General features: G+C 63.1%; 113 protein-coding genes and 1 tRNA gene (1 of these 114 running past the window's edge). 69 read left to right on the forward strand and 45 right to left on the reverse strand.

Annotation, left to right across the window (positions count from 1 at the left end):
- Together LMTR3_RS08800 and LMTR3_RS08805 are read right to left on the reverse strand one after the other, a co-directional pair.
- Positions 1-1,441 (reverse strand): chemotaxis protein CheA (locus LMTR3_RS08800; protein ID WP_141686530.1); only part of this gene is annotated, 1,441 nt, incomplete at its 3' end.
- Between the two features lie 297 nt (positions 1,442-1,738).
- Positions 1,739-3,349 (reverse strand): flagellin N-terminal helical domain-containing protein, encoded by a 1,611-nt coding sequence (locus LMTR3_RS08805; protein WP_065744704.1) that lies wholly within the window; start codon positions 3,347-3,349, stop codon positions 1,739-1,741.
- Between LMTR3_RS08805 and LMTR3_RS38370 the strand changes: the two genes are divergently transcribed.
- A complete protein-coding gene (locus LMTR3_RS38370; protein ID WP_176721843.1) occupies positions 3,339-3,500 on the forward strand; it encodes a hypothetical protein in 162 nt (53 codons plus the stop codon). The two genes, LMTR3_RS08805 and LMTR3_RS38370, sit on opposite strands and share 11 nt — an antisense overlap.
- A 260-nt stretch (positions 3,501-3,760) precedes the next feature.
- Here LMTR3_RS38370 and LMTR3_RS08810 read toward each other — a convergent pair whose 3' ends face one another.
- Entirely contained in the window at positions 3,761-4,177 is a 417-nt protein-coding gene (locus LMTR3_RS08810; protein WP_065744705.1) for a response regulator, read from the reverse strand.
- Positions 4,178-4,717: 540 nt separating this feature from the next.
- Here LMTR3_RS08810 and LMTR3_RS08820 point away from each other — a divergent pair.
- The 3 genes from LMTR3_RS08820 (at position 4,718) to LMTR3_RS08830 (ending at position 6,593) form a co-directional block, all read left to right on the forward strand.
- Positions 4,718-5,443, forward strand: a complete 726-nt coding sequence (locus LMTR3_RS08820; RefSeq protein ID WP_065744707.1) for a Crp/Fnr family transcriptional regulator — start codon at positions 4,718-4,720, stop codon at positions 5,441-5,443.
- Between the two features lie 399 nt (positions 5,444-5,842).
- Positions 5,843-6,235, forward strand: coding sequence for a response regulator (locus LMTR3_RS08825; protein ID WP_028348548.1), 393 nt, complete (start codon positions 5,843-5,845; stop codon positions 6,233-6,235).
- A gap of 112 nt (positions 6,236-6,347) precedes the next feature.
- Positions 6,348-6,593: a hypothetical protein gene (locus LMTR3_RS08830; RefSeq protein ID WP_065744708.1), complete on the forward strand. Its 246-nt coding sequence runs from the start codon at positions 6,348-6,350 to the stop codon at positions 6,591-6,593.
- A 110-nt stretch (positions 6,594-6,703) separates the two neighbouring features.
- Here the strand turns inward: LMTR3_RS08830 and LMTR3_RS08835 are convergent, their stop codons facing one another.
- A complete protein-coding gene (locus tag LMTR3_RS08835; RefSeq protein ID WP_502686611.1) occupies positions 6,704-7,270 on the reverse strand; it encodes a response regulator transcription factor in 567 nt (188 codons plus the stop codon).
- A 464-nt stretch (positions 7,271-7,734) separates the two neighbouring features.
- Here LMTR3_RS08835 and LMTR3_RS08840 point away from each other — a divergent pair, with 464 nt between their 5' ends.
- Entirely contained in the window at positions 7,735-8,133 is a 399-nt protein-coding gene (locus LMTR3_RS08840) for a hypothetical protein (RefSeq protein ID WP_502686612.1), read from the forward strand.
- 8 nt (positions 8,134-8,141) lie between these two features.
- Here LMTR3_RS08840 and LMTR3_RS08845 read toward each other — a convergent pair whose 3' ends face one another.
- A complete protein-coding gene (locus LMTR3_RS08845; protein WP_028348539.1) occupies positions 8,142-8,348 on the reverse strand; it encodes a hypothetical protein in 207 nt (68 codons plus the stop codon).
- A 99-nt stretch (positions 8,349-8,447) separates the two neighbouring features.
- A complete protein-coding gene (locus LMTR3_RS08850; RefSeq protein WP_245319811.1) occupies positions 8,448-9,455 on the reverse strand; it encodes a glycoside hydrolase family 3 N-terminal domain-containing protein in 1,008 nt (335 codons plus the stop codon).
- A 335-nt stretch (positions 9,456-9,790) separates the two neighbouring features.
- Here LMTR3_RS08850 and LMTR3_RS08855 point away from each other — a divergent pair, with 335 nt between their 5' ends.
- The 7 genes from LMTR3_RS08855 (at position 9,791) to LMTR3_RS08885 (ending at position 18,130) form a co-directional block, all read left to right on the forward strand.
- On the forward strand, positions 9,791-10,552 hold the full coding sequence (locus LMTR3_RS08855) for a tetratricopeptide repeat protein (RefSeq protein ID WP_065744710.1): 762 nt from the start codon (positions 9,791-9,793) through the stop codon (positions 10,550-10,552).
- A gap of 15 nt (positions 10,553-10,567) precedes the next feature.
- Positions 10,568-11,773 (forward strand): efflux RND transporter periplasmic adaptor subunit, encoded by a 1,206-nt coding sequence (locus LMTR3_RS08860; RefSeq protein ID WP_065744711.1) that lies wholly within the window; start codon positions 10,568-10,570, stop codon positions 11,771-11,773.
- A 5-nt stretch (positions 11,774-11,778) separates the two neighbouring features.
- Complete coding sequence (locus LMTR3_RS08865; protein ID WP_065744712.1) at positions 11,779-13,017, forward strand: ABC transporter permease; 1,239 nt, start codon at positions 11,779-11,781, stop codon at positions 13,015-13,017.
- A complete protein-coding gene (locus LMTR3_RS08870; RefSeq protein WP_065744713.1) occupies positions 13,014-13,733 on the forward strand; it encodes an ABC transporter ATP-binding protein in 720 nt (239 codons plus the stop codon). The genes LMTR3_RS08865 and LMTR3_RS08870 overlap by 4 nt, the downstream gene beginning before the upstream one ends.
- Before the next feature lie 596 nt (positions 13,734-14,329).
- Entirely contained in the window at positions 14,330-15,124 is a 795-nt protein-coding gene (locus LMTR3_RS08875) for a hypothetical protein (protein WP_141686531.1), read from the forward strand.
- On the forward strand, positions 15,124-17,181 hold the full coding sequence (locus tag LMTR3_RS08880) for an acyltransferase family protein (protein ID WP_084029496.1): 2,058 nt from the start codon (positions 15,124-15,126) through the stop codon (positions 17,179-17,181). The genes LMTR3_RS08875 and LMTR3_RS08880 overlap by 1 nt, the downstream gene beginning before the upstream one ends.
- A gap of 172 nt (positions 17,182-17,353) precedes the next feature.
- Positions 17,354-18,130, forward strand: a complete 777-nt coding sequence (locus LMTR3_RS08885) for a methyltransferase domain-containing protein (protein ID WP_065744715.1) — start codon at positions 17,354-17,356, stop codon at positions 18,128-18,130.
- Positions 18,131-18,399: 269 nt separating this feature from the next.
- Here the strand turns inward: LMTR3_RS08885 and LMTR3_RS08890 are convergent.
- Both LMTR3_RS08890 and LMTR3_RS08895 read right to left on the reverse strand, forming a co-directional pair.
- A tRNA-Ser gene (locus LMTR3_RS08890) sits at positions 18,400-18,489 on the reverse strand.
- 311 nt (positions 18,490-18,800) lie between these two features.
- Positions 18,801-19,901, reverse strand: a complete 1,101-nt coding sequence (locus tag LMTR3_RS08895) for an ROK family protein (protein WP_065744716.1) — start codon at positions 19,899-19,901, stop codon at positions 18,801-18,803.
- Between the two features lie 386 nt (positions 19,902-20,287).
- Between LMTR3_RS08895 and rplU the strand changes: the two genes are divergently transcribed.
- The 3 genes from rplU to LMTR3_RS08910 all read left to right on the forward strand — a co-directional run bounded on the left by rplU (position 20,288) and on the right by LMTR3_RS08910 (position 21,829).
- Entirely contained in the window at positions 20,288-20,668 is a 381-nt protein-coding gene (rplU, locus tag LMTR3_RS08900) for a 50S ribosomal protein L21 (protein ID WP_065744717.1), read from the forward strand.
- A gap of 164 nt (positions 20,669-20,832) precedes the next feature.
- Positions 20,833-21,102: a 50S ribosomal protein L27 gene (gene rpmA / locus LMTR3_RS08905; RefSeq protein ID WP_065744718.1), complete on the forward strand. Its 270-nt coding sequence runs from the start codon at positions 20,833-20,835 to the stop codon at positions 21,100-21,102.
- A gap of 124 nt (positions 21,103-21,226) precedes the next feature.
- Positions 21,227-21,829: a GNAT family N-acetyltransferase gene (locus LMTR3_RS08910; protein ID WP_065744719.1), complete on the forward strand. Its 603-nt coding sequence runs from the start codon at positions 21,227-21,229 to the stop codon at positions 21,827-21,829.
- A gap of 157 nt (positions 21,830-21,986) precedes the next feature.
- Here LMTR3_RS08910 and LMTR3_RS08915 read toward each other — a convergent pair whose 3' ends face one another.
- Positions 21,987-22,901, reverse strand: a complete 915-nt coding sequence (locus LMTR3_RS08915; protein ID WP_065744720.1) for a DMT family transporter — start codon at positions 22,899-22,901, stop codon at positions 21,987-21,989.
- A 207-nt stretch (positions 22,902-23,108) separates the two neighbouring features.
- Between LMTR3_RS08915 and LMTR3_RS08920 the strand changes: the two genes are divergently transcribed.
- The 14 genes from LMTR3_RS08920 (at position 23,109) to LMTR3_RS08990 (ending at position 36,237) form a co-directional block, all read left to right on the forward strand.
- Entirely contained in the window at positions 23,109-23,591 is a 483-nt protein-coding gene (locus LMTR3_RS08920; protein WP_065744721.1) for a MaoC family dehydratase, read from the forward strand.
- A gap of 210 nt (positions 23,592-23,801) precedes the next feature.
- A complete protein-coding gene (obgE, locus tag LMTR3_RS08925; protein WP_065744722.1) occupies positions 23,802-24,854 on the forward strand; it encodes a GTPase ObgE in 1,053 nt (350 codons plus the stop codon).
- Between the two features lie 105 nt (positions 24,855-24,959).
- On the forward strand, positions 24,960-26,102 hold the full coding sequence (gene proB / locus LMTR3_RS08930) for a glutamate 5-kinase (protein ID WP_065744723.1): 1,143 nt from the start codon (positions 24,960-24,962) through the stop codon (positions 26,100-26,102).
- Positions 26,103-26,219: 117 nt separating this feature from the next.
- Positions 26,220-27,512 carry a glutamate-5-semialdehyde dehydrogenase gene (locus LMTR3_RS08935; RefSeq protein WP_065744724.1) on the forward strand — a complete coding sequence of 431 codons (1,293 nt, stop codon included), beginning with the start codon at positions 26,220-26,222 and terminating at the stop codon, positions 27,510-27,512.
- Between the two features lie 31 nt (positions 27,513-27,543).
- Positions 27,544-28,176 carry a nicotinate-nucleotide adenylyltransferase gene (locus tag LMTR3_RS08940; RefSeq protein WP_065744725.1) on the forward strand — a complete coding sequence of 211 codons (633 nt, stop codon included), beginning with the start codon at positions 27,544-27,546 and terminating at the stop codon, positions 28,174-28,176.
- Between the two features lie 231 nt (positions 28,177-28,407).
- Entirely contained in the window at positions 28,408-28,761 is a 354-nt protein-coding gene (gene rsfS, locus LMTR3_RS08945) for a ribosome silencing factor (RefSeq protein ID WP_057842615.1), read from the forward strand.
- A gap of 95 nt (positions 28,762-28,856) precedes the next feature.
- A complete protein-coding gene (gene rlmH / locus LMTR3_RS08950) occupies positions 28,857-29,339 on the forward strand; it encodes a 23S rRNA (pseudouridine(1915)-N(3))-methyltransferase RlmH (protein ID WP_065744726.1) in 483 nt (160 codons plus the stop codon).
- A gap of 38 nt (positions 29,340-29,377) precedes the next feature.
- On the forward strand, positions 29,378-30,757 hold the full coding sequence (locus LMTR3_RS08955) for a peptidoglycan DD-metalloendopeptidase family protein (protein ID WP_084029497.1): 1,380 nt from the start codon (positions 29,378-29,380) through the stop codon (positions 30,755-30,757).
- The gene (locus LMTR3_RS08960) at positions 30,754-32,109 is read left to right on the forward strand and encodes a S41 family peptidase (RefSeq protein WP_057842612.1); all 1,356 of its coding nucleotides are present in this window, start codon (positions 30,754-30,756) and stop codon (positions 32,107-32,109) included. The genes LMTR3_RS08955 and LMTR3_RS08960 overlap by 4 nt, the downstream gene beginning before the upstream one ends.
- 166 nt (positions 32,110-32,275) lie before the next feature.
- A complete protein-coding gene (locus tag LMTR3_RS08965) occupies positions 32,276-33,475 on the forward strand; it encodes a divergent polysaccharide deacetylase family protein (RefSeq protein ID WP_065744727.1) in 1,200 nt (399 codons plus the stop codon).
- 96 nt (positions 33,476-33,571) lie between these two features.
- The gene (locus LMTR3_RS08970) at positions 33,572-34,075 is read left to right on the forward strand and encodes an RNA pyrophosphohydrolase (RefSeq protein ID WP_065744728.1); all 504 of its coding nucleotides are present in this window, start codon (positions 33,572-33,574) and stop codon (positions 34,073-34,075) included.
- 54 nt (positions 34,076-34,129) lie between these two features.
- On the forward strand, positions 34,130-34,627 hold the full coding sequence (locus LMTR3_RS08975) for an RNA pyrophosphohydrolase (protein ID WP_065744729.1): 498 nt from the start codon (positions 34,130-34,132) through the stop codon (positions 34,625-34,627).
- A gap of 471 nt (positions 34,628-35,098) precedes the next feature.
- The gene (locus LMTR3_RS08980) at positions 35,099-35,392 is read left to right on the forward strand and encodes a hypothetical protein (protein WP_065744730.1); all 294 of its coding nucleotides are present in this window, start codon (positions 35,099-35,101) and stop codon (positions 35,390-35,392) included.
- Between the two features lie 344 nt (positions 35,393-35,736).
- Positions 35,737-36,237 (forward strand): Hsp20/alpha crystallin family protein, encoded by a 501-nt coding sequence (locus LMTR3_RS08990; RefSeq protein ID WP_084029498.1) that lies wholly within the window; start codon positions 35,737-35,739, stop codon positions 36,235-36,237.
- A gap of 128 nt (positions 36,238-36,365) precedes the next feature.
- Here the strand turns inward: LMTR3_RS08990 and LMTR3_RS08995 are convergent, their stop codons facing one another.
- From LMTR3_RS08995 to LMTR3_RS09015, 5 genes are all read right to left on the reverse strand, one after another.
- Positions 36,366-36,773 (reverse strand): F0F1 ATP synthase subunit epsilon, encoded by a 408-nt coding sequence (locus LMTR3_RS08995; protein ID WP_065744809.1) that lies wholly within the window; start codon positions 36,771-36,773, stop codon positions 36,366-36,368.
- Positions 36,774-36,886: 113 nt separating this feature from the next.
- Positions 36,887-38,329 carry a F0F1 ATP synthase subunit beta gene (gene atpD, locus LMTR3_RS09000; RefSeq protein ID WP_028348512.1) on the reverse strand — a complete coding sequence of 481 codons (1,443 nt, stop codon included), beginning with the start codon at positions 38,327-38,329 and terminating at the stop codon, positions 36,887-36,889.
- A 54-nt stretch (positions 38,330-38,383) separates the two neighbouring features.
- Positions 38,384-39,262 (reverse strand): F0F1 ATP synthase subunit gamma, encoded by an 879-nt coding sequence (locus tag LMTR3_RS09005; RefSeq protein WP_065744732.1) that lies wholly within the window; start codon positions 39,260-39,262, stop codon positions 38,384-38,386.
- A 95-nt stretch (positions 39,263-39,357) separates the two neighbouring features.
- On the reverse strand, positions 39,358-40,887 hold the full coding sequence (atpA, locus tag LMTR3_RS09010) for a F0F1 ATP synthase subunit alpha (protein WP_065744733.1): 1,530 nt from the start codon (positions 40,885-40,887) through the stop codon (positions 39,358-39,360).
- Complete coding sequence (locus LMTR3_RS09015; RefSeq protein WP_065744734.1) at positions 40,887-41,447, reverse strand: F0F1 ATP synthase subunit delta; 561 nt, start codon at positions 41,445-41,447, stop codon at positions 40,887-40,889. Before LMTR3_RS09015 ends, atpA begins: the two co-directional genes overlap by 1 nt.
- Before the next feature lie 664 nt (positions 41,448-42,111).
- On the opposite strand from LMTR3_RS09015, the gene LMTR3_RS09020 reads away from it, so the two are divergent.
- Positions 42,112-42,582, forward strand: a complete 471-nt coding sequence (locus LMTR3_RS09020) for a septal ring lytic transglycosylase RlpA family protein (RefSeq protein ID WP_141686532.1) — start codon at positions 42,112-42,114, stop codon at positions 42,580-42,582.
- 264 nt (positions 42,583-42,846) lie between these two features.
- Here LMTR3_RS09020 and LMTR3_RS09025 read toward each other — a convergent pair whose 3' ends face one another.
- A complete protein-coding gene (locus LMTR3_RS09025; RefSeq protein ID WP_065744736.1) occupies positions 42,847-45,057 on the reverse strand; it encodes a primosomal protein N' in 2,211 nt (736 codons plus the stop codon).
- Positions 45,058-45,201: 144 nt separating this feature from the next.
- Here LMTR3_RS09025 and LMTR3_RS09030 point away from each other — a divergent pair, with 144 nt between their 5' ends.
- Positions 45,202-46,176 (forward strand): tyrosine recombinase XerC, encoded by a 975-nt coding sequence (locus tag LMTR3_RS09030; RefSeq protein WP_502686613.1) that lies wholly within the window; start codon positions 45,202-45,204, stop codon positions 46,174-46,176.
- Between the two features lie 118 nt (positions 46,177-46,294).
- Positions 46,295-46,885, forward strand: a complete 591-nt coding sequence (locus tag LMTR3_RS09035; RefSeq protein WP_065744737.1) for a DUF4337 domain-containing protein — start codon at positions 46,295-46,297, stop codon at positions 46,883-46,885.
- Positions 46,886-47,065: 180 nt separating this feature from the next.
- Here LMTR3_RS09035 and LMTR3_RS09040 read toward each other — a convergent pair whose 3' ends face one another.
- From LMTR3_RS09040 to LMTR3_RS09095, 12 genes are all read right to left on the reverse strand, one after another.
- Complete coding sequence (locus LMTR3_RS09040; protein WP_065744738.1) at positions 47,066-47,596, reverse strand: hypothetical protein; 531 nt, start codon at positions 47,594-47,596, stop codon at positions 47,066-47,068.
- Between the two features lie 295 nt (positions 47,597-47,891).
- On the reverse strand, positions 47,892-49,292 hold the full coding sequence (gene lpdA / locus LMTR3_RS09045; protein WP_065744739.1) for a dihydrolipoyl dehydrogenase: 1,401 nt from the start codon (positions 49,290-49,292) through the stop codon (positions 47,892-47,894).
- Positions 49,293-49,329: 37 nt separating this feature from the next.
- The gene (locus LMTR3_RS09050) at positions 49,330-50,076 is read right to left on the reverse strand and encodes an SDR family oxidoreductase (protein WP_028348502.1); all 747 of its coding nucleotides are present in this window, start codon (positions 50,074-50,076) and stop codon (positions 49,330-49,332) included.
- A gap of 80 nt (positions 50,077-50,156) precedes the next feature.
- Positions 50,157-51,386: a 2-oxoglutarate dehydrogenase complex dihydrolipoyllysine-residue succinyltransferase gene (odhB, locus tag LMTR3_RS09055; RefSeq protein ID WP_065744740.1), complete on the reverse strand. Its 1,230-nt coding sequence runs from the start codon at positions 51,384-51,386 to the stop codon at positions 50,157-50,159.
- Positions 51,387-51,564: 178 nt separating this feature from the next.
- The gene (locus LMTR3_RS09060) at positions 51,565-54,522 is read right to left on the reverse strand and encodes a 2-oxoglutarate dehydrogenase E1 component (protein ID WP_065744741.1); all 2,958 of its coding nucleotides are present in this window, start codon (positions 54,520-54,522) and stop codon (positions 51,565-51,567) included.
- Between the two features lie 135 nt (positions 54,523-54,657).
- Positions 54,658-55,542 (reverse strand): succinate--CoA ligase subunit alpha, encoded by an 885-nt coding sequence (gene sucD / locus LMTR3_RS09065; RefSeq protein WP_057842589.1) that lies wholly within the window; start codon positions 55,540-55,542, stop codon positions 54,658-54,660.
- A gap of 38 nt (positions 55,543-55,580) precedes the next feature.
- Positions 55,581-56,057, reverse strand: a complete 477-nt coding sequence (locus LMTR3_RS09070; protein ID WP_065744742.1) for a DUF1579 family protein — start codon at positions 56,055-56,057, stop codon at positions 55,581-55,583.
- Positions 56,058-56,059: 2 nt separating this feature from the next.
- Positions 56,060-57,259, reverse strand: a complete 1,200-nt coding sequence (gene sucC / locus LMTR3_RS09075) for an ADP-forming succinate--CoA ligase subunit beta (RefSeq protein ID WP_065744743.1) — start codon at positions 57,257-57,259, stop codon at positions 56,060-56,062.
- Positions 57,260-57,391: 132 nt separating this feature from the next.
- Complete coding sequence (mdh, locus tag LMTR3_RS09080; RefSeq protein WP_065744744.1) at positions 57,392-58,360, reverse strand: malate dehydrogenase; 969 nt, start codon at positions 58,358-58,360, stop codon at positions 57,392-57,394.
- A 291-nt stretch (positions 58,361-58,651) separates the two neighbouring features.
- Positions 58,652-59,836, reverse strand: a complete 1,185-nt coding sequence (gene zapE, locus LMTR3_RS09085) for a cell division protein ZapE (RefSeq protein WP_065744745.1) — start codon at positions 59,834-59,836, stop codon at positions 58,652-58,654.
- Positions 59,837-60,033: 197 nt separating this feature from the next.
- On the reverse strand, positions 60,034-60,570 hold the full coding sequence (gene thpR, locus LMTR3_RS09090; protein WP_028348494.1) for an RNA 2',3'-cyclic phosphodiesterase: 537 nt from the start codon (positions 60,568-60,570) through the stop codon (positions 60,034-60,036).
- A gap of 181 nt (positions 60,571-60,751) precedes the next feature.
- Positions 60,752-61,462: an arylesterase gene (locus LMTR3_RS09095; protein ID WP_176721846.1), complete on the reverse strand. Its 711-nt coding sequence runs from the start codon at positions 61,460-61,462 to the stop codon at positions 60,752-60,754.
- Between LMTR3_RS09095 and LMTR3_RS09100 the strand changes: the two genes are divergently transcribed.
- The 4 genes from LMTR3_RS09100 to LMTR3_RS09115 all read left to right on the forward strand — a co-directional run bounded on the left by LMTR3_RS09100 (position 61,461) and on the right by LMTR3_RS09115 (position 66,617).
- Positions 61,461-62,174, forward strand: coding sequence for an ABC transporter ATP-binding protein (locus tag LMTR3_RS09100; protein ID WP_065744747.1), 714 nt, complete (start codon positions 61,461-61,463; stop codon positions 62,172-62,174). The two genes, LMTR3_RS09095 and LMTR3_RS09100, sit on opposite strands and share 2 nt — an antisense overlap.
- Positions 62,171-64,741, forward strand: a complete 2,571-nt coding sequence (locus tag LMTR3_RS09105; protein ID WP_065744748.1) for an ABC transporter permease — start codon at positions 62,171-62,173, stop codon at positions 64,739-64,741. Before LMTR3_RS09100 ends, LMTR3_RS09105 begins: the two co-directional genes overlap by 4 nt.
- A 253-nt stretch (positions 64,742-64,994) precedes the next feature.
- Positions 64,995-65,786 (forward strand): Bax inhibitor-1/YccA family protein, encoded by a 792-nt coding sequence (locus LMTR3_RS09110; protein WP_065744749.1) that lies wholly within the window; start codon positions 64,995-64,997, stop codon positions 65,784-65,786.
- 300 nt (positions 65,787-66,086) lie between these two features.
- Positions 66,087-66,617, forward strand: a complete 531-nt coding sequence (locus LMTR3_RS09115; RefSeq protein ID WP_065744750.1) for a GNAT family N-acetyltransferase — start codon at positions 66,087-66,089, stop codon at positions 66,615-66,617.
- 185 nt (positions 66,618-66,802) lie between these two features.
- Here LMTR3_RS09115 and LMTR3_RS09120 read toward each other — a convergent pair whose 3' ends face one another.
- From LMTR3_RS09120 to acnA, 3 genes are all read right to left on the reverse strand, one after another.
- Positions 66,803-67,174 (reverse strand): DUF2794 domain-containing protein, encoded by a 372-nt coding sequence (locus tag LMTR3_RS09120; RefSeq protein ID WP_065744751.1) that lies wholly within the window; start codon positions 67,172-67,174, stop codon positions 66,803-66,805.
- Positions 67,175-67,600: 426 nt separating this feature from the next.
- The gene (locus tag LMTR3_RS09125) at positions 67,601-68,362 is read right to left on the reverse strand and encodes a DUF1223 domain-containing protein (protein WP_065744752.1); all 762 of its coding nucleotides are present in this window, start codon (positions 68,360-68,362) and stop codon (positions 67,601-67,603) included.
- A 158-nt stretch (positions 68,363-68,520) separates the two neighbouring features.
- Positions 68,521-71,241 carry an aconitate hydratase AcnA gene (gene acnA / locus LMTR3_RS09130; RefSeq protein ID WP_065744753.1) on the reverse strand — a complete coding sequence of 907 codons (2,721 nt, stop codon included), beginning with the start codon at positions 71,239-71,241 and terminating at the stop codon, positions 68,521-68,523.
- Between the two features lie 224 nt (positions 71,242-71,465).
- Here acnA and ccmA point away from each other — a divergent pair, with 224 nt between their 5' ends.
- The 6 genes from ccmA (at position 71,466) to LMTR3_RS09160 (ending at position 75,151) form a co-directional block, all read left to right on the forward strand.
- A complete protein-coding gene (ccmA, locus tag LMTR3_RS09135) occupies positions 71,466-72,065 on the forward strand; it encodes a heme ABC exporter ATP-binding protein CcmA (RefSeq protein WP_065744754.1) in 600 nt (199 codons plus the stop codon).
- A gap of 268 nt (positions 72,066-72,333) precedes the next feature.
- Positions 72,334-73,002 carry a heme exporter protein CcmB gene (gene ccmB / locus LMTR3_RS09140; protein WP_065744755.1) on the forward strand — a complete coding sequence of 223 codons (669 nt, stop codon included), beginning with the start codon at positions 72,334-72,336 and terminating at the stop codon, positions 73,000-73,002.
- Between the two features lie 90 nt (positions 73,003-73,092).
- Positions 73,093-73,824, forward strand: a complete 732-nt coding sequence (locus LMTR3_RS09145) for a heme ABC transporter permease (RefSeq protein ID WP_065744811.1) — start codon at positions 73,093-73,095, stop codon at positions 73,822-73,824.
- Between the two features lie 4 nt (positions 73,825-73,828).
- Positions 73,829-74,005, forward strand: a complete 177-nt coding sequence (gene ccmD / locus LMTR3_RS09150; protein WP_065744756.1) for a heme exporter protein CcmD — start codon at positions 73,829-73,831, stop codon at positions 74,003-74,005.
- Entirely contained in the window at positions 74,005-74,589 is a 585-nt protein-coding gene (locus LMTR3_RS09155; RefSeq protein ID WP_065744757.1) for a DsbE family thiol:disulfide interchange protein, read from the forward strand. The genes ccmD and LMTR3_RS09155 overlap by 1 nt, the downstream gene beginning before the upstream one ends.
- A gap of 202 nt (positions 74,590-74,791) precedes the next feature.
- The gene (locus LMTR3_RS09160) at positions 74,792-75,151 is read left to right on the forward strand and encodes a ComEA family DNA-binding protein (protein ID WP_065744758.1); all 360 of its coding nucleotides are present in this window, start codon (positions 74,792-74,794) and stop codon (positions 75,149-75,151) included.
- A 131-nt stretch (positions 75,152-75,282) separates the two neighbouring features.
- Here the strand turns inward: LMTR3_RS09160 and LMTR3_RS09165 are convergent, their stop codons facing one another.
- Positions 75,283-75,885, reverse strand: a complete 603-nt coding sequence (locus LMTR3_RS09165; RefSeq protein WP_065744759.1) for a septation protein A — start codon at positions 75,883-75,885, stop codon at positions 75,283-75,285.
- Entirely contained in the window at positions 75,885-76,829 is a 945-nt protein-coding gene (gene ftsY / locus LMTR3_RS09170; protein WP_065744760.1) for a signal recognition particle-docking protein FtsY, read from the reverse strand. Before ftsY ends, LMTR3_RS09165 begins: the two co-directional genes overlap by 1 nt.
- Positions 76,830-77,007: 178 nt before the next feature.
- On the opposite strand from ftsY, the gene LMTR3_RS09175 reads away from it, so the two are divergent.
- Entirely contained in the window at positions 77,008-77,643 is a 636-nt protein-coding gene (locus tag LMTR3_RS09175; protein WP_245319814.1) for an RluA family pseudouridine synthase, read from the forward strand.
- Between the two features lie 151 nt (positions 77,644-77,794).
- Here LMTR3_RS09175 and mtaB read toward each other — a convergent pair whose 3' ends face one another.
- Together mtaB and dapF are read right to left on the reverse strand one after the other, a co-directional pair.
- The gene (mtaB, locus tag LMTR3_RS09180; RefSeq protein ID WP_065744762.1) at positions 77,795-79,060 is read right to left on the reverse strand and encodes a tRNA (N(6)-L-threonylcarbamoyladenosine(37)-C(2))-methylthiotransferase MtaB; all 1,266 of its coding nucleotides are present in this window, start codon (positions 79,058-79,060) and stop codon (positions 77,795-77,797) included.
- A gap of 5 nt (positions 79,061-79,065) precedes the next feature.
- Positions 79,066-79,950 carry a diaminopimelate epimerase gene (gene dapF / locus LMTR3_RS09185; protein ID WP_065744763.1) on the reverse strand — a complete coding sequence of 295 codons (885 nt, stop codon included), beginning with the start codon at positions 79,948-79,950 and terminating at the stop codon, positions 79,066-79,068.
- 189 nt (positions 79,951-80,139) lie between these two features.
- Between dapF and LMTR3_RS09190 the strand changes: the two genes are divergently transcribed.
- Positions 80,140-80,850 carry a GyrI-like domain-containing protein gene (locus LMTR3_RS09190; protein ID WP_065744764.1) on the forward strand — a complete coding sequence of 237 codons (711 nt, stop codon included), beginning with the start codon at positions 80,140-80,142 and terminating at the stop codon, positions 80,848-80,850.
- A gap of 5 nt (positions 80,851-80,855) precedes the next feature.
- Positions 80,856-81,554, forward strand: coding sequence for an SIMPL domain-containing protein (locus LMTR3_RS09195; protein WP_065744765.1), 699 nt, complete (start codon positions 80,856-80,858; stop codon positions 81,552-81,554).
- Between the two features lie 37 nt (positions 81,555-81,591).
- Here LMTR3_RS09195 and LMTR3_RS09200 read toward each other — a convergent pair whose 3' ends face one another.
- Positions 81,592-82,656, reverse strand: coding sequence for an MBL fold metallo-hydrolase (locus LMTR3_RS09200; RefSeq protein WP_065744766.1), 1,065 nt, complete (start codon positions 82,654-82,656; stop codon positions 81,592-81,594).
- Between the two features lie 500 nt (positions 82,657-83,156).
- Between LMTR3_RS09200 and ffh the strand changes: the two genes are divergently transcribed.
- The 8 genes from ffh (at position 83,157) to LMTR3_RS09235 (ending at position 89,132) form a co-directional block, all read left to right on the forward strand.
- Positions 83,157-84,707: a signal recognition particle protein gene (gene ffh / locus LMTR3_RS09205; protein WP_065744767.1), complete on the forward strand. Its 1,551-nt coding sequence runs from the start codon at positions 83,157-83,159 to the stop codon at positions 84,705-84,707.
- A gap of 168 nt (positions 84,708-84,875) precedes the next feature.
- Positions 84,876-85,208: a 30S ribosomal protein S16 gene (rpsP, locus tag LMTR3_RS09210; protein ID WP_028348470.1), complete on the forward strand. Its 333-nt coding sequence runs from the start codon at positions 84,876-84,878 to the stop codon at positions 85,206-85,208.
- Positions 85,209-85,227: 19 nt separating this feature from the next.
- Complete coding sequence (rimM, locus tag LMTR3_RS09215) at positions 85,228-85,752, forward strand: ribosome maturation factor RimM (protein ID WP_084029500.1); 525 nt, start codon at positions 85,228-85,230, stop codon at positions 85,750-85,752.
- 10 nt (positions 85,753-85,762) lie between these two features.
- Complete coding sequence (gene trmD / locus LMTR3_RS09220) at positions 85,763-86,482, forward strand: tRNA (guanosine(37)-N1)-methyltransferase TrmD (protein WP_065744769.1); 720 nt, start codon at positions 85,763-85,765, stop codon at positions 86,480-86,482.
- A 108-nt stretch (positions 86,483-86,590) separates the two neighbouring features.
- Positions 86,591-86,971: a 50S ribosomal protein L19 gene (rplS, locus tag LMTR3_RS09225; protein ID WP_028348467.1), complete on the forward strand. Its 381-nt coding sequence runs from the start codon at positions 86,591-86,593 to the stop codon at positions 86,969-86,971.
- Between the two features lie 232 nt (positions 86,972-87,203).
- Positions 87,204-87,338, forward strand: coding sequence for a hypothetical protein (locus tag LMTR3_RS39765; RefSeq protein ID WP_256441681.1), 135 nt, complete (start codon positions 87,204-87,206; stop codon positions 87,336-87,338).
- Positions 87,339-87,411: 73 nt separating this feature from the next.
- Entirely contained in the window at positions 87,412-88,818 is a 1,407-nt protein-coding gene (leuC, locus tag LMTR3_RS09230; RefSeq protein ID WP_065744770.1) for a 3-isopropylmalate dehydratase large subunit, read from the forward strand.
- 101 nt (positions 88,819-88,919) lie between these two features.
- Positions 88,920-89,132: a hypothetical protein gene (locus LMTR3_RS09235; RefSeq protein ID WP_065744771.1), complete on the forward strand. Its 213-nt coding sequence runs from the start codon at positions 88,920-88,922 to the stop codon at positions 89,130-89,132.
- 51 nt (positions 89,133-89,183) lie between these two features.
- Here the strand turns inward: LMTR3_RS09235 and LMTR3_RS38375 are convergent, their stop codons facing one another.
- Positions 89,184-89,828, reverse strand: coding sequence for a hypothetical protein (locus LMTR3_RS38375; RefSeq protein WP_176721845.1), 645 nt, complete (start codon positions 89,826-89,828; stop codon positions 89,184-89,186).
- Positions 89,829-90,019: 191 nt separating this feature from the next.
- A complete protein-coding gene (locus LMTR3_RS09245) occupies positions 90,020-90,328 on the reverse strand; it encodes a hypothetical protein (protein WP_065744773.1) in 309 nt (102 codons plus the stop codon).
- Positions 90,329-90,481: 153 nt separating this feature from the next.
- Between LMTR3_RS09245 and LMTR3_RS39965 the strand changes: the two genes are divergently transcribed.
- Positions 90,482-90,826, forward strand: a complete 345-nt coding sequence (locus tag LMTR3_RS39965; protein ID WP_065744774.1) for a hypothetical protein — start codon at positions 90,482-90,484, stop codon at positions 90,824-90,826.
- Between the two features lie 186 nt (positions 90,827-91,012).
- Here the strand turns inward: LMTR3_RS39965 and LMTR3_RS09255 are convergent, their stop codons facing one another.
- The gene (locus LMTR3_RS09255) at positions 91,013-91,342 is read right to left on the reverse strand and encodes a hypothetical protein (RefSeq protein ID WP_065744775.1); all 330 of its coding nucleotides are present in this window, start codon (positions 91,340-91,342) and stop codon (positions 91,013-91,015) included.
- Positions 91,343-91,450: 108 nt separating this feature from the next.
- Between LMTR3_RS09255 and LMTR3_RS09260 the strand changes: the two genes are divergently transcribed.
- The 4 genes from LMTR3_RS09260 (at position 91,451) to LMTR3_RS09275 (ending at position 94,091) form a co-directional block, all read left to right on the forward strand.
- Positions 91,451-91,849 carry a metallopeptidase family protein gene (locus LMTR3_RS09260; protein WP_065744776.1) on the forward strand — a complete coding sequence of 133 codons (399 nt, stop codon included), beginning with the start codon at positions 91,451-91,453 and terminating at the stop codon, positions 91,847-91,849.
- Positions 91,850-91,959: 110 nt separating this feature from the next.
- The gene (gene leuD, locus LMTR3_RS09265) at positions 91,960-92,565 is read left to right on the forward strand and encodes a 3-isopropylmalate dehydratase small subunit (RefSeq protein WP_065744777.1); all 606 of its coding nucleotides are present in this window, start codon (positions 91,960-91,962) and stop codon (positions 92,563-92,565) included.
- Between the two features lie 57 nt (positions 92,566-92,622).
- Complete coding sequence (locus LMTR3_RS09270) at positions 92,623-93,447, forward strand: glycosyltransferase family 32 protein (RefSeq protein WP_065744778.1); 825 nt, start codon at positions 92,623-92,625, stop codon at positions 93,445-93,447.
- Positions 93,448-93,683: 236 nt separating this feature from the next.
- A complete protein-coding gene (locus LMTR3_RS09275; RefSeq protein WP_065744779.1) occupies positions 93,684-94,091 on the forward strand; it encodes a DUF6455 family protein in 408 nt (135 codons plus the stop codon).
- 175 nt (positions 94,092-94,266) lie between these two features.
- On the opposite strand, the gene LMTR3_RS09280 is transcribed toward LMTR3_RS09275, so the two are convergent.
- Positions 94,267-95,145, reverse strand: a complete 879-nt coding sequence (locus LMTR3_RS09280; protein ID WP_065744780.1) for an HpcH/HpaI aldolase/citrate lyase family protein — start codon at positions 95,143-95,145, stop codon at positions 94,267-94,269.
- 102 nt (positions 95,146-95,247) lie between these two features.
- Here LMTR3_RS09280 and LMTR3_RS09285 point away from each other — a divergent pair, with 102 nt between their 5' ends.
- Positions 95,248-95,886, forward strand: a complete 639-nt coding sequence (locus tag LMTR3_RS09285; protein ID WP_065744781.1) for a carbonic anhydrase — start codon at positions 95,248-95,250, stop codon at positions 95,884-95,886.
- 93 nt (positions 95,887-95,979) lie between these two features.
- Here the strand turns inward: LMTR3_RS09285 and LMTR3_RS09290 are convergent, their stop codons facing one another.
- Positions 95,980-97,014: an aspartate-semialdehyde dehydrogenase gene (locus tag LMTR3_RS09290; RefSeq protein WP_065744782.1), complete on the reverse strand. Its 1,035-nt coding sequence runs from the start codon at positions 97,012-97,014 to the stop codon at positions 95,980-95,982.
- Positions 97,015-97,203: 189 nt separating this feature from the next.
- Here LMTR3_RS09290 and LMTR3_RS09295 point away from each other — a divergent pair, with 189 nt between their 5' ends.
- Both LMTR3_RS09295 and LMTR3_RS09300 read left to right on the forward strand, forming a co-directional pair.
- On the forward strand, positions 97,204-97,935 hold the full coding sequence (locus tag LMTR3_RS09295; RefSeq protein WP_245319812.1) for a hypothetical protein: 732 nt from the start codon (positions 97,204-97,206) through the stop codon (positions 97,933-97,935).
- A gap of 221 nt (positions 97,936-98,156) precedes the next feature.
- Positions 98,157-98,546 (forward strand): hypothetical protein, encoded by a 390-nt coding sequence (locus LMTR3_RS09300; protein WP_065744784.1) that lies wholly within the window; start codon positions 98,157-98,159, stop codon positions 98,544-98,546.
- 67 nt (positions 98,547-98,613) lie between these two features.
- On the opposite strand, the gene leuB is transcribed toward LMTR3_RS09300, so the two are convergent.
- Complete coding sequence (leuB, locus tag LMTR3_RS09305) at positions 98,614-99,726, reverse strand: 3-isopropylmalate dehydrogenase (protein ID WP_065744785.1); 1,113 nt, start codon at positions 99,724-99,726, stop codon at positions 98,614-98,616.
- Between the two features lie 271 nt (positions 99,727-99,997).
- On the opposite strand from leuB, the gene LMTR3_RS09310 reads away from it, so the two are divergent.
- The 3 genes from LMTR3_RS09310 (at position 99,998) to LMTR3_RS09320 (ending at position 104,401) form a co-directional block, all read left to right on the forward strand.
- Complete coding sequence (locus LMTR3_RS09310) at positions 99,998-101,194, forward strand: YbfB/YjiJ family MFS transporter (protein WP_065744812.1); 1,197 nt, start codon at positions 99,998-100,000, stop codon at positions 101,192-101,194.
- A gap of 107 nt (positions 101,195-101,301) precedes the next feature.
- Positions 101,302-102,471, forward strand: coding sequence for a saccharopine dehydrogenase family protein (locus LMTR3_RS09315; RefSeq protein ID WP_065744786.1), 1,170 nt, complete (start codon positions 101,302-101,304; stop codon positions 102,469-102,471).
- 148 nt (positions 102,472-102,619) lie between these two features.
- The gene (locus LMTR3_RS09320) at positions 102,620-104,401 is read left to right on the forward strand and encodes a Rieske (2Fe-2S) protein (RefSeq protein ID WP_245319813.1); all 1,782 of its coding nucleotides are present in this window, start codon (positions 102,620-102,622) and stop codon (positions 104,399-104,401) included.
- Between the two features lie 193 nt (positions 104,402-104,594).
- Here the strand turns inward: LMTR3_RS09320 and LMTR3_RS09325 are convergent, their stop codons facing one another.
- The 4 genes from LMTR3_RS09325 to LMTR3_RS09340 form a co-directional block, all read right to left on the reverse strand.
- A complete protein-coding gene (locus LMTR3_RS09325) occupies positions 104,595-105,380 on the reverse strand; it encodes a molybdopterin-dependent oxidoreductase (protein ID WP_065744788.1) in 786 nt (261 codons plus the stop codon).
- A 72-nt stretch (positions 105,381-105,452) separates the two neighbouring features.
- Positions 105,453-106,082, reverse strand: coding sequence for a cytochrome b/b6 domain-containing protein (locus tag LMTR3_RS09330; protein WP_065744813.1), 630 nt, complete (start codon positions 106,080-106,082; stop codon positions 105,453-105,455).
- Positions 106,083-106,259: 177 nt separating this feature from the next.
- Positions 106,260-106,814 carry a fasciclin domain-containing protein gene (locus LMTR3_RS09335; RefSeq protein ID WP_065744789.1) on the reverse strand — a complete coding sequence of 185 codons (555 nt, stop codon included), beginning with the start codon at positions 106,812-106,814 and terminating at the stop codon, positions 106,260-106,262.
- Between the two features lie 334 nt (positions 106,815-107,148).
- Positions 107,149-107,910 (reverse strand): SDR family oxidoreductase, encoded by a 762-nt coding sequence (locus tag LMTR3_RS09340; protein ID WP_065744790.1) that lies wholly within the window; start codon positions 107,908-107,910, stop codon positions 107,149-107,151.
- 89 nt (positions 107,911-107,999) lie between these two features.
- On the opposite strand from LMTR3_RS09340, the gene LMTR3_RS09345 reads away from it, so the two are divergent.
- The 5 genes from LMTR3_RS09345 to LMTR3_RS09365 all read left to right on the forward strand — a co-directional run.
- The gene (locus tag LMTR3_RS09345; protein ID WP_065744791.1) at positions 108,000-109,526 is read left to right on the forward strand and encodes a malonate--CoA ligase; all 1,527 of its coding nucleotides are present in this window, start codon (positions 108,000-108,002) and stop codon (positions 109,524-109,526) included.
- Between the two features lie 543 nt (positions 109,527-110,069).
- The gene (gene sdhC / locus LMTR3_RS09350) at positions 110,070-110,468 is read left to right on the forward strand and encodes a succinate dehydrogenase, cytochrome b556 subunit (RefSeq protein WP_028348440.1); all 399 of its coding nucleotides are present in this window, start codon (positions 110,070-110,072) and stop codon (positions 110,466-110,468) included.
- A 14-nt stretch (positions 110,469-110,482) separates the two neighbouring features.
- On the forward strand, positions 110,483-110,857 hold the full coding sequence (gene sdhD, locus LMTR3_RS09355) for a succinate dehydrogenase, hydrophobic membrane anchor protein (RefSeq protein ID WP_065744792.1): 375 nt from the start codon (positions 110,483-110,485) through the stop codon (positions 110,855-110,857).
- A 3-nt stretch (positions 110,858-110,860) separates the two neighbouring features.
- Positions 110,861-112,702, forward strand: coding sequence for a succinate dehydrogenase flavoprotein subunit (sdhA, locus tag LMTR3_RS09360; RefSeq protein WP_065744793.1), 1,842 nt, complete (start codon positions 110,861-110,863; stop codon positions 112,700-112,702).
- A 105-nt stretch (positions 112,703-112,807) separates the two neighbouring features.
- Positions 112,808-112,961, forward strand: partial view of a succinate dehydrogenase iron-sulfur subunit gene (locus LMTR3_RS09365; RefSeq protein WP_065744794.1) — the beginning only. It continues 632 nt past the right edge of the window; the window shows 154 of its 786 coding nt (coding positions 1-154); it begins with the start codon at positions 112,808-112,810; its stop codon lies beyond the right edge, outside the window.

Genomic DNA, 112,961 nt, shown 5'->3' on the forward strand with positions numbered 1-112,961 from the left:
TCTTGATGGTGACGGAAGAACCTTCGCCGGCCACGCTCTTGATGTCGATGGTGCCGCCGATCTGGTCGATATTGGTGCGCACCACGTCCATGCCGACGCCGCGGCCGGAGACCGAGGTGACGGTGGCGGCGGTGGAGAAGCCCGGCGCGAAGATGAACTTGTGGATCTGGGCTTCGGTCATCTTCTCCAGTTCGGCCTCGGTGACGAGACCGTTCTGCAGCGCCTTGGCCTTGATCCGCTCGGTGTTCAGCCCGCGGCCGTTGTCCGCGATGCAGATGATGATGTGGCCGCCCTCGTGATAGGCGGACAGCCGAATCGTGCCCTGCTCGCCCTTGCCGGCCGCCAGCCGCTCGGCCGGGGTCTCCAGGCCGTGGTCGGCGGAGTTGCGCACCATGTGGGTCAGCGGGTCCTTGATCAGGTCGAGCACCTGGCGGTCGAGCTCGGTGTCGGCGCCGTGCATTTCCAATTCAATTTGCTTGCCGAGTTCGCCGGAGAGGTCGCGCACGATGCGCGGCAGCTTCTGCCAGGCGTTGCCGATCGGCTGCATGCGCGTCTTCATGACGCCTTCCTGCAGCTCGGCGGTGACGTTGGAGAGCCGCTGCAGCGGCACCTTGAACTCGGTGTCCTCGTTGCGGCGGGAGATTTCCAGGAGCTGGTTGCGGGTCAGCACCAGCTCGGAGACCATGGTCATCAGATGTTCGAGGGTGTCGACGTTGACGCGGATCGACTGGTTGGCGATCTTGTCGGCGACCTCGCCGTCAGCCTCGACGGCGGCGGCGCGCTTGGCCGGTTTTGCTTTCGCCGTTTCCTTGGCCGTTTCCTTGGCAGCTTCCTTGGCTTCCTTAACCTCAGGCGCGGGCGCAGCCTTGGCGACGGGTGCCGGCGCGGCTTCGGTCTCGGTCTCGCGAAAGGCGCGCTCGAGGTCGTCGAGCGAGACTTCGCCCGGACGCAACGGGCGTTCCAGCACCTGCTCGACCAGCGTGCCCTTGGTCATCGCGGGCGCGACCGGCGGTGCTTCGACCACGGCAACGGGCGCGGACGCAACCGGCGCTTCCGCCGCATGGTGACCGCCTTCGGCCATCGCATGCAGCTTCTCGATCAGGTCTTCGTCGGTGCCTTCGGGCTCGGTCTCGGTGGCCTCCAGGCCTGCGAGGATTTCCTTGATGCGGTCGATGCTCGACAGGATCAGCGTGACGGCTTCGGCCTTGACCGACATGCCGTCGCGAAATTTGCCCATCAAGGTCTCGCCGGCATGGGCCAGTGCTTCCAGCCGCGGCAGGCCCAGGAAGCCGCAGGTGCCCTTGATGGTGTGGACCAGGCGGAAGATGTTATCCAGGATCTTCGCGTCGCTCGGATCCTGCTCGAACCGCACCAACTGATTGTCGACCGTATCCAGGCTCTCGTTGGTTTCGGTCAGGAACTCCCGCAACAGGTCATCCATATGAGCACGCCTTTTAGAAATTCAGATACTGGTCTTCTCCAGAAATAACCCTTCGGATTTCACGGCTACTTAATTTCACCGTCCGTGCTAATACGGATATGGTGAACATGTCGTGATGCGCCGGCCGCAGCGACGATCCGAAGATCGCGGCCGAGACGCGATCTTCGACATTTGAAAGCTTCGACGACGAGCGGACTGCGCTTCCTGGGCGGGATGTGGGAGCAGCGCGGTGAGAGTCGCGTTCACAAAAAAACGGCGGGGAGATCCCCGCCGTTTTGATCTTGTGTTTGGCGCCTATTAGCGGAGCAACTGCAGCACGCTCTGCTGGCTCTGGTTGGCCAGCGCCAGCGCGGACACCGCGATCGACTGGCGGGTCGACAGCGCCTGGCTGTTCGCCGCTTCCTCGTTGGTGTCGGCCAGCGTCAGGTTGGACGAGCCGGTCTGCAGCACGTTGATCAGGTTCTTCGAGAAGTCCTGACGGATCTGCACGATCGACAGGTTCGATCCCAAGGCGGAAGCCTGCGTGCGCAGCGTGCCGCTGGCCGTGCTAAGCGCGGTGATCGCGGAGTTCGCCGAGGCGTTGTCCAGGAAGTCCGTGCCAGCGGTCAGCTTGGACAGGCCGAGCCCGGTATAGCCGAACGACACGCCCTGGATCGTCAAGGTCGACTTGCCGGTTTCGTTGAAGGTCAGCTTGAGCTGATCGCCATTGAGCAAGTTGATGCCATTATACGAGGCATCCTGGGCTGTAGAGCTGATCTGGTCCAGGATGTTGTTATACTGCGCCACCAGGTTAGAACGAATGAGCTGCGCAGCGGGATCGGCAACCGGAGCAGCGCCCGCCAGGCCGTTGAACGGCGCGCCACCGCCAGCCGCCGTACCGCCGACAGTTCCGATGGTCGAGGAAGCCGCGTCATTGGTCGTCGTGATGGTGATCCGTCCACTCGAGTCTAGCGACGCCTGGAGGTTGTTGGCAGCGAGCGCGTTGTTCAGATCGTTCAGCGATTTCACCGTGCCGCCGGTGCCATCCCCGAAAGTGATGTTGGTGGCGGTGCCGTTGCCGGTCGCGCCGATGGTCAGCGTCAAGCCGTTGAGCGCACTGGTGCCGCCGCCGCGGGTGGCGGTGTTGGCAGCCGCCGCAGTGAGGCCGAGGGCAGTCAGGACGCCCGCCGAGCCGGTCACGGCAAGGTTGTTGGCAAGGCCGGTGTTGAGCTGGATCGCGCCACCACCCGTAATCGTCGAGGCGTTGGTGGTGTTGCCCTGCAGCTGGTCGAGCGCGGCGACGAAGTTGGTCAGGCTGGTATCGACGCCCAGCGTCCAGGCAGCGCCCGCACCGGCCAATGCACCGGCACCGGCGGCGAAGGTGATGGTCGCGCCGTTGATGGTGACCGTGTCACCGGCGGCGATCGCCTGGGCGGCACCGGCGTTGGTGGTCAGGCCCGACAGCAGCGTGGCGCCGGTCGCGGGCGTCGCGGCGGCCGAGTACAGGACGGCGCCGGCGGTCGCGGTGGTGTTGGTGAAGGCCGAAACGGTACCGCGAAGGTCGGTTGCAGTGGCACCCGTGATCGCGGTAGTCGTGACGCTGGACTTTGCAGAGTAACCAACGGCGGCCTGCAACGCCTGATTGGCAACGGACTTCGCGCTGTCGACCAGCTTCTGCAACGAAGAGATGCCGGTGTTGGCGGCCTGCAGCACCTGAACGCCGTTGCTGACGCCATCGAGCAGGTTGTTGATGTCGCTGGCGCGGTTGTCGAGCGAGGCGGCGGTGAAGAAGTTGGTCGGATTGTCGAGGGCCGTGTTGACCTTCTTGCCGGTGGCGAGACGGTTCTGCGTCGTTGAGAGCAGTTCAGCGGTCGACTGGAGGGAGAGGAGGTTCTGGCGAACCGACGCGGAGAGGACAATGCCTGACATGTCTATTTCCTTCTGGTTTCAAAGCCATTTCTTTGGCCCTGCAAGCAATACAGAGCGAGATTTAACAATGCCTCAACTTGACGGCTCTGATTTGCAGCAATCGGACACTGAACTGCCGATGGTTAAAGCTGACCTAAGCAGCAAACCGTAAAAGTACGGTTAAGTGGCCGTGACCGCGGCTCGCAAAAATCCTGGCGATTGCTGCGGGGAGAAATTCGCCAGCCGCTAAAGCTGATGAAATTAGGTTTGACGCCCTCTCCCGCTTGCGGGGGAGGGGTGGGGGTGTCTCTGCGGGCGACACTGCCCGAGTGGAGAGAGCCCCCACCCGGCGCTTCGCGCCGACCTCCCCCGCAAGCGGGGAAGGTGAAGCGCGTCTGCGGCAGAATCGATCTAACCAAGAATCATCATGCCCTAGTTCGACTGGGCGATGCCGCTGAAGCGTGACCGGGCTTCGGCAAGACTTTCGTTGACGACCGCCAGGAGCGCGCCCGGCGTGAACGGCTTGCGCAGGCAGCGCGTGGCACCCAGCTCGAGCGCCATGCGCAAGAAATCCGGCGCCGGCGAGTCGAGATTGGCAAAGGCGTATCCCGACATCGCAACCAGGGGAATCGTCGGCGCACGCTCGTGAAATATCCTGATCGATTCGAAGCCGCGCATGTGCGGCATGAAGATATCGACGAGCATCAGGTCGAAGCGGGAGACTTCCAGTGCACGGAGCCCGGCTTCGCCGCCATCGGCTACCGTCACCTCAAAGCCCTCACGTTCGAGATAGATCTCGATGGCCGTGCAGACCATGGGATCGTCATCGACGATGAGAACGCGTGTCATGTCAGCCCCCGGAAGCGGATACCGAATTCAGTCCAATCATTCCTCAGTCGCAATCGCAGTGGGGGCGACGCATGACCCACCTCCCTTGCAGCGTAGGACGCGCTTCGTCCACACGGTCATGGAGTTCCACGAAAGGAACCCTTCGGCTGATCGTGCGGCCGTTTTATCTGGCGAATCAGTGCGCTACCGCATTTTCCGCCGGAAACTGGCCGCCCTGTCTGCCCTCTACAGTGTATAAGGCCGGTTCCACAACCTGGACTGATTCGGATTGGGAATTTGTAGCTAGCCGCCACACGGCAAGTCGCGCGGTCGCTGCTTCGAAAGTGTTCGCAAGGTTGCCGGCGGCGAATTCGCATCGCTGTGCGTGCAGCGCGAAGCGTCGGAGCGGGTCAAAGCCCACCTGGCCGATCCGATGCGCCGGTGCCATCAACCTCGTTCGCCAGTTTTTCTTGCCAATATAATGTGCGAGGATCACCCTACAGTTCGGACTGTACGCAGCAGACGCCAGAGACCGGCTTGGCCGTAAGGCAGGAGACTGCTTTGGATTCAGCCCCTCGTTCTCCGAATGGATTTTTGTCCTCGCTGACCGCGGACGATTTCGAATTGATCCGTCCGCATCTGCGCGCCGCCGATCTCAGCCAGGAAATGGTGCTGGTCGAAGTCGACGAAACGCTCAAGCGAGCGTATCTGCCGCACAAGGGCGTCATCTCGCTGGTCGTGAAGCTCGCGCGCGGCGAGCACGTCCAGATCGCGATGATCGGCCGCGACAGCATCTTCGGCGCATTCGCTGCCCTCGGCGACGCCGTGGCGTTGAACACCGCCGTGGTGCTGGTGCCGGGCGCGGCCTCGACGATCGATCTCGACCAGCTTCGTGCTGCCGCCGACCAGAGCGCGACGTTGCGTACCGCACTGACGCGGCATGGCCTCGCCGTCTACGCGCAAATCCAGCAGACCGCCGGCTGCAACGCCTCGCATACGGTGGAATCCCGGCTGGCGCGATGCCTGCTGCATACACGCGACCTCTCCGGCAGCGACAAGCTGGTCCTGACCCAGGAAGCGATGGCCCAGATGATCGGCGCACGCCGCAACAGCGTTTCGCTGGTCGCCCATACGCTGCAGCAGGCGGACTTCATCCACTACAGCCGGGGGCATATCGAAATCACCAACGTGGACGGACTGATCAGGACGTCCTGCGAATGTTACGCGACGGTTAAGGCGCAGTACACGAGGCTGTTGCATCCGCGCCTCCACAGCGCGGCCGCGTAGCCGCTTCCTGCGGTCGACCACGGCGTAGTTCTATTGCGTCATAACTTCTCAAATTCCTCATCCTGAGGAGCCCGCGAGAAGCGGGCGTCTCGAAGGATGTAGGCCACAGATGGCGCCTCATGCTTCGCGCTCCTCACCATGAGGGTTTATAAGGGTAGCCCGATCTGCGATACGCATCGCATCGCCGTTGCGCGCGAAGATTGCGACGGCCCCTGCCTCACCGTATTACTACGGCCAATCGCGGCTTCTGCGACGTTTCGGTCCGCGCACGGGATTAACGCGCTGTTCAACGAGCCCTGATAGTTGTCACGGTGCTGACGGGTGCGGGTTCGAGACTCTTTCGCGTGCAAGGCGCATTCACCTGTGTTCGGCGGCATACTGTTTGCGCGGAGTACGAACATGGCTTTTGACCTGTCGATGCCGATCCTGGTGGTCGATGACTACAGCACCATGATCCGCATCATCCGTAACCTTCTCAAGCAGCTCGGATTCGAGAATGTCGACGAGGCCAGCGATGGATCGGCGGCGCTCGCCAAGATGCAGACCAAGCGATACGGCCTCGTGATCTCCGACTGGAACATGGAGCCGATGACCGGCTACGACCTGCTCAGGGAAGTCCGCGCCAGCCCGGAATTCTCCAAGACGCCCTTCATCATGATCACCGCTGAATCCAAGACCGAAAACGTGATCGCCGCGAAGAAGGCCGGCGTCAACAATTACATCGTCAAGCCGTTCAACGCCGCAACGCTGAAGACCAAGATGGAAGCGGTGTTTCCCGACGCAGCCGGCTGACATCATCCCGGAAAACGCGCGGCGCGCGGCTAGCCGTACTTCTACGGTTTGAGATTTTCACCTCCGGATAACGTTGACTGAGGATAGTTGCGTGGACCAAGGGAGTGCCCTCATGTTCACGTTTGAAACGAGCGATCAGAAAGAAGTGCGGCGTTTCCGTATCGCCCAGTTCAATGGCAGGACTGCAACCTTTCGTTCGGCCGGATCGGCGGTCACCGGCCACGTTCGATCGATCGTGGAAAGCAAGTCGAGCGTTCCGGCGGCGTGGACCATCACGATCATCCCGGAACAGGCCAAGTCGACGCGCTCGTCGCGGCCCACGGCGCGCGGTCGCTCCTTGATGGAAGATTTCTGCTGAACGGCAGAACGGCCCGATCGCGCAGATCGCAAGCACGCCCGATTCCGGCACGTCGACAACACAAAGCCGCGCCTATCAGCCGCGCATCGCATGCATCGCTTCGGGAAAGATCAGGCGGGCTGCAGCAGCGCCTTGCGAACCAGATCCGCGGTGTTGCGGGCGCCAAGCTTGCGCATGGCCTCGGCGCGATGGCTCTCGAATGTCCTCGGGCTGATATTCATCCGCAAGGCGCCCTGCTTGTTGGAGCAACCTTCGCTGATCAGGCTCAGCACCTCGCGCTCGCGCCTGGTCAGAGGCTTCTGGCCGGACTCCGGGGCCAACGTCAGGCCCGGCCTGCGGGCGCCATCCACGGAGCGGCCGGCCTGGCCCTCGCTCGCCTGCTTGCGAACGGCGTCGGGCGCCGGATGGTTGTCCGACATCTGCTTCACCAGCGCGCAGACGCGCTCGGTTTGCTGAAGCGCGTTCTCCACCACCTGTTGCAGGTAGAGGCCCTTGCCGGATCCTTGCGAAAGCTGGTGGCTGTGCTGCCTGATCTCATTCATGTAGAGCAGCAGCGCTGTCAGCGGCCCGTTCAACTGCCGGGCGATCGCCGCCCCCGCCTCTTCCGCAGCACGCGAGCGCGCAGCGGATAGCTGGACGATCTCAGGATTCTCTTCGAGAGGTGTGACGTTTTCCATCCACTTCGTGAAGTGCGAATCAGCGGCGCGATGATCTTGTCCCGACATATAACTAATTTATCGGTTCCACCCTCTTTCATGGTTAATTTCTTAACCGGTAAGAATACGGAGAAATCCGCCGGTGCCTTTCGCCGCCGGACTAAATCGGGTTAAAATTACCCGAAATCAGGTGATTTCGACCGAAACCCCACGATCCGAGCATAAATCCCATAGCGCGCCAGCCCGTACTTTAACGGTGACGGCATTTGCTTTGTTAATGGATCTCAACCGATTCTCGATGTCTTTCCCGTCGGCGCCCCAAGCCGGCGTGTGTCCCTTCCCCCGACGCCCGTTCCGCGCGCCGGCTTGCTCGCGGCATCGCCCTGATTACATGCGCCGGCAGCCCCGCAATGATCGAGGCCCAAGATCATCCCGCAACGAATCCAAAAAAGGAGACGGCGATGTCGCAGGCAAAGGGATTATGGATGGCGATGGCCGTGCTGGCCGGCGTCCTGACGTTCAGCTCGGGCGTGGCGGCGCAAAACCCACCGGCAGCGACGGAGAACGCCCCGCCGACTGCCGACAACGCCGTGATGCTCACCGTATTCCTCAAACATGACCAGTCGCGGCCCCTGAGCGAACTCAACGCGCAGCTTCAGCGGCAGGGATACTACAAGGCTTTCCCGCCTGACGGCGTCGAAGTCGTGAGCTGGTATGTCATGATGGGGATCGGACAGGTGGTCACGCTGCGGCTGCCGGCGTCGAGATTGCGCGAGGTCAACCGCATCCTCGAGAACACAGCATGGGGCAGTTACCGCACCGAGTTCTATCCGACCTACGATTACAAGGCGATCGGCACCGCCGCGCACGAGAAGGCGCAGTAGGCTTGAGGTCAGCCGAGCCTGGAGATCTGCTCCTCGGTCACGACGCGCTCGACATTCTCGGATTTGCTCCTGATGCGATAGCGCGGCCGACCGTCGGCTTCGATCGGCAGGCAGGAAACGATGGTGTAGACGCTTCGTTCCTTCGCCACGGCGCGGCCCTGCGGCCCCTGCTGCTGGTGATGAACGTCGTCGTTGATCGCGAAATTATGGGCCATCGTCGGTCTTTCCGCTGAAAAAGCGCTTTTAGTCTCAACGGCCTGGCAACGCAATATATTGTCCGCCCGATGTGCTTCGGATTTTGGGGCACCACCGCGTCAGACCGCCAGGAGCGCCTTTCGCTTGCCTACACGCGCGATCGATCTCTCGATCGCCGAACCGGACAGAGTTCCCTCGCGCAGATTTGCGCTGATGTATTCGGCAATCCCGGCCATCTCCCGTTCCTGGTCGAACAAATTGTTGCCGATGCATAGCATGTCGATGCCGGCTTTGAGCGATTGCAGGCTGGCTTCCCGCGTGCCCAACGCCTTCTGCAATCCCTGCATCTGCATGTCGTCGGTGATCAGCAGCGTATCCGGAAGGCGGGTGCGCAAGCGGCCGAGCCCCGCCGCGGACAGCGTCATCGGGCAATGGTCGTCCCATTGCCTGACGATGGCGTGGCTGACCAGCACCGCATCGCCGAACATTGCTGGCGCAAGCGAATAGAACAGCTCTTCCTGCTCGCCGCGAAGGGCCTCGGAGATATCCATGAATTCCTGATGCGAATCCACCACCGCGCCGCCGATGCCGGGGAAATGCTTCAGGCAAAGGCCGATGCGCTGCGCCCGCGCCACCTCGCCTGCCAGCAACGCATTGGCTTCCACCTCGGCGATGCCGGCGGAGTAGGAACGCTCGATCCTACCGATATTGGGGTTGTCGGGATTGTAGTCGACGTCGATGACCGGCGCGAAATCATAGTGGATGCCGAGCCGCCGCATCTCGGCAAAGCTCGCGGTGAGGATCGCGCGCTTTTGATCCGGTGCGAGGAGATTGAATTCCCTCGCACTGGGAAGCGGCGCAAACCCGCGGCTTTCCTTCAGCCGCCGTACCAATCCACCTTCCTGGTCGATGAACACCATCGGCCCCGACGGCAGCGCGGAAATCTCGGCGCAGAGGCGTTGCACCTGTTCAGGCGATTCAATGTTGTTGTCGTATTCCCGCGTCCGGCAGGAATAGTCGAACAGGATCACCCCGCCGAGACCGTAGCGGGCCGCAAATTCCTTCAGCCAATCCGGAACGATCTTGCCGAAGAAGCCGAGGATAAAGAGTTCGCCGATGGGCATCATGACAGGAGCAATCCTGCCAAGACTGCGTCCTGAAGTCGATCGTCTTGGCCGCAGTTGCACCAAATGCATTCACGTTACGCGCCACGCCTTGGAGTTCCAGCCGCCGCGAGCTGGATATGTGATGGGTCGCACATTTGTCAGCGCGCGAATGGGCTAGGCTTTTGGTCGCAAGAAGGTGCTGTGCCAGGCGCGGCTTGAACGCCTCCGGCGCTTCCAGGGTAAAGACACAAGCTGAAGGCGTGTACGCAATGTGGCGCATTCTGAATTTCCCACCGATCAATCCGGTCTCAACCCGCTCATGGCGGCCGGGCGTTCGTGACGCGATTTCGGGGCCCATGAAGCGAGCCGTCGTCGTTATGGCTTGCTGCCTTGCCGTGCTGACGGACCCCAACGCCGCTCTCGCCGACGCCGCGTCCGATCGCGACATGGCCACTCGCTACGAGCAGGCTGCGCAAGCGGGTGATGATGAGGCCCAGTTCTATCTCGGGGCGCTCTATTCGTCAGGCGTCGGTCGTCCGCGCAGTGACCAGGAGGCATTTCGCTGGTTCTTGCGCGCGGCCGATCAGGGGCATGCCCACGCCATGCTGATCGTTGCCGGCCTCTACGCGAGCGGGCGCGGCGTAGCGAAGGATAATGTGAAGGCCTACTCCTGGGCCCACATCGTTGCTTCCGCGAGCAAGCTCGACGAGGACCGCAACGGTGCGCGGCAACTGATGTCGCTGCTCATGAAGAAGATGAATAGCGACGAGATCGGCCGTGCCGTGGTGGCCGCAAGAGAATGGCGCGCTGTTCGGGTTGCCGGCGCGCCAAAGGACTCCGTCAAGGCTTCCGACAAGACTTCGAAAATCGAACGAGCACTAGACAGCCCGGACCAACCCGCGCCGGCCGCGCCTCCACCCGCACCTGCCGCCGTGCAGCCAGCGCCCACCGCCGCGCCATCGCCTGTTGCCCCGCAGCCGGCGTCATCCAACACCACGGTATTGCAGGCATCTCCCAAGGCCACGTCGGCAACTCCAATGAAGAATGCAAGGAAAGAAGATGTTCGTGATCTGCTCGACCAGGTCCCATCGGGCCTGCGCAAGCGGTTTGGCTTCTGAGTGAGGGGACGCGCCATGAAATTGCAGCATCTGATCGTAACCGGCATTCTGGCCGTCGCCACCGCAGGGGCTGGCTATTACGCCTATCCCCATTTGCTTCGTGCACCGTTGGTGACCACCAGCATTGCGGGGCTCGCGCCGGTTTCCGAAGCGGTTTACGGAACCGGCACCGTCGAGCCCGAGCGATGGGCCAAAGTGGTGCCGCTGCAACGCCGCCGGCTGGTCGAGCTTTGCAGATGTGAGGGACAGGTGGTGAAAGCAGGCCAGGTCCTCGGCCGCCAGGACGACGCCGAGGAGCGCAGCGCGCTGGATCAGATGGAGATCAATCGCGGCCAGCTCGAACGCGATCTGGCGCGCGCCGAGAAGGATCGCGACAAGAGCGACACCGCGCGCACCGAATACGAGCAGCGCTGGACCAAGCTCGAGGAAACAAAATCGCGGATCGCCGCGCAGAAGGTACGGCTCGACTCGCTGCTGCTGAGAGCTCCGCTCGACGGCATGGTGCTGCGGCGCGACGGCGAGGTTGGCGAGATCGCCGGCCCCACCGACGTCTTGTTCTGGGTCGGACCGCCTGCGCCGATGCAGGTCGTTGCCGAAATCAATGAGGAGGAAATCAACCGCATCGCGGCCGGCCAGAAGGCTTTTCTGCGAAGCGAGGCTTTCCCCGGAAGGGCCCTGCGAGCCACGGTCTCCCAGATCACGCCGAAGGGCGATCCGACCCGCAAGACCTTCCGCGTCTATCTGCGGCTGCCACAGGATACGCCGCTGCGAATTGGCATGTCGGCCGAGGTCAACATCATCTTTCGCGAGAAGCAGGCGGCCATCGTCGTGCCGGCGGAGGCCGTCGCAGCCGGTTCGGTTCAGATGGTCGATGACGGCCGGATCAAACGTGTGCCGGTGACGGTCGGCATCCGCGGCAACCGCAACATCGAGATCCTCGGCGACATATCCAAGGGCGCCCCGGTGCTCTCGCCTGCCCGTACGGACCTTGCCGACGGCGCCAGGATTCGCATCGACGGCAACTCGGCCAAAGCTGTGGAGCCGGCAGCCACGAGTGAACCGACCGATCAGCCAGCCGAGACACCCGAATCTGTCGCGGTAGCCTCGGCCACCACAGCTCCTTCGGATCCCGATGATGCAGTGATCTCGGCAGCCATGACCGCCCACATCGATTCCGTCGTCAACGACGCCCGTCGCAACCTCATCAGCAACAGCCGGTAAGCGCCGTGAAGCTTCTGTTCAACATCGCATGGACCCATGTCAGCGCCCGAGTGCGTCAGACTCTGGTGGGCATGGCCGGCGTCGCCATGGGCGTCGGCTTCACCATCATGATGGCCGGCCTGATGCAGGGCTCGCAGATCGATTTCCTGCGGCAGCTCGTCGACACCATGCCGCATATCACGGTCGAGGATGAGCGGCGCTCCGTGCCGACGCAACCCGCCGAGCAGGAATATGCGGCGGTCCAAATGGCCGACATCGCCAATGTCGGCAAGCGTCCCGGCATCAAGTATCCGGAATCGGTGATGAGCTCGCTGCGCTCCTGGATACCCGGCGACGTGGCTCCCTCTGTGCAGACCAGCGCGATCATCGATCATGGCGGCGCCCGCATCGGCATCACCTTGACCGGCATCGACCCCCGCCGTGAAGTCCATGCCTCGAAACTCGCCTCGCAAATGCGCGAGGGAAAGCTCGACGACCTTGCCCGTGCGCCGAACGGAATCATCGTCGGCGAGGCGCTCGCCGAAAAACTCGGCGTGAAAACCGGCAACACCGTCCTCTTGGTCGGCGGCCAGGGTACCCGGCTGAATTCGACGGTAGCCGGGCTGTTTCGCTCCGGCATGAAGCGCGTCGACGAGAGCCAGATCTATTCGCTGGCCGGGACGGCGCAGCTCATGATGGGGCAAAGCGGGGTCGTCAACCAGTTACGGCTGCGACTGAACGATCCGATGTCGGCGCAAAAGGTCGCGACGCAAGTCGAAGCGCAGACGGGTTACAAGTCGGTGTCCTGGCAGGAAGCCAATGCCGACCTGCTGTCGACCTTTACCGTGCGCGATTTCATCGTGCTCACGGTGATGGGCGCGATGTTGCTGACATCGTCCTTTGCCACCTACAACATCATCTCGACGATCACGCACGAGAAGCGTCAGGACATCGCGATCATGAAATCGCTGGGCATGCGCGAATATGCGGTGCGGCGGATTTTCATCATCGAATCGATCATTATCGGCGTGGTCGGCATCCTGTTCGGGTGGATCCTCGGCTACCTGCTCTGCTACGGCTGGTCGAAGATCACGATCTTCAATCCGCTGACCGGCACGACCGTTCCGCTGCAGATCTATTACTCTGCAATGCACTATGTGGTCGCCGGCGGCATATCACTGCTCTGCTGCGCAGGTGCGGCCTATTTCCCGGCACGCAAGGCAACGCGCGTGCATCCAGTCGACATCATCCGGGGGGCATCATGACCGAAGTCGCTTTGCAGGCAGTGGAGCTGGTTCGCCGCATCGAAGGCGTGGTTTCGCACACCCTCGTCAACGGCATTGATCTTGCGGTGAACAAGGGCGAATTCGTCGCCATTACCGGGCCGTCGGGATCGGGCAAATCGTCGCTGCTCTATCTCCTAGGCCTGCTCGATGCTCCCAGCGAAGGCGAGATCATGATCTGCGGCCAGCCGACCTCGAAATTGTCGGAGACGGAGCGAGCCGACGTTCGCCTGACCAAATGCGGCTTTGTGTTCCAGTTTCATTTCCTACTGCCGGAGTTCACCTCGCTCGACAATGTGCTGCTGCCGATGCGCGCAGCCGGCAGGATGACCGAAGGCGAGATGCGCGAGCGCGGCCTTGCGCTGCTCGGCTCGCTTGGGCTTGGCGAGCACGCCAACAAGCGTCCCAACCAGCTCTCCGGCGGCCAGCGCCAGCGCGTCGCGATCGCCCGCGCGCTTGCCAACCGCCCCGAGATCATCGTCGCCGACGAGCCGACGGGCGCCCTCGACACAGCATCGACGGAACAGGTGTTTTCGATCCTCCGCGACATCGCCGACCAGGGCCAGACCGTGGTCGTGGTAACCCACGATCCAGCGCTCGCCGCCCGCGCCGACCGCCGTATCCACATCGTCGACGGCAAGATCGCCGAGATCACCGAACGGTGTGGCGGCGAGCTGGTTTGTGCGGCGGTGAGTTAGTCGGAGGCAGCCCACCGTCGTGGCTCCGTCGCCATGGTAGAAATGGTAGGGCCGTTTCAGCGCGCTCGTCGCGTCGAAGCGCGAGCGATGGAAGGGTAGCGGCGAGAGGGATTCTCAGGTCCTCTTTCGGATGCAGGGCCCGCATTTGCGTCGTTGCACCTCCCGGCCGAGACAGTGCGCCATCAACCCTGATCCAATCCCGGGTGAAGCGGTCTCGTCCCTTCCAATACGGGCATCGGGGACAGGACAGCCCATGATTCCATCCGCCATCGCTACAGACCGCGCCGAATGCTGGCGCAAATACGCGGCGATCTCGACAAGAATAGTTTTGTCCGTTCGCACGTCGCCGGCTTCCGAAAACCACCGGTGCAGTTTGGGCTCGGCTCCTTCCTGCGGAATGACAGAAACGGCAACTTTCGCTGGCTTCCGTTTTCATCCGCTCCAGCCGTGCTAGATTTGGGGACCGATTTGGGGACTCGATTACGGTAGAATTGCCTGCGCTTCCAAGAGAGCAACCAAAAAAGGCCTGTTAAGGTAGCAACGATCGGCTTATACACTCGCCCACTGGCGTTTTGCCAGGGGCCGGGGGCCATCAATTGAGTTATTCTATTGCCGGCACTCAACGGCTGTTGCGGGTTGAAGCGCGCTCGACAGTTTACGTTGTCTTGCTGTCACTCGTAAGCGCTGCGGCTGTTCTAGTCGACTTGGCTGCTTGCGTCATTGTATTCGGCACGAATTTCATTCCCGATCTGTTGGCGCCGCGGCAATTTGCTTGGTCGAACGTCCTAACGCAAATCGGATATTTGCAATGGTCCGCGCTGGCACTCGTGATATGGGCGGCCTGGGCCTTCTTCGACCGCGGATCGCAGGCCGCTAAGTTCACGGCATTACATATCGGGCTCGCGCTCGCAACCTGCATCCTGCAATGGTTCGGCCATGGGGTGTTCGGCAACGCAAAACTTGATCTGATTCTCGCGCTAGCGATCGGGCTAGGCCTGACGTTCAATCGGATGGAAGCAAGCTGGCTTGCGGCACGTCTCGGTGTGAACCGTTGCCGAGATGCCATGATAGTGGCGTTGCTGTTGCGGCTGTTTCTATCCGATCGGCAGGAAACCGCCCTGCTATTGCTCAGCCCTGAGTTTCGAGCGTCGCTCCATGCCAGCGAACTCAACGTCATGACTGAGGCTCGAGCCGTCGCCGCGACGTCCGGCGACGTGGCTTGCTTTACCAAGCTAGTCTGCCGCCAAGCAGGCAAACCATTTGCAGTAGACGAATTTAAGACGGATGAACTTGTCGCGACAGGAAGGACAACGCCAGCCGACATTGTCGCGCTGACGCTGCCGACCGGACCGGAAGCGCGCACGTCGTTTTCGCGGTGGTGGCGGTCCTAATGCCATTGAAGGCGATGCTGCAAAGGGAGTACGGATCTCGATCCCACGGCGGGTCAACCACGGCCCGCTTTCCCGATTTTAAATCGTTGAGTTCCTCAACGCCGCACATCACCGACAACTACCGTCCGGACATCGATGGGCTGCGAGCCTTTGCCGTGGTTTCTGTGGTGCTCTATCACGCCTTCCCGAAGGTAGTCACCGGCGGCTATGTGGGCGTAGACGTCTTCTTCGTCATTTCGGGCTTCCTGATCTCGAAAATACTTTTCGGTGAGACAACCGAGCACCGCTTCTCATTCAGAGCTTTTTATTGGCGACGCATCCGGCGCATCTTCCCGGCGCTTGCTGTTTGCTTGGCCGCCGTGTTGGCCTACGGTTTCGTTTCCCTGATGCCGTCCGAGTTGGCGCATCTGGGCAAACATGTGTTCTTCGGTGCAGGCTTCCTTTCCAACATAGTGCTCTGGAGCGAAAGCGGCTATTTCGATCACGCCGCCAGCCTGAAACCGCTCTTGCACCTGTGGTCCCTGGGTATCGAAGAGCAGTTCTACATCTTCTGGCCGGCCTTGCTTTGGGTGGCCTTCCGGATGAAGGCCAAGGTGGGACGATTGCTTGCCGTGTTGTTCCTGGCCTCCTTCGCAATCAACATCGCGCTGTCCATCACCAACATCGTCGATGACTTCTACCTACCCGTCTCACGTTTCTGGGAATTGTTGATCGGGGCGTCTCTGGCATGGCGAAGCCAGATTGTCCTTACGTCCAACATCCGGTCTTGGATTTCTATTGTTGGCTCGGCCGCCTTGCTGACATCTGCGGCACTGTTCACGCCAGGGATACCCTATCCAGGCTGGCATGCTCTGCTACCGGTGCTGGGAGCGGCGGCTATAATCCTGGCCGGCCCCGAGGCGACGATGAACCGGATTGTCTTTTCCAACCGTGCCGCCGTCTTCGTTGGACTGATAAGCTATCCACTCTATCTCTGGCACTGGCCACTGATTTCCTATGCCTATATTATTCGTTTGGGCAAGGCGCCGACGCCCCTGATGGCCACGGCACTTGTGGCTGCTAGTTTTCTGCTGGCTTGGGCCACCTATCGTTTCATTGAGCGTCCGGTCCGCTTTGGCGTGCACCGCCGCCGTAGCACGCAGATCGCCGCGGTTTGCGTGGCGGCCCTCGGTGCCTGCGGGCTGGCAGTGTGGACGAAGAATGGCTACCCAGAACGCTTCCCCCCGCTTCCCGGTATCGATATCCGAAAGATCGGCGACGCCAAACTCGATGCCGATTTCAAGGTTACCAAGGGCATGGCGGTGTTAGACCACGGTTGGACTTTGGTGACCCATCTGGGCCACGGCGAGCGCAAGGTGGCCTTAAGCGGCGATAGCATGCTGTTTCACTACGGGCCCCGAGTGCAGCAACTGGACGACGATGGACAGCTTGCGGCCAACACTTATTTCGTGACAGGCCCCCGGTGCCCGCCGGTGCCGAGAGTGATCCAGCGGGACAAATTTGCGCGTTGCGATAATTTGCCCGACATTTTGCTCGACCTGGTACGGCGTGAGAACGTGCAATCGGTGGTTCTCGGTGCTGCATGGGCAGGCTACAGCGACGAAGATATGCTTATTGAGCGGGATGGCAGGCGTTTGCCCTTAAACACAAAGGAGGGCATGGACGCCTTCTACGCTAATCTTGAAGACTATGTACGGTTGTTACAGGGCTACGGGGCCAAGGTCTATTTGGTTCTAGGGATACCCCAACACGAGCGTTTCAATCCCGGCGAGATGGTAACGCGCAGCCTAGCCGGCGTGCGAATTGCTCCGGACGTTGAGAAAGCAGTACCCATCGCCGGGCTGCGATCCGTCCATGGTACCGTGGACGCCAAGCTGCGCACCATCAGCGAGCACACTGGGGCGGCGCTGCTCGATCCCCTTCCTGACGTCTGCGGCGGCGGCGAAGGTTGCTCGCCCTTCTTCGGAGCGGGCGAGCCCAAATTCTCAGACCGCGTGCATCTACGTCCCGTCTTCGTGCGGGAGCATCTGCGCTTCCTCGATCCTTTGTTGAAGTGACCATCCCCGCGAAGATGATGCCCGTATCCTGACGAGGGACGAGGGGCGCAATGTTCGGATGCGCATTGGGACGAAGCAAAGGCCATCCAGTGACCGCTGCTCATGAACGGCAGGGCCTTGACGTTGATGTTCTCGGGATGGTTGTGATATTGAGTTTCCCGCTGGAGAGAACATGCGGGACGTAGTGACGGGCTTCTATGTTGACGTGCTTCGCAAGTTGATTGCGAATGGCACCGCATCGCTGGATGACCGTGTTCTCGTGGTTTGCGGCGGCCCGCTAGATCAGCAGGTTATGGGCATTGTCGGATTTACAAATGCGACGGTCACGAACCTGGACGACGGCATGTCGAACAACCGACAGGATGCAGAGAATCTTTCGTATGAGAATGGCTCGTTTGATCTGGTCATCGTTCACGCGGGCCTTCATCATTGTTATTCGCCGCATCGGGCGCTTCTCGAAATGTACCGGGTCTCCCGCAAATGCGTTGTTGCCTTCGAATCCCGTGACAGCCTTGTGATGCGCGCCGCAATCCGCTTAGGCCTGACGCTTGATTATGAAGTCAATTCTATCTCGGCGGACGGCAAAACCGGCGGCGTCGCGAATACCGGCGTTCCAAACTATATCTTTCGGTGGACCGAGCGCGGCGTGAAAGAGACCATCGCCAGCTTTGATCTAGCGTACGTTCCGAAGATAGATTTCTTCTATGAACTGAGACTGCCGGTCCAGCGTTTCGCGAGAGCCGGACAAACAGCGCTAAGAATCTTCTCTCTGATCATAGAGCCGCTCTCGCGGCTGTTCGTCCTTCTCTTCCCGAAGCAATGCAATGAGTTCGCTTTCGCGATCACGAGGACCGGGCAACTCCAGCCGTGGATGGCCGATCCTGAGATGATCCACATGGCAAAAGGCAAAGAACAGGGACGCCAGGCCCAATTCGAACTGATCGCCTAGAACACCATGCTGCACGCGGCAGCCATTGCAAAGAGACTGCAAAATTCAGCCGAAACACCGCTGACAGCTATGCAAGGGCGATGAAGAAAGCGGCACCGGAGATAGCGGCTAAAGAGCCGGGCAACATGGGGAACGGTCGTTCAGCGCGTTTGCCCCTTGTACGCCAACGCGAGAGTGATGGTGTTTGCCGCGAGTTGGAGACGCGTTCGGGGACTGCTCCGCCCCTTCACAAAAAATAATAATGTCTTCAATCACTTAATTTAACATCGTGGCGGAGAGGGAGGGATTCGAACCCCCGATAGGCTTGCACCTATGCCGCATTTCGAGTGCGGTGCATTCAACCACTCTGCCACCTCTCCAGGTGCCAAGGCGGGCCGGATTCGGCCCTGCGGTCGGGCCGTGTTCTAGGCGAGGAAGCCGGGGCAGACAAGGCGCGCGGCGGAGAAATTCGCGCCCAAATGGCGAACTCGAGGGGATTTCGGGAAAATGGGTGGGACCGCCAGACGCGACAAAAACCGGCGGTCCCGTGCCGCTGCTTTGAAATTCTGGCCGGGAAGTGCGGCTTCGCCGGCCAGCCGGAGCGACGAAATGACGGTAGCAAGGCGGCGCGAAACGGCAACGTGAACCCGGTTTTAACCTAACCAGTCAACCTTACTGGCCGCGCGGAGCGCTAGTCGCGGCTCTTTTTCGCCTTCTTCTCGTCCTTGCCGTTGGCCTTCCGCCTGTTGGTGAAGCGCGCATTGCCGAGCCCGGTGCCGATGGTCAACACGCCCCAGCGCTCGACATCCTGCATGAAGGGAACTTCGGAAAGGCCCTGCACCACGCCGTCATTGTGCATCAGCACGGCGGTGTCGTGCGCACCGATCTGGGGGATCGCCTCCACCAGGCTTGCGGGCAGGTTGAACTTGCTGCTTTCCCAATTGCCCGGCAGGTTCTGCGCGCCCTTCTCGATCGAGCCGTCCTCGTCGATGACGCCAGGGCACGCGATCCCGATAAAGGGCGCAAGTTTCAGGCCTTCCACGTCTGCCGCGGCAATCAGGTCCTTCAGCATCTTCACCAGCCGTTTTACCGCGCCTTCGCGCGTCGGCTCATCGTCGGCATGCCGCCACAGCTCGGACCTCCAGACGTCAGCCTTGGAGAGATCGGGCGCCTGCTTCCAACGCGTCTCCACGACGCCGCAGCGGATGTTGGTGCCACCAATGTCGACCGCGAGGATGCTGTCGTGGCCCTCGAAGATCCAGGACGGCGCCAGATGCAGCGTGCCGATCAGGCCGGCGTCATCGGGATGAAAGCGGATCGGCAACAGGTCGACTTCGAAGTCTTCGGCCTTGAGAATGAGGTCGGTGCGGGCGATGGCGATCTCGCCGACCCGGCTCTGCCGGAAGCCGCCGCCGACCACGATGCGCTCGGTATCGGCCCACGCCTTGGTCTTGAGGAAGCGGCGCGTCACATGGGCCAATTCCTGCGCGAACTCCTCGATCGCGCCGTGAACCAGCGCGGCGGCACCGACATCGTCGCCGACCAGCGCCTCGTCGAGGTCGCCCTTGGCGATCTCGACGGCGGATTTTTTGCCCAAGGGATCGTCGCCGTTTTTCTTCAGCGGCCTGCGTAAGTCGTCCAGTATCTTGCGGAAGGCGCCCTTGCTGGCGCGGTCCCCGAGAAAGCCCTCGTCGTCCTTCAGTTCGACGTTGAAGCTGTCGACCTCGACTGACGGCAGGCGGGTGGCGCCGTGGCGGGCGATGCCGGTATTCGTAACGATGTCTTCTGCCATTGCCCTCGCCCTGCCGGACCTCGCCGGCGACAACGGGCGGGGAACCCGTTGGTTTCACAAGGAACGAATGGCGAGTGGCAAATAGCGAATGGGGCGGTAAATGAGGGCCCCTCTATCCGCCACTCGCCATTCGCCGTTTCGCGGCCAAATCCTTCATTTTTGGCCGGTTTTCAGACCCTTTTGCCTTGACTCAGGGCATTCTCGGGCTATAAGTCCCCGCATCCGGCGCGGGATTTCTCGCGCCGCTTGTTTTTGCGTGAAATCTTAAGGGGTTTGCTCCCCGGCCGCGCAAAAATCGTACCCATAACGACTGACCAAAAAGCCGACCCGGACAGCCCTTTCGGGAATACGTCCGAGGCCGGGATCGAACACGAAGGAAAAAAACGATGTTCGCAGTCATCAAAACCGGCGGCCGGCAGTACCGCGTCGTTCCGGATGATGTGCTCGAGATTGGCAAGATCGCCGGCGAAGTCGGCACGATCGTGCAGCTTGGTGAAGTTCTGGTGGTCGGCGGTGACACGCCGGTGCTGGGCGCGCCGACTGTGGCAGGCGCTTCCGTTGCGGCCGAAGTGCTGGACCACAAGCGCGGCCCCAAGGTGATCGCGTTCAAGAAGCGTCGCCGCAAGAATTCGCGCCGCAAGCGCGGCTATCGCGACGAGATCACGGTACTTCGCGTCACCGAGATCCTGACCGACAACGCCACGCCTTCGATCGGCCCGCGGCCGAAGAGGGAAAAGGTCGCCGCACCGGCTGCCAAGGACGACTAGGCGCCGAAGGCCGCCAAGAGATAAGGCTCCGGCCAAGAAAGCCGCAGCGAACGGCTAGAGCGACCAGAAGGTATGCGCCTCGACGAAAGTTGAGGCGTGAGAAAAAGTGAAATGATTCCGTCAAGGAATTGATCTAGAAATATTCGAGAAATCGGAGACGGGCCATGGCTCACAAAAAAGCAGGCGGTTCATCGCGAAACGGACGCGATTCAGCGGGCAAGCGCCTTGGCATCAAGGCGTATGGCGGCGAACACGTGATTCCCGGCAATATTATCGCGCGTCAACGCGGCACCACCTGGCATCCCGGCCTTAATGTCGGCATGGGCACCGACCATACTCTCTTTGCCAAAGTCGAAGGTCATGTCGAATTCCGTGCAAAAGCCAATGGCCGCACCTTCGTATCGGTAGTTCCGATGGCGGAGGCGGCCGAATAGACGGTGGACAAAATTCGAGTCCGCCGGATCCTGTTGAACCGGCGGAGTCGAAATGGGCTCCAGGGGAGGCGGGAAACCGGCCTCCCCTTTTTAATTTGCGCATATTCGCAATCAGGAGCCCGACATGTTGCAGGACATCCCGATCCAGACCCCGACGCTGCGTCAGACGAGTAGCTGCGTCCTCGAGACCGAGCGGCTGACACTGCGCCGGCCGACGCTCGCGGACGTAAAAGCGATTGCGCACCTCGCCAATGATCGCCGCATTGCGGAAAACACCCGCCGCCTGCCGCATCCCTACCTGCAGGACCACGCGGTCGAGTTCGTGCGGGCGAAGGCCACCGATAACAGCGAGACCGTGTTTCTGATCGAACATAACTATTCGCCGATCGGCATGGTCGGCATCGACCGCACCGACCCGGATGCACCGGAACTCGGCTACTGGCTCGGCGTCGCGCATTGGGGCCAGGGTTTCGGCACCGAGGCCGCACGCGCCGTGATCGATTTTTTCTTCGAGGAGTTCGATGCCGAACATCTCATTTCGGGCGCCCGCGTCACCAACCCGGGGTCGCGAAACATCCTGGAGAAATGCGGCTTCCAGTGGAGCGGCGTCGAGTTGCACCGCTTCGAAGCGCTGGGATGCTCGACCCCGGTCGACCGCTTCCGCCTGACACGCAGCGTGTGGGCATCGCTGAAGAACTGGGGCTCATCGACGAGAAGAGAGCGGTGAATACCCTCCCCTGGAGGGGGAGGGTCGGCACGCATCGCAAGATGCGTGACGGGGCGGGGTGATCTCTCCACTCGGGCACTGTTGGATGTGGAGAGACCGTCACCCCACCCCGCCGCTTCGCGTCGACCCTCCCCCTCCAGGGGAGGGTGGTAAACAATCACGCCGGCGGATTGACCACCGCTTCTTCACGCCCGAGCTTCTGTTCTCGCAGGAAGATATAAATGCCCGCACCGATGATGATGGCAGCGCCGATGAGGGTCGAGATTGACGGCACGTCGCCGAACACGACGAAGCCGAAGATCACCGCCCACACGATCATCGAATATTGATACGGCACCACGACGCTGGCCGGCGCGAGTTTCAGCGACCGGTTGATGCACAAGAGTGCAACGACGGAAACCACACCCGCCGCGGCAAACAGGCCGAGACTGCCGGCGCTCGGCGTCACCCAGCCGATCGGCGACATCAGCGCGCCGAGCAGGAACGTGCCGCCGAACTGCGTGGTCGTCAGCACGATATCCGGCGTCTCCCGCAGCGAGCGCGTGATCAGCATCAGGAACGCGAACGACAGGCTGCCGCCGAGTGCGATCATCGCCGGCCAGCTTACCGTTTGCGTGGACGGGCGCAGCGCAATCAGGACGCCGCAGAATCCGACCAGGATCGCGGTCCAGCGCCGCCAGCCGACCCGCTCGCCGAGCACGATGCCGGAAAGCGCGGTGACGAAAATCGGCGAGGCCAGATAATAGGTGATGACGTCGGCAAGGGGCAGATAGACGGTGGCGAGAAAGAACGCCGCGACTTCGAGCGTCGAGAGCGTCACGCGCAATAGCTGCAGCCACGGCCGCTCGAGGCGCGAGAACTCGGCGCGCTGCCTCCAGATCACCGGCAACAGTACCAGCAGCGCCGCGCAAGCGCGCAGCCACAGCAACTGCCCGACCGAATAGGTCGCGACCATGAATTTCCCAAGCGCATCGCCGAACGAGAACATGAAGATTGACAGCAGCATCAATCCAATGCCGGCCAGGCGTGCGGAGCGCTCGTCATAGGTCGAGATTTTGCCGAACAGGCTCATGACGTTTCCTGCTTATTGTTCTTCGTCATGGCCAGCGCGTCCCGGCCATCCACTTTTGGTGCTAGCCACGTTGTCGGATGCCCGAGGACCTTTAGCGCGAAGACGCGCTTCGCGCTATTGCCCGGGTATAATCAATTGAGACGGATCGATTGCCGCAGCCACAGCGCTGCGGTACCGGTATCGCTCCAAAACGGCAGGAAATCCGAGATGAGCGCGTTCGACCCCGCCCAGCATCGCATGGTGAGCGAACAGCGCTGGTTCGAGGATTTTGTGCTCGGCGAACGCTTCGTGATTCCTAGCCGGACCCAGACCTCGGCGGTATCAGCCGCGTTCCAGACCGCGAGCGGCGATACCCATCCGATCCATTATGATGTCGAATATTGCCGCGCCCGCGGCATGCCGGACCTGCTCGCGCATGGCTTCCAAACCCTGGTCCATACCGCGCCGGGTGCAGGCCTGTTTCCCTATCTCGTCGAGGAATCGCTGGTCGGCTTCCTCGAGCAATCGAGCAGGTTCCTGAAACCGGTCTATGCCGGCGACACCATTTATCCGGCGCTTGAGGTGATCGAACTCGTCCCCGGCCGCACCACCGGCGTCGTGACGCTGCGCTCGACGGTGTTCAACCAGCGCAAGGAGCTCGTTCTGGAAGGAATGCAGAAATTCCTGGTTCGCCGTCGACCGGCCTCATAGGAGGCCGTGGCTTCCGGTTCCGAAAAAGGCCCGAAAATTAAGGCTTTTCGCCAATGTTGCGAGCCTTGAGGGTTGCCGCGCGGGGGCCCCAGCCCTAACTACAGACTGGTTCTGATTGAATCAGAAGCAGTCTGTAGAGTCCTTTGTTTTGACGCGTTTTCTTGACGCGAACCGGTGTCCACTTCGCTCGAAAACGCTATAGTACAAATCATGAAATTCCTTGACGAGGCAAAGGTCTATATCCGCTCCGGCGACGGCGGCAACGGCTGCGTGGCGTTCCGCCGCGAGAAGTTCATCGAGTTCGGCGGGCCCTCCGGCGGCAATGGCGGTCGCGGCGGCGACGTCATCGTCGAGGTGGTCGACGGGCTGAACACGCTGATCGACTATCGCTACCAGCAGCACTTCAAGGCGCAGAAGGGCACCAATGGCATGGGCAAGGACCGCCATGGCGCCAACGGCAAACCGATCGTTCTCAAGGTGCCGGTCGGCACGCAGATATTCGACGAGGACCGCGAGACGCTGATCCACGACTTCACCGAACTCGGCGAAAAATTCGTGCTTGCCGAGGGCGGCAATGGCGGTTTTGGCAACGCGCATTTCAAATCCTCCACCAACCGCGCGCCACGCAATGCCAATCCCGGGCAGGAAGGCGAGGAGCGCTGGATCTGGCTGCGGCTGAAACTGATCGCGGACGCCGGCCTCGTCGGCCTGCCCAATGCCGGCAAGTCGACCTTCCTTTCCGTCGTCAGCGCGGCCAAGCCGAAGATCGCCGACTATCCCTTCACCACGCTGCATCCGCAGCTCGGCGTCGTGAACGCGCAGGGCCGCGAATTCGTGCTCGCGGACATTCCCGGCCTGATCGAAGGCGCGCATGAAGGCGCCGGCCTCGGCGATCGGTTTTTGGGCCATGTCGAGCGCTGCCGCGTGCTGCTGCATTTGATCGACGCGACCTGCGAACACGCCGGCAAGGCCTACAAGACGGTGCGGACCGAGCTCGAAGCCTATGAGGGGCATCTCGCCGAGAAGATCGAGATCGTCGCGCTCAACAAGATCGATGCGGTCGCGCCGGATGAATTGAAGAAGCAGAAAGACCGGCTGAAACGCGCGGCGAAGAAGACGCCGCTGTTGCTCTCCGCCGCCACCGGCGAAGGCGTGCCGGAAGCGCTGAAAGCGCTGGTCGAAGTCATCGGCGAGGCCCCGGTTTCCCTGAAGGCCAAGGGCGGTCAGGACCCGTGGGCGCCGGTCCCGCCGCCGCAAGGCTGATACCCACGAGGCTGATACAAAGTTAGCCTTCCCGCGGCCGCGCCACTTCCAAATCAGGGGACTGGCGCGTATTGCTTCCGACCATCCGCATCACCCGACCGCATCATGAAACGTCCCGCGCTCAAAAACTTCCGCCGCATCGTCGTCAAGGTCGGCTCCTCGCTGCTGATCGACTCCCATGCTGGCGAAGTCCGTTCGGCATGGCTGTCGGCGCTGGCCGCCGATATCGCCAAGCTGCACGGCGAGGGCCGCGATGTTCTCGTCGTCTCGTCAGGCTCGATCGCGCTCGGACGCAGCCGGTTGAAGCTGCCGCGCGGCCCGCTGAAGCTGGAAGAAAGCCAGGGCGCCGCCGCCGTCGGGCAGATCGCGCTGGCGCGGATATGGTCGGAAGTGCTCGGCGCTCATGGCATCGGCGCCGGGCAGATCCTGGTAACGCTGCAGGACACCGAGGAGCGCCGCCGTTATCTGAACGCACGCTCGACCATCGCCAAACTGCTGGAGTGGCGCGCAGTACCCGTGATCAACGAGAACGACACGGTCGCCACCAACGAGATCCGCTACGGTGACAATGACCGTCTTGCCGCGCGCGTCGCCACCATGACGAGCGCCGATCTGCTGATTCTGTTGTCCGATATCGACGGGCTCTATGACGCGCCGCCCGGCGCCAATCCCAACGCAAAGCTGATTCCGATCGTCGAGTCCGTTACCTCGGAGATCGAGGGCATGGCGGGCGCGGCCGAATCCGAACTGTCGCGCGGCGGCATGTTCACCAAGATCGAGGCGGCGAAAATCGCGACGACATCAGGCACCCATATGCTGATCGCCTCGGGCAAGATCGAGCATCCGTTGCAGGCGATATCAGATGGCGGACGCTGCACCTGGTTCCTGACACCCGCCAATCCCATCACCGCGCGAAAGCGCTGGATCGCGGGCTCGCTGGAGCCGAAGGGCACGCTGACCATCGATGCGGGCGCGGTCGCAGCGCTCCGCGCGGGGAAAAGCCTGTTGCCGGCCGGCGTGACCCGGATCGATGGCCAGTTCGCCCGCGGCGACGCGGTGGTGGTGCGCGGCCCCGATACCCACGAGATCGGCCGCGGCCTCGTCGCCTACGACGCCGAGGATGCGGAAAAGATCAAGGGCCGCTCCTCGCCGGACGTGATGGCGATCCTCGGCATCAGCGGCCGGGCAGAAATGATCCACCGCGACGATCTGGTGGTGGGCCCGAGCGGAGCCATTCCGGCCAAGTAGGCCAATGGCCGAGTGGCCGTTTGCCGGTACCGGCAGCCAGCCATGCCGGTTCCGGACCTCGCAACAGAGGGATTTCCGTGCTAGGACATGACCTTAACCCAAGACCCGAGACCTCCGATGACCGCCCCCTTGAAGGCTATCGACGGTAACGCCGATCTGCCCGCTTTGATGACCGACCTCGCCTCCCATGCGCGCGACGCCGCGCGGGTGCTGGCGCTGGCGCCGCCGGAGCAGAAGAACCGGGCGCTGGAAGCGATCGAGCGGGCGATCCGCGCCAACGCGGCAAAGATCCTCGCGGCCAATGCCGAGGACGTCGCGGAAGTCCGCGCCACTGGCGCGACCTCCGCCTTCATCGACCGCCTGACGCTGACACCGGCGCGCATCGACGCGATGGCCGATGGCGTTGCGACCGTGCGCGGCATCCCCGATCCGGTCGGCACCGTTACCGAGAGCTGGCAGCGGCCGAACGGCATGACCATCGAGCGCGTGCGCGTGCCGCTCGGCGTGATCGGCGTGATCTTCGAGAGCCGCCCCAATGTCGCGGCCGACGCCGGCGTGCTGTGCCTGAAGTCCGGCAATGCGGTGATCCTGCGCGGCGGCTCCGACAGCTTCCGCTCCTGCCGGGCGATTCACGAAGCCCTGGTGCACGGTCTGCGTGAGGCCGGCCTGCCGGAAGCCGCGATCACGCTGGTGCCGACGCGCGACCGCGCGGCGGTCGGGCTGATGCTATCAGGCCTGAACGGCGGCATCGACGTCATCGTGCCGCGCGGCGGCAAGAGCCTGGTGGCGCGGGTTGAAGCGGAAGCGCGCGTGCCGGTGTTTGCGCATCTCGAAGGCGTCAATCACGTCTATGTCGACCGCACCGCCAATCTCGATATGGCTAGGTCGATCGTGTTGAACGCCAAGATGCGCCGGACCGGCGTCTGCGGCGCCGCCGAGACGCTGCTGGTCGATCGCGCAGGCGCCGCCGCCAGTTTGAAGCCGCTGATCGAGATGCTGATCGAATCCGGCTGCGAGGTGCGCGGCGACGACGCCGTGCAGAAGGTCGACGCGCGGGTCAAGCCGGCATCCGACGATGACTGGGATACCGAGTATCTCGATGCCATCATCGCCGCGCGTGTCGTCGACGGCGTTGACGGGGCAATCACGCACATCCGGAAGCACGGCTCGCGCCACACCGATGCGATCGTGGCCGAGGATGCCAACGCGGCCGAGAAATTCCTCAGGGAGGTCGATTCGGCGATCGTGCTGCACAACGCTTCGACGCAGTTCGCCGACGGCGGCGAGTTCGGCTTCGGCGCCGAGATCGGGATCGCCACCGGCAAATTTCACGCCCGCGGGCCGGTCGGAGCCGAGCAATTGACCAGCTTCAAATACCGCGTTCACGGCACCGGGCAGACGCGGCCGTGACTGCCAGCCCACGCCCGCGGTGACTCGGCTGATGAAATTGCAATCCGCCGCGCAAGCCATTCCCTTCCATACCAATGGCATGCGCGTCGGCCTGCTCGGCGGCTCATTCAATCCGCCGCACGCGGCGCATCGCGCCATCAGCCTGTTTGCGCTGAAGCGCTTGAAGCTCGATCGCGTGTGGTGGCTGCTGACCCCCGGCAATCCGCTCAAGGATACCGGCCGGCTGCACGGCCTTGGCGAAAGGGCGCGTGCCGCGCGCGACGTCGCCGACGATCCGCGGATTGATATCAGTTGTCTCGAAGCTGTCATCGGCACCAAATACACTGTCGACACGATCATTCATTTGCGCCGCCGCGTTTCCGGCGTGCGCTTCGTCTGGATCATGGGCGCCGACAATCTCGCGCAGTTCCATCGCTGGAAGGATTGGCGGCGTATCGCTGCCGAGGTGCCGCTCGCCGTGATCGACCGTCCGCCGCAGAGTTTCCGGGCGCTCGCCGCGCCGGCTGCCCAGGCGCTGGCGCGGTATAGGTTGCCCGAGAATCAGGCGGCCCGGCTGGCCGATCAGCAGGCGCCGGCCTGGGTTTTCCTCACCGGCATGAAACTGAACCTGTCGTCTACGGGCCTGCGGAACTCCGACGGGAGCTGGAAGGCAAAAAAGAAGTGACAGTTCGGTCTGAACCGGCGGGTGGGGTCACTGGAATATTGAAACCATTAACCCCACATGCCTAATATGGTCCGCGGACGTCGGGATTCGGCGTTCGCGATACAGTGAAAGGAATGGTCCCTGGCCACATCTGTATTGTCCAAGTCCAAGTCTGTTTTACCCAAGGCAACTAGCAAGACTTCTGGCAAGTCCGCCAAGAATACGGGTAAAACATCGACACAAGCTGCAGCCTTGAAGGCGCAACCCGACGCCGACAAGACGCTGAATATGATCCTCTCCCGCCTCGACGATATGAAGGCGGAAGAAACGATCACCATCGACCTTCGCGGCAAATCCGCCTTTTCCGACTACATGATCGTCACGTCAGGCCGGGCCAACCGGCATGTCGGCGCGATCGCGGAAAACGTCACGAAAGCCCTGAAGGAAACCGGCATCAAGAACATCCATGTCGAGGGCTTGCCCAATTGCGACTGGGTGCTGATCGATTCCGGCGATGTGGTCGTGCACGTGTTCAGACCCGAGGTGCGCGAATTCTACAATCTTGAAAGGTTGTGGACGCAAAACCCGGCGGCGGCAGCGATCTGAAACCTCGGCCGATGCGAATCGGCTAAGGCGCATGTAGTTTGCCAGCGCGCGCGAAAAGCGCGCGTGCCGGAAAGTGCACGCCAGAAACAGCATTCATGCGCCTCGTCGTTGTTTCAATAGGCCGGCTAAAGCAGGGCCCGGAGCAGGAGCTGGCCGAACGCTACCGCGAGCGCTTCGAGGACATCGGCCGCAAGCTCGGTTTTCGCGGGCTTTCGGTCCATGAAATTCCCGAAAGCCGCGCACGCGACACTGCGACCCGGATATCGGAGGAGGCCGCCGCGATTGCGGCGGCGATACCGGAGAAATCCATGCTGGTGGCGCTGGACGAGCACGGCAGGAACATCGATAGCGCAACCTTCGCCCGGCAGCTCGGCGATTGGCGGGATGAAGGGATTGCCAACACAATTTTCGCCATCGGCGGCGCGGACGGACTTTCGCCCGATTTGCAGCGCAAGGCTAAATTACGCATTGCGTTCGGCTCAGCGACCTGGCCGCATCAAATGGTTCGCGTCATGCTTCTTGAACAGATTTATCGCGCCGCCACCATTTTGGCCGGCCATCCCTACCACCGCGCGTAAGGCACGGTGACGTGAATACAGAGAACGCTGAATAGGCGATGCATTCAACGCGAGACATTCATTCATACCCTGGCACCGCCGAGCGCGGCGCGCCGATGTCAGCCGTCTCGCTTCGCCTGATCCTGCTGTCCGCAAGCTTTGCCGTGACGCCGCTTTTGCCGGCGGTGGCGCAACCCGCGCCAGCGGCGCAGCAAGCGACCGCCGTTTCCCCCGATGCCATCAAGCAGCGCGAGCAGGAACTGGAGGCCGCGCGCGAGGAGCAGCGCAAGGCGGCTGAGCTGCAACAGAAGCTAAAGGCCGACATCGCCGCGATCGGGCAGGACCGCTCCAAGCTCAATCAGCAACTGATCGACATCGCCACCCAGGTGCGCAGCATCGAAACCCGCATCGGCGAGACCGAGGGGCGGCTGCGCCCACTGGACGCGCGCGAGCAGCAGGCCCGCGCTTCGCTCGATTCACGCCGCGCTGAAATTATCGAGGTGCTGGCGGCCTTGCAGCGCGCCGGCCGGCGCACGCCGCCGGCGCTGCTGGTCCGACCTGAGGACGCGCTGCAATCGCTGCGCACCGCCATGCTGCTCGGCGCGGTCGTCCCCGAACTGCGCGGCCGCGCGGAGAAGCTCGCCGCCGATCTCGGCGAACTCGTGACCCTGCGCAAGAACATTGCCACCGAGCGCGACATACTGGCGCGGGACCGTGACAGGCTGAAGGACGATTCCATCAGACTGGCGGCGCTGGTGGAAGAACGACAGCGCAAGCAGAGCGCGATCGAAAAGGACATGGAGGCCGAAGGCGCACGCGCCATCAACCTGTCCAAGCAGGTCGACGGTCTGCAAGGCCTGATCGCGAAAATGGAACAGGATTTGAAGAGCGCCGCCAAGGCGGCCGCGACCGCCAGCCTGCAGGGCGCCCCGGCTGCCCCCGGCGGCAAGCCCAATCTGGGAGCATTGAAAGATCCTGCCCGGCTGAGCCCGGCGATCGCCTTTGACTCCGCCAAGGGGCTGTTCGCCTTTCCGGTCAATGGCCGCAAGATTCGCAGTTTTGGCGGTTCCGATGGCGCGGGTGGCGTGGAAAAAGGCATTTCTTTGGCGACACGCGCCGGAGCTCAGGTCACAACACCGTGTGACGGCTGGGTTGTTTACGCTGGACCCTTCCGCAGCTACGGACAACTCTTGATCCTCAATGCCGGGGGCGGGTATCATGTCCTGATCGCCGGGATGGAGCGCATTTCGGTAAACATCGGCCAGTTTGTACTTACGGGAGAGCCGGTCGCGACCATGGGAACGACGTCCCAAGTCGCATCCATTCTCGCGACGACCGCGAGCCAGCCGGTGCTCTATGTCGAGTTCCGCAAGGACGGCACTCCAATTGACTCAGGCCCATGGTGGGCCGCAAGTGAAGGCGAAAAGGTTCGCGGATGATGCGCAAGACTTCTGTAATTCTTCTCAGCGCCGCCACCGGTGCGGCTTTGACGCTCTTCGTCACGCAGCCTCGTTCCGTGCTGATGGGATCGAGTGCGCGTGCTGCGACGTCGGACACCTATCGCCAGCTCAATCTGTTCGGCGACGTGTTCGAGCGCGTGCGCAGCGACTATGTCGAGAAGCCCGACGACTCCAAGCTGGTCGAATCGGCGATCTCGGGCATGCTGACCGGACTCGATCCGCATTCCAGCTACATGGACGCCAAGAGCTTCCGCGACATGCAGGTGCAGACCCGCGGTGAATTCGGCGGGCTCGGCATCGAGGTCACGATGGAAGACGGGCTGATCAAGGTCGTCTCTCCGATCGACGACACGCCGGCGTCGAAGGCCGGCATCATGGCCAACGACATCATCACCAATCTCGACGACGAAGCCGTGCAGGGTCTCACCCTCAACCAGGCGGTCGAGAAGATGCGCGGACCGGTCAACACCAAGATCCGTCTCAAGATCATTCGCAAGGGTCAGGACGTTCCGATCGAAGTGACGCTGGTGCGCGACAACATCCGGGTCCGCTCCGTCCGTGCGCGCGTCGAACAGGACGACATCGCCTATATCCGCGTCACTACCTTCAACGAGCAGACCACCGAAGGCCTGAAGCGCGAGATCGGCAACCTCTCGAACCAGATCGGCGACAAGTTGAAGGGCTACATCATCGACCTGCGCAATAATCCCGGCGGCTTGCTGGAGGAAGCGGTCACTGTTTCCGACGCCTTCCTGGAGCGCGGCGAGATCGTCTCGACCCGCGGCCGCAATGCCGAGGAGACGCAGCGCCGCGCCGCCCATTCGGGCGACCTGACCAAGGGCAAGCCGATCATCGTGCTGGTCAACGGCGGCTCGGCTTCGGCTTCCGAAATCGTCGCCGGCGCGCTGCAGGACCACAAGCGCGCGACGCTTGTCGGCACGCGCTCATTCGGCAAGGGCTCGGTGCAGACCATCATCCCGCTCGGCAGCGGCAACGGCGCGCTGCGCCTCACCACCGCGCGCTACTTCACGCCGTCGGGCAAGTCGATCCAGGCCAAGGGCATCGTGCCCGATATCGAGGTGCTGCAGGACGTGCCGGACGAATTGAAGGCGCGCACCGACACCAAGGGCGAGGCCTCGCTGCGCGGCCATTTGAAGACCGACGGAGACGAGAAGACCGGCTCGCAATCCTACGTGCCGCCGGATGCCAAAGACGACAAGGCGCTGAAGACCGCCGCCGACCTGCTGCACGGCATCAAGTCGACGGCAAGCAGCGCGCCGGCGACCGGCGACAAGGCGGCAGTCGACAAGCCAGCCAAGGCGGCGAACTGATCATAGCCCCGTAGATTTCAGTGAAGAAAAGGCGGCCCCGGCGGGCCGCCTTTTTGTTGGGGTTCCCGGCCCGTCCGTTGGCCCGGCGAGGCGGCTTTTACGCGCGGCGCAGCGCTCGAACCCGACTCCTCGTGGTATCGTCGGCGAGGTTGATTCGGGGAGGTCCATGACGGAAACGGCCGACGAACTGAGCACGCCGCTTGGACAGAAGACGGAGCGCCAGAAGCGGCGGTTTCGGCTGCCGTTCACCGCAGTGCAGGCGCTGGCCATGCTGCTCGGCCTGTTCCTGATTACCTTCCTCACGATCGCTCTGTTTAACGACAATCCGTTGGGTGGCGAGCCCGTCGCCCACGTCGCATTGCGCGGGCCTGCGGGGGACGACAAGCAGCCGGCGGCTTCCGGCCACACCCAACGGGCCGCAAAAAGTCCGATACAGCAGGCCCCGGCCGGCGATAGTAAGACCGTCACTATCATCGATGGGTCCAGCGGCAAGCGCCAGGACGTCGTGATCGGCAGCGATGCGACCGACAAGTCCGGCTCAGACTCCGCGCCGGCAACCGCGATGGCCGACGTCGATCAGCGGCTCCTCGAAAAGTCGCGCTACGGCATGATCCCGGTGGTTGCCGACGGTCTGAAACCCTTCACTGTCTACGCGGCCGACGCCGACCGCACCAGGGCCGCGAAGATGCCGGTGGTCGCCATCGTCATCGGCGGCCTCGGCGTCGGCGCTGCCAAGACGACCGATGCCATCATGAAACTGCCGCCCGCCGTGACCCTGGCGTTTACGCCTTATGGGGCGGATCCCGCCAAGTTGGCCGAGCGGGCGCGCGCGCAGCGCCACGAGATCCTGCTGCAGGTTCCAATGGAGCCGTTCGATTATCCCGATAACGATCCCGGCCCGCAGACCCTGCTCACGACGCTGACGTCGGAGCAGAACATCGACCGGCTGTACTGGCACCTCAGCCGGTTCCAGGGCTATGCCGGGATCGCCAATTTCATGGGAGCGCGTTTCACGGCCACCGACACGGTGATGCAGCCGATCATTCGGGAGGCAGCCAAGCGCGGCCTCGGCTATCTCGATGACGGCTCCTCGCCGCGGAGCGCCGCGCCGTCCCTGACGGCAGCCCAATCGATGCCCTTCGCCAAGGCCGATTTCACCATCGATGCCGTGCCGACCTCGGCCGAAATCGACCGGACGCTGGTGAAACTGGAGACGCTCGCCAAGGAGCGCGGACTGGCCGTGGGCGTCGCCTCGGCGCTGCCGGTTTCGATCGAGCGGATTGCTGCCTGGATCAAGACTCTTGAGGCCCGCGGCATCATGCTTGTGCCATTGACAACGGCGATGCTGAAATCAAAATCAGGCTAGAGATCAACCTGATGGCAGCAATCCGGGCTCCCTCGGATTGCGTCGCCCCGGCCGGTTTGCGGGTAACTTGCTGCAGCTTTAGGAGTCCTGACGGAAATGGCGCGCTACGAAGACCTGCCCTACCGGACCTGCGTCGGCATGATGCTGATCAATGCAGCCGGGCTGGTTTTCATTGGCCGGCGCGCTGGCGGCATCGAGCATGTCGACGAATCCCACGTCTGGCAGATGCCGCAGGGCGGGGTCGATCCCGGCGAGGATACTTGGGAGGCCGCCAAGCGCGAGCTTTACGAGGAAACCAGCGTTCGCTCGGTGCAGAAGCTTGGCGAAGTCCCGGATTGGCTGATCTACGACATTCCACGCACGGTGGCCGGCCGCGCCTGGAAGGGCCGTTATCGCGGACAACGGCAGAAATGGTACGCGGTGCGTTTCACCGGCAAGGATAACGAGATCAACGTTGCCAGCCCCGGCGGCGGGCACAAGGCCGAATTCGTTAGCTGGCGCTGGGAGCCGATGAAGAACCTCCCGAACCTGATCGTTCCGTTCAAGCGGCCGGTCTATGAGCGCGTGGTCAAGGAATTCGCCAGCCTTGCGGGCGGTTAGCCACTTTCTTTGTGACGCGTCTATCGTGACGCGAACCGGTATTTATATCAGGACATGTCCGACAAACCCTTTCGCCCCAACGTGGGAATCGCGCTGTTCAACACCTCGGGTCGGGTGCTGATCGGCCGCCGCTTCCGTGACGACGGGCCGGAAATCATCTTGCCGGGTCTGGAATGGCAGATGCCGCAGGGCGGCATCGACGCCGACGAGAACCCGCGCGATGCCGTCATGCGCGAACTCTGGGAAGAGACCGGGGCGGTCAGCGCCGAATACCTCGGCGAGACCGATTGGATGAATTACGAATTTCCGCCGTATGATGGGCCGGTCGACCATCGCTTGGCGAAATTCCGCGGCCAGCGGCAGAAATGGTTCGCTTTGCGGTTCACCGGCAGCGACGACGAGATCGACCCGCTGACGCAGCGCAACGGGCAGCCGGCCGAATTCGATTCCTGGCGCTGGGAACGGCTCGACCGCGTCGCGGACCTCGTGGTGCCGTTCCGGCGCGACGTGTACCGGATGGTGGTGCGGCAGTTCGCGGAATTCGCCCGCTAGATTAAATCGAACCGAAAGGCTCTAGACTGCGTCTAACCACACGGAGGATGCGAGGCGCTTGACAGTGGTTTGTCGCTGAATATTTTTTGCGCAAAGCGGATTCTCCGCCGTAACCCACTCAGAGGAAACGATAGAGCGACCGTCAAGGGATGACGAAGATGATCGACGAAAAACTGGCCCCGTTTGCGTACACATCGCAACAATATCGACCGTTATCGCCGTCTTCTTAAAACCAGGCTGACAGAGCTTGAACAGCAGTACATCGAAAAGCGGCTCTCCGAAGAACAGTCGGCTCTGGAACGACTCGCTGCCTCTACATTTCCGCTCACTTTCCAGGCCCCGGAACAACATTCTCACAGACCGGAGCCGCCGATCACGTCGGCGGCCTGAGATGTCCGTTGCGGCGCGCCGCTCGTCGTCCGCCCCGATCAGGGCCGGGAATATTCGGCGTGACCCAATGTTTGGTCTGACATGAAGGACGTGACCGTTACCAAGCGCCGCCGGAGCTGGGAATGGCGGGTAGCCGACGAGAGCGGCAGGCCGATCATGAGCGGCCGAGAACGCAGTCGGCCGGCCGCCCGCTATCAGGGCTACCGAACCTTGTTCATGCTGCTCGCCATCGGCCAAAGGCCGAATGAAATGCCGGCCCTGCGCTCGGGCCGCGATATCGGGCAAACGGTTGCGCGCGACCTGCCTCACCCGGTTGTGCGAACGGCGCGTTCGGCATCGACGGGACCGGGATCGGGCGGCTTCACGCCCGATTAGGCCTCCGACCGCCGGCGTGACGGCGCGACCCAAGAATTTTGCCTATCTTGGAACTTTTCGAGCGATTTCCAATTCGATTTCTGCCGCGGACAGCGGTGCCGGATGCCACCCTGAGCAGGTCGAGCAGGCCTCGTTCAAGGATGGTTTCTTGATCGTCGATCTCGTTCGCGAAGTGCCCGATGCGATGAAGCCGCGGCGCATCCCGATCGGCAACGCTGGCGCTTCCCACCAGATCGAGCAGAAGGCGGCTTAAGTCGCTGCGGCAATACTGGCTAGGCGCGCGGATAACCGGCCGCGCGCGAGCCAATGCAAGCAACATCAGCAATCCCTGTAAGGAGGACACTATGGCTTTTCGTGATCTGATCCCCTGGTCGAGAAACCAGGAGCTCGCGACCGCGCGCGAGAGCTTCGATCCCTTCTTCACCCTGCACCGAGAGATGAATCGGCTATTCGATGACGTTTTCCGCGGCTTTGCGACGCCTACCCGTTTCGGCTCTCCGCTGATGGAAGGTCGCTTCGGATGGCCAAGCATCGAGCTCACCGAAACCGACAAGGAGTTGAAGGTCTCGGCTGAGTTGCCCGGCATGACGGAGAAAGACGTTCAGGTCGAGATCGCCAATGGCGTTCTGACGCTGCGCGGCGAGAAGAAATCCGAACGAACCGACAGTGGCGGAAAGTACTTCACCGAGCGCCATTACGGTGCGTTCGAGCGGCAGATCCCGCTCGATGGCGTCGTCGAGGACAAGGCTGAAGCCAAATTCCATGACGGCGTCTTGACCATCACGCTGCCGAAATCCGAACAAGCCCGTTCGGCCGTCAAGCGCATCCCCATCGTCAATCAGTGACGAGAATGGCGGCAAGGCAGTGCGCCGCATGAAAGGACCGATACTCAAAAAGCTCAGCGCCCGTCACGGTGTGACGAGCGCTGGCGTTATCAGGACCTTCATCGCGCCCCGGAGCGGTGCCCCGGGGCTTAGTGCATAGCGGTGGCGTTGAGCTCGATCTGGATGCTCTTGAAGTGGTCCAGCCGCTCGATGGCGTGATCGAGTTCGCCGCCTTCCTTCTCGGCTAGCTTGGCTTCCATCTCGGCAATGGTCTCGGCGAACTGCGCGCGGTCGACATCGGCCATCGAGGTAGCGACGTCGGCCAGCACGGTCAGTCCGTTTTCCGACATCTCGGCGAGCCCACCGAGCACGATGATCTTCTGATGTGCGCCGCCTGACGTGACGGTCAGGATGCCCGGGCGGATCGCCGCCACGACCGGTGCGTGGCCGGCCAGCACGCCGAAATCGCCTTCCACGCCGGGAACGTCAACCTGATCGACCTCGCCGGAGAAGGCGAGCTTTTCGGGCGAGACGAGATCGAAATGAAAGGTAGCCATGGTCTTTCCGTTCTTTCCGCTGTCACCCGCGGGCTTGACCCGCGGGTCCATCAGACGAAAGTTTTTTGAGCCGATGGATTGCCGGGTCGAGCCCGGCAATGACGGCTTCAAACTTAGGCCGCCTCGGCAGCCAGCTTCTTGCCCTTCTCGACGGCTTCCTCGATGGTGCCGACCATGTAGAACGCCGCTTCCGGCAGATGGTCGTACTTGCCTTCGCAGAGGCCGCGGAAGCCCTTGATGGTGTCGGCGAGATCGACGAACTTGCCCGGCGAGCCGGTGAAGACTTCGGCGACGTGGAACGGCTGCGACAGGAAGCGCTCGATCTTGCGGGCGCGGGCCACCGCGATCTTGTCCTCTTCCGATAGTTCGTCCATGCCGAGAATGGCGATGATGTCCTGCAGCGACTTGTACTTCTGCAGCACCTGCTGAACCATGCGCGCGGTCTGATAGTGCTCCTCGCCGACGACGAGCGGGGAGAGCATGCGCGAGGTGGAGTCGAGCGGGTCCACCGCCGGGTAGATGCCCTTTTCCGAAATCGCGCGGCTCAACACCGTGGTCGCGTCCAGATGGGCGAACGAGGTGGCGGGCGCCGGGTCGGTCAAGTCGTCGGCCGGCACGTAGATCGCCTGCACCGAGGTGATCGACCCCTTGTGCGTGGTCGTGATGCGCTCCTGCAGCGCGCCCATGTCGGTGGCGAGCGTCGGCTGATAGCCCACCGCCGAGGGGATGCGGCCGAGCAGCGCCGACACTTCGGAGCCTGCCTGCGTGAAGCGGAAGATGTTGTCGACGAAGAACAGCACGTCCTGGCCCTGGTCGCGGAAGTGCTCGGCGACCGTCAGACCCGTGAGGCCGACGCGGGCGCGGGCGCCAGGCGGCTCGTTCATCTGGCCGAACACCAGCGCGCATTTTGATTTCACGCTCGGATCGGGATTGCGCGGATCGGCGTTGACCTTCGACTCGATGAACTCGTGATAGAGGTCGTTGCCTTCGCGGGTACGCTCACCGACGCCGGCGAACACCGAGTAACCGCCATGTGCCTTGGCGACGTTGTTGATCAATTCCTGAATCAGCACGGTCTTGCCGACGCCGGCACCGCCGAACAGGCCGATCTTGCCGCCCTTGGCGTAGGGGGCGAGCAGGTCGACGACCTTGATGCCGGTCACAAGAATTTCGGCTTCAGTAGACTGGTCAGTGTAGGTCGGCGCTTCCTGATGGATGGCGCGCTTGCCTTCGGACTTGATCGGACCGGCTTCGTCGATCGGTTCGCCGATGACGTTCATGATGCGCCCGAGTGTGCCGTCACCGACCGGAATTGCGATCGGCTCGCCGGTATCGGTCACTTCCTGACCGCGCACCAGACCTTCGGTAGCGTCCATCGCAATCGTGCGCACGGTGGACTCACCGAGGTGCTGCGCGACTTCCAGCACCAGACGGTTGCCCCCGTTCTTGGTCTCCAGCGAATTGAGAATGGCCGGCAGGTGACCTTCGAACTGCACGTCGACAACGGCGCCCATGACTTGGGTGACACGACCGATCTGGTTAGCTGCGGTGGCCATGAATTGCTCTCCTTCGAAATTCTGTACTTGAACGACCGTCGGTTGGTTCGTGCGCTAGACCGCCTCGGCGCCGGAGATGATCTCGATCAACTCCTTGGTGATCTGGGCTTGACGGGTTCGGTTGTAGACCAGGGTTTGCTTGCGGATCATTTCGCCGGCGTTGCGGGTGGCGTTATCCATCGCGCTCATCTGCGCGCCGTAGAAAGAGGCGTTGTTTTCCAGGAGCGCGCGGAAGATCTGCACCGCAAGATTGCGCGGCAGCAGCCGCGCCAGAATCTCGTCTTCTTCCGGCTCATATTCGTAAGCGGTCGACGGACCGGCATTGGCGGCCGGCTCTTCGACCACCAACGGAATGACCTGCTGGGCGGTCGGGATCTGCGCGATGACGGACTTGAAGCGCGAATAGAACAGCGTGCAGACGTCAAACTCGCCGGCTTCGAACCGTGTCAGGATCTTCCTGGCGATATCCTCGGCGTTGACGAAGCCGAGCTGGCGAACCCCGCGCAGATCGACGTGCTCGACGATCTGCTTCTCGAAGGTGCGGCGGAGCTGGTCGTAGCCTTTGCGGCCGACGCAGAAAATCTTGACGTCCTTGCCCTGGCTGATCAGGGAGAGCGCGCGCTCACGGACCAGACGCACGATCGCCGAATTGAACGCACCACACAGGCCGCGTTCGCCGGTGCAGACGAGCAGCAAATGCACCTGATCCCTGCCGGTGCCGGCCAACAGCGCCGGAGCGCCGGGCGAGCCGGCGGCAGCAGCGGCGATGTTGGAAATCACCGCATCCATCTTTTCGGCGTAAGGCCGGGCCGCTTCTGCGGCGCTCTGCGCGCGCCGCAGCTTCGACGCCGCGACCATTTGCATGGCCTTGGTGATCTTCTGCGTCGCCTTGGTCGAGGCGATGCGGACCCGCATGTCTTTAAGTGAAGCCATTCTCAGTTCACCCCGGCGATCAGACCTCGAGGATCCGACCGCAAGCCACTCTTTCGTCGGACCCGGCTAGGAGCCGGGCCGCAACGGCAAAATCGTCAAGAAAATGTCTTGGCGTAACCTTCGACCACGGTCTTCAGCTTGCCGGCGAGATCGTCAGAGAGATCCCGGCTGTCGCGGATGCCGTTGAGAATGTCGACGTTCTTGCCGCGCAGCAGCGACAAGAGGCCGTCCTCGAAAGCGCGCACCTTGTTGAGCGGAAGCGGGTCGAGATAGCCGTTGGTGCCGGCCCAGATCACGCAGACCTGCTCTTCCATCTTCAGCGGCGAGAATTGCGGCTGCTTCAGGAGTTCGGTCAGGCGCGAACCGCGGTTCAGGAGGCGCTGGGTCGAGGCGTCGAGGTCGGAGCCGAACTGCGCGAAGGCCGCCATTTCGCGGTACTGCGCCAGCTCACCCTTGATCTTGCCGGCGACCTTCTTCATCGCCTTGGTCTGCGCCGAGGAGCCCACGCGCGACACCGACAGACCGACGTTCACCGCGGGACGGATGCCCTGGAAGAACAGGTCGGTTTCCAGGAAGATCTGACCGTCAGTAATCGAAATCACGTTGGTCGGAATGTAGGCCGACACGTCGTTGGCCTGGGTTTCGATGACCGGCAGCGCCGTCAGCGAGCCCGAGCCCTGGTCCTTGTTGAGCTTCGCCGCGCGCTCGAGCAGGCGGGAGTGCAGGTAGAACACGTCGCCCGGATAGGCTTCGCGGCCCGGCGGGCGGCGCAGCAGCAGCGACATCTGGCGGTAGGCGACGGCCTGCTTGGACAAGTCGTCATAGATGATGACGGCGTGCATGCCGTTGTCGCGGAAGTACTCGCCCATCGTGCAGCCGGTGAACGGTGCGATGTACTGCATCGGCGCCGGGTCGGACGCGGTGGCGGCGACGACGATCGAATATTCCAGCGCGCCCTGCTCTTCCAGCACCTTGACGAACTGGGCAACGGTCGAGCGCTTCTGGCCGATCGCGACGTAGACGCAATACAGCTTGATGTTCTCGTCCGGCTGCGCGTTGAGCGGCTTCTGGTTCAGGATGGTGTCGAGCGCGATCGCGGTCTTGCCGGTCTGACGGTCGCCGATGATCAGCTCGCGCTGGCCGCGGCCGACCGGGATCAGCGCATCGATCGCCTTGAGGCCGGTCGCCATCGGCTCGCTCACCGACTTGCGCGGAATGATGCCGGGCGCCTTGACGTCGACGCGCTTGCGTTCGGCAGCCTGGATCGGGCCCTTGCCGTCGATCGGGTTGCCGAGCGCGTCGACGACGCGGCCGAGCAGACCCTTGCCGACCGGCGTGTCGACGATGGCGCGGGTGCGCTTGACGGTCTGGCCTTCCTTGATCTCGCGGTCGGCGCCGAAGATCACGATACCGACGTTGTCGGTTTCGAGGTTCAGCGCCATGCCGCGGGTGCCGTTCTCGAACTCGACCATTTCGCCGGCCTGGACATTGTCCAGACCGTAGACGCGGGCGATACCGTCACCGACGGACAGCACCTGCCCGACTTCGGTGACCTCAGCCTCCTGGCCGAAATTCTTGATCTGATCCTTGAGGATCGCGGAAATTTCCGCGGCGCGGATGTCCATCAGCCTGCCTCTTTCATCGCGTGCTTGATCGAATTGAGTTTGGTGCGAAGCGAGCTATCCACCATGCGGCTGCCGAGCTTGACCACAAGGCCGCCAATGATGGAGGGATCGACTTTCACGTTGAGCGCGACGTCCTTGCCCGTCACCGATTCCAGTGCGGTCTTCAGCGCGTCGAGATTCTTGTCACTGAGCTGTTCGGCGACGGTGACGTCAGCGGTTGCCTCGCCCTTGAACTTCGCCACCAGCGCGCGAAAGGCGCGGATCACATCGGCCACTGCAAACAGCCGGCGATTGGCGGTCAACACTTTAAGGAACTTGGCGGAGGTGCCGGTAATTCCGGCCTTGTCGAGCAGGGCAGTGAGCGCCTTGGCCTGCGCATCTGCCGAGAAGACCGGGCTGCGGACGAGGCGCTTGAGATCGGCGCTTTCGTTCAGCATGGCCTCGAATTTATCGAGATCGGCTCTTACCGCGTCGACGGATTTCTCCTCGCGCGCCAACTCGAACAAGGCCGTAGCATAACGGCCGGACACTCCCGAAACGGACGGATCTTCAGCAGCCACAGAGACGCTCTTTTCAGATGTCAAACTCGCAAGGGAAAAACCGTCGCCACGGGTAGCGGCGCCTAGCGATCCAAGCCCTTGGAATTCAAGCGGGACTTCGATTTTCGACCGGCACGAGAGGTGCCGGGATCGTTAAAATCGCGGCTTTGCTAACATAGCAAGCGCGCAGGTGCAACATGACGGCCCATGCGGGCGATGCCTTGTCGCACGTCAATTTTCAGACCCGTCGAACGCAGCTTGATGAGGGTCAGCGCGCCGGCATTTTGACTCCGGCGGTTGCAGGCGATCTGAAGCCGTCCCCGACCAGCCGATTTGTTCCACCCGTATTTGCATGGCCGCTATGACCGATAACGTTCGGAACGAATCGGGCGGCTCGCCTCCATTTGATCATTACTTGCGCAAATCTTCACTCGATGTGTGATGACTGTATTGTTAAGTAATAACTAGTATTGAATTGATTAAAAATCCATTAACGCGCAAGATTACGGAATATCGTTCGACGGTAACAAGATATGTAGGCCCGATACATTCCCGATTTACTGCCCAATTCACGCCTCATTGCCTCATCAAACGGCCTCCTGAAGTTGGGACGGGGGTTCCATTTGTCACGTATGTGGCAAATACTATCTGAGGGACTAGTTTAATGTTGCATACGAATAATGTGATGCCGGGAACTCTAACCCGGTCGCGCACGGCGCTCGCCTTGATCGCCGCAACTCTCCTGGTCGGTGGCGCCGTCACCGAAGCTTCTGCAAAATCCAGGCACCATCGCCATCACCACCATCACGCCAGCAAGGCCAAGGCCGCCGGCAACTGGCTGGACGCCAATGCCTCGATCGGCTCCCAGAGCACCGGGCGCGGCTTCTCGGGAAAGGCCTCCTTTTACGGCAATGAATCCGGCAGCAAGACCGCCTCCGGACAGCGCTTCAATCAGAATGCCATGACCGCAGCCCACCGCTCGCTGCCGTTCGGCACCAAGCTCCGCGTCACCCATCGTGGCCAGAGCGTGATCGTCACGATCAACGACCGTGGTCCCTTCATCAGGGGACGCGTGCTCGACCTGTCCAAGGGTGCTGCCCGGGCCATCGGCCTGACCGGCGCCGGCGTCGGCCACGTCACCGCCGAAGTCATCTAAAGCGCGCGATCGCGCGCCGTTTTCCGGTCCATCAGATCGCGTAAGCGTTGCGTTGCGTAACCGCCTGCGGAACTTTCCGCGGCAACAAAGGCCTGCCGTCGCAAATGACGGCAGGCTTTTTTGTTTACCCTCTCGCGTCATTCCGGGGCGATGCGGAGCATCGAACTATGGTGCGCAGTTGCGCACCTGAGAATCTCGAGATTCCCCGATGCGCAATTGCGCATCTGGGGTCCGGTCCTTCGGACCATCCCGGAATGACATTTCCTACAAAAAACTCTGCGGATCGACGTCGACTTCGAGTTTGAGATTGCCCTTGGTCTTCGGACCCGCAGCGAGCCACTCGCGCAAATATTCCGAGAGGTCGACGTTGCGCAGCGACTTCACCAGAATCCGGAACCGATAGCGGCCCTTGATCACCGCAAGCGGCGCTTCGGCAGGTCCCAGCACCTGGATGCGCTCGTCGATCGGCGCCACAGCGGCAAGGCGGCGCGCAAAGCCTTCCGCGGTCGGCCGGTCGCCTGCGGAAATGATCAGGCTGGCGAGCCGGCCGAACGGCGGATAGCCGGTGCGCTCGCGGGAGTCGATTTCGCTGGCGTAAAACGCCTCACGGTCATTAGCGACCAACGCCTTCATCACGGGATGTTCGGGCTGATGGGTCTGCAAGTAGCCGACGCCGCGTCCCTGATCGCGCCCCGCACGCCCGATCACCTGGTTCAGCAATTGGAATGTGCGCTCGGCAGCGCGCGGATCACCATTGCCGAGCCCCAAATCCGCATCGACCACGCCGACCAGATTGAGCCGCGGGAAATTATGGCCCTTCGCGACCAGTTGCGTGCCGATAATGATGTCGACGCGACCTTCGGCAATTTCATTCAACTCGCTGCGCATGGTCTCGATCGAGGTGATGAGATCGCTCGACAGCACCATGGTGCGCGCTTCCGGAAACAGTGCAGCCGCCTCCTCCTGCAGCCGCTCCACGCCCGGACCGACCGCGACCAGCGACTCCTCAGCCTGGCAATGCGGGCAGATATTCGGGCGCGGCATCGAGAAGCCGCAATGGTGGCAGACCAGCCGCTGGCGAAACCGGTGGTCCACCAGCCAGGCGTCGCAGATGGTGCAGGCAAAGCGATGGCCGCAGGCGCGGCATAGCGTCAGCGGCGCGTAGCCGCGGCGGTTCAGGAACAGCAGCGCCTGTTCGCGCTTCTCGATCGCGAACCGAATTTGCTCGGCGAGCGGCGGCGAGATGAAGCGGCCGCGCGGCGGCGGCGCGCGGCGCAGATCGATCGCCTCGATATGCGGCATGTGCTGGCCGCCGAAGCGCGACGGCAGCGCGACGCGCTGATAGCGCCCCTTGCGCGCGTTGACTTCGGTTTCGACCGACGGCGTCGCGGACGCCAGCACGATCGGGATCTTGGCGATATGCGCGCGCACGACTGCCATATCGCGGGCATGGTAATGCGCGCCGTCATCCTGCTTGTAGGCCTGGTCGTGCTCCTCATCGACAATGATGAGACCCAGATCCGCATAGGGCAGAAACAGCGCCGAGCGCGCGCCGACCACGACCGGCGCTTCACCCGCCGATATCGCCGCCCAATTGCGCTGCCGCGTGCGCGGCGTCAGTTCGGAGTGCCATTCCAGTGGACGCACGCCGAAACGCTGGGCGAACCGGTCGAGGAATTGCCCGGTCAACGCGATCTCCGGCATCAGGATCAGCGTCTGCTTGCCGCGCCGGACGACTTCCGCAATCGCCTCGAAATAGACTTCGGTCTTGCCCGATCCGGTGACGCCGTCGAGCAGCGCGACGTGGAACGTACCGTTGGCGGCGAGCGCGCGCATCATGTCCACCGCCGCGCGCTGCTGGTGGGAAAATTCCGGCTGCGCAAAGGACGGATCGGGCGCCGGCGGCGCCAGTGGCGGCGGCATCGCCTCGATGGCAAGGGTTCCCTCGTCAACGAGGCCGTCGACCACGCCCGAGCTGACGCCCGCCTCCCGCGCCGCATCCGACTTGCCGTGCAGCAGGCCGTCCGACAGCACCTCGATCAGCCGCCGCCGCGCTGGCGTCAGGCGCTGCGGCGCTGGGCCTACCAGCCGCACGCCGAGGCGCATCCGTTCGGGCCCGAGGTTTTCGCCCATCCGCAAAGCCATGCGCAGCACCATGCCGCGCGCGGACAGCGTGTAGTTGGCAACCCAATCGACCAGGCTGCGCAATTCCTCCTTCAGCGGCGGCACGTCGAGCTTTTCGCCGACATCCTTCAGGCGGTTGTGCAGGCGCGGATCGGGATTGGCGTTCTCCGCCCACACCACCGCCACTACACCGCGCGGCCCGAGCGGCACGCAGACGACATCGCCCGCCTTCAGCTCCATGCCGCGCGGCACGCGGTAGGAATAGTTCTGATTGAGCGCGACCGGCACCAGCACGTCGACGACGCGGGTCGATGAGGCCGATGAGCTGGTTTGGCGGGTGGCGTGGTCCATCAGGGGGAATCAGGCTTGAGGTATCCGGAGGGAAGCTAGCGCCGCTCCGCCCGGTTAGCGAACGGTAAACGAAAGAGGTGCGATATAATGCGCTGGATCACCGTCTCCAAGACAAGCTCTCAAGACAAGCTCTCGAAGGCAAGGATGATGGCCAGGGAAGTTCCGGCACTGCAAGCGGTCGAGCTCGAATGCGCCGACGAGGGCCTCGCGCGGGAGATGACGCGCTGGCTGATGCATCTGCGCGCCGAACGGCGGCTGTCGCCAAAGACGCTCGAAGCCTACGCCCGCGACCTCCGCCAATGCCTCACCTTCCTTGCCGAACATTGGGGCGAGAAGGTCACGCTGAAACGATTTGCCGCGCTGGAAGCTACCGACGTCAGGGCTTTCATGGCGATGCGCCGTGCCGACGACATCGCCGGGCGCTCGCTGATGCGGGCACTCGCTGGCCTGCGTTCGTTCGGCCGCTACCTCGAACGGGAGGGCAAGGGCAAGGTCGGAGCTCTGTCCGCCATCCGCGCTCCCAAAATTGCAAAAAGCCTGCCGAAGCCGATCCAGATGGCCGCCGCCAAGCGCTTTGCCGATGCCGACGAGCGCGCCGGCGAGGACCGTGATCCCTGGATTCTCGCGCGCGACGCCGCGGTGATGGCACTGCTCTATGGATCAGGCTTGCGCATCTCCGAAGCGCTGGGACTGAAGCGCCAGGATGTACCAAGACCCGGCGAAGGCGACGTCATTGTCGTCACCGGCAAGGGCAACAAAACCCGCATGGTGCCGGTGCTGCAAAACGTGCTGGCGCTGATCGCCGATTACGTTGCGATATGCCCGCATTCATTGCCGCCGGCCGGCCCGATCTTCGTCGGCGCGCGCGGCGGGCCGCTTTCCCCACGCATCATCCAGCTCACGATGGAGCGGCTGCGCGGCGCGCTGGGGCTGCCCGACAGCGCCACCCCGCACGCGCTGCGGCATTCCTTTGCAACCCATCTGCTCAGCCGCGGCGGCGATCTGCGCGCGATCCAGGAACTGCTCGGCCACGCCTCGCTCTCGACCACGCAGATCTACACCGGGATCGACAGCGAGCGGCTCTTGGAAGTGTACCGCACCGCGCATCCGCGCGGATGAATCTCAGCGCTCGGCGCCGACATACTCCCGTCACATCGGTGGCTTCCTTAGCTGACCTCTTGCGCTCGCGTTGCGGTTCCGGCAATCGTGCGCGCGTCAACCGACAGGAGGGGAATAAGTGGGCGCACATGAAAGCATGGAGCATGCGGAGCATGCCGAGCACGCGTCGGGCTCGAACAAGAAGATCGCGTTGCTGATCGCCGTGATCGCCTTGTTTCTGGCGCTGTCGGAAACGCTGGGCAAGGGCGCGCAGACCGAGGCCATCAGCAAGAATGTCGAGGCTTCGAACCTCTGGGCGTTCTTCCAGGCCAAAAGCATTCGCCGCACCGTGGTGCAGGCAACCGCCGAACACGCCAAGCTCAGCATGGGGACCGTCGGCGACGATGCCGCCAAGGCGGCGCTGCAGAAACAGATCGACGACTGGAACAAGACTGCGCAGCGTTATCGCTCGGAACCGGAAACCGGCGAAGGTTCGGAAGAGTTGGCAAAACGCGCCAAGCACGCCGAGCACCAGCGCGATGAGGCCACCGCAAAATATCATCACTACGAAATCGCCTCCGCCGCCTTCCAGATCGGCATCGTGCTGGCGTCCGCCACCATCATCACCGGCATGATCGTGCTGGCCTGGGTCTCCGGCATATTGGCGATCGCCGGCATCGGCATCACCGCGCTCGGCCTCTACGCGCCGCATTTGCTGCATTTGCATTGAAGTTGTCATCACCCGCGAAAGCGGGTGATCCAGTACGCCGCGACCTCTCGGCTCAAGCACTACGGTCTCTGGAATACTGGATTGCCCGGTGCCGGCTACGCCAAGGCTTCGCCGGGGCTTGCTATGATTGGCTCGCCGAAGCTTTAGCGGAGGCGGCAAGCCGGGCAACGACAGTGGGGGTTACCGCGCCTCGTGCACGCTCTTGCGGAAACGCGCGATCGTGCGCAGCATGCGCGATGACCAGCTATCACCGTCGCCGCGCAAAATTTCCCGGATGCGCTGCTTGATTGGATAGACCAGCGCCGCTGCCTTGGCGCGCAGCGCCATGATGAATTCATAGACCTTCCTGAACCACGCCATTTGCAGCAGCTTCGGCCGCGTCACATCGAAGATGAACGCGGTGACGCCGACGCCGAGCAATTTGCCGAACACGATCACAACCGCCGCGCTGAACCAGTATTGATGCGCCAGTAGCCAGAGCCCGGCCAGCTTGAGCGGAAACAGCGGGATGACAGGCACGGCAAATACGACCAGCGTCATCGCCGGCGACAGCGCATCGACCCGATCGGACAGCCATCGCTTGAAGGCGCGAAGCGGGATAGCCGCAACGATGCGCTCGACGATCGGCTCGAGATGATCCCACAGCCAAGCTTCGATCAGGAAGATGACCGCAAGCAGGACCCAGAACGGCTGTAACAGGCGGCGCATCATCGATCGCGATCTCTAGAGCGGAATGACGTCCTTGCTTGGTCGCTCCGCTCGATCTCTTTGTTCAAAACATGGTGTTTTCGGGAATGGGATAGTTCTACTGTGTCCCCTCATCCTGAGGAGCCCGCAGGGCGTCTCGAAGGATGTAGGCCACGGACGGGCCTCATGGTTCTCCCGGCGATGCGAAGCGTCGTCCGGAGACGCGCGGAGCCTGTCATTGGGCGCGCATTCGCGCGACCCGTTGGCGCTCCTCACCATGAGGGTTTATCGCTCTTACCCAGCATGTATCGGGTTCCGATCACATATGGATGGCGCGTTTGCCGACCGCAAGCGCGGCTTCCTTGATCGCTTCCGAGCGGGTCGGATGCGCATGACAAGTCCGCGCCAGATCCTCGGCAGAACCGCCAAACTCCATGAGAACAGCGGCTTCCTGGATCATCTCGCCGGCCTCGCGGCCGATGATGTGCACGCCGAGCACGCGATCGGTCTTCGCATCCGCGAGGACCTTCACAAACCCGTCGGTGGTCTGGTTGACCTTGGAGCGGCCGTTGGCGGTGAACGGGAATTTGCCCGAGGTGTAGGCAACGCCGGCCTGCTTCAGCTCTTCCTCGGTCTTGCCGACCGACGACACTTCCGGCGTCGTATACACGACGCCCGGGATAACATCGTAATTCACGTGGCCCGCTTGCCCTGCGATGATTTCGGCGCAGGCGACGCCTTCGTCCTCGGCCTTGTGCGCGAGCATCGGTCCCGCCACGACGTCGCCGATCGCATAGACGCCCTTCACGCTGGTCGAAAAATGCGCGTCGATCTGCACACGGCCGCGGTTGTCGAGTGCAATGCCGGCTTCCTTGCACCCGAGCCCGTCGGTGTAGGGCACGCGGCCGATGCAGACCAGCACCACGTCGGTCTCAATCGTTTCCGCTGCACCGCCCGCCGCCGGCTCCACCGTTGCCTTCAACGTCTTGCCGGAAGCGTCGACCGCCGTCACCTTGGCGCCGAGCTTGAATGCAAAGCCCTGCTTTTCGAGGAGGCGCTGGAATTGCTTTGCGACTTCGCCATCCATGCCGGGCAGGATGCGATCGAGGAATTCGACGACCATGACCTCAGCGCCAAGCCGTTTCCAGACCGAGCCGAGCTCCAGCCCGATCACGCCCGCGCCGATGATCAGAAGACTCTCCGGCACCTTCTCGAGCGACAGCGCGCCGGTCGACGACACCACGCGCTTCTCGTCGATCTCGATGCCCTTCAGCCGCGCGATGTCGGAGCCGGTGGCGATGACGATGTTCTTGGTCTCGACCGTCTGCGACTTGCCATTATCGCTGACCTCTACCTTGCCGGCGCCGAGAATCTTGCCGGCGCCGTAGAGGACGTCGATCTTGTTCTTCTTCATCAGGAACTCGACGCCCTTGACGTTGCCGTCGATGCCCTGCTGCTTGAAATTCATCATCGCCGCCAGATCGAGCTTTGGCGCGGAAACGCTGACGCCCATTTTAGCAAAGGAGTGCCCGGCCTCCTCGAACATTTCGGACGCGTGCAGCAGCGCCTTTGACGGCATGCAGCCGACGTTGAGGCAGGTGCCGCCCAGTGTCGCGTTCTTCTCGACCACGGCGACCTTCATGCCGAGTTGCGCCGCGCGCACCGCGCAGACATATCCGCCCGGACCGGTGCCGATGACGACGAGATCGTAGGAAGCCATGATGAAGTCCTGTTCGCTTAAGATAAGGTGTCAGGTGTTACCGGCCGCCCGATACATCAAGGATGGCGCTGGTGACGTAGGAAGCCTCGTCCGAAATCAACCAGACGATGGCATTGGCGATCTCTTCCGCAGTGCCGACGCGTTTCATCGGCACCATGTGCGCGAGCCGATGCGCGCGATCGGGCTCGCCGCCGGAAGCATGAATATCCGTATCAATCAGTCCAGGCCGGATCGCGGCGACCCGAATGCCCTCTCCGGCAACCTCATAGCCAAGGCCGATGGTGAAGGAATCCACCGCGCCCTTGGACGCCGCATAGTCCACATACGTATTGGGCGAGCCGAGTTTCGCCGCGACCGAGGAAAGATTGACGATGACGCCGCCCGCGCCGCCGTTGCGGGTCGACATCCGCTTCACGGCTTCGCGCGCGCATAAGATGCTGCCGGTGACGTTGACCGCCATCATGCGCTGGATGCGTTCGGCCGACATATCCTCGACCCGTATCGATGGGCCGACGATGCCGGCATTGTTGACGAGCGCGCCAAGCGTTCCGAATTCGTCGGCGGCCTTGAACAGCGCGAGAATGTCCGCCTCGCTGCCGACGTCGCATTTCACGGCGATCGCCTTGCCGTTCTTGCGTTCGATCTGCGAAACGACTTCCTTCGCCGCGGCTTCATTGCTGGCATAGCCGACCACGACGCGAAAACCGCGCGCCGCGGCGGCGATGGCGGCCGCACGGCCGATGCCGCGGCTGCCGCCGGTGATCACAACAACCTTGTCCGTCACATCAGGCCCCACAAATCAACGTGCATCGATCCACGGCTTGCGACGCAGGCGTGAGTGCCGACGCCGGCAAGCGTATTGTGTCAGAGATCCAGCACCAGGCGAGCCGGATCCTCCAGGCTTTCCTTGACGCGCACCAGGAACGTCACCGCTTCCTTGCCGTCGATCACGCGGTGATCGTAGGACAGCGCCAGATACATCATCGGGCGGACCTCGATCTTGCCGCCGACCACCATCGGCCGCTCCTGGATCTTGTGCATGCCGAGGATGCCGGACTGCGGCGCGTTGAGGATCGGCGTGGACATCAAGGAACCGTAGATGCCGCCATTGGTGATGGTGAAGGTGCCGCCCTGCATCTCGTCGATCTTGAGCTGGCCGTCGCGGGCGCGGCGGCCGAAATCGGCGATCGATTTTTCGATGTCGGAGATCGACTTGTGGTCGCAGTCGCGCACGACCGGAACAACCAGGCCCTTGTCGGTGCCGACGGCGACGCCGATGTGGTAGTAGTTCTTGTAGATCAGGTCAGAGCCGTCGATCTCGGCATTGACGGCCGGGATGTCCTTCAGCGCCTGCACCACTGCCTTGGTGAAGAAGCCCATGAAGCCGAGCTTGCTGCCATGCTTCTTCTCGAACACGTCCTTGTATTGGGCGCGCATCGCCATGATGTGGCTCATGTCGACCTCGTTGAAGGTCGTCAGCATCGCGGCCGTGTTCTGCACGTCCTTGAGCCGCCGTGCGATGGTCTGGCGCAGCCGCGTCATCTTCACGCGCTCTTCGCGCGCCGCATCATCGGCCGGCGATGGCGCGCGCACCTGCACGGAAGCTGCCGGTTGATTGACCGGGGTCGGCGCCGACGCCGCCTTCTCGATCGCGGCCAGCATGTCGCCCTTGGTGACTCGGCCGTCCTTGCCCGAGCCGGGCACGGTCGCGGCATCGATGCCACTCTCGGCGGAGAGTTTGCGGACCGACGGCGCCAGCGGCGCGTCTGCTGCTACAGCCTTCGGAGCCGCAGCTGGCGCTGCAGCCGGAGCGGCGGCCTTGGCGGGCGCGGCCGCGGCCGGCCTGGCGGCGCCGGCGGCACCTTCATTGATCTGTCCGAGCAGGGCGCCGACGGCGACGGTCTCGCCATCCTTGGCCGCGATTTCGCCGAGCACGCCGGCGGATGGCGCCGGCACTTCGATGGTGACCTTGTCGGTCTCGAGCTCGACCAACGGCTCATCCACCGCCACCGCGTCGCCGGCCTTCTTGAACCAGCGGCCGATGGTGGCTTCCGTCACGGACTCGCCGAGCGTCGGAACACGAATTTCAGTCATGGTATGGTTTCCTCAGTAACCTTTAGCGTCATTTAATTCCAAAGTGGTCATCACCCGCGCAGGCGGGCGATCCAGTACGCCGGGACGGTCGTAGTCGAATTCGAGCGACATCGGGTACTGGATGCCCCGCCCCAGTGCGCAATTGCGCACAAGGCGGGGCATGACGAATGGTGATTTCCTAGTTCAGCGCCTCATCCAGCATGGCCTTGAGCTGTGCCAGATGCTTCGACATCAAACCGGTAGCAGTTGCCGCCGAGGCGGCACGGCCAGCGTAACGCGGACGCCGGTTCGGCGCGTGGATCTGGTTCAGCACCCATTCGAGGTAGGGCTCGATGAAATGCCATGCGCCCATGTTGCGCGGCTCTTCCTGGCACCACACCACTTCGGCATTCTTGAAGCGCGCGAGTTCGTGCACCAGCGCTTTCAGCGGCACCGGATAGAGCTGCTCGACGCGCAGCAGGTAGATGTCGTCGATGCCGCGCTTCTCGCGCTCCTCGTAGAGATCGTAATAGACCTTGCCCGAGCACAGCACGACGCGGCGGATCTTGTCGTCCGGCGCTAGCTTCATCTTCTCGTCGGGCAGCATCTGCGCGTCATCGTACAGAATGCGGTGGAACGTCGTGTCCTTGCCGAGTTCATCGAGCCGCGAGACCGCGCGCTTGTGCCGCAACAGCGACTTCGGCGTCATCACGATCAGGGGCTTGCGGATCTCGCGATGTAACTGGCGCCGTAGCACGTGGAAGTAATTCGCTGGCGTGGTCGGATACACCACCTGCATGTTGTCTTCGGCGCACATCTGCAGGAAACGCTCGAGCCGCGCTGAGGAGTGCTCCGGTCCCTGCCCTTCATAGCCATGTGGCAGCAAGCAGACGAGACCGGACATGCGCAGCCATTTGCGTTCGCCGGACGAGATGAACTGGTCGAACAGCACCTGCGCACCGTTAGCGAAGTCGCCGAACTGGGCTTCCCACATCGCCAGCGCCTTCGGCTCGGCCAGCGAATAGCCGTACTCGAAGCCGAGCACCGCCTCTTCTGACAGCAGCGAGTTGATGACCTCGTAGTGGCCCTGATCGTGGCCAAGGTGGTTGAACGGCGTGTAGCGGCTCTCGTCTTCCTGGTCGATCAGCACCGAATGGCGCTGCGAGAAGGTGCCGCGTTCGGAATCCTGGCCGGATAGCCGGACGTGGTGGCCTTCCTGCATCAGCGTGCAGAACGCCAGCGCTTCGCCGGTCGCCCAGTCGATGCCGACACCGTTGTCGATGGCCTTGGCGCGGTTTTCCAGGAAACGCTGGATCGTGCGGTGAACCCGGAAACCGTCCGGCACCTTGGTGATCTTGCGGCCGATATCCTTGAGGATACTGACATCGACGCCGGTGACGCCGCGGCGGGCGTCTTCTTCCTGGTCGGCGGATTTGAAGCCGGCCCATTTGCCGTCGAGCCAGTCGGCCTTGTTGGGCTTGTAGCCGGAGCCCGCCTCAAGCTCGGCATCGAGCCGAGCGCGCCAGTCGGCCTTGGTCTTGTCGACCTCGCCCTCGGTCATCACGCCGTCGGCGATTAATCGCTTGGCGTAGATTTCCAGCGTGGACGGATGCGAGCCGATGCGCTTGTACATCACGGGCTGGGTGAACGCCGGCTCGTCGCCCTCGTTATGGCCGTGGCGGCGATAGCAGAACATGTCGATCACGACCGGCTTGTGGAATTTCTGCCGGAACTCGATCGCAACCTTGGCGGCGAACACCACCGCTTCCGGATCGTCGCCGTTCACATGGAAGATCGGCGCGTCGATCATCTTCGCCACATCGGACGGATAGGGCGAGGAGCGCGAATAGCGCGGATAGGTGGTGAAACCGATCTGGTTATTGACGATGAAATGCAGCGAGCCGCCGGTGCGGTAGCCCTTCAGGTCGGACAGGCTGAAGCATTCCGCCACCACGCCCTGGCCGGCGAACGCCGCGTCGCCATGCATCAGCATCGGCAGCACGGAGATGCGCATGTCCGGCGGATCGCCATGCTGGTCCTGCTTGGCGCGCACCTTGCCCAGCACCACGGGATCGACGATTTCCAGATGCGACGGGTTGGCGGTCAGCGACAGATGGATCTTGTTGCCGTCGAATTCGCGGTCGGACGACGCGCCGAGGTGATACTTGACGTCGCCGGAGCCTTCGACGTCCACGGGGTTGGCGGAGCCGCCCTTGAATTCATGAAACAGCGCGCGGTGCGACTTGCCCATCACTTGGGTCAGCACATTGAGCCGGCCGCGATGCGGCATGCCCAAAACGATTTCCTTCACGCCGAGATTGCCGCCGCGCTTGATGATCTGCTCCAGCGCGGGGATCAGCGATTCAGCGCCGTCGAGCCCGAAGCGCTTGGTGCCGGTGAACTTGAGATCGCAGAACTTTTCAAAACCCTCGGCCTCGACCAGCTTGTTCAGGATCGCTCGGCGTCCCTCTCGCGTAAAACTGATTTCCTTGTCCGGCCCCTCGATGCGTTCCTGGATCCAGGCCTTCTGCGCGGCGTTCGAGATATGCATGAACTCGACGCCGAGCGTCTGGCAATAGGTGCGTTCGCAGATCGCAACGATCTCGCGCAGCGTGCCGTATTCGAGGCCGAGCACATGGTCGAGGAAGATCTTGCGGTCGAAATCGGCCTCGGTGAAGCCATAGGTGCGCGGATCGAGCTCTTCGCGATCGCGCGGCGCTTCGATGCCGAGCGGATCGAGCTTGGCGTGGAAATGACCGCGCATGCGGTAGGCGCGGATCAGCATCAGGGCGCGAACCGAATCGCGCGTCGCCTGGTTGACGTCCGCAGGGGACAGTTCGGCGCCCTTGGCCTGCGCCTTGGCGGCCAGCTTGGCGCCGACGGCCTTCTCGACGGTGATCCAGTTACCGTCCAGCGCCGAGGTCAGTTCGTCCTGCGGCGTGATCGGCCAGTTATCGCGGCCCCAGGATGGGCCCCCGGCGTTCTTTTGGACATCGGCCGGGGTATCTTTCAGGCTCTTGAAGAATTCCTGCCAGTCGCTGTCGACCGAGCCGGGGTCCTGCTCGTAGCGGGCGTAGAGCTCGTCGATATAGGTGGCGTTGGTGCCTTGCAAAAATGAGGAAAGGGCAAATGCTGCGTTCGCGTCCTGGCGAGACATGATGGCGTCCTGGTGAGTTTCGCTTTGCGCGTGGAAAACGGCGCTTTAGCCGGTCCGGGAGGCCCGAACCAGCTCGGTAAGAAGCTTTACCCTATTTAAGACGGATATTCCCGCCTAAAAGGACCAAGGACTGAATTAAGATTTCAATTTTTCGGCAAGGGTATGTCCGAGCCGTGCCGGCGACGGAGACACCGTAATTCCGGCCGCTTCCATGGCCGCCGTCTTCGAGCCGGCATCGCCCTTGCCGCCGGAAATGATGGCGCCGGCATGCCCCATGCGGCGGCCGGGAGGGGCGGTGACGCCGGCGATGAAGCCAACCATCGGCTTTTTCCGGCCGCGCTTGGCCTCGTCCTTGATGAACTGGGCGGCGTCTTCCTCGGCCGAGCCGCCGATTTCACCGATCATGATGATCGAGGTGGTCTTCTCGTCCTTGAGGAACATCTCCAGCACGTCGATGAATTCGGTGCCCTTGACCGGGTCGCCGCCGATGCCGACCGCGGTGGTCTGGCCGAGGCCCTCCTGGGTAGTCTGGAACACGGCCTCATAGGTCAACGTGCCCGAGCGGGAAACGATCCCGACGCTGCCCGGCTTGAAGATGTTGGCCGGCATGATGCCGATCTTGCACTCGCCCGCCGTCATCACGCCCGGGCAGTTCGGCCCGATCAGGCGGGATTTCGATCCCGACAACGAACGCTTCACGCGCACCATGTCCAGCACCGGAATGCCCTCGGTGATGCAGACGATCAGCGGAATCTCCGCATCGATCGCTTCGCAGATCGCGTCGGCCGCACCAGGCGGCGGGACGTAGATCACGCTGGCGTCAGCGCCGGTCTTCTCGCGCGCCTCACGAACGGTGTCGAAGACGGGCAAGCCGAGATGGGTCGAGCCGCCTTTGCCCGGCGAGGTGCCGCCGACCATCTTGGTGCCATACGCGATCGCGGCTTCCGAATGGAACGTGCCGTTCTTGCCCGTAAAACCCTGGCAGATGACTTTGGTGTTGCTGTCGATCAGAACGGACATGGTTGCGAACGCTTTCTTCGGTGACCGTGAACGAGGGGTTAATGAATGCGACGGTACGTGCCGGTGAGCACGTCGGCCCATCCTTCGGCATCAGGCGAGAACTGGATCTTCATGGTGTAGTTGTTGTCGTCGACGACTTCGTAGACGTGGCGCGCATTGCCGCGCAGCGAGCCGCGCACCAGGGTCAACTTGTTGCCGACCCACGCGCCGGAGGCCGGTGCCGGCGAATAGTAGCCGAGCGAATCGTGCCAGAATAATTTGTAGGTCCGGTCGTCGCGGTCATAGGTGAACACGCCGTGGGTGGCGAAAGCCTCCTTGCCGTCGCGCATCTGACGGGTGTCCTGAATCAGGTAGAAGCCGTTGAGATCGACGCGCGCGACCACATGCGAGGTCGCCGGACCGCCCGCGGTCCAGCGCGACGGATAGACCATTTCCTCGCCCGCCCACTCGCCCGCAAAAACCGCGAGCCGGCGGTGTTCTTCCAGCGGTGTCGGTGCGGCGAGATGGTCAGCCATCGCTAGCCTCCCTTGACGGCTTTCACGATTTTCTGTGCGGCATCGTCGAGATTGTCGGCCGGTACCACATTGAGGCCGGATTCGCGGATGATCTGCTTGCCGGCGTCGACATTGGTGCCTTCGAGCCGCACCACCAGCGGCACTTTCAGGCCGACTTCCTTCACTGCGGCGACCACGCCTTCGGCGATGATATCGCACTTCATGATGCCGCCGAAGATGTTGACCAGGATGCCCTTCACGTTCGGGTCGGCGGTGATGATCTTGAACGCCGCCGCCACCTTCTCCTTGCTGGCGCCGCCGCCGACGTCGAGGAAGTTGGCGGGTTCCATGCCGTAGAGCTTGATGATGTCCATGGTCGCCATCGCAAGGCCGGCGCCGTTGACCATGCAGCCGATGGTGCCGTCGAGCGTGACGTAATTGAGGTCGTACTTCGACGCCTCGACTTCCTTGGCATCTTCCTCGGTCAAATCGCGCAACGCCACCGCCACTTCGGGATGGCGGAACAGCGCGTTGTCATCGAACGACACCTTGGCATCGAGCACGCGCAGTTCGCCCTGCTTGGTGACGACGAGCGGATTGATCTCCAGCATCGCCATATCCTTGGCAACGAAGGCCGTGTAGAGCTGCGTTACCAGCTTCTCCGCCTGCTTGGCGAGATCGCCGGTGAGCCTCAGGGCTTTCGCGACCGTGCGGCCGTGATGTGCCATGATGCCGGTTGCCGGATCGACGGAGAAGGTCACGATCTTCTCAGGCGTGTTGTGGGCAACGTCCTCGATATTGACGCCGCCTTCGGTCGAGACGACGAACGCAACTTCGGAAGTTTCACGATCGACCAGGATCGAGAGATAGAACTCCTTGTCGATGTCGGAGCCTTCTTCGATGTAGAGGCGATTGACCTGCTTGCCCTGCGGGCCGGTCTGCACCGTGACCAGCGTCGCTCCCAGCATCTGCTTGGCGAATTCGTTGACCTCGGCGACTGATTTCGCGATGCGGACGCCGCCCTTGTCGCCGGCGGAAGCTTCCTTGAATTTGCCCTTGCCGCGGCCGCCGGCATGGATCTGGCTCTTCACCACCCAGATCGGGCCGGGAAGCTGTTTGGCGGCGGCTTCCGAATCCGAGGTCTTCAAGACAGGCACGCCGCGCGAAATCGGCACGCCGAATTCATGCAGCAGAGCCTTGGCCTGGTATTCGTGGATATTCATCTGGACGCTCCCCAAAACCCTTAGCGGCGAGTTCTACAGTTCACCGGCATTGGTAGTTGGCATACCACATACCAAGATAACTGCAACCCTGAAAAAGCTTTCGCCCCGGCGGGGGGCGAAAGCCGAGTAAAATCAACGGCCGAGCAGGTCGGGCGCGATCTTCTTGCAGGCGTCGACCAGGCCCTGAACCGCGCCGACCGACTTGTCGAAGGCTTCGCGATCCTTGCCGGCCAGCTCGATCTCGACGATGCGCTCGACGCCCTTCGAGCCGATCACGACGGGGACGCCGACATACATGTCCTTCACGCTGTACTCGCCGTTGAGATAGGCGGCGCAGGGCAGCACGCGCTTCTTGTCCTTCAGATAGCTCTCGGCCATCGCGATCGCCGAAGCGGCCGGCGCGTAGAACGCCGAACCGGTCTTCAGGAGGTTGACGATCTCGGCGCCGCCGTTGCGGGTGCGGTCGACGATTTCGTCGATACGGGTCTGCGAGGTCCAGCCCATCTTGACGAGGTCGGGCAGCGGAATGCCGGCGACGGTGGAGTAGCGCGTCAAGGGCACCATGGTGTCGCCATGGCCGCCGAGCACGAAAGCGGTGACGTCCTCGACCGAGACGTGGAATTCGTCGGCCAGGAAATAGCGGAACCGCGCCGAGTCGAGCACGCCAGCCATGCCGACCACCTTCTTGTGCGGCAGACCGGAAGCCTTCTGCAGCGCCCACACCATCGCATCCAGCGGGTTGGTGATGCAGATGACGAACGCATCGGGCGCATACTTCTTGATGCCGGCACCGACCTGCTCCATGACCTTGAGATTGATGCTCAGAAGGTCGTCGCGGCTCATGCCGGGCTTGCGCGGCACACCGGCGGTGACGATGCAGACCTTGGCGCCATCGAGCGCCTCGTAGGAATTGGCGCCGGTGAGATGGGCGTCGAAACCGTCGACCGGCGAAGATTGCGCGATGTCGAGCGCTTTACCCTGGGGGACGCCCTCGGCGATGTCGAACATCACGACGTCGCCAAGCTCCTTCAGGCCGACGAGGTGAGCCAGCGTTCCGCCGATCTGACCGGAGCCAATCAAAGCAATCTTGTCGCGCGCCATGGGAAATTTGTCCTTCTGAGACGAAGAGTGAGGGGTGGATCATCAGTCGGAAGGGTGGTTATCCCTTTCGAATGGCCGGTTCAAGCCGGGGCATGCCCGATTCTAAGGCCGCGCCTGGATTTCGATCAGGTATGCCACGACCGTCCTTCCCGTCATTGCGAGCCAACGGGTCGCGCGAATGCGCGCCCGATGACAGGCTCCGCGAAGCAATCCACCTCTCCACTCGGGGATAGATGGATTGCTTCGTCGCTTTGCTCCTCGCAATGACGGGAAAGCCAATGACGGAAGAGACTACGTTTCCACCAGCCCGGTGCTCGATCCGCTGGCCGCGGAATCCTTCCTACCGTGCGGTAGCGCAAGGTAGGATTCCGAACTCATTTCGATCAGCCGCGACGCGGTCCGCTTGAACTCGTTGGCTTCAACGCCCTCGGCAGCGACATACAGCGACACCGGATCGGCCTCGGCCGAGGCCATCAGCTTCACGGCATTGTCGTAGAGCGTGTCGATCAGCGAGATAAAGCGCTTGGCGGCGTTGCGCTCGGCATAATCCATCACCGGAATGCGATCGATCAGGATGGTGTGATAGTCGTGCGCCAGCCGCAGATAGTCCGACGCGGCCAGCGGCTTTTCGCAGATATCGGCAAAGCAAAATCGCGCTACGCCGTGCGCCGAACAGGGCACGCGCAGGACGCGGCCCTTGATCGCAATGTCGCGCGGCTTGCACGGCGCGTTGCCGGTCATCTTGCGCCAGGCGCGGTCGAGCGCGGCGCCGGCTTCATCATCCGGCGGCACCAGCCACATTTTCACGCCGGTCAGTTTCTCCAGCCGAAAATCGGTGCGTGCATCGAGCCGCAGCACGTGCATGTGGTCTTCGATCTGCGAAATGAACGGCAGGAACAGCGCGCGGTTGAGCCCACCCTTGTAGAGGTCTTCGGGCGCGACGTTCGAAGTCGCGACCACGACGGTGCCGAGTTCGAACAATTTTGAGAACAGCCGCCCCAGGATCATGGCATCGGCGATGTCGGTGACGTGGAATTCGTCGAAGCACAGTAGCCATGCCTCGTCGAAGATCGCGTTCGCCGTCAGCTCGATCACGTCGCTATCTGCGATTTCACCGCGCGCGATGTTCTGGCGATAGGCGTAGATCTTCTCATGCGCCTCGGCCATGAACTCGTGGAAATGGGCGCGGCGCTTGCGCTGGACCGGGCTCTGCTGAAAGAACAGGTCCATCAGCATGGTCTTGCCGCGGCCGACCTCGCCGTGAATGTAAAGCCCGCGCGGCGGCGGCTCGCTTTTGTCGCCGAACAATCGGCCGAGCAGGCTCAACTTGCGCGCCGGCTTGTAGCTCGACAGCCGCTCCTCAAGTGCGGCAAACGCCTCGGCAGCTTCCGCCTGCGCGAGATCGGCCTCGATCGCGCCGGAGGAAACCAGAGCCTGATACTGTGCGCGGAACGAGGTGGGGTCAGTCGACAGCATGGCCCCTTTCGGCCTCAAGCGAGCGGAAATTGCAAGCCGTGAATTGGTGCTGGGGGTATGCAAACACAGGCCGTCGTACCCGCGAAGGCGGGTATCCAGTACGCCGCGGCTTCTCGGTTCTATCTTAGGCGTCTTTGGTATACTGGATCATCCGCTTTCGCGGATGATGACAGCGGAGAAGCGGCCAGCTTCTGCCCTCACGCGCTCAGCGCATAGGAATCCTCGACCACATACGGCCCGCCGCCGGTGGACGCGCGGGACGAGAACAGCACGAAGCGCGAAGCCCAGAACGTGCGGCTCGGGAAATAGCCGCGCACCGAGAGATAATCGGCAACGTCCTGGCTGGAAGCGTCATGCAGCCGCGCCAGCGTCACATGGGGAATGAATTTGCGCCCCTCCGGATCGAGCCCGAGCCGCTGCATCAGCCGTTCGAGCTCGGCCTGCAGCTCGATCAGCGGCCGGCTCGGCTCGACGGAAGCGACCACTGCGCGCGGTTTCTTGCCGCCAAAGCTCTGCAGGCCCTGCACCTTGACCTCGAACGGCTTGCGGTTGACCCGAAACAGCATCGAGGCGATTTCATTCGCCGACATGCCGTCGATATCGCCGATGAAGCGCAAGGTGACGTGATAGTTTTCGGGATCGATCCAGCGTGCGCCGGGAAGGCCGCCACGCAAATTGGAAAGGCTCTGGCCGATCTCGGCCGGAATTTCCAGTCCAGCAAACAAACGCGGCATCGCATGACTCCCGATGCTTGGGCATGACCTTGAAAAGGACCATGTCCTGTAACAGCGCCCGGTGACGAATCACCGATAGTTATTTTCTATCCGACTTATGTGACTCTGCGAAGCACGCGGCGCGAGCACTCCGCAATGCTACGGGAAAACTTTGGGGTAACCTCATTCGTTGCTGCTTTTTTCAACTCCGCTGCCCGGAGATCGTGCCGATAAATGCCTCCACCATGGGCAGAATATTCCTCACGATGACATCGACACCCTCGGCGGTCGGATGAATTCCGTCGGCCTGGTTGAGCTTGGCCTCACTCGCAACCCCCTCCAGGAAAAACGGGTAGAGCGGCACGCCGAACGATTTGGATAGCTCCGGATAGATGGCGTTGAAGCGCGCGGCATATTCGCTCCCGTAATTGGGAGGCGCCAGCATCCCGCACAAGAGAACCGCGATCTTGCGCGCCTTCAGCCGTGTCAGGATGTCGCTCAGCGCCGCGCGGGTGACCGCGGGATCGATCCCGCGGAGCGCATCGTTGGCGCCGAGCTCGAGAATCACCGCCTCGGTTCCCTCCGGGATCGACCAGTCCAGCCGGTCGCGACCGCCGGACGTGGTATCGCCGGACACCCCGGCATTGATCATGTCGACCTTTATCCCCTTGTCGCTTAATGCTTTTTGCAGGCGGGCGGGGAACGCCGCCGGCGCAGACAGGCCGAGACCAGCGCTCAAGGAATCACCGAGGACGACCATTTTGACCGGTTTTGCGGGTGCAGTGGCCGGGGCCTGAGTCTGGGCCAAAACCGGCCCGGCCGTCATCATAGCCACAATCAACACGCGTATGTGCGCAAACATCCGTTTCAAGCCCTCGACCCGAGCGGTGGAAGTGCCATATGACCGAGCCATGGACAGTCTCATCGAACCCTCTTCACTGACCGGCGTGGGGCCGGACACCATTTCCATCTCCAACGTCAACCTCTCGCTCGGCACAGGCGCCGCCCGCGTTCATATCCTGAAAGATATCAGCCTTCGTGTGGCATCCGGCGAGGCGATCGGCCTGATCGGGCCGTCAGGTTCGGGCAAATCGACCTTGCTGATGGTGATGGCGGGGTTGGAACGTCCTGACAGCGGAGAGGTGGTGGTCAACGGCACGCCGTTCAATGCCCTCGACGAGGACGCCCTCGCCCGCTTCCGCGGCCGCCAGGTCGGCATCGTGTTCCAGTCGTTTCATCTGATCCCGACCATGACGGCGCTGGAAAACGTAGCCGTGCCGCTGGAGCTTGCCGGTAGTCCCGACGCGGCGGAGCGCGCGGCGAAGGAACTGGCGTCGGTCGGCCTTGGCGAGCGCCTGCATCATTACCCGACCCAATTGTCCGGTGGCGAACAACAGCGCGTGGCGCTGGCTCGCGCCCTGGCACCCGATCCCGCCATTCTCGTCGCGGACGAGCCGACCGGCAATCTCGATGAAGCCACCGGGAAGCAGATCGTCGACATGCTCTTCACCAAACATGCCGAGCGCGGCATGACGCTGGTGCTGGTGACGCACGACAGCTCGCTGGCGCAGCGCTGCGACCGCGTGGTGCGGCTGCGCTCAGGCCGGATCGACGGGCACTCATGACCGCGATTTCCGAGCCGGTCTACAAGAGCCGGGCATCCTCGCTGGCGCTGCGTTACGCGCTTCGCGAATTGCGCGGCGGCCTGCGTGGCTTTTACGTCTTCATCGCCTGCATCGCGCTCGGCGTCATGGCAATTGCCGGCGTCGGCTCGGTGGCGGCAAGCCTTAGCGAAGGCCTGACCCGCGAGGGCCGAACATTGCTCGGCGGCGATGTCGCATTCTCGCTGATCCAGCGCGAAGCCAAGCCGGAGGAACTCGCTTTCCTGCGAGCGCGCGGCCAGGTGTCGGTTGCGGCCGCGCTGCGGGTGATGGCCCGCGCCAGCGACGGCAAGCTGGCGCTGGTCGAGCTCAAGGCGGTCGACGGCAACTATCCGATGCTCGGACAGTTGACGCTTGATCCCCAAATGCCGATGTCGGATCTGCTGGCTGAACGCGATGGCGCGTTCGGCGCGGCGGTCGATTCCACTCTGCTGGCGCGGCTCGATCTCAAGCTCGGCGACCGTATCGGCATCGGCAATGCCACGGTCCAGATTCGCAGCGTGGTTGGCGCCGAGCCGGACAAGCTCGCCGGCAATGTCGGCCTGGGCCCGCGCGTACTGGTCAGCGAGCAGAGCCTGCGCGCCAGCGGATTGCTGCAGCCGGGCAGCCTGGTGCGCTGGATGTACCGGGTAAAGCTGCCGGACAATGCGGCCGACGAACGCGCCGCCGCCCAATTGGTCAACAGCGCGCGGAGTGCCTTGCCGGAAGCCGGCTGGTGGATCCGCAGCCGCGACAATGCCTCGCCGCAGCTCGAACGCACCATCAACCGCTTCACCCAATTCCTGACGCTGGTTGGGCTGGCGGCCCTTCTGGTCGGCGGCGTCGGCGTCGCCAACGCCGTCAAGAGCCATATCGATCGCCGACGCGACGTCATCGCCTCGTTCAAGGCGCTTGGTGCCACCGGGCGCGACGTCTTCACCATCTACCTGACGCAGGTGATCGTGCTCGCCGGGATCGGCTCGATGATCGGGCTTGCCGCCGGCGCGGCCTTGCCGTTTGTCATCGTCGGCCTGTTCGGCAAGCTACTGCCGCTGCCGGTGATCCCTGCCCTGCACGCCGACGAACTGGCGCTGTCGTTGCTCTACGGCCTGCTCACCGCGCTCGCCTTCGGGCTGTGGCCGCTCGGCCGGGTCCATGATGTCCCGGTCGCGGCATTGTTCCGCGAGGAGGTTGCCCGCGAATGGCACCGCCCGCGCTGGAGCTATCTCGCGCTGATGGCCGTGGTGATCGTGCTCCTTGTCTCGGTCGCGATCGGGCTGGCCTATGACAAGCGGGTCGCCGCCGTGTTCGTCGTCGCTTCGGTTGCGGTGTTTGCGCTGTTGCGCGGCGTCGCCGCCGGCCTGATGGCGCTGGCGCGGCGCCTGCCGCGGTCCAGCATCACCATGCTGCGGCTGGCGATTGCCAATATCTACCGGCCCGGCGCGCTGACGCCGTCGGTCGTGATGTCGCTCGGGCTTGGGCTCGCGGTCCTCGTCACCATTACCCAGATCGACGGCAATTTGCGCCGGCAGTTCCTGGCCGCGCTGCCGGAGCGCGCGCCCTCATTCTACTTCATCGACATTCCGACCGCCGACGCCGACCGCTTCGGCGCCTTCCTCAAGCAGATCGCGCCGCAATCCACCGTCGACGACGTGCCGATGCTGCGCGGGCGCATCGTTGCCGCCCGCGGCGTCAAGGCGGACGAACTCAAGCCCTCGCAGGATACCGAATGGGTGCTGCAGAGTGACCGCGGCCTGACCTATACCGGCGAAGTTCCAAAAGGCTCGAAGGTGGTCGAAGGCGAATGGTGGAGCGCGGACTACAAGGGGCCGCCGCTGGTCTCACTGGAGAAGAAGATCGCCGACGGGCTGAAGCTCAAGATCGGCGACGAGATCGTCGTCAACGTGCTCGGCCGCGACATCGCGGCCAAAATCAGCAATCTGCGCAACGTCGACTGGCAGGGCCTCGGCATCAATTTCGTGCTGGTGTTCTCGCCCAACGCCTTCAAGGGCGCGCCGCACAGCCATGTCGCGACCCTATCCGAGGTCCACCCCGACTCTGCAGGCGACGCCCGAATCATCAAGCAGGTGGCGGACGCCTTTCCGATGGTGACCAGCGTTCGGGTCCGCGAAGCGCTCGAGACCGTCGGCACCGTCGTCACCAACCTCGTGCTCGCCATCCGTGGCGCCAGCGCGGTGACGCTGATCTCGGCGATCCTGGTGCTCGGCGGCGCGCTCGCCGCCGGCCATCGCCACCGGGTCTATGACGCGGTCATCCTGAAGACGCTCGGCGCAACCCGGGTGCGCCTGCTCGGGGCCTATGCGCTCGAATACCTCATGATCGGCCTCGCGACGGCCATATTCGGCGTGATCGCGGGCTCGATCGCGGCGTGGCTGATCGTGACCAGGCTGATGACGCTCAGCTTCATCTGGCAGGCTGGCAGCGCGGCCGGGGTGGTCGCAGCCGCCCTGATCGTCACGGTGGGGCTGGGGCTCGCCGGAACGTTGTTGGCCCTGAACCAAAAGCCGGCCAGCGTGTTACGGAATTTGTGACAATTTGTAGCGGCGGAAGGCAGGGGTTAACACTGCTTTTACCCGGAAATCGTCGCGAGAAGCGACATTCAGCCGCGCGTGGAAGCTTGCGTCGGATGTGTTAGTTTCCCACATACCAGCCAAGATCAGTTGGCCGGGTTGATGACGTAATATTCGTGATATTGACGTCGGCAGATCGGGACATCTGAGATAGAAATCCAACCGGCGTCGCAAACCCCTTGCGCTCCGCCGGGCAACCAACGGGAATTCGACCATGTCGGACCTAGACCGTAACTACGTATCTCCTTTCGGCCGGGCTGCCGGACGCGTTGACGCTGCGGCCGTCGATGCCGGTCTGCGCGCCTACATGCTGCGCATCTACAACTACATGAGCATCGGCCTGGCGATCACCGGCCTTGCGGCGCTCGGCGTCTACATGGCCGCGGTGACGACCGACCAGGCCGGGGCCGCCGCCAGATTCGGCAACGCCTACCTGACGCAGTTCGGCTACGCGATGTATGTCAGCCCGCTGAAGTGGCTGTTCATCCTCGCGCCGCTGGCGATGGTGTTCGCGATCTCGGCCGGCATCAACCGGCTGCGGCCCGCGACCGCCCAGATGCTGTTCTGGGTGTTCTCGGCGCTGATGGGCATTTCGCTGTCGTCGATCTTCCTGGTGTATACGCACACCTCGATCGTTCGGGTGTTCTTCATCACCGCGGCGACCTTCGGTGCGCTCAGCCTTTATGGCTACACCACCAAGCGTGACATGAGCGGCATGGGCTCGTTCCTGTTCATGGGTCTGATCGGCGTCATCATCGCGAGCCTGGTGAACCTGTTCCTGGCGAGCTCGATGCTGCAGTTCATCGTCTCGGTGGTCGGCGTGCTGGTGTTCGCGGGCCTCACCGCCTGGGATACCCAGCGGCTGAAGAACGAGTACATCTACGGCTACGCTTCGGGAGGCGCTGAGGTTGAAGAGCGTGCGGCGATTACCGGCGCACTGTCGCTCTACCTGAACTTCATCAACCTGTTCACGCTGCTCCTGCAGCTCCTCGGCCAGCGCGATTAAGCGCTGCCCGATCGGGTTCAAGAGTTAAAGCCCCGGCCTCGCGGCCGGGGCTTTTCTTTTGCTCAGTGATCGTCATGCCGAGGCTTGCCGCCTTCGCTAAGGCTTCGGTGGCGAGTGCGCTTGTGACCCGGCTAAGCCCTGGCGGAGACGGGACCCGGGCATCCACGCCCCGCGCGCGGCGACAAAAGACGCGGATAGCCGGGCACAGCCGAGTGGAAGCGACACCGTCCCTCAGACGGCTATGCCCGGCCATGACGGAAAGAGCGTTGATCCAGATTTGTCGCCTGATATCCTTTTCCCATGTCCGCTGCCGAAATCCGGCCCGCCACCGAGGCCGACCTCCCCGCCATCACCGAGATCTACGAGCACGCGGTGCGCTACGGCACCGCCACGTTCGAACTCGTCCCGCCCGACCTCGCCGAGATGACCCGGCGATTCAGGATGCTGTCGGATGGTGGCTTTCCCTATCTGGTCGCCGCCGTCGAAGGCCAGGTGATCGGATACGCCTATGCCGGTCCCTATCGGCCACGGCCGGCCTACCGCTTCACGGTGGAGAATTCGGTCTATTTGAAACCGGCCACGCACCGGCGCGGCATCGGGCTGCAACTGATGCAGCGGCTGATCGCCGAATGCGAGGCGCGCGGCTACCGGCAGATGATTGCGGTCATCGGCGACTCCGCCAATGCCGGCTCGATCGGCGTTCACGCCAAATGCGGTTTCCAGATGATCGGGACGCATCCCAGCGTCGGCCTCAAGTTCGGCCGCTGGCTGGATACCGTGATGATGCAACGCGCGCTCGGTGAAGGGAGCACGACGGTCCCCGCTTCGTAGTCTGGATAACGCGTGGCGCCTCTTTGGCGGTACCGCAGGGCCCAGACTCAAAATCGCGAAAACAACCCCATGCAAAGTAGTTGGTAGGGTGGGCAAAGCGAAGCGTGCCCACCATTCTTGCACCCATGAGGGAAACATGGTGGGCGCGGCGCAATCGCGCCTTTGCCCACCCTACAGCGGCCCGCCTACACCACCGCCAGCTTGCGGTCGATCACCAGCAGCACGCGTTCGAGTTCGTGGCCGCGGCGCAGGATCAGTCCGGTCGCCGAGATCACGCTGTACATGCCCTGCTTGCGCGCGAGCCGCGGATCTTTCTCGATGCGATAGATCGGAACTTCCGAAGCGCGGCGGAATACGGAGAACACCGCGTGGTCTTTCAGAAAGTCGATGGCATAGTCGCGCCACTCGCCGTCGGCGACCATGCGCCCATACAGATTGAGGATACGGTTGAGTTCGAGACGATTGAACGTGACGCGATTCGGCGGCGTGCTCGCAGTGGCGACGCGCGCCACTGCGCGGCTATCGCTCGGATCGGTGTCCTCCGATATTATGGTCATGGAGCGCCTCCTGTCATCCAATTTACATGATCGCGCTAACCGCGGGGCGTCGCAAGGGGGTGTAAATACGAAGGAAACCGCGCCGGATGGCCCGATATCCCGGGAAATATCGATTCACGGGATCGTTAGCGGAATCTTATTGCTGCCCTACTTCCGCCAACCGTCCGCCCCGCTAAATTGCGAAAAGAAAATCCTGCGTTGGCCCGGTCCTTTCGGTTCCGGATTCCTCAGCCCCCAGCCCCCCGGGGCCGTCGGGATCGGGCCTGTTCGCAGGAGGGAGTTAATCCCGATACTGGGCCAACGAAAGTTGGTCCTTTTTCGTTTGGGGGGCTGTTCTCGCAGATGTCACGCGCGGCTCGGACTTCGCCGATTGTACGACGCTGGTTCAAGGTAAGAGAAAAGTTAGGTCTCGTAGCCCGGAGCTAACTAACGCAGCGCCGTCATGGCGGCGCCGAGCATCGCACCCGGCTTGTCGCGACTGCCGTCCTGGACGTAGACGACTGCGGCGTCCACGCCGTCGCGGGAAATATTATCAAGCGGAACAGTCCAGCTTCCCGAACCGCCGTTCCAGTCGCCGACCTTCACGAGATTGCGTACCACGTTGTAGTAGGTGAGCTGTTGGCCGCGATTCTCGCCGCGCCCGATCGAGATCGGCACCGCCTTTGAGACCGAGCAGATCCAGACTTCGCCCCGGCCCGCCGTCGGCACCTTGCTCGCCTCTACCGAGACATTGAGCAGCTTGCCCGACAACGTCATCTTGACCGGCACCGACATCACGCCTTCAGTCTTGCTGGTATTCTTGATGGCGCTTTCGATGGCGGCGCGATCGCTGCCGATCACCTGCGCCGAGCCATTGACGATCATCTGCGGCGTGTAGAGGTTACGATCGCCACGCACATGCGAATAGGCTTTCTGACGCGCGCTGAAACGCGAGTCCGCGAGCGTGTCCTTCCAGCCAAGGTAGTCCCAATAGTCGATCGGCATGCTCAGCGCGATGATGGACGGATCCTTGGCAAGTTCGCCGACGATCTGGTCGGCCGGCGGACACGACGAACAGCCTTGCGAGGTGAACAATTCGACCACGGTGCGCGGCTCGGCATGAGCCGGACGGATGATGGCGATGATCGCGCAGACGCCGAGCGCACCGGACCATCGCGATATGCAGTTGTAGGCCATCATCGCTGTCATCGTGCGAACCGGGCGTAGCGTTTTCCATCCGTAATTGTACGGGGCATGATTTGATATCCTAAAGGCGCGCCCCAGACGCACGAAAGCGGCCCTGTCATAGGCCGCCTTCTCCTTGCTCGCTACTCACTTCGAAGTGAGGCACCGATCACAAATCCGCGTCAAGCCGCGAGTTTGCGCAGCACGTAATGCAGAATGCCGCCGTTTCGGTAGTACTCGAGCTCATCGAGGGTATCGATGCGGCAGAGCAGCGGCACGCGCTGCAGCGAACCGTCGCCGGACACGACCTCGGCCGTCAGGGTCTGGCGCGGCTTCAAATCACCCTGGAGCCCGCGAATCGTCACCGTCTCGTCGCCCTTGAGGCCAAGCGATGTCCACGACGTGCCGTCCTCGAAGGTCAGCGGCAACACGCCCATGCCGACCAAGTTGGAGCGATGGATGCGCTCGAAGCTCTGGCAGATCACGGCGCGGACGCCGAGCAGACGGGTGCCCTTCGCCGCCCAGTCGCGCGAGGAGCCGTTGCCGTATTCGGCGCCCGCGAACACCACCAGCGGCACGCTTTCCTGCTGATACTTCATCGCCGCGTCGTAGATCGACATCTGCTCGCCGTCGGGCCAGTGCTTGGTTAGTCCGCCCTCCGGAATATTGCCGTCAGCGCCCTTCAGCATGAAATTCTTGATGCGGATGTTGGCGAAGGTGCCGCGCATCATGATTTCATGGTTACCGCGCCGTGTGCCGTACTGGTTGAAGTCGGCGGGGCGCACCTGGTGCTCGCTGAGGAATTTTCCAGCCGGCGAAGTCAGCTTGATCGAGCCGGCCGGCGAGATGTGGTCGGTGGTGATCTTGTCGCCGAACATCGCCAGGATCCGCGCGTCGACCACGTCTGAAATCGGATCGGGCTGCTTCTTCATGCCTTCGAAATAGGGCGGGTTCTGCACATAGGTCGAGCTCATGTTCCAGCGATAGGTCTCGCTCTCGACCGTCTTGATCTTGCGCCAATTGGTGTCGCCCTTGAACACGTCGGCGTAGCGCTTCTTGAAGATCGTAGCTGTCACGAACTTCTTCATGAAAGCATTGATCTCCTTGGTGGTCGGCCAGATGTCCTTCAGATATACCGGCTTGCCGTCCTTGCCGGTGCCGATCGGGTCGACCGCGAGGTCCTTGGTCACCGTGCCCGCCAGCGCATAGGCGACGACCAGCGGCGGTGACGCCAGATAATTTGCCTGCACGTCCGGGCTGACGCGGCCCTCAAAATTGCGGTTGCCGGACAGCACGGCCGCGGCAACGATGCCGTTGTCGTTGATCGACTTCGAAATGTCCTCCGGCAGCGGACCCGAATTGCCGATGCAGGTGGTGCAGCCGAAGCCGACCAGGTTGAAGCCGACCTTGTCGAGATCCTTCTGCAGGCCGGAATTGGCCAGATATTCCGCAACCACCTGGCTGCCCGGAGCGAGCGAGGTCTTCACCCACGGCTTGGCCGTCAACCCCTTGGCGGCGGCGTTGCGCGCCAGCAGGCCCGCGCCGATCAGCACACTCGGGTTCGAAGTATTGGTGCAGGAAGTGATCGCGGCGATCACCACGTCGCCATGGCCGAGGTCGAAATCCCGGCCCTCGACCGGATAGCGGCTCGCAGCCGCGTCGGGCTTCTTGTACTCGCTGGTGAGCGCGGTCGCGAAGCCAGTGGAAACCGCCGGCAGCGCAACACGGCCTTCGGGGCGTTTCGGGCCCGCCATCGACGGCACGACGTCCTTGAGGTCGAGCGTCAGGGTTTCCGTGAACACCGGATCGGCCGATTTCGCCGTGCGGAACAGGCCCTGCGCCTTGGCGTAGGCCGCCACCAGCGCGACACGGTCGGCCTTGCGGCCCGAGGTCTTGAGGTAATCGATGGTCGCGGCGTCGACCGGGAAGAAGCCGCAGGTGGCGCCGTATTCCGGCGCCATATTGCCGATCGTCGCCTTGTCCGCCACCGAGAGATAGTCGAGGCCGGGGCCGAAGAACTCGACGAATTTGCCGACCACGCCCTGCTTGCGCAGCATCTGCGTGACCGTCAGCACCAGGTCGGTCGCGGTGACGCCTTCCTTGAGCTGGCCCTTCAGCTTGAAGCCGACGACTTCCGGCAACAACATCGACAGCGGCTGGCCGAGCATGCAGGCTTCCGCCTCGATGCCGCCGACGCCCCAGCCGAGCACGGCGAGGCCATTGACCATGGTGGTGTGCGAATCGGTACCAACAAGCGAATCCGGGTAGGCGACCTCGAAGGTGCCGGTCTTCTTTCCGACCGTCATCTTCTCCTTCCTGGTCCACACCGTCTGCGCGAGATATTCGAGATTGACCTGGTGGCAGATGCCGGTGCCGGGCGGCACGACGGAGAAATTCGAGAACGCCTTCTGGCCCCACTTCAGGAATTCGTAGCGTTCCTGGTTCTGCTTGTATTCCTCGACGACGTTCTTGCCGAACGCCTTGTTGTCACCGAAGAAGTTGACGATGACCGAGTGGTCGATGACGAGATCGACCGGCACCAGCGGGTTGATCTTCTCGGCATCGCCGCCGAGCGCCTGCATCGCGTTGCGCATCGCGGCGAGATCGACCACCGCCGGCACGCCGGTGAAATCCTGCATCAACACGCGCGCCGGGCGGAACGCGACCTCGTGCTCGAGCCTGCGCTTCCGGAGCCATTTCGAAACCGCGACGATGTCGGCCTTCTTGACCGTGCGATCGTCCTCGTTGCGCAGCAGGTTTTCGAGCAGCACCTTCATCGAATAGGGCAGCTTGGAAATTCCCTTCAGACCGTTCTTCTCGGCGGCGGGCAGGCTGTAATAAACATAGGTCTTGCTGCCGACCTTGAGGGTCTTGCGGCATTTGAAGCTGTCGAGCGAGGTCATGTCAGGAAATCCCAAATTCTAGTTATACCCGCAAGGGTATTTAAACACCGTCAGCGGAAGGCTGGCTTCTTGGCTTGCAGCCGCCGATTGTGTGCTGCATCAAGTTCCGGGCTTATAGAATCTTTCTAGAAGCGCCGCCACAGCGACAAACGTGCTGCAGCAATGCGGTACCCACAAATTCCGACGCGGTACCCATCAATTTCAGAGGGCTGTGACGAAGCAAAATGCGGCTCTCGGGGCGCCAAATCAGTTGTGTCAGAGGCGGCCGAGAGGTGTTCTCGGGCCTCGATTTCGAGGCCGCTTCCGGCGAAGTGCTGGCCGTGGTCGGCCCGAACGGCTCGGGCAAGACCTCGCTGTTGCGGCTCATCGCGGGTCTCCTGGTGTCGGGGGGCGGATCGATCGGTCTGGAAGGCGGCGAGGCCGAGTTGACCTTGCCCGAACAATCTCACTATCTGGGCCACCGCGATGCACTGAAGCCTGCGCTGAGCGTTGCGGAAAACCTGTCGTTCTGGCGGGATTTTCTCGGTGGGGCGACCGGCGACGTCAAAGAGTGCCTCACCGCCGTGGGGCTCGGCCACGCCACTTATCTGCCGGCGGCCTTTCTCTCGGCTGGTCAGCGGCGCCGGCTGTCGATCGCGCGGCTGCTCGTGGTGCGGCGGCCGGTCTGGTTGCTGGACGAGCCGACATCGGCGCTCGATACCGCCGGACAGGAACTATTCGTGGGCGTGATGCGCGAACACCTGGCCAGCGGCGGGATCATTGTTGCGGCGACACATACTCCGCTCGGGATCGAAGCGAGAGAACTGCGGATGGGGGGGAAGTGATAGCGCTCTATCTCCTATCCACGAGCACAAATCCTTCCGTTCCCTCCCCCCTTGCGGGGTCCGAGGCGAGCAAAGCTCGCTCTCGAGGTCAGGGAGAGGGGTATCCCGCGACGTGCTCTCTCGATTCGGCCTCGGGCAACAAGCGCATCTGTCAAGCACCGTTTCCGGGGCCACCCCTCTCCCCCGCCCTCCCCCGCAAGGGGGGAGGGAGCTGCCTGCATACGCTGCGACAGCGGAGTGTCCAAAGCACGTGCGCAGGAGGCCTCCCATGACGGCCCTCGCCGCACTGATTCGCCGGGATATCAAAATCGCACTCCGCGTCGGCGGCGGGGCGCTGATCGGCGTGCTGTTCTTCCTCACCGTCACGGTGCTGATGCCGTTTGCGATCGGGCCCGATCTGCCTCTGTTGGCCCGGCTCGGCCCCGCCATACTCTGGCTCGGCGCGCTGCTGGCCAGCCTGCTCACGCTCGACCGGCTGTTCACGGCCGATCATGAGGACGGCTCGCTCGACCTGATCGTGATGGGCCAGACACCGTTGGAACTCGCATGTGCCGCGAAAGCGCTGGCGCATTGGCTCGCGGCCGGTGTGCCTCTGATCGCGGCGACGCCCGTGCTCGGGCTGTTGCTCAACCTCGACACCGCGGCGACCTCGGCGGTGGCGCTGACCTTGCTGGTGGGGACGCCGGCGCTGACGTTCACGGGCATGATCGGCGCGGCGCTCGCCGTGACATTGCACCGCGGGGGCCTCTTGCTCGCGGTGCTGGTGCTGCCGCTGTCGATCCCGGTACTGATCTTCGGCGTTGCAGCCTCGCAGGCGGCGATTACCGGCCCGCTATCGTTTGGAACTCCGTTTTCGATCCTTTGCGCGCTCTCGCTGGTTAGTTTCGTGGTCGGACCGTTTGCCGCTGCGGCCAGCCTGCGGCACGGTCTGGACTGAATTTGTTGACACCGATCAACTCTGGCGGAGGGGATGCGAAACAGATCATGCCGCATTGCCTGCCCCGCCGCTGACGACTATCAGGATGCCATGACGCTGATCGACCTCGCCAATCCCTCGAAATTTCTCGCGCTGACGGCGCGCGTGCTGCCGTGGCTTGCAGGTGCGACCGCGATCCTGCTGCTGGTGGGCCTCTATCAGGCGGCGGTGGCCCCCGACGATTACCAGCAGGGCGCCACCGTGAAGATCATGTTCATCCACGTGCCGAACGCGTGGCTTTCGATGTTCGTCTGGGGCGTCATGAGCATTGCCGCGCTGGGCACGCTGGTATGGCGGCATCCGCTCGCCGACGTCGCGGCCAAGGCCGCCGCGCCGATCGGAGCGGCGTTCACGTTTCTGGCGCTGGTCACGGGTTCACTGTGGGGGCGGCCGATGTGGGGCACCTATTGGGAGTGGGACGCGCGACTCACATCGGTGCTGATCCTGTTCCTGATGTATCTCGGCCTGATGGCGCTATGGCGCGCGGTGGAGGACCCGTCGCGGGCGGCGCGGGCCGCCGCCGTGCTGACGCTGGTCGGCGCGATCAACCTGCCGATCATCAAGTTCTCGGTCGACTGGTGGAACACGCTGCATCAACCGGCATCGGTGATGCGGATGGGCGGACCTTCGCTCGACAACGCGTTCCTGATTCCATTGCTCGTGATGGCGGTCGGTTTCTCGCTGCTGTTCATGACACTGCACCTGGCGGCGATGCGCAACGAGATCCTGCGCCGCCGCGTGCGTAGCTTGCAGATGATGCAAGCCAGCCAGCAGGCGGCATGACGCGATGTCGCTCGGACCCTATGCCTCGTTTATCGTGACCTCCTACGCGCTGGTCGCGGCGATCGTGCTGATCCTGATCGGCTGGATCGCGCTCGACTATCGTCATCAGAAGGAGCGCCTGCGCGAACTCGAGGCCAGCGGCGTGGCCCGGCGCTCCGGCCGCCAGGCGACGGAGATTTGATGAGTGCGCCCGCAACATCTGATCGGCCACGCAGCCTGCGCTGGGTCGTGGCGCTGCCGCTGATCGGCTTCCTGGCGGTCGCCGGACTGTTCCTGCTGCGGCTTTACGCCGGTGACCCCTCCAGGATTCCATCCGCCCTGATCGGCCGGCCGGTGCCGCAAACCACGCTGCCGGCGCTGGAGGGCCTCGTCCATAACGGGACGCCCGTGCCCGGCCTCGACCCGGCCGTGTTCAAGGGCAAGGTCTCTGTCGTCAATGTCTGGGCCTCCTGGTGCGTGCCATGCCACGATGAGGCGCCGCTGTTGACCGCGCTGGCGAGCGACACACGGCTGCAGATCGTCGGCATCAACTACAAGGATTCCCCTGATAACGCCCGCCGCTTCCTCGGCCGCTACGGCAATCCGTTCACCGCCGTCGGCGCCGACAGCAACGGCCGGGGCTCGATCGAATGGGGCGTCTATGGCGTGCCCGAAACCTTCGTGGTCGGGCGCGACGGCACTATCCGCTACAAGCTGGTCGGGCCGGTAACGCCGGCCAATCTCGATAGCGTGCTGAAAGTCGAGATCGAGAAGGCGTTGAAGTGACGACGCCGTCGTCATTCCGGGGCGATGCGAAGCATCGAACCCGGAAGTTCGAGATTCCGGGTTCGTGCTGCGCACGCCCCGGAATGACAATCCAAATATTCCTCCGCTTTTATCCATCGTTCATTTCGCGGCCATGGCGCTGCCATGAATTCGCAGCTAGCTTTGATGCGTTACTTGAACCGTCCTTGGGAGGGACACCCATATGCGTCATTTCACGCTCGCTTCTCTTCTCGCCACCGCGCTCACGCTGGGCATGCTGACGGCAACGCCGTCGATGGCCCAGACCGCACAGCCCGCGCCCAAGTCCGACAGCAAGATGGCTCCCGCGCCAAAGGCCTCGGAGTCGAAGATGGCGCCGGCGCCGAAGGCCGAGCTGCTGGACATCAATTCCGCGACCGCCGAGCAGCTCGATGCGCTGCCGGGCGTCGGGAAGGCCTATTCGGAGAAGATCATCAAGGGCCGTCCGTACAAGGGCAAGGACGAGCTGGTGCAGAAGAGCATCGTCCCGCAGGCGACCTACGACAAGATCAAGGACAAGATCATCGCCAAGCAGAAGAGCTGATCTCGTGCCCCGGACGCAGCGCAGCGCGACAGCGGTGCGCTGCAGAGCCGGGGCCTACGCTCGAGCGGGGATATGGTTCCGGCTCTGCGGTGCATCGTAAAGAACGCTGCACCGCGCCCGGGACACGCTACCTAGCCCTTGCTTACATCCCCGGCTTCTGCCTCGCTGACCTCCAGGGAAGCCGGTTCCAGATGATAGCGCTTGATCAGCGGCATCTGTGTAATGGCAAACAACATCGTCAGCGGCACCATGCCGAAGACCTTGAAGGCAACCCAGAAGTCGGTGCTTTGCGTGCGCCAGATGATCTCGTTCAGCACCGCCATCGCGAAGAACCATAACGCCCAGCGCGCGGTCAGGATGCGCCAGCCGTGCGGGGTGAGATTGAACATCTGGTCGAACATGATCGCGATGAAGGAGCGGCCGAACAGCAAGCCGCCACCGAGAATGGCGGCGAACAGCGTGTAGACGATCGTCGGCTTCATCTTGATGAAGGTCTCGTCATGCAGGATCAGCGTCAGCGCGCCGAACACGACGACGACGACCGCAGTGACGATCGCCATCATGGGCACATGCCGCGTCACCATGTAAGACGCGATCATCGCAGCCACCACCGCCACCATGAATACGCCGGTGGCGACGAACAGGTTGGACTTGGCATTGGCGACGAAGAAGATGAGCAAGGGACCGAGTTCGGTCGCAAGCTTGAACAGCGGATGCGGTACTTTCTTGTCCATTACTCGATTCCTGCAATCGCGTTCGCAAAGTCCCGCGCCGTGAACGGCGCGAGATCGTCGACGCCTTCACCGACGCCGATGAAGTGCACCGGCAGTTTGAATTTCTCCGCGAGCGCCACCAGAATGCCGCCGCGCGCGGTGCCGTCCAGTTTCGTCATCACAAGCCCGGTGACGCCAGCGGTACGATGAAACGCCTCGACCTGCGACAGCGCATTTTGTCCCACCGTCGCATCGAGCACGAGCAGCACCGCATGCGGCGCCGACGCGTCGACCTTCTTGATGACGCGAACGACCTTTTCCAGCTCGTTCATCAGTTCGGCCTTGTTCTGCAGCCGCCCCGCCGTATCGACCAGCAGCACATCGAGCTTTTGTTCCTTCGCCGCGCTCAGTGCGTTGAACGCGAGGCTTGCCGAATCTGAACCCTGCGCGCCCGCAACGACCGGCGATTTGGTGCGCTCGCCCCACACCTTGAGCTGTTCGATCGCGGCGGCACGAAACGTATCGCCCGCCGCCAGCATCACCTTGCGGCCCTCGGTGCTCAGTTTCGCAGCAAGCTTGCCGATGGTCGTGGTCTTGCCGGAGCCGTTGACGCCGACCACAAGGATGACAAACGGCCTTTGCGCCGCGTCGATCTCCAGCGGCTTCGCCACCGGCGCCAGCACCTTCTCGACCTCGGTCGCGACGACCGTCTTTACTTCGTCGGCTGAAATCGCCTTGTCATAGCGGCCGGCGCCGACGGCATCCGCGATCCGCACCGCGACCGCGGTGCCGAGATCGGCGCGCAGCAGCACATCCTCGATATCGTCGAGCATGGCGCGGTCGAGCTTGCGCTTGGTGACGAGGTCGGCGACGGCCGTACCGAGCGAACTCGAAGTCCGCTTCAGGCCGCTCGAAAGCCGCCGCCACCAGCTCAGTTTGGGGGTTCCAGGAGTGGTATCGCTCATGTCGGGGACGTGTTAGCGGTTTCGCGCCATGAGCGGAAGTCACAACAAACCTATCGATGTTCCCGGGCCATCTCTTGATGTGCCCGGGCTGTCTTTTGAAGTGCCCAGGGGCTCCTTTGACGTCGCAGGCCTAACGGCGGAAGAAATCCAGGCCCGCGTGCTCCATCGCGACGGATTGATGCTCGTCATCGACAAGCCGGCCGGACTGCCGGTGCATCGCGGCCCCAAGGGCGGCGCCAATCTGGAAGCTTCCTTCGATGCCTTGCGATTCGGCCTGCCGCGCCCGCCGGTGTTGGCCCACCGGCTCGACAAGGACACCTCAGGCTGTCTCGTGTTGGGACGCCACCGCAAGGCCACCGCCTCGCTCGGCCTCTTGTTCAAGCACGGCAAGGTCGGAAAGACCTATTGGGCCGTGGTCGAAGGCGGCCCTGCCGAAGATAAAGGCACCATCGACATGCCGCTCGGACGGCTGAACGCCGAGCGCGGCTGGTGGCAGAAGCCGGATCCGGAGGGCCAGAAAGCCATCACCACCTGGAAAGTGCTCGGCCGCGGCGACGGCCTCACCTGGCTGGCGCTGGAACCGGTGACTGGCCGAACGCATCAACTGCGCGTGCACACCTCAGCGATGGGCTGGCCGATCGTCGGCGACAATATCTACGGTAACGGCCCAAGGTTCGGCGAGCCGATCCTGCACCTGCATTCCCGTGAGATCGTAGTTCCGATTTCGAAGAACAAGGAGCCGGTGCGGGTGGTGGCGCCGGCGCCGGAGCATATGCGCGAGCGGCTCAGGAAGTGCGGGTGGAACGGAGAGTAGCGGTTCGTAGCCAAGCACGCGCCCCAACTACCGCTGTCATCATCCGCGAAAGCGGATGATCCAGTATCCCAGAGAGGTCCGTGATGAACTGGGAAGCCGCGGCGCACTGGGTCGCCCGGTCAAGCCGGGCGATGACAACAGAATTGGCGGCTCACACCGATAGCCGCGCACCATCGTGGCCCTTGACCGTCAGCGCCAGCACCGCGCCCGGCTCTTCGCCTGATATCGCAACCGGCAGGAAATGCTCGGTACGGCCCTGCGTCGCGCTCTCGATCAGCACCTGACGCGTTGAACCGAATTCTGCCGCCAACCGCCTTTGCAGCGCCGCCTCGCCCGCCACCCGCAACCGCTTCGCCCGCGCCTTGATAACCTCACCCGCCACCTGCGGCATTCGTGCGGCCGGCGTGCCGGGCCGCTTCGAATACGGAAACACGTGCAGGAAGGTGAGATCGCATTCCTCGACCAGGTCCTGCGAGCGCGTGAACATTTCTTCCGTCTCGGTCGGAAAACCCGCGATGATATCGGCGCCGAGCGTAATGTCCGGGCGCAATCGCCGCACCTGCGCGCAGAAGTCGATTGCATCCTGCCGCGAATGCCGCCGCTTCATCCGCTTCAAAATGAGGTCGTCGCCGGATTGCAGCGACAGGTGCAGATGCGGCATCAGCCGCTCATCCGCGGCAATGACGTCAAGCAGATCGCGGTCGGCCTCGATGGAATCGATCGACGAAATCCGCAGGCGCTTCAACTCCAGCACGTGGCGCAGAATCTGTTTTGTCAGTTGCCCGAGCTTCGGCGTACCCGGCAGATCGGCGCCGTAGCTCGTCAGATCGACACCGGTCAGCACGATCTCGGCATGGCCGCGCTCGGCGAGCGCCCGCACCTGATCCACCACCGCCCCCATCGGCACCGAGCGCGAATTGCCGCGGCCATAGGGGATGATGCAGAAGGTGCAGCGATGGTCGCAGCCGTTCTGCACCTGCACAAAGACGCGCGGCAGGCCGGCCTTGAACCCGTCAAGCAGATGCGGCGCCATCTCCTTGACCGCCATGATGTCGGCGACCGCAATCTTTTCGCTTGTCCCGACGCCAAAGCCCAAATGGAACGCCGCGCGCGCATCGCGCCAGGCTTCGCCCCGCATCTTGTCGTCATTGCCGACGACGCGATCGACCTCGGCCATTTCGGCAAACATTTCTGCTTGGGTCTGCGCCGCGCAGCCGGTGACGACGATGCGCACATCCGGCCGTTCGCGCTTCAGCCGGCGGATCGATTGCCGCACCTGCGCCACCGCCTCATTGGTGACCGCGCAGCTATTGATGACGACGGTATCGGAGAGCCCGGCGCGCTCCGCCTCGCGGGCGATCACCTCGGATTCGAAGGCGTTGAGGCGGCAGCCGAACGTGAGGACGTCGACGCTCATGGCGCTCAGGCGACGTCGGCGAACAGCGCGGGATCGAAGCGGCCTTCATACTCGAAATCGGCCGTGCCGGTCATCAGCACGTGGTCGTCATGCTCGCGCCATTCGATCGCAAGCTTGCCGCCGGGCAGCGTGATCTCGACCGAGCGATTGGCGCGCTTCAGCCGGGCGGCGGCGACCGCGGTCGCGCAAGCGGCCGAGCCGCAGGCCTTGGTCAAGCCGACGCCACGCTCCCAGGTGCGGATCGTGATGTGATCGCGATCGACGACATGGGCGAGCGTGATGTTGGCGCGCTCGGGAAAGATCGGGTGATTTTCCAATAGCGGCCCGAAGCGCTCGAGATCATAGGCGTTGACGTCCTCGACCCAGAAGATCGCATGAGGATTGCCCATCGAGACCACCGACGGCGAATGCAGCACCGGCGCATCGATCGGCCCGACCTGCAGCTCGATATAGCGGGTGTCGCGAAACTCTTCGGCCAGCGGAATATCCTGCCAGCCGAACTTCGGCGTCCCCATGTCGACGGTGTAGAGATCGGGCGCCGGGCCCTGCCAGCAATTCAACAGCCCGGCGCGGGTCTCGAAGGTCACGGCGGTCTGGCCGGTCCTCTCGAACAGCCGGCGCACCACGCAACGCATGCCGTTACCGCAGGCGCCGGCCTCCGAGCCGTCATTGTTGTAGATGCGGATGAAGGCCTCGGTACCCGCGAGCCGCGGCGGCTGCAATACCATCAACTGGTCATAGGGCACGCCCGCGGGCGAAGCCGCGGCGCGGGCGTCTTCCGGCGTCACGGCGGCCTTCGAACCAGCCTTGGAATCGCGCAGGTCGACCACGACGATTTCGTTGCCGATGCCGTTCATTTTGGCAAATGCGTGGTTGGCCAGCGCGCTCATGGAATTTCCCAATTTATGCCTGCCTTATATGGCGAATGATGGCCAATTGCCTAGTGCGCTGGGGCAGCAGGCCTATGACGCATCTGTCATGGGACGAAAACGGACCTTGCGTGTTAGGAATAGCGCCCATCCTGGCGGGCGCGGACGGGACATGCCGCCGTCAGGTGGGGTGGATGGAGAATACCTGAAATGAACCGTATCAGCACTTTCCGTGCGGCCGTGGCCGCGCTCGCCATGGTTGCGCTTGGCGGGGTCGCACTGGCGCAATCGCCGGCGCCCTCAGCCCCTCCGGTCACAAGCCCGGCGGCGACGCCAAGCCCTGCACCATCGGCCGTGCCGGTTCCGCCGCCGGCCGAAACCAAGTCCCCGGCGGATGTCCCGACCGCTGAGAAACCCCCGACGCCCGTACCCCCGCCGCCGGCCGCAAGCGTCCAGAACGCCGACCCCTTCGGCGAGGAGTTCACGCTGGAGCCCAAGAAAGTCCTGGTGATGAAAGGCACCGCCAACTGGGATGCGGCGTTCGACACCCTGATCGATTCGTTCAAGGCGCTGACCGCGTTGCTCGACAAGCAGAGCATCAAGGCCACGGGCAATTCGATGATCGTCTACACCTCGACCGACGATACCGGTTTTACGTATCTGGCGCAGATTCCAGTCGATCAGGATGTCAAGAACCTGACCAAGGACATCAGCATGGGCAAGTCGCCCGAGGGCAAGGCGCTGAAGTTCGTCCATCGCGGCTCCTACGACAACATGGACAACACCTATGAGGCGATCACCAACCACCTGGACGACAAGAAGCTGGAAGCCAAAGACACCTTCATCGAGGAATACATCACCGATCCCCTGAAGACGGCAGAGGACAAGCTGGTGATCAACGTCTATGTGCCGCTGAGGTGATCGGGATGAAGCACCCGCTTGCCCTTGCCGTCGTTGCCGCGACGTGGCTCGCCGCGCCGGCATTGGCGCAGACGGTACCGCCGCCCGCGATCTCCGTGACCGGCGAGGCGAACGTATCGGTGGCGCCCGACCAGGCCCAGATCGACGGCGGCGTGACGTCGGAAGCCAAGACCGCGCGCGAGGCGTCGGACGCCAACAACGCGGCGATGGGCAAGGTGCTGCTGGCGCTGAAGGGCGCCGGCATCGAAGAGAAGGACTACCAGACTTCGCGGCTGTCGCTGCAGCCGCAATCTGCGCCAAATCGCGCCGGCCCCTCGCCCATCGTCGGCTATCGCGCCAGCAACCGCGTCACGGTCAAGATCCGCGACGTGGCCAAGGTTGCGAACGTGATCGACGTGCTGGTCGGCGCCGGCGCCAATGACATCGGCGGCATCCACTTCAGCGTGACGCAGGCCTCCAAATATCTCGACGAGGCCCGCGAGAAGGCGGTCGCGGACGCCCGCCGCAAGGCCGAGATTTACGCCAAGACCGCCGGCGTGACGCTCGGCGAACCCATCAGCATCACCGAGGAAGGCGCACCCACGCCGCTCTTCCGCGGCAAGATGGCAGCCCCGATGGCCGCCAGCGCACCGGTGGCGCAAGGCGAGGAGACGCTCTCGGTGACGGTGCTCGTGTCCTGGGCGATCAAGCCGAAGGAACAGTAGTTTCCGTCGTCCCTGCGGTTCGGAGGGACGACGGGGGTTAAATCTCGTAGACCTGCCCCGGCTTCAGCGCCGCGAACCGCTCCGGCGGGATCTTCGCTTCCTTCAGCGCGTCGGCCAATGCGTTGACCGGCGCGTCGATCGCCTCGTCGGTGAGCTGGAATGTGCCGTGATGATGCGCCAGCGCTTCCTTAGCGCCGCAATCGGCCAGCGCCTTCACCGCATCAGCCGGGTTCATGTGCTGATCCTTCATGAACCAGCGCGGTTCATAGGCACCGATCGGTAGTATCGCCAGCCGCAGCGGGCCGTGCTGCTCGGCCACGCGGCGGAAATGCGTCCCTTCGCCGTAACCGGAATCGCAGACGATGTAGAGTTTGCCGGCCGGCGTCTCCAGCACAAAACTCGCCCACAGCGCCTTGTTGCGGTCGAACAGGCCGCGCGCCGACCAGTGCCGCGTCGGCACCAGCGTCACCGCGATGCCGTTGCCGAGCTCGACGCGATCCTGCCAGTCGAACGCCTCGGCTTTGATCGATGCGTCCGCATCGCGCATGGTGACGTCGTTGCCGAGCGGCGTGATCACGCGCGGCGAAAACTTTTCGGCGAGTTTTGACAGCGTTGCGATATCGAGATGGTCGTAATGGCCGTGTGAGACCAGCACGACGTCGATCTTGGGCAGCGCGTCGAATGCAATGCCGGGATCGTTGTGCCGGTGCGGCCCGGCCCATGAAATCGGCGAGGCCCGCGGCGACCAAACGGGATCGACGAGAATATTGAGATCCCGCGTCTGGATCAGCCAGGAGACATGGCCGACAAAGGACAGCCGTACCTTGTCGCCGGACACCCGCGCCGGCGGCGTATCGCTATGGGCATTCGGCACCCAATCCGGCCAGCTCGCGCGCTTGCGGTCGGTGCCGAACTGCCAGCGCAACACCTCAGCTAATGATTTTGGCGGCACGCCGTCGGGATCGAAGAAGCGCATGCCATCGAAATGATCGGAGACGGGGCCCTCATGGGTTTTCATATTGCTGATCCAGACAGACGGCACGCCGATGGCCGTGGCGGCACCGGCGAGCACTGCAAAGACGCGGCGGCGGGTAATGGGCATCACGACAGGCAGGAGAGAACAGAAGACATGGGGCGTTATATGGCGTGCGCGGGTTCAACTTGGAACATGCGACGAAAGGAAGCCTGATCGCCGACCCCTTCATCTTAGAAAATACAACCATGTCAAAGCCTTACGCCTCAATCGCAGGGCATTATGCCCTAGTTTCTCCTTGACTTTCACCCCATCCAGGGGTTTAACCCGCCCACTTTCTCGGAAAGACGTTCTTTTCGACCCGCCGCCCGGCCCATGAGACCGGAGGCCAACGCCCGACAGCGCGATGCGCCCTCGGGCGCGAAAGTGTTTGGAATATCGTTTTGGCGTTTGGCGCCGGGACATATCTAGGTCGTCATACCCCGCGAAGGCGGGGTATCCAGTACGCCGCAGCTTCTCGGTTCGAAACGAGTTGCTCTGGAATACTGGATCACCCGCTTTCGCGGGTGATGACAGCACTGAATGAATTGACGTGGCGCCCTGCAACCGCAGGACAAAGGACAACGGCATTGTTCGACAATCTGTCGGAAAAGCTTGGTGGGATACTCGATCGGCTGACGGGCCGCGGCTCGCTGTCGGAGGCCGACGTCGACGCCGCGATGCGCGAGGTGCGTCGCGCGCTGCTGGAAGCCGACGTTGCGCTCGAGGTGGTCCGAAGCTTCACCGAGCGCGTCCGCGAGCAGGCGGTCGGTGCCACCGTCGTCAAGTCGGTCACGCCCGGCCAGATGGTCGTCAAGATCGTCCATGACGAACTGGTCGCCACCCTTGGCGCGGACGGCCAGACCATCGATCTCAACGCGGTGCCGCCGGTCGCGATCATGATGGTCGGCCTGCAGGGCTCCGGCAAGACCACCACCACCGCAAAACTCGCCCGCCGCATGACCCAGCGCGACAAGCGCAAGGTGCTGATGGCCTCGCTCGACATCTACCGCCCGGCGGCGATGGAGCAGCTGGCCGTGCTGGGGCGCGACCTCGACATTCCGACGCTGCCGATCGTGACGGGGCAAAGGCCGGCGCAAATTGCCAAACGCGCACTCGAAGCCGGCAAGCTCGGCGGCTATGACGTGGTGCTGCTCGACACCGCCGGCCGCACCACGCTCGACGAAGAGATGATGAGCGAGGCGGCCGAGATCAAAGCCACGGCCACTCCGCACGAAGTGCTGCTGGTCGCGGACTCCCTGACCGGCCAGGACGCGGTCAACCTCGCGCGCGCCTTCGATCAGCGCGTCGGCCTCACCGGCATCGTGCTGACGCGCGTTGACGGCGACGGCCGCGGCGGCGCCGCGCTGTCGATGCGGGCGGTCACGGGAAAACCGATCAAGCTGATCGGCACCGGCGAAAAGACCGACGCGCTGGAAGACTTTCACCCCAGCCGCATCGCTGGGCGCATCCTCGGCATGGGCGACGTGGTGTCGCTGGTCGAACGCGCGGCGGCGAATATCGACGCCGAAAAGGCCGCGCGCACCGCCGAGCGGATGCGCAAGGGCCAGTTCGACCTCAACGACATGCGCGAGCAGTTGCTGCAGATGGCGAATATGGGCGGCATCAGCGGCTTGATGGGCATGATGCCGGGCGTCGCCAAGATGAAGAACCAGATTGCGGCAGCCGGCATCGACGACAAGATTTTGAAGCGCCAGGTGGCGATCATCGATTCGATGACGCGGGCTGAGCGCAAGAACCCCGACATTTTGAAAGCGAGCCGCAAGAAGCGCATCGCCGCCGGCGCCGGCCAGAACGTCGAGCAGGTCAACAAGCTCTTAAAGATGCACCGGAACATGGCCGACATGATGAAGGCGATGGGTTCGGGCAAGCGCGGCCCGCTCGCCGGCATCGCGCAGGCGATGGGTTTTGGCGGCGGCATGAAGCCGCCCTCGCCGGAGGAGATGAAGGCGCTGGCGGACAAGATGCAGGGCGGTGCCGGTCCGGGCGGCCTGCCGAATTTGCCGAAGGATCTTCCCACCGGCCTGCGCCAGGGATTGCCGAATCTGCCGGGACTTACCGGGCTGAGCGGCAAGCCGACGCTTCCGGGCCTCGGCGGCTTTCCGGGGAAGAAGAAATGAAAAAGCTCGCTCCCTCTCTCGATTCGTCATTCCGGGATGCGCCGAAAGGCGCAGGCCCGGAATCCATACTCACGATCGTGGCTATGGATTCCGGGCTCGTCGCTTCGCGTCGCCCCGGAATGACGCATTAGTTGAACGCATGCATTAACCCATACTCAGGAGAACTAAATGTCAGTCGTTATCCGCCTCGCTCGCGCAGGCACCAAGAAGCGCCCGGTCTATCACGTCGTCGTCGCCGACTCGCGCTTTCCCCGCGACGGCCGCTTCATCGAGCGTCTCGGCTATTTCAATCCGCTGCTGCCGAAGGACAATGAATCGCGGCTGAAGCTCGACATGGACAAGGTGAAGTCCTGGCTCGCCAAGGGCGCGCAGCCGTCGGATCGCGTGACGCGCTTCCTGGATGCGGCCGGTGTCGTCAAGCGCGCCGCCCGCAACAACCCGGAAAAGGCCGTGCCGCGCAAGGAGCGCAAGGCCCGCGCTGAAGCCGCCGCGAAGGCGTAAGGCTTAGCGGCGCGCGACGGTGAGAACACCGATTTGCGTCGCCCGTATCGGCGCCGCGCATGGCGTGCGCGGCGCGGTGAAACTGTGGACGTTCACCGAGGATCCGCTGGCCGTAAAGCAATACGGCCCGCTGATGACCAAAGACGGCGCACGCCAGTTCGAGGTGACGCATGTCCGTGAGGCCAAAGATCATCTGGTGGCGACGCTGAAGGGCATCGCCACCCGCGAGGACGCCGAGCGCCTCAATGGCCTCGAGCTCTATGTCGCCCGCGACAAATTGCCTGAGACCGACGAGGGTGAGTATTACCACGCCGACCTGATCGGACTTGCCGCCGTCAACGCCGCGGGCGAGCCGCTCGGCCGCGTCATCGCGATTCACAATTTCGGGGCCGGCGACATTATAGAGATCGCGCCTCCGCAAGGCGCCACTATGCTGCTGCCGTTCACCAATGCAGTCGTGCCGATAGTCGATCTGGCCAATGGCCGCGTGGTGATCGAACTGCCGCAGGAAATCGAAGGCGACGACGCCCCGACGCTTACGTGATGGGTTTTGCATGACCTGGCGCGCTACGGTTCTCACCCTCTTCCCCGAGATGTTTCCCGGTCCGCTCGGCGTCAGCCTGGCCGGCAGGGCGCTGGCCTCCGGCCTATGGGCGCTGGAAGCGCGCGATATCAGGGATTCTGCGACCGACAAACATCGCAGCGTCGACGATACCCCGGCCGGCGGCGGCCCCGGCATGGTGCTACGCGCCGACGTGCTGGCTGCTGCGATCGATGCCGCGGCTATCGATCAAAATCGGCCGCGCCTCCTGATGAGTCCGCGGGGTCGGCCATTGACCCAGTCCATGGTTGCCGAACTTGCTGCGGGGGCCGGGCCCCTGATCGTCTGCGGGCGGTTCGAGGGGGTCGATCAGCGGGTCATCGAGGCACGGAACCTGGAAGAGGTCTCGGTCGGAGACTACGTGCTGTCAGGAGGCGAAATCGCCGCGATGGCCCTGATCGATGCCTGCGTTCGGCTTTTGCCGGGGGTGATGGGCAAGCAGACCTCGGGCGTAGACGAAAGCTTCTCCGAGGGACTACTGGAATACCCCCAATTTACGCGGCCGCAGGAGTTCGAGGGCCGCGGCATCCCCGAAATCCTGATCTCCGGCGATCATGCCAAGGTGGCGGCCTGGCGAAGGGCCGAGGCCGAGGCCCTGACGCGGACGCGGCGGCCGGATTTATGGGCGGCGAGGGGCGGCCTAAAAGGCACAAAAAGCACGACAGACGGGTGACAAGCGCGGCCCGATGCCTTATACGAGCGCCAAATCCGCACACGCGCAGGATAGATGGACGTTTGCGCAGCCCCCGAAAGGCTGGGCGCGCCGCCGATGGAGATTTCAATGAACCTCATTCAACAGCTCGAAAAAGAGCAATTCGAAAAACTGTCGGCGACCAAGTCGATCCCCGAATTCGGCCCCGGCGATACTGTGATCGTCAACGTCAAGGTGGTCGAAGGCGAGCGCACCCGCGTGCAGGCCTATGAAGGCGTCTGCATCGGCCGTTCCGGCGGCGGGCTCAACGAGAGCTTCACGGTCCGCAAGATTTCCTACGGCGAAGGCGTGGAGCGCGTGTTCCCGGTGATGTCGCCGATGATCGACTCGATCAAGGTGGTGCGCCGCGGCAAGGTGCGCCGCGCCAAGCTGTATTACCTGCGCAGCCTGCGCGGCAAGTCGGCCCGCATCGTCGAGAAGCAGGACCGCGCCGCCGCTGTTGGCGAGTAACTTTTCCCGAACGGGATGCGACAAAAGCGCGGGGTCTTGCCCCGCGCTTTTTTGTTGCGGAGTGCCTATCTGATAGCTCGACTCGTCATGCCCGGGCTTGACCCGGGCATCCATCGGAACAACAGGCCTCTTGCACAAGAATGATGGATTGCCGGGTCAAGCCCGGCAATGACAGACCGGCCCAGCCATCGATCGATTGTCGCGACGGCAGGCCCTGTGTTAGAAAATCAGAATGGTTCTAGATCGCACCAGCGCCGCCTTCGGCACCGCTCAGCTTGTCGTCATCGACGACCGCTCGCGGCTGCCTGGCCGCTTCTTCGGGCGGTTCACGACGTCGGCCACGTCCGAGCTTACGCGCGCAGCTTGACGCTGGGACGCCCGTTGCTTGCGCCTTTTCGCGCTTAACCGCTCACACAGAATTTCCTTTGGAGCTTACGCTCATGTCCAAACCGACCACGCTGTACGACAAGATCTGGAATGACCATCTGGTGCACGAAGCCGAAGACGGCACCTGTCTGCTCTATATCGACCGCCATCTGGTGCATGAAGTGACTTCGCCGCAGGCGTTCGAAGGCCTGCGCGCGACGGGACGCAAGGTTCACGCGCCGGAGAAGACGCTCGCCGTCGTCGACCACAACGTGCCGACGACCGATCGGACAAAGCCCAATCCCGACCCTGAGAGCGCCGAGCAGATCAAGGCGCTGGCGGAGAACGCCAAGGAATTCGGCATCGAATATTACAACGAGTTCGACAAGCGCCAGGGCATCGTGCACGTGATCGGCCCCGAGCAGGGCTTTACCCTGCCCGGCACCACCATCGTCTGCGGTGACAGCCACACCTCCACTCATGGCGCGTTCGGCGCGCTGGCGCACGGCATCGGCACCTCGGAGGTCGAGCACGTGCTGGCGACGCAGACGCTGATCCAGAAGAAGGCGAAGAACATGCGCGCGGTGGTCGACGGCAAGTTGCCCGACGGCGTCACCGGCAAGGACATCATCCTCGCGATCATCGGCGAGATCGGCACCGCGGGCGGCACCGGCTACGTGCTGGAATATGCCGGCGATGCGATCCGTGCGCTGACGATGGAAGGCCGCATGACCGTCTGCAACATGTCGATCGAAGGCGGCGCCCGCGCCGGCCTGGTCGCGCCGGATGAAAAGGCGTTCGAATTCCTGAAAGACCGCCCGAAGTCGCCGAAGGGCGCCGATTGGGACGCCGCGATGCGCTATTGGGAAAAGCTGCGTTCCGACGAGGGCGCACATTTCGATCACGAGATCCGGCTGGATGCGGCAAAGCTGCCGCCGATCGTGACCTGGGGTACCTCGCCCGAGGACGTGGTGTCGATCTCGGGCTTCGTGCCCGACCCCGACAAGATCGAGGACGAGGCCAAGCGACTCTCAAAGCATCGTGCGCTGAAGTATATGGGGCTGACGGCGGGAACGAAGATCACCGACATCAAGCTCGATCGCGTCTTCATCGGCTCCTGCACCAACGGCCGCATCGAGGACCTGCGCGCAGCCGCAAAGATCGCCGAGGGCAAGACCGTCAACGCCAGCGTCAATGCGATGATCGTGCCGGGCTCAGGCATCGTGAAGGAGCAGGCGGAAGCCGAAGGCCTCGACAAGATTTTCATCAAGGCCGGCTTCGAGTGGCGCGAGCCGGGCTGCTCGATGTGCCTTGCGATGAACCCGGACAAGCTGAGGCCGGAAGAGCGCTGCGCCTCGACCTCGAACCGCAATTTCGAGGGCCGCCAGGGCTTCAAGGGCCGCACCCACCTGGTGTCGCCGGCGATGGCCGCGGCGGCGGCGATCGCGGGACATTTCGTCGACGTCCGGGAATGGCGTTAATGCTTCCTTTGTCTAGATAGCGAGACGTTCCGGAAACGGCCCGTTAACAGGCAAAGCGCACACTGGTCCCTTGCGAAGCGCTTTCGCGAGGGACTTTTGCCGTGACCGACAAGCCTGAATTTGTCGATATGATCAGCGAGGCGACGCGGCAGGTGCGGCGGCGCACGATGCCGCGCATCGTCGACCTGCAGCCCATCGCCACCAAGGAAGCCTCGCGCCTCAGCCACTGGCCGCCGGAGCACTGGCAGCAATGGCGGATGGAGACGCTGACGCCATGGAAGCTCAAGCCGTGGCGGGGCAAGGATTGGGATTGAGCCAGTAGCGTTACCTGAAAAACAGGCGCCCTTTCGGGCGCCCGTTTCATTTCACCAATAGGCGTAGTAGCGGTTGCGCCACCACCAGGGCGGCCTGCAGATCTTGCGCGGCCCATAATAGGTCCAGATCACGCGGCAGCGCCGCGGATAATAGTAGGCCGGGTATGTGTAGTAGGCCGGCGCGTAGTAGAATCGACGATGGAAGAAGCGCCGGTGGCCGAAATGGGGCCGATGGAAGACGTGAGGCCGGTGGAACGCATGACGATGTACGAACCGGTGTCCGCCGCCATGGAAGACGGGTGCGGGACGAAAGCCGCCACGGTGGATCGCCATCCCACCACCTCTGAACCCACCGCCGTGAAAGGCCGCGCCGCCACCGCGGAAACCGCCGCCGTGAAATGCCGCTCCGCCGCCGCGGAAGCCACCGCCATGGAAACCGCCGCCGCCACCGCCGCGAAAGCCGCCGCCGCCGAAACCGCCACCGCCACCGGCGCGAACACCGCCGCCCATCCCGCCGCGGTGTTGAACCTCGGTCGTCAGTCCGTCGGTTGCGTATTTCGCTGACGGAACCGTGCCGGGGGTCGCTAGCGAAAGCGCCTCGGCGCGCTGTTGTGATGCCGCTGCGAGCGCGAATACTGCCGCAGCCGTAACGCCCAGACGGCGGACCATGCCGCGTCCGGGTTCGGATGTTGTCATGGATTTATCCTCCCTAACCGGCGACGCGCGCTGCTCTGCGGCTGGCTCGCGTCGCGTCCTCTGCGATCGCTCCCAACGTGACGTTAGAGACAGACACGTGAACGCGCCATGAATGCGCCGACCTCAGCGATGAACGCTCAGGAAAGAGCGTTGAAGAGATTTCTGCTGCTGACTGAAGTTGTGCACGCTTACTACCAGAATGGCCCAAATCCGATGCCGAAGGTGAACGGCGCGGGCGCGTAGTAAGGATACGGGCGATAGTAGACGGGCCGTGCGTAGTAATGGGGCCGGTAGTAATAAGGGCGATAATACGGACGGTAGTACGGACGATAGTAGCCATAGTGACGATAGTAGCGCCGCTGCGCGCTGAAATCGGTGGCGTCGGATGTGCCGGCGCTTTGCGCCTTCGCCTGCGGCGCCGCGGCGGCCCTGTCAATCGCCGCCGGCCCGGCGACCGCGAGCGCGCCGACGACAAGGGCTGCAGAGATCAAGCTCCTCATGATGGACTCCTCTTGCTGAAGCTGATGTCAGAGATAACGGGCGGTAATCTCGCCAGTTTCAAGGCGACCGCTGAAATCGAAACAGGCCCGCGATGAAGCGGGCCTGTTGGCATCTGCACCAAGCTGCCGCAATCACCAGCGGTGCCAGTGACGATGATGATGGTGGTGATGGCGATGATGGTGGTGATGCCAGCGATGCCACCGGTGATGATGGTGGTGGTATCGGTGATGGTGATGTCGCCAATGCACTTCCGTCGTCGCCAACCTGGCATCCTCGTGAACTGCCGCGGCGGCGCCGGGGTTGCTGAGCGACAGCGCATTGGCACGCTCGGCCGGAGCGGCAAACGCCAGCAAGGCGCCAACGGCCGCAAGCCCAAAAACCTTCACTACCTGCATATCCAGTCTCCTCGGGTCGTCGGATGCACGTCTGCGCCGGATGGCTTGCATCAACTAACGGCATCGCCGCGACACGTGCGCAGACTGAAGCAAGTGACTTGAATGAGGTGTGAATGAGTGCGCCATGAACATGAAGAATGCGCCACGAACATGAACGGATGCTGCTTGCCGCAATCTCGCGCGCACAGCTTGTGCAGACGGTCGTCAGCACATCAACAGCGTTTGTCCACAGAGCCCTACTCGGCGCCTGTCGGAAATGCTCGACAGAGAAACAGAGAGGGGACGAATCTAGCCCGGCCGCCACCAGCAATTCATACGCGGGGTGATCACCGTGCCGCTCGGCCGGTACTCCTGCACGTAATGTGCGGTGCAATCGCGCACGGCGTTCGGCCCTGGGTTGTAGCGCGGATAGACGCTGGGAGCCCACGGCTCGCTGCGATAGATCGGCACGCGCCGCAGCGGGCGCCGGCGCTGGGCCGAAACATCCGTGACGATCGGCTGCGGCGCCTGCGCGATCCGCAGCGCTGATGATGCCGTCTGCGCCTCCGCAGCCGCCACGTCGGGGAGCAAAAGCCCGGCCAAGGCTGCCGATATGGCGACCGTCACAATCCGCTTCATTGAAGTCCACCCAAAACTGATCCCCCGGTACGGTCTCCGATTGGCGCGTCAAAATCAACTCGCAAAACCAGTATGCGCCCGGGCATAACACACGCTAAATACGACGTGATGTGGACCGAAGCAAAAGCCCCCTCGCTCGCCGAAATGGAAGCCATGGCGCATGAGGTGTTCGAGCGCCTGCACAAGGGATTTCGTACCCTGTGCGAAGGCGTGATCATCCGCGTGGACGATTTTCCGACCGACGAAGTCCTGGACGAGATGCAGGCGCAGAGCGAGTTCGACCTGCTCGGCCTATTCCAGGGCGTCGGCCTGCCGCAGCAGAGCAACCAGGACATAGCCCGCCTGCCCAACATGATTTGGCTCTACCGCCGTCCGATCCTCGACTATTGGGCCGAGCATGAGGAAACGCTGGGCCATATCGTCCGCCACGTCCTGATCCACGAAATCGGGCACCATTTCGGGCTGTCGGACGCCGATATGGAGGCGATCGAGGCCGCCGCAGACTAGGCCGGTTCGCGCCAAAACAGGCGGCCTATGCGCAAATTGGCCTTTTGCCGGGGCCATATTCGCGATAAATCAGCGGCCCGTCCCACCTTTTCAACCGGGAAGTGCGATCGATGGAAAAGTTCACCACCCTGGAAGGCGTCGCGGCGCCCTTGAAGATCATCAATGTCGACACCGACATGATCATTCCGAAGCAGTACCTGAAGACCATCAAGCGCACCGGCCTTGGCAAGGGCCTTTTCTCCGAACAGCGCTACAAGGATGACGGCAGCGAGAACCCGGACTTCGTCCTCAACCAGCCGGCCTATCGCAACGCGAAGGTGCTGGTCGCCGGCGACAATTTCGGCTGCGGCTCCAGCCGCGAGCACGCGCCGTGGGCGCTGCTCGACTTCGGCATCCGCTGCGTGATCTCGACCTCATTCGGCGACATCTTCTACAATAACTGCTTCAAGAACGGCATTCTGCCGATCCGCGTCTCTCAGGAAGACCTCGACAAATTGTTCGACGACGCCGAGCGCGGGGCGAATGCGACGCTGACCATCGATCTCGCCAACCAGGAGATCCGCGGCCCCGACGGCGGCAAGGTGAAGTTCGAGATCGATCCGTTCCGCAAGCACTGCCTGATGAACGGCCTCGACGACATCGGCCTGACCATGGAAAAGAAATCGTCGATCGACGATTACGAGGCCAAGCTTAAGAAAGAGCGCGCCTGGGCCTGATTGTGCTACGAGAGCCCCGGCGAAAATCGGGGCTCTTTTGTTAAGGAGGCGGCGCGGATGCGGCCTGACGTCGTCACCTTCTGGCACGGCCGCCTCGACGGGCTGCGACTGACCTGCCTCAGATCGCAGGTTGCCGCCGGCCACAAGGTCACCGTCTACAGTTTCGATCCACTGCCCGGCCTGCCCGACGGCATCGGCAACGCCGAAGCCGAAGCGATCCTGCCGCATTCCTTTTCCGAACGGCTGCGCCCGCCCGAGGCCGATGGGAGCTGGCGGGACTGGACGATCCTGCAGTTCAGCGATTTCTTCCGCATGCGGCTGATGGCGGCAAATGCCGGATTATGGCTCGACGCCGACGTGCTGCTGCTCAAACCGATCGAGATCGATCCGGCAAAGCCTTACTTCGCGTGGGAGCGCCGGCGCCAGCTCGGCAACTCGGTGTTGTACCTGCCGGCAAGCGATTCGATCGTACGGGCGTTCGAGGAACTGATGGAACAGGAGGACCTGACGCCGGACTGGCTGGCGCTGCGTCATCGCCTCACCTTCATGCTGCGCCAGTTACGTCGCCGATCGAGCCGTCTCTCGGACATCCGCGTCGCCATCTATGGCCCTGCCGCGCTCACCGCACTGGCGCGACGCGCGGACGAGTTGCAGCACGCGCTACCGAAGCAGTCGTTCTACGCGGTCCACGCCGAGCCAAAACTGTTCTTCGAGCCTTCGGATTTTTCAGGCCTGCTTGCCGATCCGCAAATCATCGGCCTGCACATCTCGCCCAAGGGCCGGGGCGGTGAAAAGCCGATCCCCGGCAGCCTCTATGCCTGGGCGGCGGAAAAGTTCGGACCGCGATACCCTTTCCTGGAGGGGGAGGGTCGGCTCGCATGAGCGCAGCGAGTGCGAGACGGGGTGGGGTGATCTCTCCGCTCGGGCACTGGTCGAGAGGATAGACTGTCACCCCACCCCGCCGCTCATTTCATGAGCGTCGCCCCTCCCCCTCCAGGGACCCTCCAGGGGAGGGTAAGGTCGGAAGTCGCCTCACAGTTCAAATTTGATCCAGCGCAATGACGTGCGCTTCGGCTTCCCTCAGGTTCGGCCATTCCAGCCACCAAGGGAGCCGTGCCATGACCGTTCAGGACAAGCCCACCGTCAGCCGCATGGTCGACATCTTCGGCGAATGGCTGAAGCATCGGCGCGAGCTGCGGGAAATGCGCGAGCTGGACGCCGCCAATTTCGGCCAGATCGCGAGCGATTTGCGGATGTCTTCTGCCGATCTCGAGGCGCTGGTCCGCCAGGGGCCGCATGCTGCCGACGAACTGCCGAAAATGCTGACCGCACTCGGCGTCGATCAGGACGATCTGGCGCGTACCGAACCGCTTGTGCTGCGCGACATGGAGCGCGTCTGCTCAATGTGCATCCAGAAGCGCCGATGCGACCGCGATCTCGCCGCCGGCACCGCCGCGGCGCATTACCAGGAATATTGCGGCAACGCCGACACGATCGACGGCCTCGGCAAGCAAGTCAGTTCATAAGACGCCCGCTTCCCTTCTCCCCTTGTGGGAGAAGGTGCCCTCGCGAAGCGAGGGCGGATGAGGGGTCTCTATCCGCGGAGACAAACCCCTCACCCGTCTCGAATGAGCTGACGCTCATTCGATCCACCCTCTCCCACAAGGGGAGAGGGGAAGAAGTCGCGCCGCGCGAAATGATTCAATGCCCCATCGCCGCGATCGCATCTGCAATCGCAATCGTGCGCCGCGCCATGTCGGCGTGCAGCCGTTCCACCATCCGCCCGTCGAGCTGGATTGCCCCGCGCGAGGCGTTTTCCGGCTTTTCGAATGCCGCAATGATCTTGCGCGCCTGCTCGACCTCCTCGGCCGGCGGCGTGAAGATCGCGTTGCAGGCCTCGATGTGGCTTGGGTGGATCAACGTCTTGCCGTCGAAGCCTAAGTCGCGGCCTTGCGCGCATTCGGTCGCAAAGCCGTCGATATTGCTGATGTCGCTATAGGGACCGTCGAGAATTTCCAGCCCGTGCGCACGCGTCGCCAGGATGCAGTGCGTGATCATCGGAATCATCGTGGCGCGACCCGGCTGCATGCGGATCCGCGTTTCCCGCGAAATGTCGTTCGGCCCGAACACGAATCCCGCAAGCCTGGTTTCGGAATCCCTCGATGCCGCGGCGAGCTTGTCGGCGTCCAGCACCGCGCGCGCGGTTTCGATCATGGCCCAGACCCGGATCGAGGTGGGCGCGTTGATGTCGCTGAGCCGATTGGCGATCGCGTTGAGATCGTCGACGGTGGAGATCTTGGGAACCAGAATGCCGTCGGGGCGCGCCTTGCCGGCCATGGTGACGTCCTCGACCCACCAGGGCGTATCGAGGCTGTTGACCCGGATCAGCACCTCGCGCTTGCCGAAACCGCCCGCCGCAATCGCTCTGGCGATCTGGTCGCGGGCCATTGCCTTGGCGTCCGGCGCCACCGAATCCTCGAGGTCGAGGATGATTCCGTCGGCCGGCAGGTTGCGTGCCTTTTCCAGCGCCCGCGCGTTAGATCCCGGCATGAACAACAGGCTGCGGCGCGGACGGATCATGGGCTGGTTTCCTTGGATGACCTTGAGACCTCCGCGATATCATCTCGCACGGCGGCCTGAAAGCCTTGTTCCCGTCATCGGCTTATGGTTAGGCATGGCACCATGACCTCTTTCCCGCAACATCTGCTCGACGGTTATCGGTCCTTCACCTCGCAACGGCTGCCGACCGAACAGACGCGCTACCGGGAACTCTCCGAGCGCGGCCAGTCGCCCGCCGTGATGGTGATCGGCTGCTGCGATTCCCGCGTCTCGCCGGAAGTGATTTTCGACGCCGGCCCCGGCGAGCTGTTCGTGGTGCGCAACGTCGCCAACCTGGTGCCGGTCTATCAGCCCGACGGCGGCGCCCATGGCGTCTCCGCGGCGCTGGAGTATGCGATCAACGTGCTCCGCATCAAGCATATCGTCGTGCTCGGCCATGCCCAGTGCGGCGGCATTCGCGCCTTCATCGACAAGATCGACCCGCTGTCGCCGGGCGACTTCATCGGCCGCTGGATGGCGATGTTCATCAAGCCGGGCGAGGTCGTCGAACAGCGCGAGCGCGAGACGATGCAGGAGTTCACGATCAGGATCGAGAAAGCTGCGATCTTCCGATCACTGGAAAATCTGATGACGTTCCCGTTCGTGCGCGCCCGCGTCGAGCGCGGCGAGATGGAGTTGCACGGCGCCTATTTCGGCGTCGCCGAGGGTTCGCTGTTCGTGCTCGATCAGAAGGCGAAGGAGTTTCGCAGCGTAGTCGCGTAGGGTGGGCAAAGCGCAGCGCGCCCACCATCCGCCCACGGTAGTGCATGGTTTGGTGGGCACGGCGCCAAGGCGCCTTTGCCCACCCTACCAATCTTACGCCGCCTTTTTCTTCGCGGTGATCAGCTTGCGGTTGATCAGGGATTCGGCGATCTGCACCGCGTTCAGGGCGGCACCCTTGCGCAGATTGTCGGAGACGCACCACAGTACGAGGCCGTTCTCCACCGTCGCGTCCTCGCGGATGCGGCTGATATAGGTGGCGTCCTCGCCGGCCGCTTCGTAGGGCGTGACGTAGCCGCCGGGCTCGTGCTTGTCGATCACGAGGCAACCCGGCGCGTTGCGCAGGATGTTGCGCGCTTCATCGGCCGTGATCGGATTCTCGAATTCGATGTTGACGGCCTCCGAATGGCCGACGAACACAGGCACCCGTACGCAGGTGGCGGAAAGCTTGATCTTGGGATCAAGTATCTTCTTGGTCTCCGCCATCATCTTCCATTCTTCCTTGGTGTAGCCGTCCTCCATGAACACGTCGATCTCGGGGATGACGTTGAAGGCGATACGCTTGGGGAATTTCTTGTTGATCAGCTCGTCATTGGTGTAGACGGCCTTGGTCTGCGAGAACAGTTCGTCCATCGCGTCCTTGCCGGCGCCGGAAACCGATTGATAGGTCGCGACCACGACCCGCTTGATGGTGGCCTTGTCATGCAGCGGCTTCAGCGCCACCACGAGCTGCGCGGTCGAGCAGTTCGGGTTGGCGATGATGTTCTTCTTCGCAAAATCCTTGGCTGCGTCGGCGTTCACTTCCGGAACGATCAACGGCACGTCCGGATCCATGCGCCAGGCCGACGAATTGTCGATCACGACCGCGCCGGCCGCGCCGATCTTCGGCGACCATTCCTTGGAGACCGAACCGCCCGCCGACATCAGGCAGATGTCGACGTCGGAGAAATCGTAGTGCTCGAGCGCTTTGACCTTCAGGGTGCGGTCGCCATAGGACACTTCGACGCCGACGCTGCGGCGCGAGGCCAGCACCACGACCTCGTCGGCGGGGAATTTGCGCTCGTCGAGAATATTGAGCATTTCGCGCCCGACATTGCCGGTCGCACCGACGACAGCGACTTTGTAACCCATCGTTCACTCTCCGAGGAAAAATGCCGCCCTGCCGCGTCAAGCGGAAAGGGAGAAGGCAGCGCTTCTATGCGAGAAACGCCGATATGACAACGTTTGGCGGCTGCGTTTGGGCGTTTGATGCATTCGTTTCCGGCCGGTTCGGCCGATTCCCATTATAGGACGACAGTTCACCCGGCGCTGGTAAGCTTCGTGGACGAGGTCTACGGCACGCTGGCACGGCTCTGCGCCTATCTGATGACGCTGGCGCTGATGGCCATTGGCGGTATCGCGCTATGGCAGTATTTGCCCGATATCACGGCGATGGAGACGGCGCCGAAGGCCTGGAGCCAGGCCGGGGGCACGGCACCGGCGTTCGCCGTAAGCCAGTTCATTTTTCCAGGCAAGATAGAGACTTACGAGGTTTTTCGGCATCCCGAGGGCGGCCGCAAGGACGTGTTCCGCTGGAGCGGGCTCGGCGGCACGCCGGTCGCCGAACTCGAAATCTATCGTCCGGGCGAAGAGATCGATCAGGTCGGCTCGGCGGCCGGCTACCTTGCCGCAAGGATGGACCCGGCTGGCGCGCGCGAGCTGGAGGCCGCCGGGATCATCGACAGCAAGTTCGGCGCCGTGACCCTGTTTCGCCGGGTCGGCGGCACGGAGGCCGCGAGCGCATGCCTCCGATTTTTCAAACACATCGATGAGCCGAAATTCCGTCTCTCGGGCTGGTCATGCCTGGGCGAGGGTGTGCCGGCCCGCCGCGCCGCAATCGGCTGCATGCTGAACCGGCTGATCCTGCTTTCGGCCGGCAACGATACGAAACTTACCGAATTTTTCGCCGGCGACGAAGTCAGGCGCAGCGACTGCGCGGCGTCAGGCGCCCCGGCGCTGTCTGCCGATTGGGTGATGGACGCCGATAACCCGCGGCTGCGCGGCACCCTTTAGAACCCGCGTTAGTGGCGTCAAATTCCGCTGCCCCTCACGATTGTGGCAACAAGCGGCCAAGACACTTGTTTTCATGAAACTTTTTCGCTTCGCACCGCATTATTCCGGCGCGGTGTGGCTCAATTGACCTAGTGATGATGGTCCCGCCGGGGCTACAATGTCGGCAGACAGATTTGGCGATCCGCCAGGCCCCAGCCGGGGTAGCTAATGACGAGGATACGATGACCCCGAAATTCCCTGCTGCGACGAAGCTCGCGGTATTTTTTGCTGCCGCCGCGGTCGTGGTCGGCCTCGTCGCGAGCCCGGCAAGCGCGCAGAACAAACGTCAGCAGCAGTATGATCGCGACGGCCGGATCACTTATGGGCCGCAGGGGCCGAACCGGGTTTATCAGCAGGGACCGCGCACCCGCGTTTATGTTACCACGCGCTCCTGGCTCGACGCCGGCACCGAGGTCTTGCCAGGCGACCGCAAGTTCATGGACTACGCGTTTCCTTCGCCGTACGGGTACCCAACGTTCGCGCGCGAAAACCTCAACCGCCCGATCGACCGCCAGCCGCTTAACCCGCCGTCGGATCTGGGCGGCGAGCCGACCAGGTTCCCGCTGTACTGAGCGCAGCCATTGCCTGACGAAGAATGCCCGGCTATGCCGGGCATTCTTGTGTGCGCACGACTTTGTATTACGCGTGCAGCTTCTGCAATTCCTTCAAAATCGCCTCGCCCATCTCAGTGGTTGAGGCTGCCGTCGTGCCCTCGGACTTGATGTCCGCCGTACGCAATCCACTCGCCAGCACCGCCGCGATCGCCGCGTCGACCTTGTCGGCCAGCGCGCCCATATCGAAGGAATAGCGCAGCGCCATCCCGAACGACGAAATCATCGCGATCGGATTAGCGAGGCCCTTGCCGGCGATGTCGGGCGCCGAGCCGTGCACGGGCTCGAACAGCGAACGGCGCTTCTTGGTCTTGGCGTCGACCTCGCCGAGCGAAGCCGACGGCAGCATGCCGAGCGACCCCGTGAGCATCGCCGCGATATCGGACAGCATGTCGCCGAACAGATTGTCGGTCACGATGACGTCGAACTGTTTTGGCGCCTTCACCAGCATCATGCCGCCGGAATCGGCGAGCTGATGCTCCAGCGTCACGTCGTTGTATTCGCGCGCGTGGACGGCCGTCATGACCTCGTTCCAGAGCACGCCCGACTTCATGACGTTGCGCTTTTCCATCGACGTCACCTTGTTGCGGCGCTTGCGCGCCAAATCGAAGGCGACGCGCCCGATGCGCTCGATCTCGTAGGTGTCGTAGACTTGGGTATCGATGGCGCGCTTCTGGCCGTTGCCGAGATCGGTGATGGTTTTCGGCTCGCCGAAATAGACGCCGCCGGTCAGCTCGCGCACGATCATGATGTCGAGGCCTTCGACCGCCTCGCGCTTCAGGCTGGAAGCATCGGCGAGCGCCGGGTAGCACACGGCGGGGCGCAGATTGGCGAACAGGCCGAGATCCTTGCGCAGGCGCAGGAGACCTGCCTCGGGGCGCGCCTCGTAGGGCACGCTGTCCCACTTGGGACCACCGACCGCGCCGAAGATGATGGCATCGGCCGCCTTGGCCTTGTCCATGTCGCCTTCCGAGATCGACACCTTGTGCGCGTCATAGGCGGAGCCGCCGACCAGCCCCTGCTCGGTCTCGAATGACGCGACGCCTGCCGCGTTCAGCCAGTCGATCAGGCGCTGCACCTCCCCCATCACTTCGGGGCCGATACCGTCGCCGGGGAGAAGCAGCAGCTTATGGGTCGCCATTTCGTTTACCTCAAAGACTGGTGTTTTGGCCGTCATTGCCGGGCAAAAGCGCGAAGCGCGTCTTCGCACAAATGACCCGGCAATCCATCCGCTTCGTAAAATTCTTCTGAAGATGGATGGATGCCCGGGTCAAGCCCGGGCATGACGAGCGAAGGAAATCCGGGCGGAGTGCTAGAGCGGCATTGCGCGATTGGCAAGACACCATTGCGGCAGCAGAGCCTGTGCATCCCCCTGCCGGCCTGCCACAATGCCGTTCCGCCGGAGCAAATCCTTGCACGCCCCCGACCGTCCCGCGAGTTACGCGCATCCCGCACGGCTGATCCTCATTCTGTCGCTGGCGCCGACCGTCGGTCTCGGCATCGGCCGCTTTGCCTATGCGCTGGTGCTGCCTGACATGCGCGACACCCTGGCCTGGAGCTATTCTGCGGCCGGTTTCATGAACACCATCAACGCCGCCGGCTATCTCGCGGGCGCCCTGCTCGCCTCGCGCATGATCCGGCGTTTTGGACTGGCCGCTTCGGTTCGATGGGGCACGCTGGCCTGCGTGCTATCGCTGGCGCTCTGCGCCACCACAGGCGATTTCTACGTCCTGAGCTTTGCGCGGCTTCTGGCGGGCGTCGGCGCCGCGGCCGGATTCGTCGGCGGCGGCGCGCTGGCGGCGACGATTGCGCAGTCGCGCCCCGAGCGGGCGAATTTTCTGCTCAGCCTGTTCTATGCCGGCCCCGGCATCGGCATCCTGGCGTCCGGACTGGTGGCGCCGTTCGTGCTGCAGGGCTTTGGGCCGGGCTCGTGGTGGATGGTCTGGTGGGCGATGACCGCGCTGGCGGTCGTCATGACGATCCCGGTCCTGCTCGCACCGTTTCATGCCGGCGCAGCCCTGACCGAAACGACGGCGGCCAAATTCGCCGTCGCGCCGGTCGTGATCTATCTCGCCGGCTACTTTCTGTTTGGCGCCGGCTACATCGCCTACATGACCTTCATGATCGCCTATATCCGCGACGCCGGTGGCGGTGCCGCGGCGCAGAGCGCGTTCTGGAGCCTGATCGGTGTCAGCGCTTTCATCACGCCCTGGGTATGGCGCCGCGTACTGGCGCTCGACCGCGGCGGCCTCGCCACCACGATCATTCTCGGCGTCAATGCCATCGGCGCGGCGTTGCCGATCTTCGGGCATTCGGTGTGGCTATTGGCGATATCCGCACTGGTGTTCGGCGTCGCCTTCTTCGCCGTGGTCGGATCCACCACCGCCTTCGTCCGCTTCAACTACCCGCCGCAAGCCTGGCCCACCGCGATTGCGGCGATGACGATTTCATTCGGCATCGGCCAGACGCTCGGACCGATCGTGGTCGGCGCGATCACGGATGCGCTGGGCAGCCTGTCATTTGCGCTGAATGTTTCCGCGGCGATGCTGGCGCTGGGTGCGGTGCTCTCGGCGTTTCAGAGGAAGGTAGCGCGGAAATCTTGGCCGTGAGGCTTTATCTACCCGTGTGTCTTGCCTGCGAACCCAGGAACTGTGGTATTCTCCATCAAACGCGATGGGGACGGTAGCTCTCCCGGGTCTCGAGGAGGACCAACGTCGTGAAGCGGGACTTCGACCTCATCGTCTATGGCGCGACGGGCTACACCGGCCGTCTCATCGCCGAATATCTGGCGACGTCCTATCGCGGCGACAATGCTCCGTCCTGGGCGATCGCGGGACGCTCGACCGACAAGCTCCAGAAGGTGCGTGTCGACATCGGCGCACCGGACGATTTGCCGTTGGTCAAGGCGGATGCCGACGAGCCGGCCAGCCTGCGTTCGATGTGTGAGCGTGCGGCCGTGATCATCACGACTGTCGGGCCCTATCAGCTCCACGGTCCCGGGCTGGTGGCGGCCTGCGCGGCCACGGGAACAGCCTATGTTGATCTCTGCGGCGAACCGGTTTGGATGCGGCGCATGATCGACGCCCATCACGACGAGGCCAAACGGACCGGCGCGCGCATCGTCTTCTCCTGCGGCTTCGATTCCATCCCGTTCGACCTCGGCGTGCTCACGGTGCAGGAAAAGGCGCGCGAGAAATTCGGACGCCCGGCGCGGCGGGTCAAAGCCCGCCTGCGCAAGGTGAAAGGCGGCATGTCTGGCGGCACCGCTGCGAGCGCCCAGGCGACGTTGGCCGCCGCCGCGCGCGACCCGGCCCTGGTCGGGCTGCTGACAGACCCCTTCGCGTTGACGCCGGGGTTCACCGGGCCGTCTCAACCGTCGGGCCTCATCCCCGAATACGACCCGCACATGAACGCGTGGCTCGTGCCGTTCCCCATGGCACCGGTCAACACCAAGAACGTGCACCGCACGAATTTCCTGTTGGGTCATCTCTACGGCAGGGATTTCGTCTACGACGAGATGATGGTCGCGCCGGGATTGGGGGAAATCGCCAGCGTGACGACGGAGACGTTCGCCACGGTGTTTTCCTTGTTCAGGACCGGCGGTCTCAAACCCGGCGCAGGCCCGACCCGGGAAGAGCGCGAGAAGGGCTTCTACGACATCCTCTTCCTGGGCGAGCTGCCGGATGGCGGACGGGTCGAGACGGTCGTCAAGGGCGACCGCGATCCGGGCTACGGCTCGACCAGCAAGATGATCGCCGAGAGCGCTCTCTGCCTCGTGCGCGACGTGCAGGGCGAGGGCGGCATCTGGACGCCGGGCGCGCTGATGGGTCCGGCGTTGCGCAAGCGTCTGACGGAGCGCGCCGGCCTCACCTTTAGTGCGCGTTGAGGTAACGCTCGGAACTGCAGCGGCGTGATCCAGCGCGGTTCCTTTCGCGCAGTCCCGAACCCGCCGCATCCTCTCGCCTTTGCGCGAGAGGATGCCTATGTTGCGGAGTACCTGCAGCGCCCCCAAAGCGACAATGGGAGGTATGCTCATGGACGCGCCGAGCAAGGAATTTGCGCTGGCGGGCAGCCTCGAGGAGCTGAAGCTCAAGGGACGGCTCGTTGTGCGCGGTGACCACCGTCCGATCCTTGTCATCTACGACCGCGGACGTGCCTTCGCGCTCGACAATCGGTGCCCGCATATGGGCTTCCCGCTTGAGTGCGGCAGCGTCGAGGACGGCATCCTGACCTGTCACTGGCACCACGCGCGTTTCGATCTCGAAAGCGGCTGCACCTTCGACCTGTGGGCGGACGACGTACCGATCTGCCCGGTCGAGGTACGCAATGGTGACGTCTGGGTAAAGACCACGTTCACGCATGCCGATCTCGCCGCGCACTGGCATCAGCGGCTTGCGAACGGCCTCGCCCACGACCTCGGCCTCGTCATTGCCAAGGCCATACATGGTCAGCTCGCGGCCGGCGTACCGCAGACCGAAATCGTGCGGGAGGTGGCGCTGTTCGGGGCACAAAATCGCGACGGCTGGGGCGCCGGTCTTACGATCCTTACGGCACTCGCCAATATCCTGTCCTTGCTGCCGGAGGATGAAACCTATCTCGCTCTATTCCACGGCGCGCGCCGCGTGGCGGCGGACTGCGACGGCGAGGCGCCGCGGCGGGAACGCGCGCCGCTTGGAAGCCGGCCGGGTCCGGCCGCGCTCAAACGTTGGCTGCGGCGCTGGACAAACGTGCGCCATCGCGAGGCGGCCGAGCGCACCCTGCTCACGGCGATTGCTGCCGGCTTCTCCCCGGCTGAACTCGCCGATGCCCTGTTCGCCGCCGAGACCGAGCGGGCGTTCGCCGACACCGGGCACTCGCTCGACTTCATCAACAAGGCGTTCGAGTGCCTCGACTTGATCGGCTGGCAACACGCGGCGGCTCTGCTGCCGACTGTCGTCGGCCAGATGGTAGCGGCCCGTGGCGCCGAGGAATCGACTGCCTGGCGCCAGCCTGTCGACCTCGTTGCGTTGTGTGAGGAATCAACCAGAGAACTCGCGGACCTGTTCGCTGCCGGGCACGGCTCGCGTGACTGGTCGGGCTACGCCGCACTGGCTCACGAGCTGCTCGGTGACGATCCGGCCAGGATCGTTGACGCGCTCAAGGGGGCGATCCGCGCCGGTGCCGCTCCTGCCGACCTTGGCCAATCCCTCGCCTACGCGGCAGCGCTCCGGGTGGCGCGCTTCGGCAATGCGAACGAGCACGCCGACTGGGAGACGGCGCATCACGTCTTCACCTACACCAACGCGGTCCACCAGATGCTGATCCGCATCGGGACTGCCGACATCGACACTCGCGTCACCGCCGTGCGCGGCGTATTGCACGGCGCGATGGCGCTCTACCTTGCTCGCTATCTCAATGTGCCGCCGGCGCGCATCCCGGGCGACGGCGGCGAGCAGCTCGACGATCTGCCCGCAGATCCAGAGGCGATCGGCGCTGCCTTGCTCGACGCCTTCGACCGGCAGAGACAGGTCGATCTCGCCGCAAGCCTGGTGGCACGGCATCTTACGCTTGGCCATTCGCCGCAGGCGCTGATCGCTACGCTCGCGCATGCGGTGCTGCGAGAAGATGCAGGCTTCCATGCCTATCAGATGCTGGAGGCGGGAGTCCGGCAATTCGGCGCGTGGGGCGACACGGACGAGGGCCGACACATCCTCATCGCGGTTGCCCGCTATCTGGCGGCCCATTCACCGACAGAACGCGCCTCACTGCAGACAGCCGACATCGCCCGCCGCTTGATGCGGGGTGGCGAGCTGCATCAGGAGGCTGGATCGTCCTGAGGTCACGCGCTGAGGGCGAAGCGACCAAGCAGTCCATGCCTAAGCAAGCGGAGAAGTGGATTGCTTCGCGGAACCTGCCATCGGGTGCGCATTCGCGCGACCCGGTGTCTTTGCCCACCCCATCACTCTGAGTCATTCCGGGATGGTGCGCGAGCACCAGACGCGGAATCTCGAGATTGAATGACGCTACGCGTCAACTTCCGCTGAACGAATTATACCCCTGGTCCTCCCAGAAGCCGCCCTTGTAGTCGTTGGTGACTTCCATCGACATCACGTATTTCGGGTTCTTGAAGCCGAGCTTGGTCGGCACCCTGATCTTCATCGGGAAACCATAGGCGCGCGGCAGGATTTCGTCGCCGAATTTGAACGTCATCTGGGTCTGCGCATGCAGCGCGCTCGGCATGTCGAGCGGCGAATTGTAGCCGTCCTTGTCGGCGCACTGGAACCAGACATATTTCGCCCGCGTATCCGCGCCGATCAGCTTCAGGAAATCGCGCAGCGGCGTGCCGGTCCAGCTTCCGATCGCGCTCCAGCCTTCGACGCAGATATGCCGCGTGACCTGCTTGACCTGCGGCAGTTGATAGAGCTCGTCCAGCGTCCAGGACTTCTTGTTCTCGACGAGGCCGCGCACCTCGAGCTTCCAGGTCTTGCCGTCGACTTCAGGCGCCTCGTCGAGGTCGTAATAGGCGTTGAACGGGAACGGCTTTGTAATTGCGCTTTCCGGGAATGTCGGCGCCATCGCATTGGGATTGAACATCAATGCCTGCACGCCGTCATTGAATTTCGAGACCTGCTTCAGCATCTCCTCTGCCGAGAAACTGTCCGTCACATCGCAGCCGGTCAGAAGCGTCAGCGCACCGAGGCTGACGCCGCCCGAGATGAAGCGCCGGCGGGTGAGATCCGGCATCGACTTGACGGCGTCTCTGACGAGAAGCGTCTTGTCGACGCCGGGGATCAGGAGCTTGCGCATGCGGCCCATGGTCGTACTCCGAGTTTATCTGTTGCGCATGATCTTTTCGGAAAACCGGTTCCCACGTTTCCGGATCATGCGTTAGCGGCCGATGATCATGGCGCGCAGGCTCTTCGGCACCAGAAGCGCGAGCACGACATGAACCACCATGAAGGCCACGATCGCCGCCATGCAGAAGAAATGGACGTAACGCGCGCCCTCGTAGCCGCCGAACAACGCCGCCAGGTATTGCAGTTGCACTGGCTTCCAGAGCGCCAGACCTGACAGCACGATAAGGATGCCGACGACGATGATGCCGGCGTAGAGCAGCTTCTGCACATAGTTGTATCTGCTGAGGTCGTCGTGCGACAGCTTGCCGGTCAGCGCAGCTTTCGTATCTGAAATCACGCCCTCCGGCGTGATCGGCAGCAGCTTCTTGCGGAAGCGGCCGGTAACAAAGCCCATCACCAAATAGATCAGGCCGTTGACCATCAACAGCCACATCGCGGCGAAATGCCAGAGCAGCCCTCCGGCGAGCCAGCCGCCCAGCGTGATCGAACGGGGGAACGTAAAGCCGAATAGCGGCGAGGCGTTATAGATCTGCCATCCCGACATGATCATCAGGACCATCGCGAAGGCGTTTGTCCAGTGCAGCGCCCGTACCCAGGCCGGCTGAATAACCTTTGCCTTGGCTGACGCGGCGTGTTGGTCGCTGACTGTTACGGCCGACATGGTCATCCCCGCTTGCAATCCGTATCGAATATACGCCTGGAACCTGGTTTCGTTACTGCCATGATTCTATCAGAACGATGCATGGCGCGTATCGCCTTTCACGAAAAAGCGAGCCGGGTTGCCCCGGCCCGCCAATCCACACGCCCCTGTTGGGACCAGTCAGGGGCGCGCGGGAGCTCAGGACGCCGGCATCAGCACGGTGTCAACCACATGGATCACGCCGTTCGACTGGTTGACGTTGGTGATCGTGACGGTCGAGGTTCCGCCCTTGGCGTCGACGATCCAGGTCTTGCCGTCCTGCTTCTTGACCGTCAGTTCCTCGCCCTCGGCCGTCTTGAGCTTCTTGCCATCGGTGAGGTCGGACGCGGCGAGCTTGCCGGGCACGACATGGTAGGTCAGGATCTTGGTCAGGGTCGCCTTGTTCTCAGGCTTCACCAGCGTCTCGACGGTGCCGGCCGGCAGCTTGCCGAAGGCGGTGTTGGTCGGCGCGAACACGGTGAACGGGCCCTTGCCCTCCAGCGTCCCGACCAGGCCGGCGGCCTTCACGGCGGCGACCAGCGTGGTGTGGTCTTTCGAGTTGACGGCGTTCTGGATGATGTTCTTGGACGGGAACATCGCTGCACCGCCGACCATCACGGTCTTTTCTTCTGCGCTAACTGGCGCGGTGATGGTGGTGGTGAAAGCCAGCGCGCTGAACACGGCGGCGGACAGAAGTGCAATACGTTTCGACATGGAATCTTCTCCCGAGGATTGCTGTGGCCGGCGGGTATCGCCGGTGATGAAAACAACGACGCTGGTCGATGGACCGGGTTGATGTCGTCGTCGTTGGCCCGAGCTACGGGAGGTTTTGGGGGTGGTTTCGGCGAATAAATTATCGTGATGTCTGAAACTTTCGCGGGCGTCATCCGTGCGGTGATACGCCACCAACTCTCCCGTCGCCCCTGCGAAAGCAGGGCCCATAACCACAGGCCGGCGTTATCGCGAAGGCTGGAGCGATCAGTTGGCTCAACAACCAAAGCCGGTGGTTATGGGTCCCTGCGTTGGCCGGGACGACAAGCAGTTCGCTTTAATCCCTGTTCGCCGGCGTCTGGATGAAGCCGCGATTATGCGTCGGGCTGATCAGGATCTCGTTGACGCAGACCCGCGGCGGCAGGCTGGCGACGAAGGCGATGGTGCGGCCGCAATCCTCCGGCTGCAGCATTTTCGCCTGCTCTTCGTCCGAGGGCACCACCGGACGCAGCTTCAGGATCGGGGTCGCGACCTCGCCCGGCGACAGGCAACAGGCGCGCAGCCCGTTGACGCATTCGTCCATGTTGAAGGAATGGGTCAGCGCCAGCACCGCATGTTTTGTCGTGGTGTAGGCCGGGCCCGGCATCTTTGACACGTGACGGCCGGCCCAGGACGCGACGTTGATGATGCAGCCGTCCTTCTGTTTTCGCATCGCCGGCAGCACCGCGCGCATGCAGTAGAGCACGCCGTTGAGGTTGATCTCGACGACCTTGTCCCAGCCCTCCAGTTCCATATCGGCCCAGCTTCGCTTCGGCACGTTGATGCCGGCACTGTTGACCAAGAGGTCGATCCGGCCGTGTCGGCTGAGGATCTGGTCCGCCGCCTCGTCGACATCGGCCTTGTTGCTGACATCGAGCGCGATCGCCTCGGCCTTGCCGCCTTTTTGGGTGATATTGGCCACGACCTTGTCGAGGGCATCTTTCCGCCGGCCCGAGACCACCACCGTCCAGCCATCGGCTGCCAGCGCCTCGGCGCCGGCCTCGCCAATCCCGCTGCCACCGCCCGTCACCCAGGCCACGCGTTTCCCGCCATTTGTCATGCAAACTGTCTCCGTTGCTTTTTGAAGGGCGTTCTTGCTATTCCAGCCTGCGAAATTCGCAGGCCAGCGCCCTCTTGGGGAAGTTTTGCATGAACACGACCGCCAACGCCAACCTGTTTTCCCGCCTGTTCGACACGCTCGACGATCCGAACCGGCTCGCGATCGAGATGCTCGATGGCACGCGCATCAGCTATGGCGAGCTGATCGCCCGCGCCGGCCAGACGGCGAATGTGCTGGTCTCGCGCGGCGTCAAGCCCGGCGACCGTGTCGCAGCCCAGACCGAGAAATCGGTCCCGGCGCTGGTGCTCTATCTCGCAACCGTACGCGCGGGCGCGGTCTATTTGCCGCTCAACACCGCCTATACGCTGAACGAGCTCGACTACTTCATCTCCGACGCCGAGCCCGCGCTGGTCGTCTGCGATCCGTCCAAGGCCGAGGGCATCGGCGCCATCGCGGCGAAGGTGAAGGCAAAGGTCGAAACGCTTGGGCCCGACGGCAGGGGATCGCTGACGGACGCCGCCGCCAGGGCCGATGCCGCCTTCGCAACGGTCGCCCGCGGCAATGACGATCTGGCTGCCATTCTCTACACTTCGGGCACCACCGGCCGCTCGAAGGGCGCGATGCTGACGCACGACAATCTGGCGTCGAACTCCTACAGCCTGGTCGACTACTGGCGCTTCACCGACAAGGACGTGCTGATCCACGCGCTGCCGATCTATCACACCCACGGCCTGTTCGTGGCGAGCAACGTGACCCTGTTCGCACGCGCCTCGATGATCTTCCTGCCGAAATTCGATCCGGAAATGATCATCAAGCTGATGGCGCGCGCCACCGTGCTGATGGGCGTGCCGACCTTTTACACGCGGCTGCTGCAGACCCCGGCGCTGTCGAAGGAATCGACCAAGCACATGCGGCTGTTCATTTCGGGCTCGGCGCCGCTGCTCGCCGACACCCATCGCGAATGGGCCGCGCGCACCGGCCACGCCGTGCTGGAACGCTACGGCATGACCGAGACCAACATGAACACCTCCAACCCTTATGATGGCGAGCGCGTCCCCGGTGCCGTCGGCCATCCCCTACCCGGCGTTTCAGTCCGCGTCACCGATCCCGAGACCGGCCAGGAGCTCGCGCGCGACGAGATCGGAATGATCGAGGTGAAAGGCCCGAATGTGTTCAAGGGCTACTGGCGGATGCCGGAGAAGACAAAAGCCGAATTTCGCGACGACGGCTTCTTCATCACCGGCGATCTCGGCAAGATCGACGCCAAGGGCTATGTGCACATCCTCGGCCGCGGCAAGGATCTGGTGATCTCCGGCGGCTTCAACGTCTACCCCAAGGAAATCGAGAGCGAGATCGACGCCATGCCGGGCGTGATCGAATCCGCCGTGATCGGCGTGCCGCATGCCGATTTCGGCGAAGGCGTCACCGCGGTGCTGGTCTGCAACAAGGGCGCTGACGTCACCGAGGCCGGCGTGCTGAAAGCGCTCGACGGACGACTTGCCAAATTCAAGATGCCGAAGCGCGTCTTCGTCGTCGACGAACTGCCGCGCAACGCCATGGGCAAGGTGCAAAAGAATATTCTGCGGGATACGTACGCAAAGATCTACGCGAAATAGTTCAATGTCGTCCCTGCGTTCCGCAGGGACGACACCGCTGGCTGCTCTTTGACCTCCGCCTACAACAGACTAATCACAAACCTGCCACCGACGATGAACAGATACGCGCTACCTTGCTGTCGGCGCTTCGCCGGCGGCAGCAAGGCGGGGCCGCAAAATCCGCATATCCGGTCGGCTCTGGGTGAATAGCCTCAACGCGCTCGCTGTCGCCGCGAAGGGAGGTGCCGGCATCGCGCGCCGTGGCAGGCCGAAGCCGATCCGACCCGCCTGCCACCCGACGCGGCTACTCGCCGATTACGAACCGGAGCCGCCTCGCTGCGCGCTTCAATGAACAGAATATTAATTCAATTCTTCGGCCAGGTCAGCCTCTGTGGTATACCAAGCCGCTGAATGGTGCGCGTTTCGTAGCCCTATAGCAATGAACGATGATTCCATTCGAGGCGATTTGATCGTTGCGCGGACTGACTCGACTCCGTAAATAGAATTCATCTACCGCGTTCCCCGATGGGCCGGCCGCGGTCCCACACAACGTAAAGCCGCCGCATGACCGCCAGGATCGAACGACCGCTATCGCCCCACTTGCAGACCTATCGCATGACCCTGACGATGGCGCTTTCCGTCATCCACCGTGCGACTGGTATTGCGCTCTATTTCGGCACGCTACTGCTCGCCTGGTGGCTGATTGCAGCGGCGTCTGGCCCCGGGGCATATGCCCATGTGCAGGCCTTCACCGGCAGCATCATCGGCAAGCTGATCGTGTTCGGCTACACTTGGGCGCTGCTGCACCATCTGGTCAGCGGTATCCGCTACTTCTTCTGGGACCTCGGCTACGGCTTCAAGGCCAACGAGCGCGAGGCCCTCACCTGGGGCGCGCTGATCGCGGGCATTTCGCTGACCGTCCTGGTCTGGATCATCGCCTACACGGTCGGAGGCGGACGATGAGCCGCCCCTCCTCGATGCGCACGCCGCTCGGCCGCGTCCGCAATCTCGGTTCCTCGCATTCCGGCACCACCGATTTCTGGCGCCAGCGCCTCACGGCGGTGGCAATGACGCTGCTGATTGTGCCCGTCATCGTGATCGTGCTGATGCTGATCGGCCGCAATCAGGCCGGCGCAGCCCAAATCCTCGGCTCGCTTCCGATCGCCATCATCCTGGTCCTCTTCATCATCGCCAGCGCCTGGCACATGAAGATCGGCATGCAGATCATAATCGAGGACTATGTGCACAACGAGACCCTGAAGCTCGCCAGCGTCATGGCCAATAATTTCTTCTGTATCGCGGTCGCCTTGGCGTCGATCTACGCGATCGTTAAATTGTCATCGGGAGTGTAGCCCATGGCTGCTGAAGGTAACGGCAAGGCCACGAGCGCCAGTGGCCCGGCCAGCAACGGAAAAGCCTATCCGATCGAGGACCACACCTACGACGTCGTGGTCGTCGGCGCCGGCGGCGCCGGCCTGCGCGCCGTGGTCGGCTGCAGCGAGGCTGGCCTGCGTACCGCCTGTATTACAAAAGTGTTCCCGACGCGCTCGCATACGGTCGCGGCCCAAGGCGGCATTTCGGCTTCGCTCGGCAACATGCATCAGGACGACTGGCGCTGGCACATGTACGACACCGTCAAGGGGTCGGACTGGCTCGGCGACCAGGACGCGATCGAATACATGGTGCGCAACGCGCCGGAAGCCGTCTACGAGCTGGAGCATTGGGGCGTGCCGTTCTCGCGCACCGAGGACGGCAAGATCTACCAGCGTCCGTTCGGCGGCATGACCATGGACTACGGCAAGGGCCAGGCGCAGCGCACCTGCGCCGCCGCCGACCGCACCGGTCACGCCATGCTGCACACGATGTATGGCCAGGCGCTGCGCCATTCGGCCGAGTTCTATATCGAGTTCTTCGCCATCGACCTGATCATGGACGACCAGGGCGTCTGCCGCGGCGTCATCGCGCTCAAGCTCGACGACGGCACGTTGCACCGCTTCCGTGCCCAGACCACGATTCTCGCCACCGGTGGCTACGGTCGCGCCTACGCCTCCTGCACCTCGGCGCATACCTGCACCGGCGACGGCGGCGGCATGGTGCTGCGCGCCGGCCTGCCGTTGCAGGACATGGAGTTCGTCCAGTTCCACCCGACCGGGATTTACGGCGCCGGCTGTCTCGTCACCGAGGGCGCGCGCGGCGAAGGCGGCTATCTCGTCAATTCCGAGGGCGAGCGCTTCATGGAGCGCTATGCGCCCTCCGCCAAGGACCTCGCTTCGCGCGACGTGGTCTCACGCTCGATGACCATCGAGATCCGCGAAGGCCGCGGCGTCGGCAAGAAGAAAGACCACATCTACCTGCACCTCGATCATCTCGATCCGAAGGTGCTGCAGGAACGGCTGCCCGGCATTTCCGAATCGGCGAAGATCTTCGCCAATGTCGACGTCACCCGCGAGCCGATTCCGATCGTGCCGACCGTGCACTACAACATGGGCGGCATTCCCACCAATTATCACGCCGAAGTCCTGACCAAGAAGGACGGCGACGACAATGCCGTAGTGCCGGGCTTGATGGCGATCGGCGAAGCGGCCTGCGTGTCCGTGCATGGCGCCAACCGGCTCGGCTCCAACTCGCTGATCGACCTCGTCGTGTTCGGCCGCGCCGCCGCGCTGCGGCTCGCGGAAAAGCTGACCCCGAACGGCAAGCAGCCCGAATTGCCGAAGGATTCCGCCGACATGGCACTCGGACGGCTCGATCATTACCGCCATGCCTCCGGCGGCACGCCGACCGCGAAGCTGCGGGACAGCATGCAGCACGTGATGCAGAACAATTGCGCGGTGTTCCGCACTGGCGAAATCCTTCACGAAGGCCAGAACCTGATCCACAAGGTGCATGGCGGCATCGGCGACATCGCAACCACCGACCGCTCGCTGGTGTGGAATTCCGACCTGATCGAGACGCTCGAATTCGATAATCTGATCGTGCAGGCGGTAGTCACCATGGATTCGGCGGCGAACCGCACCGAAAGCCGCGGCGCCCATGCGCGCGAGGACTTTGCCGAGCGCGACGACAAGAACTGGATGAAGCATACGCTGGCCTGGATCGATCCGAACGGCAAGACCGTGATCGATTACCGCCCGGTGCACGACTACACGATGACGAACGACGTCCAGTACATTCCGCCGAAGGCGCGGGTGTATTGATGACCAACACCGTCATTCCGGGGCGATGCGAAGCATCGAACCCGGAATCTCGAGATTCCGGGTCTGGTCCTTCGGACCATCCCGGAATGACGAAAGGTTAGAATAATGGCTGAATTCACGCTTCCGAAAAATTCGAAGATCACCGGCGGCAAGGCCTGGCCGAAGCCGGCAGGCGCGACCGAGACGCGCGAGTTCCGGATCTATCGCTGGAATCCGGACGACGGCAAGAACCCGAGCGTCGACACCTATCATGTCGACA

The sequence above is a fragment of the Bradyrhizobium sp. LMTR 3 genome (genome assembly GCF_001693485.1).
GTDB lineage: Bacteria > Pseudomonadota > Alphaproteobacteria > Rhizobiales > Xanthobacteraceae > Bradyrhizobium.

Coding starts and splice junctions, on each gene's coding strand:
- LMTR3_RS08970 (WP_065744728.1), top strand. CDS start 33,572: ATGGCGCGCTACGAAGACCTGCCCTACCGGACCTGCGTCGGCATGATG.
- sdhC (WP_028348440.1), top strand. CDS start 110,070: ATGACCGCCAGGATCGAACGACCGCTATCGCCCCACTTGCAGACCTAT.
- LMTR3_RS08915 (WP_065744720.1), bottom strand. CDS start 22,901: ATGAGCCTGTTCGGCAAAATCTCGACCTATGACGAGCGCTCCGCACGC.
- LMTR3_RS08835 (WP_502686611.1), bottom strand. CDS start 7,270: ATGGAAAACGTCACACCTCTCGAAGAGAATCCTGAGATCGTCCAGCTA.
- trmD (WP_065744769.1), top strand. CDS start 85,763: ATGACCTGGCGCGCTACGGTTCTCACCCTCTTCCCCGAGATGTTTCCC.
- LMTR3_RS09105 (WP_065744748.1), top strand. CDS start 62,171: ATGACCGCGATTTCCGAGCCGGTCTACAAGAGCCGGGCATCCTCGCTG.
- LMTR3_RS08855 (WP_065744710.1), top strand. CDS start 9,791: ATGAAGCGAGCCGTCGTCGTTATGGCTTGCTGCCTTGCCGTGCTGACG.
- obgE (WP_065744722.1), top strand. CDS start 23,802: ATGAAATTCCTTGACGAGGCAAAGGTCTATATCCGCTCCGGCGACGGC.
- leuB (WP_065744785.1), bottom strand. CDS start 99,726: ATGGCGACCCATAAGCTGCTGCTTCTCCCCGGCGACGGTATCGGCCCC.
- dapF (WP_065744763.1), bottom strand. CDS start 79,950: ATGAGCGCGCTGGCCAACCACGCATTTGCCAAAATGAACGGCATCGGC.
- LMTR3_RS09340 (WP_065744790.1), bottom strand. CDS start 107,910: ATGACAAATGGCGGGAAACGCGTGGCCTGGGTGACGGGCGGTGGCAGC.
- rlmH (WP_065744726.1), top strand. CDS start 28,857: ATGCGCCTCGTCGTTGTTTCAATAGGCCGGCTAAAGCAGGGCCCGGAG.
- LMTR3_RS08860 (WP_065744711.1), top strand. CDS start 10,568: ATGAAATTGCAGCATCTGATCGTAACCGGCATTCTGGCCGTCGCCACC.
- LMTR3_RS09300 (WP_065744784.1), top strand. CDS start 98,157: ATGACCCCGAAATTCCCTGCTGCGACGAAGCTCGCGGTATTTTTTGCT.
- LMTR3_RS08805 (WP_065744704.1), bottom strand. CDS start 3,349: ATGTCAGGCATTGTCCTCTCCGCGTCGGTTCGCCAGAACCTCCTCTCC.
- mtaB (WP_065744762.1), bottom strand. CDS start 79,060: ATGAGCGTCGACGTCCTCACGTTCGGCTGCCGCCTCAACGCCTTCGAA.
- LMTR3_RS09175 (WP_245319814.1), top strand. CDS start 77,008: ATGCTCGTCATCGACAAGCCGGCCGGACTGCCGGTGCATCGCGGCCCC.
- LMTR3_RS09030 (WP_502686613.1), top strand. CDS start 45,202: ATGATGGCCAGGGAAGTTCCGGCACTGCAAGCGGTCGAGCTCGAATGC.
- LMTR3_RS08955 (WP_084029497.1), top strand. CDS start 29,378: ATGCATTCAACGCGAGACATTCATTCATACCCTGGCACCGCCGAGCGC.
- ccmA (WP_065744754.1), top strand. CDS start 71,466: ATGCGGCTCTCGGGGCGCCAAATCAGTTGTGTCAGAGGCGGCCGAGAG.
- LMTR3_RS09325 (WP_065744788.1), bottom strand. CDS start 105,380: ATGGGCCGCATGCGCAAGCTCCTGATCCCCGGCGTCGACAAGACGCTT.
- ftsY (WP_065744760.1), bottom strand. CDS start 76,829: ATGAGCGATACCACTCCTGGAACCCCCAAACTGAGCTGGTGGCGGCGG.
- leuD (WP_065744777.1), top strand. CDS start 91,960: ATGGAAAAGTTCACCACCCTGGAAGGCGTCGCGGCGCCCTTGAAGATC.
- LMTR3_RS09040 (WP_065744738.1), bottom strand. CDS start 47,596: ATGATGCGCCGCCTGTTACAGCCGTTCTGGGTCCTGCTTGCGGTCATC.
- LMTR3_RS09025 (WP_065744736.1), bottom strand. CDS start 45,057: ATGGACCACGCCACCCGCCAAACCAGCTCATCGGCCTCATCGACCCGC.
- LMTR3_RS09190 (WP_065744764.1), top strand. CDS start 80,140: ATGAACCGTATCAGCACTTTCCGTGCGGCCGTGGCCGCGCTCGCCATG.
- atpD (WP_028348512.1), bottom strand. CDS start 38,329: ATGGCCACCGCAGCTAACCAGATCGGTCGTGTCACCCAAGTCATGGGC.
- LMTR3_RS09115 (WP_065744750.1), top strand. CDS start 66,087: ATGTCCGCTGCCGAAATCCGGCCCGCCACCGAGGCCGACCTCCCCGCC.
- LMTR3_RS08910 (WP_065744719.1), top strand. CDS start 21,227: ATGTTGCAGGACATCCCGATCCAGACCCCGACGCTGCGTCAGACGAGT.
- LMTR3_RS09255 (WP_065744775.1), bottom strand. CDS start 91,342: ATGAAGCGGATTGTGACGGTCGCCATATCGGCAGCCTTGGCCGGGCTT.
- LMTR3_RS09280 (WP_065744780.1), bottom strand. CDS start 95,145: ATGATCCGTCCGCGCCGCAGCCTGTTGTTCATGCCGGGATCTAACGCG.
- LMTR3_RS09270 (WP_065744778.1), top strand. CDS start 92,623: ATGCGGCCTGACGTCGTCACCTTCTGGCACGGCCGCCTCGACGGGCTG.
- LMTR3_RS09120 (WP_065744751.1), bottom strand. CDS start 67,174: ATGACCATAATATCGGAGGACACCGATCCGAGCGATAGCCGCGCAGTG.
- LMTR3_RS08880 (WP_084029496.1), top strand. CDS start 15,124: ATGCCATTGAAGGCGATGCTGCAAAGGGAGTACGGATCTCGATCCCAC.
- LMTR3_RS09005 (WP_065744732.1), bottom strand. CDS start 39,262: ATGGCTTCACTTAAAGACATGCGGGTCCGCATCGCCTCGACCAAGGCG.
- LMTR3_RS09070 (WP_065744742.1), bottom strand. CDS start 56,057: ATGGCTGACCATCTCGCCGCACCGACACCGCTGGAAGAACACCGCCGG.
- LMTR3_RS08810 (WP_065744705.1), bottom strand. CDS start 4,177: ATGACACGCGTTCTCATCGTCGATGACGATCCCATGGTCTGCACGGCC.
- rpmA (WP_065744718.1), top strand. CDS start 20,833: ATGGCTCACAAAAAAGCAGGCGGTTCATCGCGAAACGGACGCGATTCA.
- LMTR3_RS08935 (WP_065744724.1), top strand. CDS start 26,220: ATGACCGCCCCCTTGAAGGCTATCGACGGTAACGCCGATCTGCCCGCT.
- LMTR3_RS09260 (WP_065744776.1), top strand. CDS start 91,451: ATGTGGACCGAAGCAAAAGCCCCCTCGCTCGCCGAAATGGAAGCCATG.
- LMTR3_RS08965 (WP_065744727.1), top strand. CDS start 32,276: ATGACGGAAACGGCCGACGAACTGAGCACGCCGCTTGGACAGAAGACG.
- LMTR3_RS08980 (WP_065744730.1), top strand. CDS start 35,099: ATGAAGGACGTGACCGTTACCAAGCGCCGCCGGAGCTGGGAATGGCGG.
- LMTR3_RS08885 (WP_065744715.1), top strand. CDS start 17,354: ATGCGGGACGTAGTGACGGGCTTCTATGTTGACGTGCTTCGCAAGTTG.
- LMTR3_RS08895 (WP_065744716.1), bottom strand. CDS start 19,901: ATGGCAGAAGACATCGTTACGAATACCGGCATCGCCCGCCACGGCGCC.
- LMTR3_RS09165 (WP_065744759.1), bottom strand. CDS start 75,885: ATGGACAAGAAAGTACCGCATCCGCTGTTCAAGCTTGCGACCGAACTC.
- rplS (WP_028348467.1), top strand. CDS start 86,591: ATGAACCTCATTCAACAGCTCGAAAAAGAGCAATTCGAAAAACTGTCG.
- LMTR3_RS09020 (WP_141686532.1), top strand. CDS start 42,112: ATGCCGGGAACTCTAACCCGGTCGCGCACGGCGCTCGCCTTGATCGCC.
- sdhD (WP_065744792.1), top strand. CDS start 110,483: ATGCGCACGCCGCTCGGCCGCGTCCGCAATCTCGGTTCCTCGCATTCC.
- LMTR3_RS09160 (WP_065744758.1), top strand. CDS start 74,792: ATGCGTCATTTCACGCTCGCTTCTCTTCTCGCCACCGCGCTCACGCTG.
- rpsP (WP_028348470.1), top strand. CDS start 84,876: ATGTCAGTCGTTATCCGCCTCGCTCGCGCAGGCACCAAGAAGCGCCCG.
- lpdA (WP_065744739.1), bottom strand. CDS start 49,292: ATGGCTTCCTACGATCTCGTCGTCATCGGCACCGGTCCGGGCGGATAT.
- LMTR3_RS09125 (WP_065744752.1), bottom strand. CDS start 68,362: ATGACAGCGATGATGGCCTACAACTGCATATCGCGATGGTCCGGTGCG.
- ccmD (WP_065744756.1), top strand. CDS start 73,829: ATGTCGCTCGGACCCTATGCCTCGTTTATCGTGACCTCCTACGCGCTG.
- mdh (WP_065744744.1), bottom strand. CDS start 58,360: ATGGCGCGCGACAAGATTGCTTTGATTGGCTCCGGTCAGATCGGCGGA.
- LMTR3_RS09275 (WP_065744779.1), top strand. CDS start 93,684: ATGACCGTTCAGGACAAGCCCACCGTCAGCCGCATGGTCGACATCTTC.
- zapE (WP_065744745.1), bottom strand. CDS start 59,836: ATGCTGTCGACTGACCCCACCTCGTTCCGCGCACAGTATCAGGCTCTG.
- LMTR3_RS08960 (WP_057842612.1), top strand. CDS start 30,754: ATGATGCGCAAGACTTCTGTAATTCTTCTCAGCGCCGCCACCGGTGCG.
- LMTR3_RS09155 (WP_065744757.1), top strand. CDS start 74,005: ATGAGTGCGCCCGCAACATCTGATCGGCCACGCAGCCTGCGCTGGGTC.
- thpR (WP_028348494.1), bottom strand. CDS start 60,570: ATGCCGCGTTTGTTTGCTGGACTGGAAATTCCGGCCGAGATCGGCCAG.
- atpA (WP_065744733.1), bottom strand. CDS start 40,887: ATGGACATCCGCGCCGCGGAAATTTCCGCGATCCTCAAGGATCAGATC.
- LMTR3_RS08940 (WP_065744725.1), top strand. CDS start 27,544: ATGAAATTGCAATCCGCCGCGCAAGCCATTCCCTTCCATACCAATGGC.
- acnA (WP_065744753.1), bottom strand. CDS start 71,241: ATGACCTCGCTCGACAGCTTCAAATGCCGCAAGACCCTCAAGGTCGGC.
- sucC (WP_065744743.1), bottom strand. CDS start 57,259: ATGAATATCCACGAATACCAGGCCAAGGCTCTGCTGCATGAATTCGGC.
- LMTR3_RS38375 (WP_176721845.1), bottom strand. CDS start 89,828: ATGACAACATCCGAACCCGGACGCGGCATGGTCCGCCGTCTGGGCGTT.
- LMTR3_RS09200 (WP_065744766.1), bottom strand. CDS start 82,656: ATGCCCATTACCCGCCGCCGCGTCTTTGCAGTGCTCGCCGGTGCCGCC.
- LMTR3_RS09145 (WP_065744811.1), top strand. CDS start 73,093: ATGACGCTGATCGACCTCGCCAATCCCTCGAAATTTCTCGCGCTGACG.
- LMTR3_RS09345 (WP_065744791.1), top strand. CDS start 108,000: ATGAACACGACCGCCAACGCCAACCTGTTTTCCCGCCTGTTCGACACG.
- ccmB (WP_065744755.1), top strand. CDS start 72,334: ATGACGGCCCTCGCCGCACTGATTCGCCGGGATATCAAAATCGCACTC.
- LMTR3_RS09110 (WP_065744749.1), top strand. CDS start 64,995: ATGTCGGACCTAGACCGTAACTACGTATCTCCTTTCGGCCGGGCTGCC.
- LMTR3_RS08830 (WP_065744708.1), top strand. CDS start 6,348: ATGTTCACGTTTGAAACGAGCGATCAGAAAGAAGTGCGGCGTTTCCGT.
- LMTR3_RS09335 (WP_065744789.1), bottom strand. CDS start 106,814: ATGTCGAAACGTATTGCACTTCTGTCCGCCGCCGTGTTCAGCGCGCTG.
- proB (WP_065744723.1), top strand. CDS start 24,960: ATGAAACGTCCCGCGCTCAAAAACTTCCGCCGCATCGTCGTCAAGGTC.
- LMTR3_RS09320 (WP_245319813.1), top strand. CDS start 102,620: ATGGACGCGCCGAGCAAGGAATTTGCGCTGGCGGGCAGCCTCGAGGAG.
- LMTR3_RS08840 (WP_502686612.1), top strand. CDS start 7,735: ATGGCGATGGCCGTGCTGGCCGGCGTCCTGACGTTCAGCTCGGGCGTG.
- LMTR3_RS08975 (WP_065744729.1), top strand. CDS start 34,130: ATGTCCGACAAACCCTTTCGCCCCAACGTGGGAATCGCGCTGTTCAAC.
- odhB (WP_065744740.1), bottom strand. CDS start 51,386: ATGACTGAAATTCGTGTTCCGACGCTCGGCGAGTCCGTGACGGAAGCC.
- LMTR3_RS08990 (WP_084029498.1), top strand. CDS start 35,737: ATGGCTTTTCGTGATCTGATCCCCTGGTCGAGAAACCAGGAGCTCGCG.
- LMTR3_RS09245 (WP_065744773.1), bottom strand. CDS start 90,328: ATGAGGAGCTTGATCTCTGCAGCCCTTGTCGTCGGCGCGCTCGCGGTC.
- LMTR3_RS08845 (WP_028348539.1), bottom strand. CDS start 8,348: ATGGCCCATAATTTCGCGATCAACGACGACGTTCATCACCAGCAGCAG.
- LMTR3_RS38370 (WP_176721843.1), top strand. CDS start 3,339: ATGCCTGACATGTCTATTTCCTTCTGGTTTCAAAGCCATTTCTTTGGC.
- LMTR3_RS09100 (WP_065744747.1), top strand. CDS start 61,461: ATGGACAGTCTCATCGAACCCTCTTCACTGACCGGCGTGGGGCCGGAC.
- LMTR3_RS09195 (WP_065744765.1), top strand. CDS start 80,856: ATGAAGCACCCGCTTGCCCTTGCCGTCGTTGCCGCGACGTGGCTCGCC.
- LMTR3_RS08850 (WP_245319811.1), bottom strand. CDS start 9,455: ATGATGCCCATCGGCGAACTCTTTATCCTCGGCTTCTTCGGCAAGATC.
- LMTR3_RS09290 (WP_065744782.1), bottom strand. CDS start 97,014: ATGGGTTACAAAGTCGCTGTCGTCGGTGCGACCGGCAATGTCGGGCGC.
- leuC (WP_065744770.1), top strand. CDS start 87,412: ATGTCCAAACCGACCACGCTGTACGACAAGATCTGGAATGACCATCTG.
- LMTR3_RS09285 (WP_065744781.1), top strand. CDS start 95,248: ATGACCTCTTTCCCGCAACATCTGCTCGACGGTTATCGGTCCTTCACC.
- LMTR3_RS39765 (WP_256441681.1), top strand. CDS start 87,204: ATGGTTCTAGATCGCACCAGCGCCGCCTTCGGCACCGCTCAGCTTGTC.
- LMTR3_RS09060 (WP_065744741.1), bottom strand. CDS start 54,522: ATGTCTCGCCAGGACGCGAACGCAGCATTTGCCCTTTCCTCATTTTTG.
- LMTR3_RS09095 (WP_176721846.1), bottom strand. CDS start 61,462: ATGGCTCGGTCATATGGCACTTCCACCGCTCGGGTCGAGGGCTTGAAA.
- LMTR3_RS08870 (WP_065744713.1), top strand. CDS start 13,014: ATGACCGAAGTCGCTTTGCAGGCAGTGGAGCTGGTTCGCCGCATCGAA.
- LMTR3_RS08825 (WP_028348548.1), top strand. CDS start 5,843: ATGGCTTTTGACCTGTCGATGCCGATCCTGGTGGTCGATGACTACAGC.
- sdhA (WP_065744793.1), top strand. CDS start 110,861: ATGGCTGCTGAAGGTAACGGCAAGGCCACGAGCGCCAGTGGCCCGGCC.
- rplU (WP_065744717.1), top strand. CDS start 20,288: ATGTTCGCAGTCATCAAAACCGGCGGCCGGCAGTACCGCGTCGTTCCG.
- sucD (WP_057842589.1), bottom strand. CDS start 55,542: ATGTCCGTTCTGATCGACAGCAACACCAAAGTCATCTGCCAGGGTTTT.
- LMTR3_RS09330 (WP_065744813.1), bottom strand. CDS start 106,082: ATGTCGGCCGTAACAGTCAGCGACCAACACGCCGCGTCAGCCAAGGCA.
- LMTR3_RS39965 (WP_065744774.1), top strand. CDS start 90,482: ATGATGATGGTGGTGATGGCGATGATGGTGGTGATGCCAGCGATGCCA.
- LMTR3_RS08920 (WP_065744721.1), top strand. CDS start 23,109: ATGAGCGCGTTCGACCCCGCCCAGCATCGCATGGTGAGCGAACAGCGC.
- LMTR3_RS08995 (WP_065744809.1), bottom strand. CDS start 36,773: ATGGCTACCTTTCATTTCGATCTCGTCTCGCCCGAAAAGCTCGCCTTC.